Consider the following 87,952-nt stretch of genomic DNA (forward strand, 5'->3'; position numbering starts at 1 on the left):
GGTGCGGTGTGCTGGCTGCCGTTCGTGCTTCTGATCGTCGTGTTCGTGCTCGGCTTCCTCGGGCTGGCCTACAGCATCTACCCGTTCGTCGTGATCGGCCAGCTGACGATCTGGCAGGCCGCGAGCAGCCCCGCGGCACTGAAGGTGATCCTGATCGGCGTGTGCATCTCGGTGCCGGCGATCGCCGGCTACACGGTGCTGTCGTACCGCGTCTTCCGCGGCAAGACCGGCGAGCTGAAGTACGCGTGATCGGGTACAACCGGAGCCCACCCTCGCGCACCGGAGCCGACACGATGATCATCACGAACCGTTTCAAGCAGGCCCTGAAAGAAGGCCGGCCGCAGATCGGGCTGTGGGCGAGCCTGGCCGACCCGTACGTCACCGAGGCGCTCGCGACGACCGGCTTCGACTGGCTGCTGCTCGACGGCGAACACGCACCGAACGACCTGCGCTCGACGCTGGGCCAGCTGCAGGCCGTCGCGCCGTACCCAACCCATCCGATCGTGCGCCCGCCGATCGGCGACCCGGTGCTGATCAAGCAGCTGCTCGAGATCGGCGCGCAGACCTTGCTGATCCCGATGGTCGAGAGCGCCGAGCAGGCCGCCCGGATGGTTGCCGCAACGCGCTACCCGCCGCGCGGCATCCGCGGCGTCGGCAGCTCGGGCGCGCGCTCGTCGCGCTGGGCCGGCGTGCCACGCTACGTGCACAGCGCCGACGACGAGATGTGCGTGCTGGTGCAGGTCGAAACCCGCACGGGCCTGGCGAACCTGGCCGAGATCGCCGCGGTCGACGGGGTCGACGGCGTGTTCTTCGGCCCGGCCGACCTGTCGGCGTCGCTGGGGTTTCTCGGCCAGCCGGCGCACCCCGAGGTCGTCGCGGCAATGACCGACGGCGTCGCGACGGTGCGCGCCGCAGGCAAGGCGCCCGGCATCCTGATGCTCGACAACGCCTCCTCGCAGTACTACCTGGATCGGGGCGCGCTGTTCGTCGCGGTCGGCGTCGACGCGATGCTGCTGACGCAGGCTGCGCGCGCGCTCGCCGCGGCGTTCAAGACCGGCGGCTGAGCAGCAGCTGTTTCTCGACCTCGGCCGGCGGCAACGCCCCCGGCACGCGCTTGCCGTCTTCGAACACCAGCGCCGGCGTGCCGTTGACGCGGTACTTCTTGCCCAGCGCGACATTGCGCTCCAGCGCCGACGTATCGCAGCTGCCCATGCTGCGCGGCGCGGCGGCGCCCTTGATCATCCAGTCGCGCCAGACGGCGCTGTTGTCCTTCGCGCACCAGATGTTCTTCGCCTTGTCGGGCGAATCGCCGCCGAGGATCGGATACAGGAAGGTGTAGACCGTCACGTCCTTGACCTGCTGCATCTCGGTCTCGAACTTCTTGCAGTAGCCGCAGTTCGGGTCGGCGAAGACGACGATCTTGCGTGCGCCGGTGCCCTGCTTCCAGACGATCGCGTCCTTCAGCGGCAGCGCTGCGAAATCGATCGCGGTGAGCTTGTCGATGCGCGCCTGGGTCACGTCGTGGCGCGTCTTCGTCTCGATGATGTTGCCCTGGATCACGTGATCGCCGCGCTCGTCGGTGTAGACGATCTCGGTGCCGATCCGGACCTCGTACAGCCCGGGGATCGGCGTCTTGTTGACCTCGTCGATCTTCGGGAAATCGGGCAGCCGCTCGGCCAGGTTCTTGCGGATCAGCGCCTCTTGCGCGAAGGCCGCGTGAGCGAGGCCCGCGGTCAGGGCCAGCGCGATGGTCGAGCGCAGCAGCAGGGTTTTCATGTCGGTCCCTCGGTCAGGAGTTCGGGGTATCGGGGTATCGGGAATTCAGGAGTTCAACGCCCGCGCGGTCAGCCAGCGCTTCAGCGGGGAGATGCCATTCACCAGAGTCAGGCCGCGGTTGCGAAGTTCCCGAACCGCGGGCGCGTCGTTCGAGAAAAGCCGCAGCAGGCCGTCGGTGAGCTGGCCCATCGCCCAGGTCTTTGCCACGCGCTCGCGCGCATAACGGCGCAGCAGCTTCTCGTCGCCGAGCGCGCGCCAGGGTTCGCGTTGCTCGATCACCTGGACGAGCGCGGCCACGTCGGCGAGGCCGAGGTTCAGGCCCTGCCCGGCGAGCGGATGCACCACGTGCGCGGCGTCGCCGAGCAGCACCCAGCCGGGGCCGCACCAGGCGCCCGCGTTCGCCAGCATCAGCGGCCACGCGGCGCGCTCGGAGGCCAGCGTCAGCGCGCCGGCCGCGCCGCCGGTGGCGAGCATCAGCTGCTGCTCGAACGCCGCCGGATCGAGCGCCAGCAATTCGGTCGCGCGCGCGTTCGGCAGCGACCAGACCAGCGCGAACGAGTGCCCGGGCTGCGGCGTGTCGAACGGCAGCAGCGCGAGCACGTCGGGCGCGCGGAACCACTGCCGCGCGATCCCCTGGTGCGCGCGCGAGCTCGTGAGCCGCGCGGCGATCGCCTGATGGCCGTACTCGACGCGTTCGAACGCGACGCCGAGCGCCGCGCGCGTCGCCGAGGCCTTGCCTTCGCACAGCGCGGTCAGCGGCGCGTAGACCGGGCGATCGCCGTCGATGACCGTGACGTGCGGCGCGAAGCGGATCGCCGCGGCGAGCTCGCGCTCGAGCACGGCGGCGTCGGTGATCCACGCGAGCGCGCTGACGTGCTGGCGCCAGGCCGAGAAATCGATCGCCGCATGGTGCGCGTCGCCCTGCACGTGCATGTCGAGCACCGGTGTCGCGGCATGCGCCGGCAGCGCCTCCCAGACCTTCAGGCCGCGCAGCAGTTCGACCGACGCGGCGTTCAGCGCATAGGCGCGCACATCGTCGCCGGCCGGTGCGCGCGCGCCCTCGGGCCGCAGCGCGACGCGCAGCCCGGCACGCGCGAGCGCCAGCGCGAGGCTGCGCCCGACGATGCCGGCACCGAGCACTTGCACGTCGAAGCTGTCCATGGCGGGCGATTGTAGGGATCGCCCGTCAGCCGCCCGGGGCACAATCGCCTCCTTTTTCGCCGCTTGGGGATCAACTCGGATGAACGGTGTCGCAGGGCAGCTGGAAGGCGGGAACGACGACGATCAGGCGACGCAGGCGTTGCGCATCGCGGCGCTGCATGTGTACCCGATCAAGTCCTGCGCCGGCATCGCGCTGAACGAAGCGCTGGTGATCGAGACCGGCATCGAGTTCGACCGCGCGTGGATGCTGGTCGACCCCGCGGGCCGGTTCGTCACGCAGCGCGAACTGCCGCGCATGGCGCTGGTGCAGCCGACGCTGAAGACCAGCGAGATGGTGCTGCGCGCGCCCGGCATGCTGGCGCTGCATGTCGCGCTCGATCGGGTCGAGACGCCGATGCGCGTGACGGTCTGGAAGGACGAGGTCGCCGCCTACGACATGGGTGACCTGTGCGCGCAGTGGTTCAGCGATTTTCTCGGCGGTCCGCCGGCGGGCCGCCCCAAGGCGGACACACCCCCCCGGGGGGGCGACGCCGAAGGCGTCTCGGGGGTCAAATTTCCTTTGCGTCTGGTGCGCTTCGACCCCGAGCAAAGGCGGCTGGCGGATCGCCGCTGGACCGGCACGTTCGAGGCCGAGAGCGCGTTCGCGGACGGCTTTCCGATCCTCGTGACCTCGGTCGCGGCGCTCGCCGAGCTGAACCGCCGCCTGCAGGCGCAAGGCCTGGCCGACGTGACGATGACGCGCTTCCGCCCGAACCTCGTGCTCGACGGCCTCGACGCGCACGGCGAGGACGCGCTCGACGAGATCGTGTTCGAGACCGACGCGGGCCCGGTGCGCCTGCGGCTCGTGAAGCCCTGCGGGCGCTGCACGATCCCCGACGTCGACCCGCTGACCGCGCAGACCGGCCATGCGGTCGCCGACACGCTCGCCGGCTACCGCGCCGACGCGCGGCTCGAGGGCCGGGTCACGTTCGGGATGAACGCGGTGATCGTCGAAGGCGTCGAGCGTGTGCTGCGCGTCGGCATGGCCGGCCGCGCGACGTTCAAGTTCGATTGATGCAGCGACTGAAGAACTGGCAGCTGCTGGCGATCTGCGTGCTCACCTGGGGCACGACCTGGTACGCGATCACGTTCCAGATCGGCCCTGTGGCGCCCGAAGTCGGCGTCGCATACCGCTTCGGGCTGGCCGGCGCGGTGGTGCTGGCGATGTGCCGCTGGCGCGGGCTGCCGCTGCGCTTCGGGCTGCGCGAGCACGCGCTGCTGGCACTGCAGGGCGGGTTCCTCTACGGCGTCTCGTACGTCTGCGTCTATCACGCCGAACGCTTCGTCGTGTCCGGCCTGGTCGCGGTCGGCTACTCGGCCTCGCCGCTGGCCAGCGGCCTCGGCGCGCGGCTGCTCTTCGGCACGCGGGTGACGCCGCGCTTCGTGATCGGCGGGCTGCTCGGCGTCGCCGGCGTCGCGCTGATCTTCTGGCCCGAGTTCGGCCGCGCCGCGGGCCGCAGCGGCGCGGCGCTCGGCGCGATCTTCACGCTCGCGTCGGTGCTGCTGTCCACCGTCGGCAGCCTGACCGCGAGCCGCAATCGCGCGAACGGTCTGCCGTTCTGGCCGGCGCTCGGGTTCGGCATGGTCTACGGCGCGCTGCTGTGCGCGGCAATCGCGTTCAGCCAGGGGCTGTCGTTCGTGCCGCCGGCGGAGGCCGCGTGGTGGGCCTCGCTGCTGTACCTGGCGCTGGCCGGTTCGGTGCTGACCTTCGCGTGCTTTCTGACGCTGCAACAGCGCATCGGCCCCGGGCCGACCGGCAGCATCGGTGTGATGACGCCACTGCTCGCGCTCGTGATCTCGATGGCGTTCGAGCGCTTCCGGCCCGATGCGCTGACACTCGCCGGCGCCGCGCTCGCGGTGGCCGGCAACGTGCTGATGCTGACGCGCGCCGCGCGTGCGGCGGCGAGCCGGACGGCCTGACGCGCCGCGTCGTCAGGCGCCGCGCGGCGGCAGCTGCCCGCGCGCCTGCAGTGCGCCGGCGCGCACGTGGCAACCTTCGAAGTGGTCGTTGACCAGCCCCATCGCCTGCATGAACGCGTAGACGGTGGTCGGGCCGACGAAGCTCCAGCCGCGCTTCTTCAGGTCTTTCGACATCGCGAGCGACTCGGGCGAGCTCGTCAGCGCGCGCAGCGCGGCGGGCGTCATCTTCTTCGGCCGTGTGCGCGCCGCGGGTTCGAAGCCCCACGCATACGCGGCGAGCGAGCCGAACTCGCGCCTCAGTTCGATCACGCGCTTCGCATTGTTGATCGTCGACTCGATCTTGCCGCGGTGCCGAACGATGCCGGCGTCGCCGAGCAGGCGCAGCACGTCGACCTCCTTGAAACGCGCGACCTGCTCGGCATCGAAGTTCGCGAACCCGCGGCGGAACGCTTCGCGCTTGTTCAGGATCGTGAGCCAGCTCAGGCCGGCCTGAAAGCCCTCGAGGCACAGCTTCTCGAACAGGCGCCGGTCGTCGGTGACCGGGAAGCCCCATTCCTCGTCGTGGTAGCGCTGGTAGACCTCGCTCGCCTGGCACCAGCGGCAGCGCGCGGCACCGTCGAGGGCGGTGAAGAGGCCGGTGTCTCGGGTCGTCATGGGCCGGGATTGTCGGCGAGGGCGCTCGCGATGCGCGAGAACGCACCGCGCAGCTCGCGCCACGGCGCCTCCGCGAGCGCCGCGGGCCGGCGCAGCGCTGCGTTGCCGGCACGCGCGAGGCGCGGGCCCTTGGCGGCGAACACGACACAGTTGCTGCCGTCGCGGTCGTCGACGCGCAGCACGCGCTGGCCGAAACTGCGGCCGATGCGATCGAGGTGCAACGCCAGCTGCGGGTGCCCGGCGTGCAGGTTCGCGACCAGCAGGCCGTCGGGCGTCAGCGCATCGAGGCAGTCGTCGTAGAAGCGCTGCGTGCCGAGCGCGGCCGGCATGCCGTCGGCGTCGAACGCATCGACCATCAGCACCTCGAAGCGTGCGTCGGTCTGCGCGACGAAGCGGGCGCCGTCGTCTTCGATCACGCGCAGGCGCGCATCGTCGGGCGGTACCTGGAACGCATCGCGCAGCGCGATCACGCGCGGGTCGATCTCCACCGCGAGCAACGAGACGCGCGGCAGGTGCCGGTGGCAGAACTTCACGATCGATCCGCCGCCCAGACCGATCAGCGCGAGGCGTTCGGCCGCGGGGCGAAACATCATCCAGCCCATCATCGTGCGCGTGTACTCGAGGGTCAGCGCGTCCGGCCGCCGGAGCTGCATGCGGCTCTGGATCGCGGAGCTCGAGAACTGCAGCGACAGCGCGTCGAGCTCCTCGCGCAGGTAGGGTGATGGCGCGTCGCTCACTGACCGTCAATCCGCCGTGTCGTCGTCCGGCCACGCCGCGGCATCCTCGGCCCAGACCTGCAGCGCCGCGCCGCGCCTCTTGAGCTGCGCAGCGAGCTTGGGCAGCGCATCGTCCGGCAGATGGGCCCAGGCGGGCGGCACATCGCCGCGGTCGAGCGATTCGCCGTGCAGCACCCAGCGCTTGCCGAACGCGCGCATCGCGTCGCGCGGGGTCGGCAGGTCGTGCGCGGCGAGCGCATCGGTCGGCAGATCGCCGGCGATGACCCACCAGCCGATCCATTCGGGCCGGTGCGCGCTCTCGACCGCCCACAGGCTCGCGTACGGCATCGCGAACCAGGCCGGCCGCTCGCCGATGCGGCCGTGCTCGGGCGCGAGCCGGTCGACGCAGGCGGCGACATCGACGGCGCGCTCGGCGCACCAGCGTTCCTCGTGGGTCAGGTCGGTACCGCCCACGTCAGGGGCGCCGCGGCGGCAGCGGGATGAATTCGGTCTCGCCGGGGACGCGCTCGAAACGCTGCGCCTCCCAGTCATCCTGGGCCTGCACGATGCGTTCCTTGCGGCTGGAGACGAAGTTCCAGACCATGAAGCGGTTGCCCAGCGGCATGCCGCCGACCAGCACGATGCGGCCGCCGCGCGGCGCGCTCAGCACCGGCTCGCTGCCGGGTTCGAGCACAACCATCGTGAACGCCGGCACCCGCTCGCCGTCGAGCTCGAAGTCATGGTCGACGCTGTACAGCGCGCGCTCCTCGGCGGCATCGGGAACCTTCAGCGTCGCGCCCGACGCGACCGCGAAGTTCAGATCCAGGTACAGCGTCGGCGACAGCGTGCGCACCGGCGAGCTCAAGCCGAACGCGCTGCCGATCAGCACGCGCACGAGCACGCCATCGACCTCGCGCGCCGGGATCTCGGCGCCCGGCACATGCTGGAAGCCGGGCCGGTCTTCCTCGCGCTCGGCCGGCACCGCGAGCCACAGCTGCAAGCCATGACTGCGGCGCTCGACGCCGAGGAGTTCCTTCGGCGTGCGCTCCGAGTGCACGATGCCGCGGCCGGCGGTCATCAGGTTGATCGCGCCGGGCTCGATGCGCTGCACGACGCCGGTCGAGTCGCGGTGCATCATCGCGCCCTCGAACAGGTAGGTCACGGTCGCCAGGCCGATGTGCGGATGCGGCCGAACGTCGTGGTTGTCGCCCGGGTGCGCGGTGATCGGTCCGAAGTGGTCGAAGAACACGAACGGGCCGACGGCCTGGCGCAGCGAGGACGGCAGCGACCGGCGGACCAGGAAGCCGCCGCCCAGGTCTTTCTCGTGGGGTTTCAGCGTCTGAAGTTCGGGCATGAAGGGCACTCCGGCAAGGCGTTCCGGCGAGTGTAGGTCGGTCGCCTAAAATCCGCCTTTCGCCCGAAAAGCCTGAAAGACCCCCAATGAGTTTGAAATGCGGCATCGTGGGCTTGCCCAACGTCGGCAAGTCCACCCTGTTCAATGCGCTGACGAAGGCCGGCATCGCGGCCGAGAACTATCCGTTCTGCACGATCGAGCCGAATGTCGGCATCGTCGAGCTGCCCGACCCGCGTCTCGACGAGCTGGCGAAGATCGTCAAGCCGGAGCGCATCGTGCCGGCGATCGTCGAGTTCGTCGACATCGCCGGGCTCGTCGCCGGCGCCTCGAAGGGCGAGGGCCTGGGCAACCAGTTCCTCGCGCACATCCGCGAGACCGATGCGATCGTCAACGTCGTGCGCTGCTTCGACGACGAGAACGTGATCCACGTCGCCGGCAAGGTCGATCCGATCTCCGACATCGAGGTGATCCAGACCGAGCTGTGCCTGGCCGACATGGGCACGGTCGAGAAAGGCCTGCACCGCTACAGCAAGGTCGCGCGCTCAGGCGACAAGGAAGCGCAGAAGATCGTCGACGTGCTGACCAAGTGCATGGCCGCGCTGAACGAAGGCAAGCCGGTGCGCACGATCGCGTTCGGCAAGGAGGAGGTCGCGCTCGTCAAGCCGCTGTGCCTGATCACCGCGAAGCCGGCGATGTTCGTCGGCAACGTCGACGAGAACGGCTTCGAGAACAACCCGTACCTCGACAAGCTGCGCGCCTACGCGCAGGGCCAGGGCGCGCCGGTCGTCGCGATCTGCGCGAAGACCGAGGCCGAGCTCTCGGAGATGAGCGATGAAGACCGGCTGATGTTCCTGTCCGAGATGGGCCAGACCGAGCCCGGGCTGAACCGGCTGATCCGCGCCGCCTACACGCTGCTCGGCCTGCAGACCTACTTCACCGCCGGCGTCAAGGAAGTGCGGGCGTGGACGATCCATGTCGGCGACACCGCGCCGCAGGCGGCCGGTGTGATCCACACCGACTTCGAGCGCGGCTTCATCCGCGCGCAGACGATCGCGTTCGCCGACTTCATCGCGTTCAAGGGCGAACAAGGCGCGAAGGACGCCGGCAAGATGCGCGCCGAAGGCAAGGACTACGTCGTGAAGGACGGCGACGTCCTGAACTTCCTGTTCAACGTGTAGGCCGCGCCACGGACGGCGAATTGTTTCAACGAATTGCCGACCGAGGCGCCGCGCTGGCGCCGCGGGCCGCGCAGAATCGGGCTCTCTGACACCGGCCTTGGGCCCGACGCTTGGCCATCACCACGCCCACCGACAAGACGCTGCACTGGACGGCCGCCTTCGCGCTGACCGCGCTGGGCTACGCGCTGGCGGGCATCGCGGCGCTGCCGCTGGCGATCCCGCCCGGCTACTCGACCCCGCTGTACCCGGCCGCCGGCGTCGCGCTCGCCTGCACGCTGATCTTCGGTTGGCGCATGCTGCCGGCGATCGCGCTCGGTTCGCTGTGTGTCAACCTGGCCGTGGCGCTGCAGGCCCGGCCATTCGGCGTGGCGATGCTGCCGGTACCGCTGGCGATCGCGCTCGGTGCGACGCTGCAGGCCTTCGTCGGCGCGCTGCTGGTCAAACGCTACGTGCAGCAGCCGCTGACGCTCTCCGAGCCGCGCGACATCGGCGCCTTCCTGATCGCTGGCGCCGTCTCGTGCCTGGTCAACCCGTTCATCGCGAACCTCGCGCTGTGGCTCGCCGGCACCGTGGCGAGCGCCGATCTGCCGTTCAGCTGGGCGACCTGGTGGCTCGGCGACCTGCTCGGCGTGCTGATCGCGACGCCGATCGTGCTGACACTGCTCGGCCGGCCGCGCGACGCCTGGGCGCCGCGCCGCCTGAGCGTCGGGTTGACGCTGGTGCTGGTGACGCTGCTGCTCGGCCTGGGCATTCGCCAGATCGTGCAGTGGAACAGCGAGCGGGTGCAGACCGCCTTCGACCACGACGCCACGAATGCGGTGCAGGCACTCGGCGCCCAGCTGCGTGAACCGCTGCAGGCACTGGAGGCGCTGAACGGCGTCTTCGTCGCCTCCGAAGACGTCAACGCCGCCGAGATGCGTCTGGCCACGCGCGCCTGGCTCGCGCCCGGCCGCCTGCAGGCGATGACCTGGACCGAGCGCGTACAGCGCGCCGAGCTGCCCGCGTTCGAAGCGAAGGTGCGGGCCGAACCCGGCATGGAGCATTTCAAGGTGTTCGATCGCCGCGACGCGAACTTCGAGCCCGGTGACGACATGCTGGCGATTCGCTACATCGAGCCGCTCGTCGGCAACACCGGTGCGGTCGGCGTCAACGTGATGTCGGTCGCGCCGGCGCGCGCCGCGGTCCAGACGACGCGCGACACCGGGCGGCCCGCGGCGAGCGCCGGCTTCCGACTCACGCAGCAGGCGGCGAACGAGAACCAGCTCGGGGTCGTGATCTACCAGGCCGTCTACGTGCCGCGCGTACCGACCGAAGCGCAGCGCGCCGCCGCGATGCGCGGCACCGTCTCGGTGGTGCTGCGCATGGACGATCAGCTGAAGGCGCTTGCACCGCAGCTGCCGCCTTACCTGATGCTGTGCCTGCTCGACGTGAGCCCGGGCGCAGCACCGCGGCGCCTCGCCGGCGCGCCGGGCTGCGAGGCACCGCCCAAGACCCGGATGCAGCTCGTGCGCGCGCTGCCCTATGCGGGCCGGCAATGGGAGGTGCGCGTGACCCCGGCGCCGGGGATACTGCCGAAGGTGCACAGCGCCGACGTCTGGCTGTTCGCGCTGGTCGGCCTGCTGTCGACCTCGGTGCTCGGCGGCTTCCTGCTGACGGTGACCGGCCGCACGCGACGCATCGAGACGGCGGTGCGCGAACGCACCGCGGCGCTGCAGGCCGAGGTGCACGAGCGCGAGGCCGCGGAGAGTGCACTGCGCGAGAGCGAGCAACGCTTTCGCAACATCCTGAACAACGTGCCGATCGGCGTGATCTACACCGACCTGCGTGGCAACGTGAAGCAGGCCAACCCGCGCTTCTGCGAGCTCACCGGCTACAGCGCCGACGAGCTGCTGCGCATGAGCCTGTCCGACTACACGCACCCCGAGGACATGCTGCAGGACGTCGAGCTGATGGCGCAGCTGGTGCGCGGCGAGATCCCGATGTACCGTCGCCACAAGCGCTACATCGCGAAGCACGGCGCGACCGTGTGGGTGCAGGCCACCGTCTCGCTGCTGCGCGATGCGAACGCGCGGCCGCGCAGCATCGTCGGCGTGGTCGAGGACATCACCGAGCACCTCCGCCTCGAGGAGGCCGAGCGCGCGCGCGAGGCCGCCGAGGCTTCGAACCGCGCGAAGAGCGAGTTCCTGTCGCGCATGAGCCATGAGCTGCGCACGCCGCTGAACGCGATGCTCGGCTTCGCGCAGCTGCTCGAGCTCGACCCGCGGCACCCGCTGACCGACGCGCAGCGCCCGTGGGTGACGCAGATCCAGCAGGCCGGCTGGCACCTGCTCGAGATGATCAACGACGTGCTCGACCTCTCGCGCATCGAATCGGGCAACCTGCGGCTGCAGATCGAGACGCTGAACCTGACCGAGCTGCTCGACGCGACGATCGCAATGGTCGAAGGCGAGGCGCACAGCCGCCGGATCGCGGTCTCGCAGGCGCTGGCGCCCGGCACCGCGACCGTGCTCGGCGACTCGACGCGCGTGAAGCAGATCCTGACGAACCTGCTGAGCAACGCGGTCAAGTACAACACCGAAGGCGGGCAGATCCACATCACGAGCCGGCTCGTCGGCACCGACGCGGTCGAGATGGTCGTGACCGACACCGGCCTGGGCATGACGAGCGAGCAGCTGGCCGAGCTGTTCCAGCCCTTCAACCGCCTGGGCCGCGAACGCTCGGTGCAGCAGGGCACCGGAATCGGCCTGGTGATCAGCCAGCGCCTGGCCGAGCTGATGGGCGGCTCGCTGCGCGCGCGCAGCGTCGCCGGCCAGGGCTCGGCCTTCATCCTGACGCTGCCCTGCTCCATCGACCCCGACACCGTGCGCTCCGATCTCGATGCGCTCGCGCCGACCGCGGCCGAATACCACCGGCGGCTCGTCCACTACGTCGAGGACAACGAGACCAACGTCGAGGTGATGCGCGGCATCCTCGCGCAGCGCCCGCAGGTGGAGATGCAGATCTCGGTGACCGGCCTCGACGGCCTCGCGGCGATCCGCGCCCAGCGGCCCGACCTGATCCTGCTCGACATGCACCTGCCCGACATCAACGGCATGGAGCTGCTGCGTCATCTGAAGCAGGACCCGTACACGCGCGACATCCCGATCGTCGTGGTCTCGGCCGATGCGCTCGCACAGCAGATCGCCGCTGCGTTCGAGGCGGGCTGCTCGCACTACCTGACGAAACCGGTCAGCGTCTCCGAATTGCTGAGCATCGTCGACGACCTGCTCGAGCGGGTCGACACAAAATTCGGTTGAGCACTCAGGCCGAGGCGTCGAGCCCGGCGTTGCCCTGCACGCCGATCAGCGCGGGCCGGGACGGCATGCGCGACTGGACGACCTTCCGATCGCGCAACCAGGTCTCGACGATGTCCCAGATCGGCTCGCCGGTGACCCCCTCGGCGACCGGCGCCCAGCCGGCCACCTTGTAGAGCTTGTCGGCCGCGAGCGGCCGGCCCTTCAGGCGCAGGTTCGAGATGCGCGCGCCGGCCCGCGCATTCGGCGTGCAGCTGTACTCGAGCCCGCCGACGCGCACCATGTCGCCGCCCTGCTGGTAGTACGGATCGGGGTTGAACAGGTTGTCGGCGACGTCTTCGAGGATCGACTTGATCGTCGCGCCGCTGATCTCTGCCAGCGTGCTCGTCGGGTACGTGATCGCGAGCTGGTCCATCATCAGCTCGCGCGTGATCGGCTGGCCCGGCAGCAAGGTCGTGCCCCAGCGGAAGCCCGGCGAGAACGCGATCTCGGCGCCCTTGACCTGCATCAGCGCGTCGATGATCAGCTGATCCCAGCTGCCGTTGAAATTGCCGCGCCGGTACAGCAGCCCCTCGGTGACCGCGAGTTGCTCGTCGAGCCGGGCCTGGAACGGCGCACGAGCGCTGTCGATGTGGGCCTGCATCGCGGCATCGGCCGGCAGCAGGTTCGCGAACACCGGCAGCAGGCGGTAGCGGAAGTCGCGCATCCGGCCGCCCTGCACGTCGACATCGAGCACCGCGAGGAACTTGCCGTTCGAGCCGGCGTTGGTCACCAGCGTCTGGCCCGACGCGTTCTTCACGATCACCGGCGCCGGCACGCCGTCGTGCGTGTGACCGCCGAGGATCGCATCGAGGCCGGTGATGCGGCGCGCGAGTTTGAGGTCGACGTCCATGCCGTTGTGCGACAGCAGCACCACGAGCTGTGCGCCCTTCGCGCGCGCTTCGATGATGAGCTTCTGCAGGTTCTCTTCCTGGATGCCGAAGGTCCAGTCGGGCACGAAGTGGCGCGGGTTCGCGATCGGCGTGTACGGGAAGGCCTGGCCGATCACGGCGACCGGCACGCCGCCGAGCACGCGCATCACGTACGGCGCGAACACCGGGTCGCCGAAATCGGCGGTCTTGATGTTCTGCGCGACGAACGCGATGCGGTCCTTGAAATCGGTCGCGACGATCGACTGCACGCGCGCGGCGCCCAGCGTGTGCTCCCAGTGCGAGCTCATCACGTCGACACCGAGCAGCTTGCAGGCGTCGACCATGTCCTGGCCCTTCGTCCACAGCGCGGTCGCCGAGCCTTGCCAGGTGTCGCCGCCGTCGAGCAGCAGCGCATTCGGGCGCGACGCGCGCAGCCGCTTGACGAGCGTCGCGATGTGCGCGAAGCCGCCGACGCGGCCATAGGTGCGTGCCGCCTGCGTGAAATCGAGGCAGGTGAACGCGTGCGCCTGCGCGCTGTGCGGCGCGATGCCGAAGGCCCTCAGCAGATGCTCGCCGACCAGGTGCGGCGCCTGGCCCGCCGCGGCGCCGACGCCGAGGTTCACGCTCGGCTCGCGAAAGTACGACGGCAGCAGCTGCGCGTGGCAGTCGGTGAAGTGCAGCAGGCTGACGTTGCCGAAGCTCGGCACGTCGTACAGACGCTGCGCGGTTGTGGGTTCAGCCGCGAGCACGCCGCGGCCATCGAGCGCCAGGCCGGCCGCCGACGCGTACGCCAGCAGCTGCAGGAACTCGCGGCGGGCCAGGCTCATGGTCGGTGCCGACGAACCCTGCGCCGCGGACGCCTCAGGCCGCGAGCGCCGGCACGCCCGGCTGGTGCTCGCCGCCGAGCGCGTCGATCAGGTCGGGGATCAGCTTGCCGAGCTCGCCGGTCGCGATCGCAGCATCGGCGTCGAAGGCTTCGTCCTTGGCCGGCTTGCCCGCGCCCTCGAACACACCTTCGAGGAACGCGATCTTCTTGACCTGCATCGCCTCGGTCAGCAGCAATGAAACGCGGCCCTGCCAGGTCAGCGCGAGCTGCGTCGGCAGCTTGCCGGCGGCAATGTGCTGGCGCACCTCGTCGATGTCGAGCGCATGGCGCGCGTAGCGCACCGCCGACTTGCTCTCGTCGGCCGATTTCAGCTCGCATTCGCGGTCGATGCTGAAACCGGCCGGCGCCTCGCCGGTCGTCAGCCATTCCGACATCGCCGCGGCCGGCGACTGCGCGGTGTGCAGCGGCGTCAGTGCCAGACCGGCCAGCGCCTTGACCAGCTGCGTGACGACCTCGTCGGCCTTCGCCGGGCTGCTCGCATCGATCATCAGCAGGCGGTCTTTCGGGTTCAGCCAGACCTTGATCGCGGCCTGCTTCGTGAAGGCCTGCGGCAGCAGCTCGAGGACGACCTCGTCCTTCAGTTCCTTCGTCTGCTTCTTGCCGGGCTTGCGGCCGGTGGCCTGCTCGATCTGCGCGGCGCGCGCATCGACGCGGCGCTTGATCACCGCCGACGGCAGCACGCGCTGCTCGATCACGAGCTTCATCAGCCATTGACCGGCAATCGATTCGACCAGCGGGCCGTGCGCCTGGCCGCGCGGCGGCGCCCAGCCGGCGGCGAGCGGCTGCGTCGGCCCGCACTCCACGAAGATCATCTTGTCGAGGCCGGCTTCGAGCTCGGCGCTGTTGGCGGCCCAGCCCGGGCCGATGCGGTACACGATCAGGTTCTTGAGCAAAGAGGCCTCTTGTCTGGATGCGCCCGGCGCCATTCGGCCGGGCAAACGGAGGCGCGATTGTCCACCACCACGCCACGCGGGCGGCGTCAGTGCCGAGCGCTCGTCAGGGCCTTCGCGGCGCGCACGATCGCGGCCGCATCGACGCCGAAGAACGCGCGCAGTTGCGCTCGCGTGTCGCTGCGGCCGAAGCCGTCGGTGCCGAGCGTCAGGTAGCGGCGGCCCGCGGGCAGGAACGCGCGCACGCTTTCAGGCAGCGCGCACACGTAGTCGGTCGTCGCGATGATCGGGCCGGCGCTGCGCGCGAGTTGCTGCGCGATGAACGGCAGCGCGGCGGCCTCGCCGACCAGCGTCGCATCGTCGCGCAGCGCGGCTGCCTGCCAGGCGCGGCCGTCGCGCGCGAGCTCGCTCCAGCTCGTGACGCTGAAGACCTCGACCGCGAAGCCTTCGCCGGCGAGCTGCCGCGCGGCGCGCGCGACCTCGATCAGGATCGCGCCGGAGCCGAGCAGCGTCAGCGCCGGCCCGCTCGGCGGCGCGCCGCTTTCGCCCTTCCATCCGTCGTAGCGATAGCAGCCGCGCAGCACGTCGGCGTGGTGCTCGGCCGGCAGGCTCGGCTGCGCGTAGTTCTCGTTCATCAGCGTGACGTAGTAGAAGACGTCCTGCTGCTCGACCAGCATCGCGCGGATGCCGGCATCGACGATCACCGCCATCTCGCCGGCGAACGCCGGGTCGTAGGCCTTGCAGTTCGGGATCGTCGCGGCGACCAGGTGGCTCGTGCCGTCCTGGTGCTGCAACCCTTCGCCGCCGAGCGTCGTGCGACCCGAGGTTGCCCCCAGCAGGAAGCCGCGGGCGCGCTGGTCGGCGGCGGCCCAGATCTGGTCGCCGACGCGCTGGAAGCCGAACATCGAGTAGTAGATGTAGAACGGCAGCATCGCCAGGCCGTGCACGCTGTAGCTCGTCGCCGCGGCCGTCCAGCTCGCGATCGCGCCGGCCTCGCTGATGCCTTCCTCGAGGATCTGGCCGTCGGTCGCCTCGCGGTAGCTGAGCACCGAGCCGATGTCTTCCGGCGCGTAGCGCTGGCCGACGCTCGAATAGATGCCGACCTGCTTGAACAGGTTCGCCATCCCGAAGGTGCGCGCCTCGTCGGCGACGATCGGCACGACGCGCGGGCCGAGCGTCGCGTCTTTCAGCAGGTTGGCGAGCAGGCGCACGAAGGCCATCGTCGTGCTCATCTCCTTGCCCGCGGCGTTGACGGCGAAGTCGGCGTAGGCGCCGAGCGCCGGCACCGCGACCGGCGCGCAGGCCGTCTCGCGGCATGGCAGCGAGCCGCCGAGCGCGGCGCGGCGCGCCTTGAGGTAGCGCATCTCGGCGCTGTCGTCGGCGGGGCGGTAGAACGCGAGCGAGGTCGCCTGTTCGTCCGTCAGCGGCAGGTTGAAGCGGTTGCGAAATTCGATCAGGTCGACGCTCTCGAACTTTTTCTGCGAATGCGTCGTCATGCGTCCCTGGCCGGCGCTGCCCATGCCGTAGCCCTTCTTCGTGTGGGCCAGGATCACGCTCGGCCGGCCGCGGTGCGCGGCGGCCGCGGCGTAGGAGGCGTGGATCTTCACGAGATCATGGCCGCCGCGCTTGAGCCGGTCGATCTGCTCGTCGGTCATGCCTTGCGCGAGGCGCTGCAAGGCTTCGTTCTGGCCGAAGAAGTTGTCGCGGTTGTAGCGGCCGTCCTTCGCGGCGAAGGTCTGCATCTGGCCGTCGACGGTGTTCGCGAAAGCGCGCGCGAGCGCGCCACCGGTGTCGCGCGCGAACAGGCCATCCCAGTCGCTGCCCCAGACCAGCTTGATGACGTTCCAGCCGGCGCCGGCGAAGAGCTTCTCGAGCTCGTCGATGATGCGGCCGTTGCCGCGCACCGGGCCGTCCAGGCGCTGCAGGTTGCAGTTGACGACCCAGACGAGGTTGTCGAGCTTCTCGCGTGCGGCCAGCGTCAGCGCGCTCATCGATTCGGGCTCGTCCATCTCGCCGTCGCCGAACACGCCCCAGACTTTCCGTTCGGCGCAGTCGAGCAGGCGGCGGTGCGTCAGGTAGCGCATAAAACGCGCGTGGTAGATCGAGCTGATCGGGCCGATGCCCATGGAGCCGGTCGGGAACTGCCAGAAGTCGGGCATCAGGTACGGATGCGGGTAGCTGCTCAGGCCACGCGCCCCGCGGCCGCCGTGCGCGGCCGAAGCGCTGAGCTCCTGGCGGTAGTGCGCCAGGTCGTCCTCGCCGAGCCGGCCTTCGAGAAACGCTCGCGCATAGACGCCGGGCGCGCTGTGCGGCTGGAAGAAGACCAGGTCGCCGCCATGCGCCGCGCTGCGCGCGTGGAAGAAGTGGTTGAAGCCGGCCTCGAACAGATCGGCGGCGCTCGCGTAGCTGGCGATGTGGCCGCCGAGCTCGCCGTACGAATGGTTCGCGCGCACCACCATCGCGAGCGCGTTCCAGCGCATCAGCGACGCCAGCCGCTCCTCGAGCGCGAGGTCGCCCGGAAACGCTGGCTGCGCGTCGACCGCGACCGTGTTGACATAGGGCGTCGAGAGCTCGGGCGCCCAGCCGATGCGCTGCTGGCGCGCGAGCTGCGCCAGCTCGTCGAGGATCTGGCGCGCGCGCTGCGGTCCGTGCGCGGCGAGCAGCGCACTGAACGCATCGCGCCATTCGGCGCTTTCGGCCGGATCGGGGTCGGCGGCCGGGTCGGTCTGCCGGTGCGCATCGGGCGCTTCGGGGAGGGCGTTCATGCAGGCACTTTAGCCGCACGCCGGCTCCGTCGGGCACGTCGCCCACGCGCCGTATCGAGCCCACATTTGTCAGCGCTCGCTCACTAGCAAGGCTTTACGAATCTTGATGTTTTGCGCGGAGTCAGGCAATCCCGGCGATAGGAGATCGCAATCAGCACTCCCGGACATCGAGTGCTAATATGCGCGGAACTTGAAAGGAGTTCGGAGTGTCTGATTTCTCCATGAACACAACCCCTGCTGCTGCTCTGACCCTGCGCGACCCCTGGGCGCTGGTGCCGTCCCTGGGCAATCTCGACGCCTACATCACCGCCGCGAACCGCGTGCCGCTTTTGACGCACGAGGAAGAGGTCGCGTACGCGACCCGCCTGCGTGCCACCGGCGACCTCGAAGCCGCCGGAAAGCTCGTGCTGTCGCACCTGCGCCTGGTCGTCTCGATCTCGCGCAAGTACCTCGGCTACGGACTGCCGCACGGCGACCTGATCCAGGAAGGCAATGTCGGCCTGATGAAGGCCGTGAAACGTTTCGACCCCGACCAGGGCGTGCGCCTGGTCAGCTACGCGATGCACTGGATCAAGGCCGAGATTCACGAGTACATCCTGAAGAACTGGCGCATGGTCAAGGTCGCGACGACCAAGGCGCAGCGCAAGCTGTTCTTCAACCTGCGCTCGATGAAGCAAAGCCTGAAGGGCGACGCGCTCGACATCGACACGCACCGCAGCACGCTGACGCAACGCGAGGTCGACACGCTCGCGCGCACCTTGAACGTCAAGCGCGAAGAGGTGCTCGAAATGGAGACGCGCCTGTCCGGCGGCGATGTCGCGCTCGAACCGCAGACCGACGACAGCGAAGAGAGCTTTGCGCCGATCGCCTACCTGGCCGACGAGGCGAGCGAGCCGACGCGCGTGCTGGAGGCACGCAACCGCGACTGGCTCGCCGGCGACGGCATCGCGATGGCGCTCGATGCGCTCGACGCGCGCAGCCGGCGCATCGTCGAAGAGCGCTGGCTGAAGGTCAACGACGACAGCTCGGGCGGCATGACCCTGCACGACTTGGCGGCCGAGTACGGCGTCAGCGCCGAGCGGATCCGCCAGATCGAGGTCGCCGCGATGAAGAAGATGCGCAAGGCGCTGGCAGAAAGCGTGTAAAGGTCTCTGCGGACAAGAAACGGCCCTTCGGGGCCGTTTTGCTGGGCGCTCGCGGCGACGGCTTCAGCCGCGTGCGAGCAGCGCCTTGATGTCGGCCGTCAGCCCTTCGGCACCGGCGCCGTAGCGCTCGAACAGCCTCACGTTGCCTTTCGCATCGAAGACGTAGGTGCCGGCCGAATGGTCCATCGTGTAGCTGCCCTCGGTCTTGCCCGGCACCTTGGCGAAATAGACCTTGAACTCCTTCGCGGTCGTCTGCGTCTGCTCGAGCGTGCCGCGCAGCGCGACGAAGCTCGGGTCGAAGCTGGCTATGTACGACTTGAGGATCTCGGGTGTGTCGCGCTCGGGGTCGATCGTGATGAAGACCGCCTGCAGCTTGTCGGCGTCGGCCCCCAGCGCCTTCTTGACCAGCGCGAGCTCGGCCATCGTCGTCGGGCAGACATCGGGGCACTGCGTGTAGCCGAAGAACACGACCGTGACCTTGCCCTTGAAGTCGCCGAGCGTGCGCGGCTGGCCGTTCACGTCGGGCAGCGCGAGCGCGCGGCCGTAGTCGGCGCCGGTGATGTCGGCGCCGCGGAACGGCGGCTCGGCCTTCGCGCCCAGCCCGAGCTTGTCGCAGCCGGCGAGTGCCACGCACAGCGCGGCGGTGGTGAACAACATCGATCGGCGTGAGCGGGTCACAGCATCGGCCTCAGGTAGTGATCGATCAGCAGCGCGGCGAACAGCAGCGACAGGTAGACGATCGAATAGCGGAAGGTCCTGCGCGCGAGCGCGTCGGAGTATGAGCGCCACAGCTTCCACCCGTAGCCGACGAAGCCGGCGTTCAGCAGCACCGCCGCGACGAGGTAGACCGCGCCGCTCATGCCCTGGATGAACGGCAGCAAGCTGCCGGCGAACAGCACCAGCGTGTACAGGAACACATGCAGCCGCGTGAACTCGGCCCCGTGCGTGACCGGCAGCATCGGCAGGCCCGACTTGCGGTAATCCTCGGCGCGGTACAGCGCGAGGGCCCAGAAGTGCGGCGGCGTCCAGAGAAAGATGATCAGGCACATGATCAGCGCCTCGGCGCCGACATCGCCGCGGATCGCGGCCCAGCCCAGCACCGGGGGCATCGCGCCCGAGGCACCGCCGATCACGATGTTCTGCGGCGTCATCGGTTTCAGCAGCACGGTGTAGATCACCGCGTAGCCGACGAAGGTCGCGAAGGTCAGCCACATCGTCAGCGGGTTCACGATGAAGTACAGCAGCGCACTGCCGGCCGCACACAGCAGCGCCGAGAAGCTCAGGGTCTGGACGTTGCTGAGCTGGCCGCGCGCGGTCGGCCGCCACGCGGTGCGCGCCATGCGGGCGTCGATGCGCTGCTCGACGACGCAGTTGAAAGCAGCCGCGGCGGCGGCGACCAACCAGATGCCGGCGGTCGCGGCCAGGGCAACCTTGGGGTCCGGCACGCCGGGCACGGCCATCAGCATGCCGATCACCGCGCAGAACACGATCAGCTGCACGACGCGCGGCTTGGTCAGCGCATAGAACTGGCGCGCGCGCGACGGCAGCGAACTGCTGCCGACGGCGGCGGTGGAGGGGGCGACGGTATCGGTCATGGGCGGTGCGGACTGCGCATTTTACGGAGCCGCCCGCATCGGCCGATTCGGCAGACCCTGATGCGCCTGTGCCGGCGCGGTGCGGCGCGCCCGCGTCAGCAGCATCGCGAGCAGCGTGACCCACGCCGCCGCACCCGCAGTGTGGGCCACCGCGCCGAGCAGCGGCCAGCCGAGCACGACGTTGCTGAGGCCCGTCGCAAGCTGCCACAGCGCGATCGCGGCGACGCCCTGCGCCCAGCGGCGCAGTGCCGGCGCTCCGCTCGCGTGCAGCTGCCAGGCGAACAGCGCCATCCCAAGCAACACGACATAGGCGCCGAGCCGATGCATATAGTGGATCGCGGTCAGCGCGGCGAACGGCAGGAAGCCGCCGTCCTTGCCGGCGCCGAGCTCGCGCAGCAGCGCGAAGCCGTGCTCGAAGTCCATCGTCGGCCACCAGGCGCCCTGGCAGGTCGGGAAGTCGCGGCAGGCGAGCACCGCGTAGTTGGTGCTGACCCAGCCGCCCAGCGCGATCTGCAGCACGCTGAGCGCCGCGAGCACGATGGCCGCGCCGTACAGGCGCGGCGGCAGTGCCAGCGGCGTGCGCCGGTAGTGCTCCTTCTGCACCGCGAGCAGCGCCAGCAGCGCCAGCCCGCCGAGCAGGTGCGCGGTGACGATCAGCGGGTACAGCTTCATCGTCACTGTCAACGCGCCGAACGCGCCCTGCACGCAGACCCAGACCAAGGTCGCGGTCGCCCACCACGGGGAGATCGGCAGATGGCGGCGGCGCGCGGCGAGCCAGCTGAGCAGCGCGAGCAGCGCAATCAGCGCACCGACGCCGGTCGCGAGGTAGCGGTGGATCATCTCGATCCAGGCCTTCGGGTGCGTGACAGGCCCGCTCGGCAGTGCCGTCTGCGCCGCGCCGATCTGCGCGCCCGCACCGAGCGGGCTCGCGCTGGCGTAGCAGCCCGGCCAATCGGGGCAGCCGAGGCCCGAATCGGTCAGGCGCGTGAACGCGCCGAACAGCACCAGATCGAAGGTCAGGAACAGGGTCAGCACGGTCAGCGCCTGCAGCCGCGCCGCCGGGCCCTTCGTGCGGTCGCGCCGCCAGACCCACGCGAACGGCAGCAGCGCGAGCAGCGCGCCGAGCGCGAGGATCGCGAGCAGCGGCGCCAGATCGTAGGGCGCGGGGTTCATCGCCGCATTCAAAAGGTCAACGCCCTGCCCGATCCCACCCGGCCGACGCACGCAGCAGCTTCTCGACATCGCGCTTGAGCTTCGCCGGCTCCGGATTCGGCGGCACCCGCATCATCCAGTTGCCCAGCGGGTCGACGATGTAGAGGTGGTCTTCGAGCGCCTGGCCGGCGGCCGGCTGCAGCCACTGTGCAATGGCGGCGGCCGGTGCACGCAGCACCGTCGCCTCGGTGTTCGTCGTGACGCCCTGCAAGGTCTGCGGCCGCGGCATGCCGGCATCGTCGATCAGCCAGACCTTGTCGATGCGGTCTTTCTCGCGGCCGAGCGTCTCGCGCAGCTGGCGCTGCACCCACAGGTGCTTCTCGCAGGCGGCGTCGCAGGCCGCGGCCGAGACGACGACGAGCAGCCACTGGCCCTTCAGCGTCTCGGCGCGCACCGCGGTGCCGTGCAGGTCGGTCAGCGGTAGCTCGGCAGGGATCGGCCGCAGCGGCTGGATCAGCTCGCTGTAGTTGGTGCGGCCCTCGGGACGGATCACGAAGTAGGTCAGGTACGACGCGATCACCGGCGCCGCGCAAACCGCGAGCACGAGCAGCATCTTCAGCCGGCCACTTTTCGTGCGGCGCGCGGCATCGCCATCGAGCGCCGGCGCCGGCATCGAATGCACCGTGAGGCCCAGCGGCGAGTCAGGGCCGGGCATCGCTGCGCTGGAGCCGGGGACGGACGAGTTGGAACCAGACATACAAACCTGCCATCAGCGCACCGAGCGCGAACCACTGGAACGCGTAGCCATAGTGCTTTTGAACATCGACCGCGGGGCGCGGCCATTGGCGCAGCAGGCCGTCGCCAGCGGCGCTTGCCGAATCGGCCTGCTGCACCGACAGGGGCGCGAGCAGCAGACCGGTCTCGAGCCTGAACTCGCCGAGGTCGAGATTCTGCCGGATCACGCCCGTCGTCGACGGCGCGAACTCGTACAGCCGCGCCGGCGGCGGGGCGATGTGGCCGTCGACGTCGACGATGCCGGGCGGTGTCGCGATCGTCGGCAGCAGCGTGCGCTCGCGCAGGTCGCGCGGCACCCAGCCGCGCTGCACCAGCACGACATCGTCGCGCTCCTCGAGCCGCAGCGGCGTGACGAGGTAGAAGCCGACGCGCCCTGCCATCTGGCGGTTCTCGAGGAACACGTTGCGCTCGGGCAGCCAGCGCCCGCGCAGGTGCACCGGGCGGTAGTGCTGCGGCTCGGCCTGCTCGGCCGTGCGTGCCAGGTCGGATGCGGTCAGCGTGCTCAGCCGCGCGCGCGATTCGAGCGCGTCCTGCAACGCGATCTTCTGCGCCGCGCGACGCAGTTGCCAGGCGCCGAGGTTCGCGGTGACGATCACGCCGGCCAGCGCCGCGGCCAGCACGAGTGCGGCGCGCGCGTTCTTGCTCAGCGCCATCGCAGGAAACCCCGCGGCGGATAATCGAGCCGCATGAAATACCTGATCGGATTCGCCTTCGCCGGCATCCTCGGCGCGCTCGCGCTGGCCGGCGTGTTCATGATGCGCGATGGCCGCGACGGCAAGCCGAAGACCGGCAACATGATGCGTGCGCTGGCGGTGCGAGTCGGCTTGTCGGTGCTCTTGTTCGCGTGCATCGTCTTCAGCTGGTGGGCCGGCTGGATCGAGCCGACGGGCATCCCGCTCGGCAGGTGATCGACCCAAAAGCAAACGCCGCGTTCAGCGGCGTTTGTTGCGTGACGCGCGCTGCGGGCCGAGCGCCGGGCCGCCCCAAGCCGGCCCGCATCCCCTCGGGGGATCGGCCGACGTACCCGTCGGCCGAGGGGCTCACTACAACCAGTACACGACGATGTAGAGGCCGAGCCAGACCACGTCGACAAAGTGCCAGTACCACGCGGCCCCCTCGAAGCCGAAGTGACGCTGCGGCGTGAAATGGCCCTTCATCAAGCGAATCGTGATGAACAGCAGCATCAGCATGCCGACGAACACGTGGAAGCCGTGGAAGCCGGTCAGCATGAAGAAGGTCGAGCCGTAGGCACCCGACGAGAGTTTCAGGTTCAGCTCGGTGTACGCGTGGTGGTACTCGAAGATCTGGAAGCCCAGGAAGGTGATGCCCAGCAGCACCGTGATCCACATGAACGCGATGCAGCGCATGCGGAGGTTCGCCACCAGCGCGTGGTGCGCGATCGTCAGCGTCACGCCCGAGCTCAGCAGCAGCAGCGTGTTGATCGTCGGGATCGGCCACGGGCCCATCGTCGTGAACGGGTCCACGATGTTGGCCGGCGAACCGGTGCTGCCGACGCCCGAGCTCGGCCAGATCGCGCGGAAGTCGGGCCAGAGCACCGCGTTCTCGAGGCTGCCCAGGCTCGGCAGCGCGTGCAGGCGGGTCCAGAACAGCGCGCCGAAGAACGCGCCGAAGAACATCACCTCGGAGAAGATGAACCAGCTCATGCTCCAGCGGAACGAGACATCGATCCGGTCGCTGTACAGGCCGCCCTCGCTCTCGCCGATGGCGGTGCGGAACCAGCCCTGCAGCACGAAGGCCCAGATCGCGAAACCGGCCAGCAGCACCCAGGCGGCCCAGTCGTGCCCGTTGACCCACTGGCCCGCGCCGAAGATGACCAGCAACAGGCCGAACGCCGCCTGCACCGGGAAGTGCGAGGGTGCGGGGACGAAGTAGTAAGGCGCCTTGCCGTGAGTAGTCGCTGCCGACATGTTTTCTCCTGGAATCTCGGTATTTCGAATCTTGCTTGAAGCTATTTGGCCGCGCCGCTGGCCAACACCCAGTTCACCAGCAACAGCAGCACGAGGATGAACAGCAGCGCGCCGACCACGCCGGCGATGACCAGGTGCACCGGGTTCAGCTGGGTCGCGTCCTTCTCGAGGTCGCGGCCCTTGCGCACGCCGAAGAACGACCACGCGACCGCCTTCATCGTCTGCATGAACGAACCCTTGCGCCTGACCGCTTCGCGCAGGCCGCCGCTCATGATCGCGCGTCCTTCGGCGCGGTCAGCGTCGCCGCGGCGGCGCGGCCGGCCGGCTCCGGCGGCACCGTGCCGCCGACCTCGAAGAAGGTGTACGACAGCGTGATCGTCTTGACGTCTTTCGAGAGCTTGGGGTCGATCACGAACACGACCGGCCACTGCTTCGCTTCGCCCGGCTTCAGCGTGTACTGGTTGAAGCAGAAGCACTCGATCTTGTTGAAGTACGGCATCGCCTGCATCGGCGCATAGCTCGGGATCGCCTGCGCGGCCATGGTCCGGTTCTGCACGTTGCGGAAGCTGTACATCACGGTCGTCAGCTCGCCCGGATGCACCTCGACCGAGCGCTTCTCGGGCGCGAACTCCCAGGGGCCACGCGAGTTCGCATCGAACTCGATCGTGATCGTGCGGCTCGTGTCGACCTGCGTGTTCTTCGCGACGTCGGCGCGCTTGCCGCCTTGCACGTCGATCTCGGCCAGCGACAGCACATTGACGCCGAGCGCCGAGCAGATCGTGTTGTAGATCGGCACCAGCGCATAACCGAAGCCGGCCATCACGGCCGCCACGACGACGAGCTTGCCGAGCATGCGCCGGTTGTCGCGGCGCAGTGCGGCGTCGCGTTCGGGCTGGGGCTTGGGAGCGTCGGACATGGACTGGGAGAGCGGCTCGAGCTCACATCCCGATCAGTGCGCTCTTCGCGATGAAGCCGACGAAGATCGCGACCGCGATCGCACCCAGGATCAGCCCCAGGCGCTGGTTGCTCTTCTTTTGCTCGGGCGTCATCGCAGGCTCCGTCAGGCCAGGATCTTGGTCGCCGAGGCGTTCAGCTTCGGCGGGTTCTCGAAGGTGTGGAACGGTGCCGGCGACGGCACTTCCCACTCGAGGCCCTCGGCGCCTTCCCACGGCTGCTGCGGTGCCGGCTGGCCCTTCCCGCGCATCATCGGCACGACGATGAACAGGAAGAAGTAGACCTGCGCGAAACCGAAGAAGAAGGCCCCGACCGATGCGAGCATGTTGAAGTCGGCGAATTGCATCGGGTAGTCGGCATAGCGGCGCGGCATGCCGGCAAGGCCGAGGAAGTGCATCGGGAAGAACGTGACGTTGAACGAGATCAGCGACCACCAGAAGTGCAGCTTGCCGCGCCCTTCGCTGTACATCACGCCGGTCCACTTCGGGCCCCAGTAGTAGACGCCGGCGAAGAGCGCGAACAGCGAACCCGCCACCAGCACGTAGTGGAAGTGCGCGACGACGTAGTAGGTGTCCTGCAGCTGGATGTCGATCGGCGCCATCGCCAGGATCAGGCCGGTGAATCCGCCCATCGTGAACACGAACAGGAACCCGACCGCGAACAGCATCGGCGTCTCGAAGGTCATCGAGCCGCGCCACATCGTCGCGGTCCAGTTGAAGATCTTCACGCCGGTGGGCACCGCGATCAGCATCGTCGCGTACATGAAGAACAGCTGGCCCGTGACCGGCATGCCGGTCGTGAACATGTGGTGCGCCCACACCATGAACGACAGGATCGCGATCGACGAGGTCGCATACACCATCGAGGTGTAGCCGAACAGGCGCTTGCGCGCGAACGCCGGAATGATCGCGCTGACGATGCCGAAGGCCGGCAAGATCATGATGTAGACCTCGGGGTGGCCGAAGAACCAGAAGATGTGCTGGTACATCACCGGGTCGCCGCCGCCGGCAGGGTTGAAGAAGTGGGTGCCGAAGTGGCGGTCGGTCAAGGTCATCGTGATCGCGCCGGCGAGCACCGGCATCACCGCGATCAGCAGGTAGGCGGTGATCAGCCAGGTCCAGCAGAAGAGCGGCATCTTCATCAAGGTCATGCCCGGTGCGCGCATGTTCAGCACCGTGACGATGATGTTGATCGAGCCCATGATCGAGCTCGCGCCCATGATGTGCATCGCGAAGATGCCCGCGTCCATCGACGGGCCCATCTGCAGCGTCAGCGGCGCGTACAGCGTCCAGCCGGCGGCGGGTGCGCCGCCGGGCATGAAGAACGAGCCGACCAGCATGATCGCGGCCGGGATCAGCAGCCAGAAGCTGAAGTTGTTCATGCGCGCGAACGCCATGTCGGCCGCGCCGATCTGCAGCGGGACCATCCAGTTCGCGAAGCCGACGAAGGCCGGCATGATCGCGCCGAACACCATGATCAGCCCGTGCATCGTCGTGAACTGGTTGAACATCTGCGGGTTCACGAACTGCAGCCCGGGCTGGAACAGCTCGGCGCGGATCAGCAGCGCGAGCACGCCGCCAACCATCAGCATCGTGAACGAGAACAGCAGGTACATCGTGCCGATGTCCTTGTGGTTCGTCGCGTACAGCCAGCGGCGCCAGCCGTGCGGCGCGCCGTGCTCGTGCTCGTCGTGTGCGTGGCCGTGGCCGGGGTGGTCGATGACTGCGCTCATGGCAATTCCTGTTTCCTGTACGACTGTTTCTGGTTCGCTGTCGCGGCGGCCGGCATCGGCTGCACCGCGCTGTTCGCTGCGGCTACTTGCGCGCAGCGGCCACTTCGGCCGGCTGCACGATCTGCCCGGTCTTGTTCGACCAGTTGTTCTTCGTGTAGCTGATCACCGCGGCGATCTCGGTGTCGCTGAGCTGCTTCCAGGACGGCATCGCGCCGTTGTTCTGGCCGTTCAGCACGACGTGGATCTGCTTGGTCTTGTCGGCGTCGAGCACGACGGCCGCGCCGTCGAGCGGCTTGATCGGGCCGCCGCCCTTGCCGTTGGCCTGGTGGCAGGCCGCGCAGTTGGCAGCGTAGACCTTCTCGCCGCGCGCGAGGATGTCGGGCAGCGCCCAGACCTTCGCCGGGTCATCGGCAAGTGCGGCCATTTCCTTCTTCTTGCCGTCGACCCAGGTCGTGTAGTCGGCCGCCGACAGCACCTTCACGTGGATCGGCATGTAGGCGTGCTCCTTGCCGCAGAGCTCGGCGCACTGGCCATAGTAGTCGCCGACCTTCTCGGCGCGAAACCACGTGTCGCGCACGAAGCCAGGGATCGCGTCCTGCTTGATGCCGAACGAGGGCACCATGAATGCATGGATCACGTCGCTCGCGGTCGTGATGATGCGGATCTTCTTGCTGACCGGCACGACCAGCGGGTTGTCGACCTTCAGCAGGTAGTCGTCGGCGTCGGCCGGCTTGCCCGAGTCGGAGGCTTCGCGCTGCGCGACATCGAGCGTCGAGACAAAGCCGATGCCCTCGCCTTCGCCCTTCAGGTAGTCGTAGCCCCACTTCCACTGGATGCCGGTGGCCTTGATGGTCAGGTCGGCGGCGCTGGTGTCCTTCATCGCGACGACGACCTTGGTCGCCGGCAGCGCCATGCCGATCACGATGATGAACGGCACGATGGTCCAGATGATCTCGACCGTGGTGCTCTCGTGGAAGTTCGCCGACTTCGCGCCCTTCGACTTGCGGTGCTTGAAGATCGAATAGAACATCACGCCGAACACGCCGACGAAGATCAGCGTGCAGATCCAGAGCATGAAGTAGTGCAGCCAGCGCTGATCGGCCGCGATCTCGGTGACCGGTGGGTGCAGGTCGAGCTGGTTGACCGCCGGCCCGCCAGGCAGGTTGCCCACGGCCAGGGCCAGCTGGGTCGCCGCCAGCGCACCGAGCGTCACGCCAACTCGGCCAGCCCTGTGCCACAGTGCTTTCATCGTCTTCATGGTTGCCACTTCAGTTTTCGGATTTGTCTTGTGATTCCGGGTCGGGTGCCGTGCCCGTGCGGGCGCCGGGCGAGGCCCATTGCCAGCGGCGCAGCGCCCAGCGCAATTCTTCGGCCAGCTGGCCGCGCAGCTCGGGGCGCACGAAACGGCCGACGGCAATGTGCTGGCCCTGACCCGAGAGCTCGATCAACGAGCGGTCGCCGTGCTCGGGTTCGACGCGAACCCAGGCGGGTGCGAACTCGGCATGCTCGACATGCCGGCCGGACACATGCTCGACCGTCAGGCGCCCCGGCTGCAGCTTGATGCGCTCGCTGTCGGTCGCGTGGCGTGCGTAGACGAGCAGGGCCGCGCCGACCGACACCATCTCGAGCCACGCGAACGGCATCACCAGCATCGCGCCCTGCGCCCAGAAGATGCCCCCGATCAGCAGCGACACACCGCACAGCGAGGCGTAGAAACCCATCATCTGGCGCGGCGTCATCGAGCAGTTGCGCTTCAGCAGCCACTGCAGCGTGTGCTCACCGGCCGCCGACTCGACGCCGAAGCGCAACGAGCCGGTTTTCGCCATGGGGGCGACGCAGGGGTGAGAAATGCTTGCTGACATTGCGCGCGTCTTGCTGCCTTGCTCTTGCCGATTGATGCCGATGGGCTTGCCGATCGAAGCTCTGGCCTGAACAGGCCGAGCCCAACCGCGAGAGTTTAGCGCACGGTCTAGCGAGGCCCGGCTCGGCCGTGGCTGGAACGCAGCATCTCGCGCATGTCGGCCAGCGGCACCTTGGTCGCCTCGCCCGCGCGCAGCCGCGGCGCCGCCTTGAAGGCGTGGCCGTAGGCGACCTCGAAGCTCAGGCCGATCGAGCCGTCGGGCGCGGCAAGCATGTCGAGCTCGCGCTCGAGCCGCTCGCGCCAGCGCGGCGTGCGCAGGCCCGCAACGCGATCGGGCGCCGCGTTGCCGCCGAGTGCGCGCAACTCGGCGAGGAGCGCCTTCGCGGTCGGCCAGCGCAGCGTGAGCGTCTCCTGGTCCATCACCGGGTCGGCGAAGCCGGCTTGCACGAGCATGTCGCCGAGGTCGTGCATGTCGACGAAGCCCGGTGTCGGCGCGGGCCATCCGAGGCGCGCGTAGAGCGTGCGCAGTTCGCGCAGGCTGCCCGGGCCGAGGCACGAGAACATCACGAAGCCGTCGACGCGCAGCAGGCCGTGCCAGCGTTCGATCAGCGCGACCGGGTCGACGACCGCATGCAGCATCATGTTGGCCCAGACCAGACCGGCGCCCGACTCGATGTCATCCGAGTCGAGCGCGACGCCGGCTTCGCCGCCGGTCCAGCGCGCCGCCGTCCACCACGGGCGCTGCGACAGCGCACGGCTGCGCTCGGCCCAGGCACGGTCGGGCTCGACGCGCAGCTGCCGGGCTTTCGGATACGCCTGTTCGAGCAGCGCGGCACCGGCGCCGAGAGCGCTCCACCAGTCGATCACGCGTTCGGGCTGCAACAGGATCAACGCCAGCTTCTCGGCCATGCGCCGCGCGACCTCGCCGTGCAGCCACGGCGGCTGCGGCGCGCGCGCGAGACGCCGCAGCGCCGCGCGCACCGCGACCGGGTCGAGGCGGCGGGCGTTGGTCGGGTCCGGTGCGATGGCCATGCGGGCCAGTATATTGAGCCGTGCCATTCAACCGACTCCTCGAGGCCGCGCGCGCCAGGCTGCCCAGCCAGTGCGCGGTCTGCCGCGGTTGGGGCACGCAGCGGGTCTGCGGCGACTGCATCGGCCGCTTCGCCGACACGGCGACGCGCTGCCGGCGCTGCGCGCTGGGCGTGGCGGCCGGCATCGAGACCTGCGGTGCGTGCCTGACCGACCCGCCACCTTATGCGCATGCGCTGACAGCGGTCGACTACGACCACCCGTGGGATGGCCTGATCACGCATTTCAAGTTCCACGCCGCGCTCGATCTCGCACCCGCGCTGGCCGAGCGGATGCTGCATGCGCTGCGCGCGAGCAAATCCGCCGCGCCGACGCTGCTGCTGCCGATCCCCCTCAGCGCAGAGCGTCTGCGCGAGCGCGGCTACAACCAGGCCTGGGAGCTGACGAAGCGGCTCGGCGCCGCGCTGCCCGCTGCAACGATCGACGCGACACTGCTGCTGCGCGTGAAGGACACGCCGCACCAGCTCGCGTTCCCGCCTGAGCAGCGCGCCGGCAACGTGCGCGCCGCATTCGCGATCGAACCGAGGCGGCGCGCCGAGCTGCGCGGCCGCCGCGTCACGCTCGTCGACGATGTGATGACCACCGGCGCGACGCTCGCCGAAGCGGCGCGGACGCTGCTGCAGGCCGGCGCCGGAGAGGTCGACGTGTGGGTCGTCGCGCGCACGCCGCGCCACGATGGCGCCTGACGGCGCGCGGCGACAATCGCGATCCATGTTCAACATCGTCCTCGTGCACCCGGAGATTCCGCCGAACACCGGCAACGTGATCCGGCTCGCGGCCAACACCGGCTGCGCGCTGCACCTGATCGAGCCGCTCGGCTTTTCGATGGACGACCGGCAGCTCAAGCGCGCCGGCCTCGACTATCACGAGTACGCGCCAGTGCGCACGCACGCATCATGGTCCGCGTTCGTCGACGCGCTGCGGCCCGACCCGTCGCGCCTGTTCGCGTTCACGACACGCGCCAGCCGACCGTTCGCGGACGTCGCCTGGCAAGCCGGCGACTGGCTCGTGTTCGGCTCCGAGACCGCCGGTCTGCCCGCCGCGCTGAACGCGGGCTTCGATGCGGCGCAGCGTGTGCGCCTGCCGCTGCGCGCGGGTCAGCGCAGCCTGAACCTCAGCAACGCGGTCGCGGTCGCGGTGTTCGAGGCATGGCGGCAGAACGGCTACGCCGGCGGCGCCTAGTGTGCCAGCCCGGCTCGGCCAGCGCCGGGCCGCTCCCAAGCGACCGAGCCACCCGCCCGGCGGGTGGTGGCGTACCCGCCACCGGGTGCCCCATCACCCAGCTACTCGGGGTTGACGCCGGCGGCCTTGATGACCCTGGCCCAGCGCTCACGCTCGGTCTTCATCAGCCCGGTCAGCGCCTCCGGCGCGGTGCCGGCGGCGCTGAAGTACTGGCTCAGCATCTTGCCGCGCACCTCGTCGCTCTTGATGATGCGAATCAGCTCACCGGCCATGCGCTCGATGATCGGCTTCGGCGTGCCGGCCGGTGCCAGCACGGCCTGCCACGAGATCGCCTCGAAGTCGGCATAGCCTTGCTCGACGAAGCTCGGATAGGCCGGCAGCGACCCCGCGCGGCCCAGCGTCGTGACGCCGAGCGCCTTCAGCTTGCCGGCGCGAATCTGGCCGATCGCGATGCCAGGCACCATGAAGCCGGCCTGCACTTCGCCGGCGAGAATCGCGCTGACGATCTGCGGAAAGCCCTGGTACGGCACGTGCACCAGGTCGATGCCGGCGCGCGTCTTGAACAGTTCCATCGCCAGGTGCGACGCGCTGCCGATGCCGACGCTGCCGTAGTTCAGCTGGCCGCGCTTCTCCTTCGCGATGCGCACGAAGTCGGCCAGCGTGTTCGCGCCGAGCTTCGGGTCGACGACCAGCACGTTCGGCGAGGTGGCGACCAGCGTGACCGGCGCCAGGTCGCGCGCCGGGTCGTAGCCGAGCCCCTTGCTCAGAACCGGCGCGGTGACGAGCGGACCCTGGATCGTGAACAGGAACGTGTAGCCGTCCGGCTCGGCATGGGCAACCATGCCGGTACCGATGTTGCCGCCGGCGCCCGGCTTGTTGTCGACGACGATGGGCTGACCCAGCGCACGGCCGAGCGGCTCGGCGACCAGGCGCGCGATGAAGTCCGGCGAGCTGCCGGGCGGGAACGGAACGATCAGCTTGATCGGGCGGCTCGGCCAGGCCTGCGCAAAGGCCGGCGCAGCGGCCGCGGCGAGCGTGGCCTGCAGGAAACCGCGGCGTGGCATCGAGGGCATCTCGTCTCCGGAGCGTTCAGGTCTCGGGCCGCGCGCCGCGGCCCATCAGTTGTTCGAGGGCGCGTTCGGGGGTCGATCGGCCGTCGAGCACATCGACGACGGCCTGCACGATCGGCATCTCGACGCCGAGCGCCGAAGCGCGCTGCAGCACCATCGGCGCGGTCGAGACGCCTTCGGCGACATGGCCGAGTTCGGCGAGGATGCGCGGCAGCGGCAGGCCCTGCGCGAGCAGCCGCCCGACGCTGCGGTTGCGCGACAGGTCGCCGGTGGCGGTCAGTACCAGGTCGCCCAGCCCCGACAGGCCCATGAAGGTTTCGGCCCGCGCGCCGAGCGCGACGCCCAGGCGGGTCATTTCGGCCAGGCCGCGCGTGATCAGCGCCGCGCGCGCATTCAGACCGAGGCCCGCAGTGCCGCCGTCGCGCGCAGGCATGCCGTCGGCGATGCCGGTGGCGATCGCGAGCACGTTCTTGACTGCGCCGCCGACTTCGACGCCGATCGGATCGTCCGAGGTGTAGATGCGCAGGCTCTCGCTGTGCAGCGCGTCGACCGCTTCCTCGCACAGCGCGGCGTCGGCGCTGGCCGCGACCAGCGCGGTCGGCTGGCCGCGCGCGACCTCGATCGCGAAACTCGGGCCCGACAACACGCCGACGCGTGCGCCGGCACCGGCCGCGCCCGCCAGTTCATGGCCGAGCCGGCCACTGCGCTGCTCGAAGCCCTTGCACAGCCACAGCACGCCGGTCGCGCGCGTGCCGATGCGGCGCAGCATCTCGTCGAGCGCCGCCATCGGCGTCGCGATGATCACGAGCCCGTCGCGGGCGTGCGCGAGCGCGGCATCGAAGTCGGCATCGATCTGCAGCGCATCGGGCAGCGCGACGCCCGCGAGATAGCGCGCGTTGCTGCGCGACGCGCGCATCCGCGCGGCCTGCGCTGCGTCGCGCGCCCACAGCCGCGTCGGCTGGCGCGCCGCGGCGCTCGACGCCAGCGCGGTGCCCCAGGCGCCGGCACCGAGGACCGTCAGGTTCATCGAGCTGGCGCAGCGCCGGATCAGTTGGCGCTGGTGATGATGCCCGAGCCGTTCGGGCCGTTCGGTTGCGCGGCGGCCTGCGCCTGCTGCGCCTCGAACATCGCCTGGAAGTTCACTTCCGACAGCAGCACCGGCGGGAAGCCGGCGCGCGTGCAGACGTCCGACACGATCGCGCGCAGGTACGGGTAGATGATGCCCGGGCACGCGATGCCGATGATCGGCTGCAGCTGGTCTTCGGGAATGTTGCGAATCTCGAAGATGCCGCCCTGCTTGGCCTCGACCAGGAACAGCACCTTGTCGTTGACCTTGGTCGTGACGGTCGCGGTGACGGTCACTTCGTAGATGCCTTCGCCGATCGGCGCGGCGCCCAGGCCGAGGTTGATCTCGACCTGCGGCTGACCTTGCTCGAGCAGGATCTGCGGCGAGTTCGGTTGCTCGAGCGACAGATCCTTCAGGTAGATGCGCTGGATCTGGAACACCGGGTTGTTGTCGTCAGCCATGAGAGTCTCGGGTTGTGGAGTGGTGGGCTCGGCCGCGCCCGCGGCGAGCGATGTGCGGCGGCGATTATCGCCGCGCGCGCTGCAGGGTCTGGCTCAGGAATTCGCGCCGGCGAGCAGCGGCGCCAGAGCACCGCGTCGGTCGAGCGCGACCAGGTCGTCGCAGCCGCCGACGTGGGTGTCGCCGATGAAGATTTGCGGCACGGTGCGCCGACCGGTCAGCGCCATCATCGTGGCGCGCTGCGCCGGGTCGAGGTCGATGCGGACGTCTTCGATCGTCTCGACGCCGCGCTGCTTCAGCAAGGCCTTCGCGTGCTGGCAGTACGGGCAGACCTGCGTGGAGTACATCCTGACGACCGGCATGGTCACTGCGCCGCTCATGCCGCGGACTTCTCGACCGGCAGGTTCGCCGCACGCCAGGCCTCGAGGCCGCCGGCCAGCGCCCGCGCGTTCTCGAAGCCGAGCTTCTTCAATGCCGCAACGCCCTTCGCGGCGCGTGCGCCAGTCGCGCAGACGACGACCAGCGGCAAGGCCTTGTTCTTCGGCAGCAGGTTCGAGGTTTCGATCTGGCTCAGCGGCACGCTCTTCGCGCCGGCGACATGGCCGGCCGCGTACTCGGCCGGCTCGCTCACGTCGATCAGCACGGCCTTCTCGCGGTTGATCAGCTGCACGGCATCGTTCGTCGACAGCTTGCCTGCGCCACCCGCGCTCTTGTCGAGCATCGGCCACAGCAGCAGCCCGCCGGAAACGGCGGCCGCGAGAAACAGGAACCAGTTGTCGATGAAGAACTTCACGGGCGGGCCAATGGGTTTGGGAAGGAGTGCGATTATAGAATTCGCTCGCTCGTCGCCGGCCCTGGCGCCGCTATCCCCACACACCCCATGCACAAGCTCGTCCTGATCCGCCACGGCGAATCCACCTGGAACCTGGAAAACCGTTTCACCGGCTGGACCGACGTCGACCTGACGCCGCTGGGCGTGCAGCAGGCGCAGCAGGCCGGGCAGCTGCTGAAGGCCGAGGGCTACGAGTTCGACATCGCCTACACCTCGGTGCTGAAGCGCGCGATCTGGACCCTCTGGCACACGCTCGACCAGATGGACCGGACCTGGCTGCCGGTGCGCAACGACTGGCGCCTGAACGAGCGCCACTACGGCGCGTTGCAGGGGCTGAACAAGGCCGAGACCGCGAAGAAATACGGCGATGCGCAGGTGCTGACCTGGCGTCGCAGCTACGACACGCCGCCGCCCGCGCTCGAACCCGGTGACCCGCGCTGCGAGAGCCGCGACCTGCGCTACGCGGCGCTCGCGCCGGGCCAGGTGCCGCTGACGGAGTGCCTGAAAGACACCGTCGCGCGCGTGCTGCCGTTCTGGAACGACACGATCGCGCCGGCGCTGCAGCAGGGCCAGCGGATCGTGATCGCGGCGCACGGCAACAGCATCCGCGCGCTCGTCAAGTACCTCGACGGCATCTCGGACGCCGACATCGTCGGGCTCAACATCCCGAACGGCATCCCGCTGGTCTACGAACTCGACGGCGCGTTGAAGCCGATCCGCAGCTACTACCTCGGTGACGCCGAGGCCGCCGCAAAGGCCGCCGCAGCGGTCGCGAACCAGGGCAGGGCCTGACGCTTCAACCCGGCAATTGCGCGGCGATGTCGGCGCGCAGCGTCTGGGCCAATGCGCGGCGGTCGGCGTGCCGGCTGCCGCGCGCCGGCAGCAGCGTCAGGTGCGCAACCAACCCGTCGGCGCAGGCGACGCGCCACAGGCTCTCGACCAGCGTCGTCGCGCCGACGAATTCGACCGCCGCGCTGATCGGCGCCTGCGCGTCGGAGAAGCGCAGCGCGACCGGCTGTACCGGCGTGCCGGTCGAGATCGCGGCCTGCAGCAGGTTGGCGTGGAACGGCAGCAAGGTTCGGCCGTCCGAGGTCGTGCCCTCGGGGAAGACCGCGACCGTCTGGCCTTGATCCAGCGCCTGCGCCACCAGATGCACGACGCGCAGCGCATCGCGCTTGCGCTCGCGCTCGAGGTACAGCGTGTCGGCGGCGTCGGCGAGGCGCGCCAGCAGCGGCCAAGACTGGATGTCGGACTTCGAGACGAAGCGCGCATGCGGCACGACCGCATGCAGCGCGGTGATGTCGAGCCACGAGACATGGTTCGCGACCAGCAGCGTGCCGCCCGGCCGCACACTGCCCTCGACCTGCAGCGTGATGCCCATCAGCCGCAGCGTCTTCGTCGACCACCAGCGGATGCGCGCGTGGCGCTGCGCGGCGTCGAGGCCGTCGAAGCACAGCAGCGCGATGGCCAGGCCGTGCAGGCCGTGAACCACGCAGCGCAGCAGGCGCCACGCCGCGCGCAGGCCGCGCGTCATTCGGCCGGCGCGGATTCGTAGGCGACGTGGCCCGCGACCAGCGTGTAGCGCACGCGGCCCGGCAGTTCGTAGCCGGCGAACGGCGTGTGCTTGCCCTGGCTGCGCAGCGCCACTGGCGTGACCTGCCAGCGCGAATCGAGGCCGAACACGCAGACGTCGGCGACGCCGCCCTCGACGAGCCGCCCGGCGCTCGCCGCGAGCGAACCGAGCGCGTCGCCGAGTACCGCGACCGGTGCCGCGCTGACGACGCCCAGTGTGCGCAGCAGCGGCACTGTGTCGTCCTGCCCCCATTTCAGCGCCAGGCTCAGCAGCAGCTCGAGGCCGGTGGCGCCCGGCTCGGCTTCGGCGAACGGCAGGGTCTTCGCATCCGCATCGACCGGCGTGTGGTCGCTGACGAGCGCATCGACGGTGCCGTCGGCGAGCGCCGCGCGGATCGCGTCGCGGTCGCGCTGCTGGCGCAGCGGCGGCGTGACGCGCATCGCCGCATCGAAGTAGCCGATGTCGACATCCGTCAGGTGCAGCGAATTGATGCTGACATCGCAGCTGACCGGCAGGCCCTCGGCCTTCGCGCGGCGCACGAGCTCGATGCCGGCGGCGCTCGACAGCCGGCACAGGTGCACGCGCGCGCCGGTGTCGCGCACGAGCTCGAAGATCGTTGCCAGCGCGATCGTCTCGGCGATCGCCGGCACGCCGGTCAGACCCATGCGCGTCGCGAGCGCGCCCTTCGCGGCGACGCCGTTGCCGAGCCAGGCGTCGTTCGGGCGCAGCCAGGTCGTGTAGCCGAAGGTCGCGGCATATTGCAGCGCGCGGTGCAGCACCAGCGTGTCGCGGATGCCGACCTCGGCCTGCGAGAAGCCGACGCAGCCGGCGTCGGTCAGTTCGGCCATCGCGGTCAGCACCTCGCCGCGCAGACCACGCGTCAGTGCGCCGAGCGGGTACAGGTGCGCGAGGTTCAGGTTGCGCGCGCGGAACTTCAGCATCTGCACCAGTCCGGGCTCGTCGAGCACCGGCTCGGTGTCGGGCGGGCAGACCAGGCTCGTGACGCCGCCGGCGACCGCCGCAGCCATCTCCGACTCGAGCATGCCTTCGTGCTCGTGGCCCGGTTCGCGCAGCCGCGCGGCGAGGTCGACGAGGCCGGGCGCGACGACCAGGCCGTCGGCGGCTATCGTCCGATCGGCCTCGAACTCGCTGCTGACCTGGCCGAACGCGACGATCCGGCCGGCCGCGATCGCGAGGTCGCCGATCGCGTCGTGGTTCGACGCCGGATCGATCAGGCGCCCGTTCTTGATCAGAATTCTCATGCAACATTCCCCGCGATGATCGACATCACCGCCATGCGCACCGCGATGCCGAAGGTCACCTGCGGCAGGATCACGCTCTGCACGCCGTCGGCGACATCGGAATCGATCTCGACGCCGCGGTTGATCGGCCCGGGGTGCATCACGATCGCGTCGGGTTTCGCGAGCGCGAGCTTCTCGGCGGTCAGGCCGTAGCTCTTGAAGAACTCGGCCGCGCTCGGCAGCATCGCGCCGCTCATGCGCTCGTTCTGCAGCCGCAGCATGATGATCACGTCGGCGCCCCGGATGCCCTCGGCCATGTCGTGGCAGACGCGCACGCCCATCTCCTTCAGGTCGCCGGGCACCAGTGTCTTCGGCCCGACGGCGCGGATCTCGGGAACGCCGAGCGTCGTCAGCGCGTGGATGTCGGAGCGGGCGACGCGCGAGTGGACGATGTCGCCGACGATCGCGACCGTCAGCTGCGTGAAGTCGCGCTTGTAGTGCCGGATCGTGTACATGTCGAGCAGCCCCTGCGTCGGGTGCTGGTGCCGGCCGTCGCCGGCGTTCACGACATGCACGTGCGGCGCGCAGTGCTGCGCGATCAGGTACGGCGCGCCGCTCTCGCTGTGGCGCACGACGAACATGTCCGCATGCATCGCCGAGAGGTTCGCGATCGTGTCGAGCAGGCTCTCGCCCTTGGCCGCGCTGGAGCGCGCGATGTCGAGGTTGATCACGTCGGCCGACAGGCGCTTGGCCGCAATCTCGAAGGTCGTGCGGGTGCGCGTGCTGTTCTCGAAGAACAGGTTGAACACGCTCTTGCCGCGCAGCAGCGGCACCTTCTTCACGTCGCGGTCGTTGACGCTCAGGAAGGTGCCGGCGGTATCCAGGATGTGATTCAGCACCGGGCCCGGCAGGCCTTCGATCGACAGCAGGTGGATCAGCTCGCCATGCGCGTTCAGCTGCGGGTTGCGTCTGGACAGCATCACGCGTTTTCCTCGATATCGAAACTGAAGCGCCCTGCGTCGTCCTTCGCGAGCGACAGCCGCTGGCTCCGGGGCAAGGTGATGCGCGCCGCCGAGACCGCCGCCGAGATCGGCAGTTCGCGCCCGCCGCGGTCGACCAGCACCGCGAGCGTGACGCTCGCCGGGCGGCCGAAGTCGTAGAGCTCGTTGATCACCGCGCGGATCGTGCGGCCGGTGTAGAGCACGTCGTCGACCAGCACGATCGGCTTGCCCGTCACGTCGAACGGCAGCTTCGTGTGATCGGCACCGGCGGTCAGCCCGCGCGAGCCGAAATCGTCGCGATGCAGCGCGCTGGAGATCACGCCGTGCTCGCCGCGCCGCTGCAGATCACGCTGCAGCCGCTCGGCCAGCCAGGCGCCGCCGGACCAGATGCCGACCAGCACGCTGTCGGGCTGCAGCAACGGGCGCACGCCGGCGAGCAGGTCGGCGTATAGGGCTTCCGCATCGAGGTTCAAGCTGCTCATTCGAGTGTGCTCAGGAATTGATTCAGGATGATCGCGGCCGAGGCGGCATCGAGATCGGCGGCGCCTTGACCGATGGCTTCCGTCGTCGTGTAGCGCTCGTCGACCTCGTGCACCGGCAGCCGGAAGCGGCCGTGCAGCTGGCGCGCAAAACGGCGCGCGCGTTCGGTATTGTCGTGCGGCGCACCGTCGGGGTGAAAGGGCACGCCGACGACGAGTGCGTTCGGCTGCCACGCCTGGATCAGCGTGCCGATCGCGTCGAAGCGCGCGTCGCCGTCGGCGACGACGGTGCGCAGCGGCTGTGCCTGGCGCGTCAGCGTGTTGCCGGTGGCGACGCCGATGCGTTTCGTGCCGAAATCGAACGCAAGATAGGAAAGCAGGGGCGTGGCGGGCATCGTGCTCTGCGAGCTCATGCGTGCCCCGCCTCCCCGCTGAGCATGTTCGGGTCGATGCCGAGCAGCGACAAGGCCTTGTCGTAGCGCTGCTCGACCGGCGTGTCGAAGATGATGCCGGGTTCGGCGCCGACGTTGATCCAGCCGTTGCGGCCCATCTCGTCCTCGAGCTGGCCGGCGCTCCAGCCGCAGTAACCCAGCGTCACCAGCAGCTTCTTCGGGCCGGCGCCGTGCGAGAGCGCCTCCAGCACGTCCTTGCTGGTCGTCATCTCGAGGCCGCCGGGGATCTGCAGCGACGAGTTGTAGTGCCCGCCCTCGCCCTCGCTGCCGCCGAGCCGCTCGTGCAGCACGAAGCCGCGCTCGGTCTGGACCGGGCCGCCGAAGTAGACCGGCACGTCGGCCAGGTCTTCGCGGTCGAGCGAGAGTTCGACCTTCTCGAACAGGTTCTTCAGGCTGATGTCGATCGGCTTGTTGATCACCAGGCCGAGCGCGCCCTCTTCGGTGTGCTGGCACATGTAGACCACGGTGCCCGCGAAGGTGCCCTCGCGCAAGCTCGGCATCGCGATCAGGAACTGGTTCGTGAAAAAGACCGGTGCGCGTGCCATGCCCCGAATTTTAGACCGTCGGACGCGTGCCCGCGGCCGTCTCCCTCGTCAGGCGGCCACACGGTTGCGCGTATAGCGCGCGATCAACGCGAGCAGGTCCTCTTCGGAATAGGGCTTGCCCAGGTAGTGGTCGACACCGAGTTCGGCCGCGTAGTCGCGGTGCTTCTGCGCGATCCGCGAGGTGATCATGATCACCGGCAGGTCGCGCAGCCGGGCGTCGGCGCGCATGTTGCGCACCAGGTCGAAGCCGTCCATGCGCGGCATCTCGATGTCGGACAGCACGATCTGCGGCACGCCTTCCGCGAGCCGCTCGAGCGCATCCAGGCCGTCCTTCGCAAGCACGACGCGGTAGCCCTCGCGCAGCAGCAGGCGCTGCGTCACGCGGCGCACGGTCAGCGAATCGTCGACGACCATCACCAGCGGCGCCTCGGGGACATCGGGCACCGCGTGTGCGATCGGCGCGGCGCCTTGGGCATCGGGTGCCTGCATCGCCGCGTGCGTCGCCTCGCGGGCCACATCGCCGTACAGCGTGGCCAGCGCGACCGGGTTGTAGATCAGCGCGACCGCGCCCGAGGCCAGCAGCGTGATGCCGGCCAGGCCCGGCAGACGCGACAGCTGCGGCCCGAGGTTCTTGACCACGACTTCCTGGTTGCCCAGCACTTCGTCGACGTGCAGCGCGATGCGTTGCTGCGCGCTGCGGATCACGACGACCGCGCGCGTGCGCGCCTCGCTCTCGGCCGGCCGCGCGCTGATCTGCAGCAGCGCGCCGAGCCAGAAGAACGGCAGCGCGCGATCGCCCATCGGGTAGGCGGCGCTCGCGTAGGCGGCCTCGATCTCGGCCGGCGTCGCGCGGCGCACGACCTCGACCAGCGTCGACGGCACCGCGACGTTGGTCTCGCCGCAGCGCAGCATCACGACCTGCGTGACCGCGGTCGTCAGCGGCAGGATCATCTTGAACGAGGTGCCCTGGCCCGCGGCGGTCGCGGTCTCGACCCGGCCGCCCATCGCGTTGACCTCGGCGCGCACGACGTCCATGCCGACGCCGCGGCCCGACAGCTCGGTCACGGTCTCGGCGGTCGAGAAGCCCGGCGCGAAGATCAGGTTGGCGAGCTCGGCATCGGTCGGCTGCGTGTAGGGATCGAGCAGCCCGAGCGCGAGCCCCTTCGCGCGGATGCGCGGCAGGTTCAGCCCGGCGCCGTCGTCGCGGAATTCGACGCCGACCTCGTTGCCCTCGTGCGAGAGCGCGACGATGATCGAACCGGTCGGATCCTTGCCGGCGCCGGCACGCGCATCCGGCATCTCGATGCCGTGGCTGACGCAGTTGCGCAGCAGGTGCTCGAACGAGCCGGTCATGCGGTCGAGCACGCCGCGGTCGACCTCGATCGAGCCGCCGACGATGTCCAGCCGCACCGACTTGCCGGTCTCTTTCGCGGCCTGGCGCACGACGCGGTACAGGCGGTCCGAGAGGCCCTCGAACTCGACCATGCGGGTGCGCAGCAGGTCGTCCTGCAGCTCGCGCGTCATGCGCGCCTGGGCGACGAGTTCGTCCTCGGTCACTTCGAGCGAGCGCTGCAACGTGCGTTGCACGGTGGCGACGTCGTTGACCGACTCGGCCATCATCCGGGTCAGCTCCTGGAAGCGCGTGAAGCGGTCGAACTCGAGCGGGTCGAACGATTGCGACGCGGCCTTCGCGGCCTCGAGCCGCGAGCTCATCTGGACCTCGCCGTGGAACTCGATGTCGCGCAGCTGGGCGCGCAGCCGCTCGAGGTTCTCGGTCAGGTCGGCGAGCGAGGTCTTGATCTGCGTGACGCCGGTCTCGATGCGCGAGCGCGTGATGCTGACCTCGCCGGCCTGGTTCACAAGGCGATCGAGCAGCGGCGCGCGCACACGCACCGCGGATTGCGCGCCCTGCGCGCGCTCCGGGGCCTTGCGTTCGGCCGGCGCGGTCAGCGGGAAACGCGACCAGTCGATCTCGGCCAGCGGCACGACGGGCGCCGGCGCAGCATCGACCAGAGGCGGCGCGAGCGCCGGCGCGGCAGTGGCCGGCGCCAGCACGGCCTCGAGCTCGGCTGCGAGTTCGGCCTCGGCCTCGGCTTGTGCGATGGCCTCCGGCGGCAGGTCCGAGTCGGGCGCGCTGTCGAATGCCCCGAACTGCGAACTCGGCGGCGCTTCGAGCTGTTGCCAACCCGATTCGGCCGCCGGTTGCGGCGCGACTTCGAGCAGCACTTCGAGCGGCGGCACCGGCGGCAGCTCTGCCATCGACGGCACGACGACCAGCTCGGCGCTCGTGTCGACCGGCGCGCCGCCCTCACGCAGCGCGTCGAAGGTCTGTGCCAGCGTGTCGCCGTAGGCCTGCAGCGTCTCGACATCGCCGGCGCCGACGGTCGGCTGCGCGAGCAGGCGTTCGATCTGCGTCTCGAGGCGGTGCGCCATCTCGCCCAGGCGCATCGCGCCGGCCAGGCGCGCGCCGCCCTTCAGCGTGTGCAGCGTGCGCATGCACGCGGCCGGGTGCGCCGCGTCGAGCGGCTTGCGGGCCCAGTCGCGCAGCCGGCTCGCGAGCTGCGGCAGCAGTTCCTCGGCCTCTTCGGCGAAGATCGGGAACAGTTCGGCGTCGATCGCGTCGACCGCGTCGATCACGTCGTCGTCGTCGACCAGCGCATGCGCCGCGCCGACGCGCGGCGCCTCGACCGGGATCTCGCCGAAGGGCTTGAGCTCGGCCACGCCGAGCGGCTCGAAGCGGCCGAAGGTCGAGTCGGACGGCGAGATGCTGTGCTCGAAGCGGCTCGGCGCCGCATCCCGCAGCGGCGGCGCCTCGACGGCGGAGAGCGGCGCCGGCTCGATCGTCTCGAACGTGTCGAACGATTCGGCCGGCGCGGCCGGCGGCAGGTCCGCCGCGAGATCAGGCTCCGGGCTCGGCGGTAGCTCGGCCGCGGCCGCGGCCGCCTCGAGCCGGCGCGCCGAGCTCAGCTCGTGGTCGGCCAGCCGTTCGAGCAACTCGGGCGACGGCTCCTTCAGGAAGCCCGCCGCGAACTGGTGCAGCAGCCGGCGAACCTCGTCGGCCGCGTCGACGAACAAGCGTGCCTCTTCGGGCGTGCCGTGGCCGATGGTGAGCGAGCGGGTCTGTGCGTGCTCGAGCAGCCGCGCGAGATGCGAGAGGTCGGCGAAGCCGACGGTCGCCGAGCTGCCGGCGAGCGAGTGCGCGAGCGCGATCGGGGTCTCGCCGATCGGCCGGTGCAGCTCCATCGCCCATTCGGCGACTTCGGTGCTGAGGCGGCGCGAGAGCTCGTCGGCCTCGTTCAGGTAGATGTTGAACAGCGGGATGCCGATGCGCAGCGGTCCGACGATCTTGACGAGTTCATCGTCGAGGCCGCCGTGGCCGGAGGCCGGTTCGGTCAGCGGTTCGGGGGCGGGCGCGGGCTCAGGCGTGGTTTCGGAGATCGACGCGGCAAGCGGCTCGACCAATGGCGCCGCGGCCGAGTCGCGCACCGGATCGAACTCGAGATCGAGATCGAGGTCGAGCGCCATCGGGGTTGCGGCGGTATCGGCCTCGTGCAGGTCGAACGGCGGCGGCTCGGCCGGCCGCGCATCGACCGGCGGCACATCGAACGGGGCATGCAGCGCGGCGGCGGACAGGTCGAGCGGTACCGATTGGCTGCCGGCCTCGCGGGCCGCGCGTGGGGTGCCGTCGAGCCCACCGAGGTCGAGCTCGAACGAGAGCTCCAGCGACTCGTTGGCCGGCGCCGGCGCGACCAGCTCGAGATCGGCGGCCGCGGGCCAGTTCGGCGGCAGATCGCCCGGCAGGCCGAGCGCGCCGTGCATCGAGACCGACTCCAGCACCGGCTCCGCCGGTGGCGCGCCGCCGGCGAGCCGCGCGGCTTCGATCACGGTCGCCGCGTCGTGGGCGCCGCGACGCTGTTGTGCGATGTCGTCGACCCAGTCGCCGAGGTAGCCCAGGCTCCAGCCGGTGAAGTCGAGCAGCGACTGCGGCGCTGCGGTCTGATCGGCCAGATGCGTGTTGTAGAGCTGCTCGCAGGCCCAGGCGCCTTCGCCGAAGTCCTTCAGCCCGACCATGCGCGAGCTGCCCTTCAGCGTGTGGAACGCGCGCCGCAGCGTCGTCAGCAGGCCGAGGTCGTCCGGTGCCTGCGCCAGCGCGGCGCTCGCCTCTTTCGCGTTCGCCAGCACCTCGCGCGCTTCCTCGAGGAAGATCTCGCGCATCTCGTCGTCCTGCGCGAGCTGCGCGCTGCCGGTCGACAACGCGAAATCGAGCACCATCGGCGCGCTGACCCTGGCGCGCGCGCTCGGCACCGCGAGGTCGATGCCGACCGGGTCGGAAGCGGTCGAGACGAAGTCGACCAGCGCCTCGGACAGCTCGCCGCGCACCGCGGCCGCGCCGGCCGAATCGATGGATTGTTCGAGCGCCTCCTGGGCCTTCAGCACGGTCGCGGCCAGCGCGGGCTGATCGGCGGCCTGCGCCTCGTGCGACAGGCGTTCGAGATCGCGCGTCACATCTTCGACCGAAACATCCTCGCGCACCGAGCTGAATGCGAGCAACTGGGCCTGCTCGATCAGGCGTTGATCGACCGGCGCGCCCGCGCCGTTGGCGCGCGCGCTCGGCGCCTCGCCGCGGCCCATCACCGGGCTCAACGTGCCGGCCTGCGCGTCATAGCTGAACAGCGACTTGGCCATCTGCGGCTGCACGCTGAGCATGTCGATCAGGAAGCCGAGCGCACCGAGGTTGCCGGCGAGCCGGTCGAACAGGCCGGCCTGCGCGTCTCGACCGTTGTCGACCTCGGTCGAGGCCAATGAATCGACTTCGTCGCGCATGCGCAGCAGCGCCGCCGACGCGTGGTCCATGCCGAGCACCGACAGCACGCCGCGCATCGCCGCGAGCTGGTTCGGCACCGGGATCAGCGTGCTGCGATCCTCCGGCTTGCGGAAGTACTGGTCGATGTGCTTTTCGGCCTCGGACAGGCTCGCGCGCAGCTCCTGCACGACGCTGCCCATGGTCTGGCGATCGGAAACGCGGCGGTACAGCTCCTCCATCCAGCCTTCGAGCGGGTCGGGCGCGTGGCCCTGGCGCACCGACGCGAGCCGATCGGCCAGGCGCTGCACGCGCTCGGCCTGCTCGGGGTGATCGAAGTCGATGTCGTCGAGCGCTGCCTCGATGTACAGCAGGCTGGTCGCGACCTCCATGGCCAGCGGCGCCGGCGGCGCCGCGCCGATCTGCTGGGTCTGCGCGATCGCATGCTGCAGCTCGGCGGCGAAGATGTCGCCGAGCGGGAACAGCTTCTTCAGCGATTCGCCGACGAGTGCGAACTGCTCCGACAGGCCGGTCATCCGGTGCATCTCGCCACCGGCGACCGCCGACCACGCGTCCTTCGCGGCGACGACGCGCTTCTTCGCCTGCGCGAGCACCAAAGGGTCGAAGCGGCCGAGCACGCTGACCGTGTAGTCGACCGGCAGATGGCGCACGAGGCCGTAGGCCTGGCGCACCGCGGCAAGCCGCGGCGAACTGCGGCCGTCGCCGGGTGAGGCGCTTTGCGCGCAGAAGAACAGCAGGTCCTGCGCGAGCCGCTCCGAGACCTCGGGTTCGCCGCGCGCAATGATCCGGAACTGCGCGAGCAGCCGCGAGGCGACGCGCTTGCTGAACACATCGAAGCCGAGCAGGCCGTGCGCCTGCGCCTCGAACACGGCCGACGCAAGTTTCCACAGCGTCGCGATCTGCGTCTGCGACGCACCGGCGCCGAGGCCGGCGCAGATGTCGCTCATCCGGCCGGCGGTCGGTGCCGGATCGGCGGCGCGCATCAGCGGCAGCAGCTGCGCCTCGATCGCGGCCTGCGTCGTCGCGTCGGGCTGCAGCGGGTGGGCCGACGAATCGGCCGGCAGATCGCGCCATTGCCAGTCGACCGCCCACAGGTCGGCCGGGTGCACGCGGTCGGCGCCGGCGGCCTCCTGCACCGCGCGGTACTGCGGGAACAGCGACAAGGTCGAGACCTGCTTGCCGGCGAGCAGCCGGCTCAGGTAATCGAGCAGCGCGAACGAGGCGCGCTCGACGTCGTCGACGACCTGCGAGCTCAGCTTGTGCGGCTTCGTGACGAAGCGCTGCACCAGCGCCTCGCTCGCGCGCAGCACCATCGCGGCGGCCGGCTGGCCGACGAGTTCGAGCGCACCGACGCCTTGGTGGATCTGCGAACGCGCGTTGCGCAGCACGGCCGGGTCGACCGCGTCGATGTCGGAGTTGGCGAGCGCGTCAGTCTCCTTGACGAAGCGGCGCAAGGCCTTGTGCGCCGCGTCGAGCGAGCGCCGCAGTTCCTCGTGGACCCACGCCAGCGCGCTCAGGTCATCACTGCTCTTCTCGGTCATGACAGCCCCCCGATCGCCGAATACGTCGATCGACCCCCCGAGGGGGTCTCGCCCGGCTTCGGGCGGCCGGGCGCTCGGGCTCGCCGCGATTCAACGGTCATGGGTCGGCTCATCGTGGCGCTCTTGGTTCGTCAGGTTTTGATTCGGCTCAATCGATCTTGAACCGCGCCACCGACTGCTTCAGTTCTTCGGCGGTGCGCGACAGTTCGCGCACCATCTGGGCGGTCGAGCGCGTGCCCTCGCCGGTCTGCTCGGTCACCGCGAAGATGTGCTGGATGTTGGCCGCGACGACGTTCGCCGACTGCGCTTCGCTGAGCGCCTGGTTCGAGATCTGGCCGATCAGGTCGGCGAGCTGGCGCGACACGCGGTCGATTTCGCCGAGCGCGGTACCGGCCGCGTCGGACAGCCGCGTGCCCTCGACCACGCCCTGCGTGCTGCGCTCCATCGCGCCGACCGCATCCTGCGTGTCGGTCTGAATCGTCTTGACGAGTGCGGCGATCTGGCGCGTCGCGTCGCCGGAGCGTTCGGCCAGGCGCTGCACTTCCTCGGCGACGACCGAGAAGCCGCGACCGGCCTCGCCGGCCGAGGCCGCCTGGATCGCGGCGTTCAGCGCGAGCACGTTGGTCTGTTCGGTAATGTCCGAGATCAGCTCGGTGATTTCGCCGATCTCCTGCGACGATTCGCCCAGCCGCTTGATGCGCTTCGAGGTTTCCTGGATCTGGTCGCGGATCGAGTTCATGCCGCCGATCGTGTTCTGCACCGCGCGCAGACCCGACTCGGCCGCTTCGAGCGACTGGCGCGCGACCGCGGCGGTCTCCTGCGCCTGGCCCGACACGTCGTTGATTCGACCCGCCATCTGCAGCACCGATTCGCCGGTGTCGCGAATCTCGCGCAGCTGCTCGCTCGATGCCGCGAGCAGCTCGGTCGACGTGGCTTCGACCTGCTGCGTCGTGTCGGTCACGCGGCCCACCGTGCCCTGCACCTGCGAGACCAGCGTGCGCAGCTCTTCGACCGTGTAGTTGACCGAGTCGGCGATCGCGCCGGTGATGTCTTCGGTCACGGTCGCCTGCTGCGTCAGGTCGCCTTCCGCGACCGCCTGCAATTCGTTCATCAGCCGCAGAATCGCCGCCTGGTTCGCGTCGTTGACGCGCTTGGCTTCCTGCTGCTCGCGCTCGGCCATCAGGCGCTGGCCCTCGGCCGCCGCGGCGCGCTCGGCCTGGCCGCGCACGTACAGGCGCAGCAGGCCGGCGCCGCCGAGCAGCAGCACGACGGCGGCGAGGAGCAGCAGGGACAGGCTGGCGCCGCTGAAGCCAGTCTCCTTCGACAGGCGCTCCTGCACGACCTCGAGGCCTTTGCGCAGCGGTTCGCTGTCGGCGACGATGCTCGACTGCGCCTCGCGCGCCGAGACCAGGCCCTGCAGGTTGCCGAGAATCGCGCTCGCCTGCGTCTTCGTCGTTTCGTACTGCTTCATCAGCGCGACCAGGCGCTCGCGCGTCTGCGCATCCTTGGTCGCGGGCAGGCGCAGCTCGGCATTGCCGTCGAGCAGGCCCTGGCCGATCTCGCGAAACGAGTTCAGGTCCTTGCCGAGCAGGAACACCGCCTCGGGGCTCACGCCTTCCATCGTCAGGAATTCGTTCGCCGACTTGCCGATGCGCTGCGTCAGCATCACGAGCTGGCCGACCGCCGAGAGCTCGGCCGGCGAGGCGTCTTGCTGCAGCTTCAGCGACGAGACGGTCTCGGCGGTCTCGAGCAGGTCGGACGACTGGCGGTTGATCGCGCGCAGCGCCTGGCCGACCTGGGTCAGCACCTGCTGCTGCGCCAGCACGGTCTTCGCACTCTTCTCGGCCTTGTCGATCAGCGGCAGCATCGGCTCGATCGCTTCCTGCACGCTCGCCGGGGCAGCCGCAATGTCGCCTTCGCCGCTGCGCAGGCCGCGCACGTTCTTGATCAGCACGTCGGCGCTTTCCTTGACCTCGGGGAACGCCGCGGCGCTGCCGATCAAGGCCTGCGAGACCGACTTCGCGAGCCGCTGCGACTGCATCAGCGCCTGCCCGCTGGCGCCGACCTGGGCCGCGCCGCGGTTCGCCGACAGCAGCGACATGACCGTCATCACGATCACGCCGATCGCGCCAATGCCGACCATGAAGAACAGGATGCGCTGCTGATCGGCAACCGGCCGGTTGCCGATCAACGGCAGGCCGGTACCGGCCGCCGCGGGGTTCGACCCGCCGTCCTGGATGCGCGTCTCGGAGAAGTCGGCCATTTCGGACGGCGCGGCCTCGGTGATGATGGAGGTGTCGGCGTCCTGCGTCTGCTGCTGCGTCGGCACGTCATAGGCGGCCGCGCCGGTCACGTCGGTGGCCGGGCCCTCGGGTGCGAGCTGCGCAGCGCGCGGCGCGAGCGGCTCGTCGAGCGCCGCGGCACCCGACACGCCGGGCATCGCGACCTCGTCCTTCTGACTCCAACCCTTGATCTTGTTCAGGAAGCTCATATGGCCCTCTCGCGGTCTCGTCTGCAGGTGCGAACGCCGGCGGCGTTCAACCCACGATCTTCAAAAATGCGTCGTCGCTCGCCAGTTCGGACAATCGCAACTCCTGCCATGGCCGGCCCGCCGCATCGCGCAGGCGCGCGCCCGCGAACGCCGGACGCACGCTGCCATCCGGTGGCTCGGGCGTCAGCTCGTCTTCACTGCGCAGACCCGACAGCCGGTCGACCATCAGCACGCAGTTGATGTCGAGCGCCTGGTTGAAGCCGACCAGGCGCGCCTGCTGCTCGCGGCCCGACTCCGGCGCCTTGACGCCGAGAAAGCCGGCCAGGTCGACGACGCCGTGCAGGTGCCCGCGCAGGTTCGCGACGCCGAGGAACCAACGGTGGCTGTACGGCACCGGCAGGATCGGCGCAAGCGCGAAGATCTCGCCGGCCTCGCGCAGCGGCAGCAGAAAGCCGCGTCCGCTGCTCTCGACCGCGAGCCAGGACTGGCCGCGCACTTGCGTGCGCGCCGCCTGCAAGCGTTCGGCGAGGCGGCTCTGAAGGTCGCGCAGGGCTTGCTTGTTGGCCATTCAGGGGTCAGCTGTTCAATCGAACGCGTGGATCTTCGCGACGAGCTCGTCGGCGTTGACCGGCTTGACGATGTAGTCGCGCGCGCCCTGGCGCATGCCCCAGACCTTGTCGGTCTCCTGGTTCTTGCTCGTGCACATGATCACCGGCACGCCGGTGAAGCGCGGGTCGCGCGTGATCGCGCGGGTCAGCTGGAAGCCGTTCTGCCCCGGCATCACGACGTCCATCAGGATCAGGTCGGGCCTTTCCTCGCCGAGGCGGCGCATTGCCTCCTCGCCGTTCTCGGCGGTGCGCACGGCGTAGCCGCGCTTCACCAGCAGGTCAGAGAGGTAGTGCAGTTCGGTCTTCGAATCGTCGACCAGCAGGATCTTCTGGATCGTCATGGGCTTATCCTTCGGCAGCGCGGCGTTGCGAGCTCGGTGGGCGCGTCAGGCGCCGCGCCGGTGCTGCTCCACCGCCTGCAGAAGCTGGTCCTTGGTGAAGGGTTTGGTCAGGTAGGCCTCGGAGCCGACCATGCGGCCGCGGGCCTTGTCGAACAGGCCGTCTTTCGACGACAGCATGATCACCGGCACACCGGCGAACTTGGTGTTGCGCTTGATGATCGCGCAAGTTTGATAGCCGTCGAGCCGCGGCATCAGGATGTCGCAGAAGATCAAGTCGGGGTCGTGGTCGTTGACCTTGGCCAGCGCATCGAAACCGTCTTCGGCGAGGAGCACGTCATAGCCGCCCTGCTTCAGGAAGATCTCGGCACTGCGGCGGATCGTGTTGCTGTCGTCGATGACCAGCACCTTGATGCTCACGGGGTCGGCTGGGGCCTGATTGCTCAACAAGCATTCTCCTCAACGACATGGGTTCGGCGGGGGTTCCGCCGGCGGCCTGCTGCTTGCTGGCTCTGTAGGGTTGCCTATCTCGCTCGCCTTGCGAGCCGGATCCTTCAGATCTGAACCATCTCGAAATCTTCCTTGCGTGCGCCGCACTCCGGGCAGGTCCAGTTCATCGGGACGGCTTCCCACGGTGTGCCTGGAGCGATGTCGTGTTCGGGGTCGCCGGCGGCCTCGTCGTAGATCCATCCACAGATCAGGCACATCCAGGTTTTCGGTTCGGTCACTTTGGTCGTGGCCCGAAAGGGCGCATCGCTTCACTACAATGCAGACAGATTGTAGCCATCGCCCCTGCCAAAAATTCAAGTCTTTGTAGGCACATACGCAACTTTCTTCACGTTCGCCTAGAGGTCCGGCCGAGGCCCTTCGCGCGCCTTTGCCGCCTCTTCTTTGCCACGTTCTCGGGCCCCTTCGATGACCGCTGAATCCCCCACCGCCCCGACCGAGATCGATGCCGGCGCCGACGAAGCCCAGGAGCAACCCGCGCCTGCCTGCGTGATGAGCTTCAATGCCAGCGACCCGAGCGGTGCCGGCGGCATGGCCGGCGATGTCTCGACGATCGCCGCGATGGGCGCGCATGGCCTGCCGGTCGTCACCAGCATCGTGATGCGCGACACCCACGAGGTCTTCGACCACCACGCGATCGACGCCGACGTGATCGCCGAACAGGCGCGCAGCATCCTCGAAGACGTGACGATCGCGGCCTGGAAGGTCGGCTTCCTCGGTTCGACCGAGGGCGTCAGCACGGTCGCCGAGATCCTCTCCGATTACCCCGACGTGCCGCTCGTCGCCTACATGCCGAACCTGTCGTGGGTCGAGGAAGACGAGCTGCAGAGCTACCTCGACGCGTTCCGCGAGCTCGTGCTGCCGCAGACCGAGGTGCTGGTCGGCAGCCACCAGACGCTGACCGACTTCCTGCTGCCCGACTGGGACAACGAGCGCCCGGCGTCGCCGCGCGAGCTTGCGGTCGCGGCCGGCGAGCACGGCGCGCGCTACGTGCTCGTCACCAGCGTGCCGCTGCCGGACCAGTTCATGGACAACGTGCTGGCATCGCCGCAGGGCGCGATCACCGGCGAGAAGTTCGAGCGCTTCGAGGTCGCGTTCGTCGGCGCCGGCGACACGCTCGCGGCCGCGTTGGCAGCACTGCTCGCGACCGGCGCCGACCTGACCGCCGCGGTCGGCGAGGCGCTCGCGTTCCTCGACCAGGCGCTCGACGCGGGCTTTCGCCCCGGCATGGGCAACGTGATCCCGGACCGCTTCTTCTGGGCCCTGCCGCCCGGCGAAGACGAAGACGCCGAAGGCGAGGCGGGCGAACCAGGCCCCGAAGAAGAAGCCGCGCCGGACGACGAAACCCCGCCGAAGAGCTCTCGCCATGTCCACTGATCCGTCCACGGCCCGCAGCAACGCCGCGCTGTTCGAGCGCGCCCAGAAAGTCATTCCGGGCGGCGTCAACTCGCCGGTGCGCGCATTCCGGGCGGTCGGCGGCACGCCGCGCTTCATCGCCCGCGCACAGGGCCCCTACATCTTCGACGCCGAGGGCGCGCGCTACATCGACTACATCGGCTCCTGGGGCCCGATGATCCTCGGCCACGGCCACCCGGCCGTGCTCGAGGCGGTGCAGAAGGCAGCGCTCGACGGCTTCTCGTTCGGCGCGCCGACCGAGCGCGAGATCGAGCTCGCCGAGGCGATCCTCGAACTCGTGCCGAGCATGGACCAGCTGCGGCTCGTCAGCTCCGGCACCGAGGCCGCGATGAGCGCGCTGCGCCTGGCGCGCGGCGCGACCGGCCGCAGCAAGATCATCAAGTTCGAGGGCTGCTACCACGGCCACGCCGACGCGCTGCTGGTCAAGGCCGGCTCGGGGCTTGCGACCTTCGGCCACCCGACCAGCGCCGGCGTGCCGGCCGAGGTCGTGCAGCACACGATCGTCCTCGAATACAACAACGTCGCCGAGATCGAGGCGGCGTTCGCGCTGCAGGGTTCGGCGATCGCCTGCGTCGTGATCGAGCCGATCGCCGGCAACATGAACTTCGTGCGCGCCTCGGTGCCGTTCATGCGGCGCATCCGCGAGCTCTGCACGCAGCACGGCGCGTTGCTGATCTTCGACGAGGTGATGACCGGCTTCCGGGTCGCGCTCGGCAGCGCGCAGAGCCTGTATGCGAGCGCGATCTCCGGCTTCGCGCCCGACATCAGCGTGTTCGGCAAGGTCATCGGCGGCGGCATGCCGCTCGCGGCCTTCGGCGCGAAACGCGACGTGATGGAGCAGCTTGCGCCGCTCGGGCCGGTCTACCAGGCCGGCACCCTGTCGGGCAACCCGGTCGCGACCGCCTGCGGCCTCGCGACGCTGCGCGAGATCCGCCGACCCGGCTTCTTCGAGGCGCTGACGGCCAGCACGCGCACGCTGCTCGATGGCCTGCTTGCCAGCGCCGCCGAGGCCGGCGTGCCGATGGTCGGCGACTGCGAGGGCGGCATGTTCGGCTTCTTCTTCACGCGCTCGGCCGATGCCGCGCTGCCGCAGAACTACGCCGAGGTGATGGCGACCGACAAGGAGCGCTTCAACCGCTTCTTCCACGCGATGCTCGACCGCGGCGTCTATTTCGCACCGGCGATGTACGAGGCCGGCTTCGTCAGCGGTGCGCACGCGCCGGACGACCTGCGGGCGACCGCGGCCGCCGCGTTGCAGGCCCTGCGCGCCTGAAGCGATGGCCGGGGCGGGAGCCGCGTACCGCGCGGCGGTGTTCGACATGGACGGCCTGCTGCTCGACTCCGAGCGGCCGACGCGCGACGCCTGGATGAGCGCCGCCGCCGCGGCCGGCGTCGCGCTCAGCGAGGTCGACTACCTGACGCTGGTCGGGCTGAACCACACCGAGAGCAGCGCCCGTCTGCTCGGCTTCTTCGGCAACGACAGCGCGCGCCTGGCCACGGCCGGTGCGCACGCCGCGGGCTGGCTCGCCGCGCGCTTCGGCGCGCGCCCGTTCGATCCGAAACCGGGCGCTCTGCGCCTGCTGCTGGCGCTGCGCGACGCCGGCGTGCCGTGCGCGGTGGCCTCGTCAACGCACCGCGCCGAGCTGCTGCAGCGCCTGCACCGGGCCGGGCTGCTCGAGTTCTTCGGCGCCGTCTGTGGCGGCGACGAGGTGCGCCACGGCAAGCCGGCGCCCGATCTGTACACGCTCGCCGTGCAACGTCTGGGCGCCGCACCCGCGACCACCCTCGCCTTCGAGGATTCGGGCCACGGCGTGCGGGCGGCGCTGGCCGCCGGTCTCGCGGTCGTCGCGGTACCCGATCTGAAGGCGCCCGATCCGGCCTGGCAAGCACGTTGCTTGGCGGTCCTGCCGTCGCTCGCGGCGGTCGACGCGCACAGTGCCGAATGGTTCGGCATCACGTGCGATCCGACTCCCTGATGCGGCGGCGCAGCGACGCGCTCCACTTCTAGAATTCCCCATGCACATCCACATCCTCGGCATCTGCGGCACCTTCATGGGCGGGCTGGCCGCGCTGGCGCGCGAAGGCGGCCACACCGTCACCGGCTGCGATGCCGGCGTCTATCCGCCGATGAGCGATCAGCTGCGCGCGCTGGGCATCGAGCTCGTCGAGGGCTACGGCGCCGAGCAGATGGCGCTCGCGCCCGACCTGTTCGTGATCGGCAACGTGATCGTGCGCGGCAACCCGCTGATGGAGGCGATCCTGGACGCCGGTGCGCCGTACAGCAGCGGCCCGCAGTGGCTCGCCGACCATGTGCTGCAGGGCCGCCACGTGCTCGCGGTGGCCGGCACGCACGGCAAGACGGGCACGACCTCGATGCTCGCGTGGGTGCTCGAGAAGGCGGGGCTCGAACCGGGTTTCCTGGTCGGCGGCGTGCCGCTGAACTTCGGCGTCTCGGCGCGGCTCGGCAAGGTCGCGCCCGGTGCGCCGTTCGTGATCGAGGCCGACGAGTACGACACCGCGTTCTTCGACAAGCGCAGCAAATTCGTGCACTACCGGCCGCGCACCGCGATCCTGAACAACCTCGAGTTCGACCACGCCGACATCTTCGACGACCTCGCGGCGATCGAGCGCCAGTTCCACCACCTCGTGCGCACCGTGCCGGCGCAGGGCCGGATCGTCGTCAATGCACGCGAAGAAGCCCTGCAGCGCGTGCTCGCGATGGGCTGCTGGAGCCAGGTGCAGCGCTTCGGCGCGCGCAAGGAGGAGCCGGGCGCGTTGCGCGCGCGCGGCGAGCCGCATGCGTTCGACGTGCTGCGCGGCAGCCTGAAGATCGGCCGCGTCGAGTGGTCGCTGCTCGGCGAGCACAACCAGCTCAACGCGCTGGCGGCGATCGGGGCGGCCGAACAGGTCGGCGTCGCACCGGAGCTCGCCGCGCAGGCGCTCGCCCGCTTCGAGAACGTGCGGCGCCGGCTCGAGCTGCGCGGCGAAGCCGGCGGCGTCAAGGTCTACGACGACTTCGCGCACCACCCGACCGCGATCCGCACGACCGTCAACGGGCTGCGCCGCAAGGTCGGCGCGCAGCGCATCCTCGCGGTCTTCGAGCCGCGCTCGAACACGATGAAGCTCGGCGCGATGAAGGCGCAGCTGCCGTGGTCGCTCGAAGAGGCCGACCTCGCGTTCTGCCACAGCGGCGGCCTCGGCTGGGACGCCGCGCAGGCGCTGGCGCCGATGGGCCGGCAGGCCCTGGTCTGCGCCACGATCGACGAGCTCGTCCAGCGCGTCGTCGCCGCGGCGCGGCCGGGCGACCATTTGCTGTGCATGAGCAACGGCGGCTTCGGCGGCATCCACGCGAAGCTGCTCGACGCGCTGACCAACCGCCTGTGAGCACGCCGACCGGCCCGAGCGCCGGGCCGCCCCGCGGCCGAGGGGCCGTCACCACGCATCTTCTTTACCTGCACGGCTTTCGCTCGTCGCCGCAATCGACGAAGGCGCGGATGACCGCGGCGTGGATGCGGCAGCACCGGCCCGACGTGCCATGGTGGTGCCCGCAGCTGCCGCCGTCGCCGCGCGAGGCAATGCAGCGCGTGCTCGACGGCGTCGCCGACTGGCCGGCGGCACGCAGCGCCGTGATCGGCAGCTCGCTCGGCGGCTTCTATGCGACCGCGCTCGCCGAGCGTCTCGGCTGGCGCGCGGTGCTGCTGAACCCCGCTGTCGACCCGGCCCGCGATCTGGCGAAGTACATCGGCGAGACCACCGCCTGGCACAGCGACGAGCGCTTCTTCTTCCGCCCCGAGTTCATCGCCGAGCTGCGCGCGCTGGCGCCGGCCGCGCTGACCGACCTGCAGCGCTACTTCGCGGTCATCGCGAAGGGCGACGAGGTGCTGAGCTGGGTCGAGATGAGCGAGCGCTACCGTGGCTGCTGCATCAAGCTGCTCGAAGGTGGCGACCACGCGTTGAGCGACTTCCACGCGCACCTGGCCGAGATCACCGCGTTTCTCGGCCTCACCAGTGGATAAGCGCCCACAGCACGCGGCCCCAGACCTCGACGTTGAACCACAGCAGCAAGGCCATGTACAGCATGCGCCGCATGGCACGTGCGCGCTGCAGCCAGACATCGATGTCGAACGCGACGAAGAGCAGGAAGCTCAGCAGCGAGCCGGCCGCGAACAGCGCGGACAGCACGCCAATGATCCAGCGGAAGATCGTCATCGATGGCCCTTCATACCATTTCGGCCAGCCGCTCGACGATCAGCACACCGAAGAACACCAGCGCCGCGACCACCGTCCAGCGGATCAGCCGGATGCCGATCGCGCGGTACCGCGCCTGGCCCGTCGCGAAGTAGAGCGCGAAGCACGCGAGCCCTGCCAGCAGCAGCAGGAGCACGACCGCACGGACGAACAGCATCGGTGCCGGGGGCCCTGATCACCAGGCCGGCGCGAGGTCGGCCAGGCCGGCCGGCGCCTTCGAGGCATCGTCGAAGCTGACGATCTCGTACTGGCTCGGATCGGCGAGCACCGCGCGCAGCAGCTTGTTGTTCAGGTCGTGGCCGGAGCGGAACGCGCTGTAGGCGGCGATCAGCGGGTGGCCGACGACGAGCATGTCGCCGATCGCGTCGAGCATCTTGTGCTTGACGATCTCGTCGTCGTAGCGCAGGCCGCCGTCGTTGAGGACCTTGTAGTCGTCGATCACGAGCGCGTTGTCCATGCTGCCGCCGAGCGCCAGGCCGCGCGAGCGCATCATCTCGACATCTTTCGTGAAGCCCAGCGTGCGCGCGCGCGCGATCTCCTGCTTGTAGCGGCCCGAGCCCATGTCGAAGCTCAGGCGCTGGCCGGTCTGGTCGACGGCGGGGTGGTCGAAGTCGATCTCGAAGCTCAGCTTGTAGCCCTCGAAGGGCTCGAGCCGCGCCCACTTCAGCGCCGGCCCGGCGCCTTCGCGCACCTCGACCGGCCGGCGGATCCGCATGAAGCGCTTCGGCGCGTCCTGCAGCTCGATGCCGGCGCTCTGCAGCAGGAACACGAAGCTCGCGGCCGAGCCGTCGAGAATCGGCACTTCTTCGCCGTTGATGTCGACGATCAGGTTATCGATGCCCAGCCCGGAGCAGGCCGACAGCAGGTGCTCGATCGTCTTGACCTTCGGCGCACCCGGGTCGCCGCCGGCAGACAGGGTCGTCGCCATGCGCGTGTCGGTGATCCACAGTGCGTTGACGCGGATGTCGACCGGCTGCGCCAGGTCGACGCGCCGGAACACGATTCCGGTGTCGGGCGCGGCGGGGCGCAGCGTCAGCTCGACGCGCTGGCCGCCATGCAGCCCGACACCGACGGCGCGGGTCATGGCTTTGAGGGTTCGTTGGGCGAGCATCGTCCGCGATTGTCGTGGAAAAAGCGCGCGCCTCGCGCAATGCGGGCTGCCCGCGGACTTCTTCCGGTCACGCGCCGGTCATCGCGCGCCGCTAGCGTGGGCGGCGCCTTCGCGCTGCCCATTCCAACTTCAACGAGGAAAACCCATGACCGATTCCAACCGCCGCGGCTTCCTGCGCGCCGTCGGCAGCGCCGCCGGCGCCACCGCCGCGCTGACGACCTTTCCGCCGTCGATCGCACGCGCGCTGTCGATCCAGGCGGCGCGCCGCACCGGCACGATCCAGGACGTCGAGCACATCGTGATCCTGACGCAGGAGAACCGCTCGTTCGATCACTACTTCGGCACGCTCAACGGCGTGCGCGGCTTCGCCGATCGCTTCCCGATTCCGGTGGCCGATGCGCCCGGCATCGCCGGCAAGAACGTCTGGTACCAGCCGAACCAGAGCCCGACCGGCGTGCCGGCGGCGATCGCGCCGTTCCGCCTGAACACGCTGCAGCAGTTCGCGGTGATGCGCGTCCAGGGCACGCCGCATTCGTGGACCGACGCGCAGTACGCCTGGGACCAGGGCCGCATGAACGCGTGGCCGCGCGCGAAGGCGAATCACTCGATGGGCTACTTCGCGAAGGACGACCTGCCGTTCCAGTGGGCGATGGCGAACGCGTTCACGATCTGCGATGCCTACCACTGCAGCGCGCAGGCCGGCACCAACACGAACCGCCTGTTCCTCTGGACCGGCAGCAACGACCCGCTCGCGAAAGGCCACGGCCCGGCGACCTACAACGACTACGACTGGTTCGATGCGAACCCCGGCAACGACGGCGGCTACTCGTGGACGACCTACCCCGAACGCCTCGAGGCCGCCGGCATCAGCTGGCAGGTCTACGAGAACATGGCCGACAACTTCACCGACAACGCGCTGGCCGGCTTCCAGAGCTTCCGCGCGGCCTGGTTCCAGAAGCCCGGCTACTCGCAGGCGCTGCGCGATCGCGGCGTCAGCACGCGCGACCTCGATCTGCTCAAGGCCGACGTGATCGCGAACAAGCTGCCGGCCGTGTCGTGGATCGTCGCGACCGCCGAAGGCTCCGAGCATCCCGGGCCATCGAGCCCGGCGCAAGGCGCCGACTACACCTCGAAGGTGCTGGACGCGCTGACCTCGAACCCGGAGGTCTGGTCGAAGACCGTGCTGCTGGTCAACTTCGACGAGAACGACGGCTTCTTCGACCACCTGCCGCCGCCGGCCGCGCCGTCGTACCAGCACGGGAGCGCGACGCCGTCGCAGGCGGCGCTCGCCGGCGCATCGACCGTCGACACCAGCGGCGAGTACCACGAGGTGCTGGTCAGCTACCACAACAACGCTGCCGAGCAGGCGCTGCTGCACCGGCCCTACGGCATGGGCCCGCGCGTGCCGATGTACGTGATCTCGCCGTGGAGCCGCGGCGGCTGGGTCAACTCGCAGCTGTTCGACCACACCTCGGTGATCCGTTTCATCGAAGCGCGCTTCGGCGTGATGGAGCCGAACATCTCGGCCTGGCGCCGCGCGGTCAGCGGCGACCTGACGACCGCGTTCAACTTCACCGACCCGAACGACGAGGCCTTCTTCGCGAACCTGCCGACGACGCTGGCGCTCGCGAACAAGGCGCGCGCGTTGCCCGGCCGCACGTTGCCCGCGACACCGGCCGTCACCGCGCTGCCGGTGCAGGCCGACGGCGTGCGTCCGTCGCGCGCGTTGCCGTACGAGCTGCAGGTCGTTGCGCAGATCGTGCCGGGAACGGCCGGCCCGCGCGGGACGCGCGTCGACCTGGTGTTCGGCAACACCGGCAAACAGGCCGCGGTCTTCCACGTCTACGACCGTCGCAACCTGGCCGAGCTGCCGCGCCGCTACACGGTCGAACCCGGCAAGCAGCTGGTCGGTTCGTGGACGCCGGCGCTGAACGGCGCCTATGACCTGTGGGTGCTCGGGCCGAACGGCTTCCACCGCCACGGCACCGGCAATGCGACGCGCGCCGCGGCGCCCGGGCAGCCCAACCCCGAGGTCCAGGTGAGCAGCGACGCCGTGACCGGCGACCTCGTCCTGAAGTTCGTCAACAGCGGCAACGGCCCCTGCGCCTTCACGCTGACGCCGAACCAGTACTACACCGGCTCGGCGCAGTACACGGTCGTCGCGCGCAGCGAGAACGTGATCCGCCTGCCGCTGCGCACCAGCGGCGGCTGGTACGACTTCAGCGTCTCGGTGCGCGGCCAGACCGACTACAGCCGCCGCTTTGCCGGCCGGCTCGAGACCGGCCAGCCCTCGTTCAGCGACCCGGCGATGTTCGGGCCGGCGCTGGGCGAGCAGTGGCGGGTGGGCTGAGGTAGATCCCTGCGTCGGCGCTCGCGCGCCGACGCAGGCTCACAGGCTCAATCGGCCTGCTTGCGCAGGAACGCCGGGATCTCGATCTCGTCCATCCCGTTGCTCGCCAGCGCATCGACCTTCGCGGCCGCGGTGCGGCCGTTGCGCCAGACGCTCGGGGTCGTCAGCGCGCTGTAGTCGTGCGCCGGCACCATCCCATGGGGAGCGCCTTGCGGGGTGCTCAGCGCGCTCTGCAGGATCGGCAGGTCGTGCGTGCCGGTGCGCTGCGCCGGCATGCTGTGGACCATGCTGATCGGCGCCTGCGCGCGGCGCGCCGGCGACAGGCCGGTCGCGATCACCGTCACGCGCAGCTGGTCGCCCAGGCTTTCGTCGTACGCGGTGCCGTAGATCACGTGCGCGTCGTCGGCCGCATAGCGTCGGATCGTGTTCATCGCGTTGCGGCTCTCGGCCAGCTTGAAGGTGTTGCGGTTCGCCGCGATCAGCACCAGCACGCCGCGTGCGCCCGACAGGTCGATGCCCTCGAGCAGCGGGCACGCGACGGCCAGATCGGCCGCCTTGGTCGCGCGGTCCGGGCCGCTCGCGATCGCGGTGCCCATCATCGCCTTGCCGGGCTCGCTCATCACGGTCTTCACGTCCTCGAAGTCGACGTTCACGAGGCCCGGCATGTGGATGATGTCGCTGATGCCGCCGACCGCATTCTTCAGCACGTCGTTGGCATGCGCGAAGGCCTGGTCCTGCGTGATGTCGTCGCCCAGCACCTCGAGCAGCTTCTCGTTCAGGATCACGATCAGCGAATCGACGTTGGCCTCGAGCTCGGCCAGGCCGGCGTCGGCCGCCTTCATGCGGCGGTTGCCCTCGAACTCGAACGGCTTGGTCACGACGCCGACCGTCAGGATGCCCATCTCCTTCGCGACGCGCGCGATCACCGGCGCGGCGCCGGTGCCGGTGCCGCCGCCCATGCCGGCGGTGATGAACAGCATGTGCGAGCCGTCGATCGCCTGGCGGATGCGGTCGACCGCTTCTTCCGCCGCGGCCTTGCCGCACTCCGGCTTCGCGCCGGCGCCGAGGCCAGTCGTGCCGAGCTGGATCAGGTCGTGCGCGGCCGAGCGGTTCAGCGCCTGCGCGTCGGTGTTCGCGCAGACGAAGTTCACGCCCTGCACGCCCTGCGTGATCATGTGCTCGACCGCGTTGCCGCCGCCGCCGCCGACACCGATCACCTTGATCTGCGTGCCCATGCTGAACTCTTCAATCATTTCGATGGCCATTTGTTTCTCCAGTCCTAGTTGCAGTTGCCGTGTGTCTTCAAAGATCAGTCTTGTGGTGTTCCAACGCGGTTCGTTGTTGTTGTCGTCGTCGGGGTCCGGCGCGCGGCGGCGCCAGACCGTGGGCGGATTGAACGTGCAGCAATGAGTGCGTGTGCTTCATCGTCGTTTCCGCCTCGCTTTAGAAATTGCCCAGGAACCAGTCTTTCGCGCGGCCGAACAAGGTCTTGACCGACCCCGCCTGCTGCGCCGCCCGCATCCCGCGCGAGCGTGCGAAACGCGCCTCTTCGAGCAGCCCCATCACGGTCGCCGAGCGCGGGTTGCTGACCATGTCGTAGAGCGCGCCGTGGTACGTCGGCACGCCCTTGCGCACGGGTTTGAGGAAGATGTCTTCGCCGAGCTCGACCATGCCCGGCATCACCGCAGCGCCGCCAGTGATCACGATGCCGCTCGACAGCAGCTCCTCGTAGCCGCTCTCGCGGATCACCTGGTGCACCAGCGAATAGATCTCCTCGATGCGCGGCTCGATCACGCCGGCCAGCGCCTGGCGGCTCAGCATGCGCGGCGCGCGGTCGCCCAGGCCCGGCACCTCGAGCTGCTCGGCCGGATCGGCAAGCAATTGCTTGGCGACGCCGTACTCGACCTTGATCTCTTCGGCGTCTTTCGTCGGCGTGCGCAGCGCCATCGCGATGTCGCTGGTGATCAGGTCGCCGGCGATCGGGATCACCGCGGTGTGGCGGATCGCGCCGTCGGTGAAGATCGCGACATCGGTGGTGCCGGCGCCGATGTCGACGAGCGCGACGCCCAGGTCCTTCTCGTCGTCGGTCAGCACGGCATGGCTCGATGCGCTCGGGTTCAGCACGAGCTGGTCGACCTCGAGCCCGCAGCGCCGCACGCACTTGACGATGTTCTCGGCCGCGCTCTGCGCACCGGTGACGATGTGGACCTTGACCTCGAGCCGCCCGCCGCTCATGCCGATCGGCTCCTTGACCTCGTGGCCGTCGATCACGAACTCCTGCGGCTCGACCAGCAGCAGGCGCTGGTCGTTCGGGATGTTGATCGCCTTTGCGGTCTCGACGACGCGCGCCACGTCGACCGGCGTGACCTCCTTGTCGCGCACGATCACCATGCCGGTCGAGTTCTGGCCGCGGATGTGGCTGCCGGTGATGCCGGTGTAGACGCGGGTGATCTTGCAGTCGGCCATCATCTCGGCCTCTTTCAGCGCCTGCTGGATCGACTGCACCGTCGCGTCGATGTTCACGACGACGCCGCGCTTCAGCCCGTGCGTCGGCGCGCTGCCCAGACCGGCGATGCGCAGCTCGCCATCGGGCATCACCTCGGCAACGACCACCATGATCTTCGCGGTGCCGATGTCGAGGCCGACCACCAGATCCTTGTATTCCTTGGCCATACGTGTTCCCTCCCTCTATTTCTTCTTGCCCGCGGCGTCGGCCGAGGTGGTCGAGACACCCTTCAGCCGCACCGCGTAACCATCGTTGTGGCGCAGGTCGGCGTACAGCAACGGGTGCTGCGCGTAGCGGTTGCGCACTTCGGGCAGCGTCGCGATGAAGCTGCGCGTGCGCGCAATCACCTCGTCGTCGCTGCCGCGGCCGAGTTCGACCTCGGCGCCGTTGTCGAGCTCGACCCGCCACGAGCCGCGGCCCGAGAGTTCGAGCGTGTCGATGCGCGCGTCCATCGCCGCGAACTCCGGCTGCAGCCGGCCGATCATCCGCAGCATCTGCGCCGACGTGCCCTCGGGGCCGCGCAGCGTCGGCAGCGCGTCGTCCTCGACATCGCCGAGGTTCGCCTCGAAGACCTCGCCGAAGCTGTTGACCATCTTGTCGGAGACCTCGTCGCCGCTGGTCGACCCGCCCCACAGTGCCGCGGGCCGATGCTCTTCGAGCCGCACCCGCAGCCGGTTCGGCCAGATGCGCTGGACCACCGCCTGGCGCACCCACGGCACCGACTCGAACGCGCGCCGGCCGGCCGCCAGGTCCATCGTGAAGAAGTTGCCGGCGAGCTTCGGCGCGGCGTTCGCGCGGATCGTCAGCGCGCTGTTGTGCGCCAGGTCGCCCTCGACCTTGATCGTCCGCACCGCGAAGATCGGCCGGTGCGCCGCCCACAGCACCGCGACCGCGACGAGCGCGACCACGCCGACCGCACCCAGCACGACGGCGGTCGCGTTCATCAGCCGGATGTCGGCCGGCAGCGGGGCGGCGGGGGCGGGTCGGGCCATGGCTCGCTCAGCGGCTCGCGTCCAACGATGCGTGAGACAGGATCTGCACGCACAGTGCTTCGTAGCTCAGCCCCGCCGCCGCGGCCGATTTCGGCACCAGCGAATGCGAGGTCATCCCCGGCGACGTGTTCATCTCGAGCAGGAAGGCCTTGCGATCGCTGGCGCGGATCATCAGATCGGCACGACCCCAGCCACGGCAGCCGAGCGTGCGGTAGGCCTGCACGACGATGCGCTGGATCTCGCGCTCCTCGGCCTGCGGCAGGCCGCTCGGCACGCGGTACTCGACGACATCGGTGAAATACTTGTTCTGGTAGTCGTAGGCGCCTTCGGGCGCGACGATCTTGACGACCGGCAGCGCGTGCGCCCCTTCGCCGGAGCCGAGCACCGGGCAGGTCACCTCTTCGCCCTCGATGAACTCCTCGCAGAGCACGTCGGCGTCGTATTGCGCCGCGAGCTCGACCGCGCCCTGCATCTGCGAGTAGCCGGCGACCTTGGTGATGCCGATCGACGAGCCTTCGCGCGGCGGCTTCACGATCAGCGGCAGCCCGAGTTCGTCGGGCACCGTGCGCACGCGCTCGCGGCCTTGGCCCTCGGGCGCAAGCCACAGGTAGCGCGGCGTCGGCAGGCCTTCGGCGATCCAGACGCGCTTGGTCATCACCTTGTCCATCGCGATCGCCGACGCGAGCACGCCGGAGCCGGTGTACGGGATGCCGAGCAGTTCGAGCGCGCCCTGCACGCTGCCGTCTTCGCCATGGCGGCCGTGCAGCGCGATGAAGCAGCGCGCAAAGCCGTCGCGCTTCAGCTCGACCAGCTCGCGCACGGACGGGTCGAACGCATGCGCGTCGACGCCCTGCGATTGCAACGCCGCGAGCACGCCCTTGCCCGACATCAGCGAGATCTCGCGCTCGGCCGAGCTGCCACCCACCAGCACCGCGACCTTGCCGAGGGCCTTGACATCGACGTTCATGCAGCCGCCCCCTTCGTGCCCAAGAGTTCCACCACCTGCCCCGGCACGTTGCCGATCGAGCCGGCGCCCATCGAAATCACCACATCCCCGTCGCGCACGTGTTCGACGATCGCCTGCGGCATCGCGCCGATCTCGTCGACGAAGACCGGATCGACCTTGCCGGCGACGCGCAGCGCGCGCGACAGCGCCCGCCCGTCGGCCGCGACGATCGGCGCCTCGCCGGCGGCGTAGACCTCGGCGAGCAGCACCCTATCGGCGCTGCCGATGACCTTGACGAAATCCTCGAAGCAGTCGCGCGTGCGGGTATAGCGGTGCGGCTGGAACGCGAGCACCAGGCGGCGGCCCGGGAACGCGCCGCGCGCCGCGGCGAGCGTCGCGGCCATCTCGACCGGGTGATGGCCGTAGTCGTCGATCAGCGTGAACCGGCCGCCATCGCCCGACGCGAGTTCGCCGTAGCGCTGGAAGCGCCGGCCGACACCGTGGAACTCGGCCAGGCCCTTGACGACCGGCGCATCCGGCAGCTCCAGCTCGGTCGCGACCGCGATCGCCGCGAGCGCATTCAACACGTTGTGGTCGCCCGGCAGGTTCAGCGTCACGCGCAGGTCCGGCATGCGCACGCCGTTGCGGCGCTGCACCGTGAACTGCATCGTCCCGGCGTGCGCCTCGACGTCGACCGCACGCACCATCGCGTCGGCGCCGAAGCCGTAGCTGACGACCGGGCGCGAGATCATCGGCATGATCGAGCGCACGCCGGCGTCGTCGCTGCACAGGATCGCGGCGCCGTAGAACGGCATGCGGTGGATGAACTCGACGAAGGCCGCCTTCAGCTTCGCGAAGTCGTGGCCATAGGTGTCCATGTGGTCGGCGTCGATGTTCGTGACGACGGCCATCACCGGCAGCAGGTTCAGGAACGATGCATCGGACTCGTCGGCCTCGACGACGATGTAGTCACCCGAGCCGAGGCGCGAGTTCGCGCCGGCCGCGTTGAGCCGCCCGCCGATCACGAAGGTCGGGTCGACGCCGGCCTCGGCGAGCACGCTGGTGACCAGCGAGGTCGTCGTCGTCTTGCCATGCGTGCCGGCGATCGCGATGCCCGACTTCAGCCGCATCAGCTCGGCCAGCATCACTGCGCGCGGCACGACCGGCACGCGGTCGGCGCGCGCGGCGATCACCTCGGGGTTGTCACCGCGCACCGCGGTCGAGGTCACGACCGCCTCGGCACCGGCGATGTTCGTGGCCGCGTGGCCGATCGCGATCCGGATGCCGAGCGACGCGAGCCGGCGCGTCGTCGCGCCGTCGCTCTGGTCCGAGCCCGAGACCGTGTAGCCGAGGTTGTGCAGGATCTCGGCGATGCCGCTCATGCCGGCGCCGCCGACCCCGACGAAGTGGATGTGCTTCACGGCGTGCTTCATGCCGGCACCAACCTTTCGATCTGATCGGCGACGCGCGCGGCCGCCTTCGGCTTCGCGAGCGCACGCGCCTTCGTCGCCATGTTCAGCAGCGCATCGCGCGTCAGGCCGGTCAGCAGGTCGGCGAGCTTGCGCGGCGACAGTTCGCCCTGCGGCAGGTGGATCGCGGCGCCCTGCCCGGCCAGCCACTGCGCGTTGTCGCGCTGGTGCGAGGTCGTGCTGACGACGAGCGGCACCAGCACCGACGCGACGCCGGCCGCGCACAGCTCGCTGACCGTCACCGCGCCAGCGCGGCAGACGATCAGGTCGCAGTCGGCGAGCCGCGCCGCCATGTCGTCGATGAACGGCAGCACCTGCGCGGTGACCTGCGCGTCGGCGTAGGCGGCCTGCACGTCGCCCAGGTTCGCCTGGCCCGTCTGGTGCGTGACGAGAGGGCGCTGCGCGAGTTCGAGCAGCGCCAGCGCCCGCGGCACGCAATCGTTCAGCGCACGCGCGCCGAGGCTGCCGCCGACGACGAGGACGCGCAATGCGCCCTCGCGGCCTGCGAAGCGCTGCGCAGGCTGCGGCAGCGCTTCGATCTCGGCCCGCACCGGGTTGCCGGTCACGACCGCATGCCTGACCTTGTGTGCCGCAGCGCCGTCGAAGCCGAACGCGACCGCGTCGGCGACCGGCAGCAAGGCCCTGTTGCTCATCAGCAGCGACGCGTCGGCGTTGACCAGCACCAGCGGCCGGCTCAGCAGCGACGCCATCAGCCCGCCGGGAAAGCAGACATAGCCGCCCATGCCCAGCACCGCGGTCGTCTGGCGCCGGCGGATGATCCGCAGGCAGCTCCAGAACGCGCCGAGCAGCCGCAGGCCGCCGGCCAGCGTGTGCACCAGCCCCTTGCCGCGCAGGCCCGAGAAGCCGATCGTGTCGAGCGGGATGCCGCTCGGCGGCACGAGCTTGTTTTCCATGCCGCTGCGCGTGCCGAGCCAGCTGACGCTCCAGCCACGCGACTGCATTTCGCGCGCGACCGCGAGCCCCGGGATCACATGACCCCCGGTCCCCGCGGCCATCACCACGAGGTGCTTCATGCGCGCCCTCCGCGCATCAGCTGCCTGTTTTGGCTGCGCTGAAACAGGCAACCGCCGCTACGCGCCGATGCCATGCCTGCGCTGCGCTCCAGCATGGCACTCATGCGCGGCCTCCGCGCATGAGCTGCCTGTTTTCGATGTCGATCCGCAAAACGATCGCCAGCGCCACCACGTTCATCACGATCGCCGAGCCGCCGTAGCTCATCAGCGGCAGGGTCAGCCCCTTGGTGGGCAGGATGCCGAGGTTCACGCCCATGTTGATGAAGGCCTGGCCGCCCATCCAGATGCCGATGCCCTGCGCGTACAGCCCGGCGAACACGCGATCGAGCGCGATCGCCTGGCGGCCGATGTGGAACAGGCGCCGCGAGATCCAGAAGAACGCGAAGATCACGCAGGCGACGCCGATGAAGCCGAGCTCCTCGCCGATCACCGCGAGCATGAAGTCGGTGTGCGCCTCGGGCAGGTAGTGCAGCTTCTCGACGCTGCCGCCCAGGCCCTGGCCGAAGATCTCGCCGCGGCCCAGTGCGATCAGCGAGTGCGTCAGCTGATAGCCCTTGCCCATCGCGTACTTCGGGTCCCACGGGTTCAGGAACGCGAGGATGCGTTCGGCGCGCCACGGGCTCGCGAGGATCATCAGCACGAACGCGCCGACCAGCACGCCGATGCTCAGGAAGAACATGCGCCCGTTCACGCCGCCGAGGAACAGGATGCCCATCGCGATCACCGCGATCACCATGAACGCGCCCATGTCGGGCTCGGCCAGCAGCAGCAGCCCGATGACACCGAGTGCGACCGCCATCGGTGCGACCGCGCGGACGAACTTCTCCTTGATGTCCATCTTCCGCATCATGTAGCTCGCCGCGTACATCGCGATCGCGACCTTCGCGAGCTCGGAGGGCTGGAAGTTCAGGAGGCCGAGCGGGATCCAGCGCTTGGCCCCGTTCACGCCCTTGCCGATGCCCGGAATCAGCACGACGACCAGCAGCAGCAGCGACGCGACGAAGATCCAGGGCGAGGCCTTCTCCCAGAAGCCGATCGGGATCTGCACCGTGACGAGCGCGGCGACCAGCGACATCGCGACGAACAGGATCTGCCGCGACATGAAGTAGGTCGGCACGTAGCGCGCGAATTTCGGGCTGTCGGGCAGCGCGACGGTCGCGCTGTAGACCATCACGATGCCGAGCGTGAGCAGCGCGATCACGACGCAGACCAGCGCCTGGTCGAAGCCGAGCAGCCGCGCCGGCTGGCCGTTGCGCCCGACCTCGATCCAGTCACGCACCGGGATCGACTTGGCGCCGCGTGTCGCATCGCCGGCCTGGCCGTCACGCTTCGGCACGAACGCCATCAGGCGCGCGCGCAGCCCATCGAGCCAGCCCAGCGTGCCCGTCGCGCTCATGCCGCGATCCCCCCATGGTCGGCGATCACCGCATGCACCTCGGCGACGAACACTTCGGCGCGATGCCCGTAGTTGCGGAACATGTCCAGGCTCGCGCAGGCCGGGCTCAGCAGCACCGCGTCGCCGGCGTGCGCGCGCTCGAAGCACCAGCGCGTGGCGGCCTGCAGCGTCTCGTGGCGCTGCACCGGCACGCCGCTGTCGGCGAGCGCGTGTTCGATGGCCGCGGCATCGTGGCCGATCGTCGCGATGGCGCGGGCGTGGCGGCGCACCGGGTCGGCGAGCGGCGTGAAATCCTGCCCCTTGCCGTCGCCGCCGAGGATCACGACCAGCTTCGCCGGTGCCTTGTCGGCACCGAGACCGTTCAGCGCCGCGACGGTCGCGCCGACGTTCGTGCCCTTGCTGTCGTCGAACGCGTCGACGCCATCGAGCGACGCGATGTACTGCACGCGATGCGGCTCGCCGGTGTACTCGCGCAGGCCGTGCAGCATCGGCGCGAGCGGGCAGTCGATCGCGGTCGCGAGCGCGAGCGCGGCGAGCGCGTTCGCGGCGTTGTGGCGGCCGCGCACGCGCAGCGCATCGGCCGGCATCAGGCGTTGGATCAGCAGCTCCTCGGGGGCCGCGAGCAGGCCCTTGCCGCCCCGCCCGCGCTGCAGCGTCTCGTCGAGCTCGCGGGCACGCACCAGCCAGCTCATGCCGTTCTCGTCGACCAGGCCGAAGTCGCCCGGGCGGGTCGGTGCGCCGACGCCGAAGCGCACGACCTCGCGCGAGATCGTCGTCGCCTTGCGCCCCTTGGCGCCCTTGACGATCTCGGGCGCCGGCACCAACGCCTCGACCATCGGGTCGTCGCGGTTGATCACCATCACCGCGCGCTTGCCGAACACGCGCGTCTTCGCGGCGATGTAGTGCGACATCGAGCCGTGCCAGTCGAGGTGGTCCTGCGTGATGTTCAGCAGCGCGCCGGCGCTGGGCTCGAAGCCGCGCACGCCATCGAGCTGGAAGCTCGAGAGCTCGAGCACCCAGACCTCGGGCAGGTGCTCGAACACCCGCGCGGCCGGTTCGGACGGCGCCAGCAGGATCGGCGCAGGCGCATCGTCCGACAGGGCCGCCGGCTCGTCGATCGGTGCTTCGGCGTCGTTGGCCGGCGCGCCGTCGAGCGCCTGCAGGTCGGCGATGTCCTCGGGTTCGACCGCTGCGTCGGACAGCGCCGGCTCGTCGGCCACGGCGTGCAGCGCGCCCGCCGCGGGTTCGAGGTCGAGCGCATCGGCCAGCGTCTGCAGCATCGTCGGGCCGATGTTGCCGGCCACCGCGACGCGCTTGCCAGTGCGCCGGATCAGCTGCGCGGCCATCGCGGTCGTCGTTGTCTTGCCGTTCGTGCCGGTGATCGCGAGCAGCTTCGGCACATAGCCGCGCTCGGCCTTCAGATCGGCCAGCGCGCGCGTGAACAGCTCGAGCTCGCCTTGCACCGCCACACCGCTGTCCGCGGCGCGGTTCAGCGGCGTCGCGATGCGCTCGTCCTGCGGCGACAGGCCCGGGCTCTTCAGCACCCGCTGGACGCCGGTGAACGCCGCATCGGTCAGCGGCCCGCGCACCCACTGCGCGAGCGGCACGTGCTCGGCCAGCGCCGCTGCGTTCGCCGGCTGCTCGCGCGAATCCCAGACGCGCACGTCGGCGCCGAAGCGTGCGCACCAGCGCGCCATCGCGAGCCCCGAGTCGCCGAGGCCGAGCACCAGTACGGTCGTGTTTGTCAGGTCGTTCATCGGCGCAGCTTCAGCGCAGTTTCAGGCTGGCCAGCCCGATCAGGCACAAGAGCATCGTGACGATCCAGAAGCGCACGACGACCTGCGTTTCCTTCCAGCCCGACTTCTCGAAATGGTGGTGCAGCGGCGCCATCTTCAGCACGCGCCGGCCGGTCCCGTATTTCTTCTTCGTGTACTTGAACCACGTGACCTGCAGCATCACCGACAGCGCCTCGGCGACGAACACGCCGCCCATGATCCCGAGCACGATCTCCTGGCGCGTGATGACCGCGATCGTGCCGAGCGCGCCGCCCAGCGACAGCGCGCCGACATCGCCCATGAAGACCTGCGCCGGGTGCGTGTTGAACCACAGGAACGCGAGGCCCGCGCCGGCCAGCGCGGCGCAGAAGATCAGCAGCTCGCCGGCGCCGGGGATGTACGGGAACAGCAGGTACTTGCTGTAGACCGAGCTGCCGACGATGTACGCGAAGATGCCGAGCGCCGAGCCGACCATCACGACCGGCATGATGGCCAGGCCATCGAGCCCGTCGGTCAGGTTCACCGCGTTGCTGGCGCCGACGATCACGAAGTAGGTCAGCGCGATGAAGCCGAACACGCCGAGCGGGTAGCTGATGGTCTTGAAGAACGGCACCATCAGGTCGGCCTTCGGCGGCAGCTCGTTCGCGAAGCCGCTCTGAACCCAGCGGATGAAGAGTTCGAGCACGCGCAGGTTCGAGGTCTCGCTGACGCTGAACGCGAGGTACAGCGCGGCGATCAGCCCGATCACCGACTGCCAGAAGTACTTCTCGCCCGAGGGCATGCCTTCGGGGTTCTTCTGCACGACCTTGCGCCAATCGTCGACCCAGCCGATCGCGCCGAAGCCGAGCGTCACCAGCATCACGATCCAGACGAAGCGGTTGCTCCAGTCGAACCACAGCAAAGTCGAGATGCCGATGCCGATCAGGATCAGCACGCCGCCCATCGTCGGCGTGCCGCTCTTCGCGATGTGCGACTCGACGCCGTAGGCCCGCACCGGCTGGCCGATCTTCAGCGACGTCAGCCGCGCGATCACCCAGGGGCCGAACGCGAGGCCGATCAGCATCGAGGTCATCGCCGCCATCACCGCGCGGAAGGTCAGGTACTGGAAGACGCGGAAGAAGCCGAACTCGGGCGACAGCGTCTGCAGCCAGTTCGCGAGGCTAAGCAGCATGCGGTTCTCCCGACGCGAGCAACGCGGCCACGACCTGCTCTGTTTTCATGAAGCGCGAGCCTTTGACCACCACGGCCGCACAGGCCGGGGCCTGCGGCAGCGCCGCGATCAGCGCGGCAATGGCGTCGAAATGGCGCGCGCCGCCGAACGCCTGCGCGGCGTGCGTGCTCGCGCTGCCGACCGTCCACAGCGCGTCGATGCCGCGCGCCTTCGCGAACGCGCCGACCTCGCGGTGGAACTCGGGGCCCTGGTCGCCGACCTCGCCCATGTCACCCAGCACCAGCCAGCGCGGGCCGGGCAGCGACGCGAGGACCTCGATCGCGGCGCGCACCGAATCCGGGTTCGCGTTGTAGCTGTCGTCGATCAGCGTGACGCCGACACCGCCGCGCACGAAGCGCCTGACCTGCGAGCGGCCCTTGACCGGCGCGAACGCTTCGAGGCCGCGCCGGATCGGCTCGAGCGGGCAGCCGGCGGCGAGCGCGCAGGCGGTCGCAGCGAGCGCGTTCTTGACGTTGTGCCAACCGGCGACCTGGAGTTGCACGGTGCTCGCGCCGGCCGGCGTTTCGAGCAGCAAGGCCCAATGGTCGCCGACCCACTCGGCATGGCAGGTCACGTCGGCCGGCCCGGTCAGCGCGAAGGTCAGCGTCGGGCGGCTGCCGGCCAGCTGGTGCCAGATCGGCGCGTAGGCCTCGTCGGCCGGGAACACCGCGGTGCCGGACGCGCCGAGCGCCGAGATCGCCGCGCCGTTCTCGTGCGCGACCGCCTCGACGCTGGCCATGAACTCCTGGTGCTCGCGCTGCGCGTTGTTGACCAGCGCGACGGTCGGCGCGGTCAACGCGGCGAGCGCGGCGATCTCGCCGGGATGGTTCATGCCGAGCTCGACGACGCCGGCGCGGTGATGCACGCGCTCGTCCTGGCGCAGGCGCAGCAAGGTCAGCGGCACGCCGATGTGGTTGTTCAGGTTGCCGACGGTCGCGAACGCCGAGTCGCCGAGCCAATCGCGCAGGATCGCCGCGATCATCTGCGTGACGGTCGTCTTGCCGTTGCTGCCGGTCACCGCGATCAGCGGCAGGTGGAAGCGGCGCCGCCAGGCGTGCGCGAGCGCGGTCAGCGCCTGCTGCGTGTCGGCGACCTGCAGGCCGGGCACACCGGCCGCATGGCTCGCATCGAGCCCGCGCTCGGCGATCGCTGCGACCGCGCCGTTGGCCTTCGCCTGGCCGAGGAAATCGTGCGCGTCGAAGTGCTCGCCGCGCAGCGCGACGAACAGGTCACCCGGCTGCAGGCTGCGCGTGTCGCTGTGCACACGCGCGATCTCGATCGCGCCGTCGCCGATCAAGGTCGAGCCGGGCAGCAGCGCGTGGGCTTGGGCGAGCGTCATCATCATGACGGCGACCCCGCGCGCGCGGCCAATGCCACGCCGGCCTCTTCGACATCCGAGAAATGCTGCTTCACGCCGCCGATCTCCTGGTAGTCCTCGTGGCCCTTGCCGGCGACGAGGATCACGTCGCGCGCGCCGGCGTGGCGCACCGCGTGCGCGATCGCGGCGCGCCGGTCTTCGATCACCTTGACGCGCTCCTGGGTCCCTTTCAGCCCGGCGACGATCTGCAGCAGGATGAAGGCGGGCGCCTCGCCGCGCGGGTTGTCACTGGTGATCACGACCTGCTGCGCGAGGCGCTGCGCGAGTGCGCCCATCAACGGACGCTTCGTCGCATCGCGGTTGCCGCCGCAGCCGAACACGCACCAGAGCGCGCCGCCGCGCTCGGCCGCGAAGGGCTGCAGCGCGAGCAGCGCCTTCTCGAGCGCGTCCGGCGTGTGCGCGTAATCGACGACGACCTGCGGGCCGGCCGCGTCCGACGCGACGCGCTGCATCCGGCCCGGCACCGGCGTCAACCCCTTGCAGGCGGCGGCGGCATCGGCGAGCGGGACGCCCGAGGCGCGCAGGCCGCCGATCGCCGCGAGCAGGTTCGCGACGTTGTAGTCGCCGATCATCTGCGTCTTCACCGCGACGCTCGTGTTGCCTTCGCGCAGCTCGAAGCCGAGCCCGCCGCCGTCGTAGCCGATCTTCGACGCGCGCAGACGGGCAGCGTCGATCGTCGAATACGTCCACAGGTCCAGCGCGGTCTCCTGCAGCGCGCGCGCCAGTGCGGCGCCATGCGCGTCGTCGACGTTGATCACCGCGGCGCGCAGGCCCGGCCAGGCGAACAGCGCGGCCTTCGCGAGCCAGTAGGCTTCCATCGAGCCGTGGTAATCGAGGTGGTCCTGCGTGAAGTTCGTGAACAGCGCGATGTCGATCTGCGTCCCGGCGAGGCGCTGCTCGCGCAGGCCGACCGACGTGGCCTCGATCGCGCAGGCCTGGAAGCCGGCATCGACGAAGCGCTTGAAACCCGCCTGCACCGTGACCGCATCCGGCGTCGTCATGCCGGTGAAGGTGATCGCCGCGGGCTGCGACGGCGATGGAGGCTCACCGACACCGAGCGTGCCGATCACGCCGCAGCGCCGGCCGAGCGAACCGAGGGCTTGCGCGACCCACCAGGCGGTCGAGGTCTTGCCGTTCGTGCCGGTGACCGCGATCACATTCAGCGCCGCGCTCGGCACGCCCATGAAGCCGCTCGCGAGCACGCCGGCGCTGGCCTTCAGGCCGTGCAGCGCGGCGACATCGGCGCCGTCCAGGCCGTCGATCGTCGACGCGCCTTCCGCCTCGACCAGACAGGCGCTCGCGCCCGCCGCGAGGGCCTGCGGCACGAAGCGCCGGCCGTCGAATGCGGCGCCCGGCCACGCGATGAACGCGTCGCCGGGGCCGATCCGGCGGCTGTCGACCTGCAGCGCGCGCGCGCCGCGCTGCGTCAGCCACGCGAGCGCGGCATCGACCGAATCGAGCTGGTGGATCGACGCGAGAGAGGCCATCAGAAGCTCTCCTCCTCGGCTGGCACATCCTTCGCGATGATCTGCGTCTTGACGTCGAGATCGGGCTGCACGTTCAGCGTGCGCAGCGTCTGCTGCACCAGGTCGCTGAAAACCGGCGCCGCGACATCGCCGCCGTACCATTTGCCGCCGGTCGGCTCGTCGACCATCACCGCGACGATGATGCGCGGGTTGCCGATCGGCGCGAGGCCGACGAACCACGAGCGGTACTTCTTCACCGCGTAGCCCTTGCCCTCCTGCTTGTACGCGGTGCCCGACTTGCCGCCGACCGAATAGCCGATCGTCTGCGCCTTCGGTGCGGTGCCGCCGGGGCCGGTGACGAGCGAGAGCATCTCGCGCACGGTCTTCGCGGTCTGCGGCGAGATCACGCGCAGGCCCGGCACCTTTGCCTCGTCGCCCTGGGCCGCGCTCTTGGTCAGCGTGACCGGGATGAACTCGCCGTCGTGTGCGAACACGGTGTAGGCGTGCGCGATCTGGAACAGCGAGGCGGACAGCCCGTAGCCGTAGCTCATCGTCGCCTGCTCGATCGGGCGCCAGGTCTTGTACGGACGCAGCCGCCCGGTCACCGCGCCGGGGAAGGCCAGCTGCGGCTTCTGGCCGAAGCCGGCCTGCGTGTAGAGCTCCCACATCTCGCGCGGCTGGAACATCAGCCCCATGCGCATCGCGCCGATGTTGCTCGACTTCTGGATCACCTGGGACACGCTCAGGTCGCCATGCGCGTGCGAATCGCTGATCACGAAACCGCCCATCGAGACCTTGCCCGGCGCGGTGTGGATGATGGTCTCGGGCTTGACGCGGCCGGTCTCCAGCGCCCACGCGGCGATGAAGGGCTTGACGGTCGAGCCGGGTTCGAAGGTGTCGGTCAGCGCGCGGTTGCGCAGCTGCGCGCCGGTCAGGTTGCGGCGGTCGCCCGGCGTGTAGCTGGGGTAGTTTGCGAGCGCGAGCACCTCGCCGCTGCGCGCGTCGAGCACGACCACGCTGCCGGCCTTGGCCTTGTTCTCGGCGACCGCATCGCGGATGCGCTGGTAGGCGAAGAACTGCACCTTCGAGTCGATGCTCAGGTCGATGTCGCGGCCGTCGACCGGCGCGACGCTGTCGCCGATGTCCTCGACGACGCGGCCGAGCCGGTCCTTGATCACGCGGCGCGTGCCGTTGCGGCCGAACAGGTCTTTCTCGTGCGCGAGCTCGATGCCTTCCTGGCCGTGGTCCTCGACGTTCGTGAAGCCGACGACATGCGTCGCCGCCTCGCCCTCGGGGTACTTGCGCTTGTACTCGCGCACCTGGTGCACGCCCTTCAGGCCGAGCCCGAGCACGTTCTTCGCGACCGTGTCGTCGGCCTGGCGGCGCAGCCAGACGAAGTTCGGGTTGTCGTCGAGGCGGTCGGCGAGCTCCTTGGTCGTCATGCCGAGCAGGCTCGCGAGCTGCTTGCGCTGCGTCGTGTCGGCGTCGAAATCCTTCGGGTCCGCCCACAACGAGGCCGCGGGCACGCTCGACGCGAGGATCAGGCCGTTGCGATCGAGGATGCGGCCGCGGCTCGCCGGCAGTTCGAGCGTGCGCGCATAGCGGATCTCGCCCTGGCGCTGGAAGAACTCGGTGCCGATCACCTGCACGTAGAGCGCGCGCCCGAGCAGGCCGCAGAAGCTCAGGCCGACGACCGCGACGAGCAGTTTCGAGCGCCACGGCGGCGTCTTCGACGCCAGCAGCGGGCTGGTCGAGTAGCTCACGCTGCGCACGCTGGAGGCCCCGCTGCGCGCCGCGGCGCGCCCGTTCCTGCCGCCGCGCGCGGTGGCCGGCAAATTGCCCTTGCTCTTGCCGCCCCAGCTCACGACTAGTTGCTCCCTGCCGCGCTCGCCGCGGCCGCGCGGCTGACGTATTGCGTGACGGCCGGCGTCGCGCTGCGCATCGCGAGCTTGTCGCGCGCGGTCTTCTCGACGCGCAGCGGCGTCGCCTGCGACTGCTTGTCGGACTTCAGGCGCTCGAACTCGTTGTCGAGCAGCCGCTCGGCGCTGCGCGCCTTGTCGAGCTCGGCGAAGAGCCGGCGCGACTCGTGCGAGACGCGCACGAGGTAGACGCTGCTGAACAGCAGCGCGACCAGCAGCATGACATTCAAGCGTGTCATGCCGGGCGCCCCTGGCGGACCGGGCTCGCGACATCGGTGCGCTCGGCCACACGCATCACCGCCGAGCGCGCGCGCGGGTTGGCGCGCACCTCGTCGTCGCCCGGCTTGACTCGACCGAGAGCATGCAGCCGCATCGCCTGCGGCGCCGCGAACGGTGCGCGGCGGTCGAACGCGTGCTTGCTCTCGCGCGCGATGAAGGTCTTCACAATGCGGTCTTCGAGCGAGTGAAAGCTGATCACGACCAGCCGGCCGCCCGGTGCCAGCAGATCGATCGCCGCGCTCAGGCCTTGTTCGAGCTCCTCAAGCTCGGCGTTGACGAAAATCCGAAGAGCTTGAAATGTGCGCGTTGCAGGATTCTGGCCCGCTTCGCGGGTTTTGACCGCACCAGCCACGACGTTGGAAAGCTCGCCTGTGGTTCGAACAGGGTTCCCGCCTTCGCGCCGAGCAACAAGCGCCTTTGCAACCTGTAGAGCAAACCGTTCTTCCCCATAGTCACGTATCACCTCCGTCATTTGGCGCACGTCGGCGCGGGCCAGGAAATCTGCCGCGCTCTCGCCGCGGGTGGTGTCCATGCGCATGTCCAGCGGCCCGTCGAAACGGAAGCTGAAACCGCGTTCGGGGTCGTCGATCTGCGGCGACGAGACGCCCAGATCCAGCAGCAGGCCATCGACCTTGTCGATGCCGAGTGCGGCCAGCGTCGGCACCATGTGCGCGAAGCTCGTGTGATGGATGGAAAAACGCGGGTCAGTGACCCGCGTCGTGCCCGAGGTCGCCGCCGCAATGGCCTGAAGATCCCTGTCGATCGCCACCAGCCTTCCTTTCGGCGACAGGCGCGAGAGCAGCAGCCGCGCATGCCCGCCGCGGCCGTAGGTGCCGTCGACGTAGATGCCGTCGGGCGTGGTGACGAGCGCATCCACTGCCTCGTTGAGCAGCACGGTCGTGTGCGGACGGTCGCTCTGGGGATCCATGAACGGTGGCAAGCGCGGGAAGGGACGGCGGGGGAAACGCTCTAGAAGCTGAAGCTCTTGAGCGACTCGGGCATTTCGGACTGCATCACGCGGGACTCGTGGTCGGCATGGCGCTGGGCATCCCACAGCTCGAAGTGGCTGCCCATGCCGAGCAGCATCACGTCGCGCACGAGGCCGGCCGACGCGCGCAGTTCGGGGGCGATCAGCACGCGGTTCGAGCCGTCGACTTCGACATCCATCGCGTTACCGAGAAAAACGCGCTTCCAGCCGGAAGCTTCCATCGGCAGCGCAGCGACCCTGTCACGAAATGCTTCCCAGGCCGGGCGCGGGAAGATCAGCAGCGCCCCCTCGGGGTGCTTCGTGATCGTCAGCTGCGTGACACCCATCGCCGTCAGGAGCTCGCGGTGACGCGCCGGCACGGCGATTCGCCCCTTGCCGTCCAACGTCAGGGCCGCGGGCCCTTGAAACACGATGTTTGCCACAAATACCCAAGAAAGTGCACTTTGCGCCACTTTAACGGATACGCCGACTCCCAGTCAATCGAATTGGGCGGGAAAAATCAATGGAATCAATGACTTAGCGGACACTCCAAACGCTGAGATCGAAGGTAAAAGCGTTCAAAAACAAAGACCTGCGCGCGACTTGGAAAGTGAAGCGTTAGATCGCAGCGCCAGTTACCTGAGGTAAATCCGGCGCGCCGGAAGCTCCGCGAAGTGTCCCTGCGGTGCAGGCCCGTCAGCGAAAGCCGTACGAGAAGCGCAGCTGGACCAGGCTCTCCCCCGGGTTCGGCTCCTTGATACCGGCGTTCGAGACGTGCTCGACGCGCACTGCGAGCTCGTACTGCCCTTGCGCACCGAAGTTTCGGCCGATTCCAAGGTGATCGCCGAAGTTGTAGCGCGTCGAAAAGCGCTTGCGGTCGCTCACGAACATCCGGTTCATCAGGGTCAGACCGATGCCGCCTTCAATGAACCAGCGCGAGGCGCCGTCGCTCGGCCGGTAGCGAAACATCGGCGCGAACTCGAGCTTGCCGAGCGAGGTCGATCGCCCGGTCTCGCCGGGATACGACCATCTCGCGATCGAGGCTTCCCAGTAGCCCGACACGCGCCCGCTGCCGATCGACCAGGTCTTGTCCCAATCCCAGGTGAGCCCGGCCGTCTGCTCGTGCGTACCGCCACCGCTGCCCGCCTCGAGAAAGACGGTCGACGGCGCGAGCGCCGAGTCCGCATGCGCGTGATGTGGCGCCAGGCCGCCGACGAGCGCTGCCAGCACGCTGGCCCCGAGCACTGAGGGAATCCCGCAACGAGGGCGTTGCAGGGTCATCGGGGGCAAGGGCTGAAGGGCATATCCAGCATCGTTGCGCAGACATGGACGGGGGCGAGGCGACGGCCTCGTTCGGTGTCACGACCATAGCAGAGCACACGGCTCCGCGCCGCGGGTCAGCTTTCGGCGCGCTTGACGACCATCACCGGCACGCTCGAATGGTGCAGCACCGAGTTCGCGACCGAGCCGAGCGATCCGCCGTCGAACGGCTCGACGCCGCGCGCGCCGATCACGACGAGCTGGCACTCGCAGCGCTCGGCGAGTTCGACCAGCAGGTGGCCCGGATCGCCGTGGCCGATCTCGGTCTCGAAGGCGACGCCGGCGGACTTCAGCAGCGCTTGTGCCGGCCCGAGCGAGTGCTCGGCCGCGGCGGTGCTGACCTGCTCGAGCACCTCGGCGTCGTGCGCGACGACGACCTCGTACAGTGACGCCGGCTCCTGCACGTTGGCGAGCACGAAGCTTGCGCGCAGGCCGTCGCCGACCAGCCGCAGCGCATGGCGCACGGCCTCGAGCGCGCCTTCGGATCCGTCGACGGGCAACAGAATTTTCATGGGGCCTCCTGAGGACTGAGGCGCCAAGCTTACGGCCTGCCGTGCGAGAAAATCCAGGCGACACTTCCGCACATCCCCTCGGCTGCCGTTTCGCACGCTTGGACACCCTGATCCGCCTGATCGCCGAATTCGGACTGCTGTTCGTGTTCGTCAACATCCTCGTCGAGCAGCTCGGCGCGCCGGTGCCCGGCTACCCGATGCTGATGGTCACCGGCGCGCTCGCGGCGCGCGGCGAGCTGAACGTGCTCGCGCTGCTCGGGGTGGCGGTCGTGGCCTGCCTGATCGCCGACAGCGTCTGGTACGCGATCGGCCGCTGGAGCGGCCGGCGCGTGCTGCGCGTGCTGTGCCAGATCTCGCTGTCACCGGATGGCTGCGTGCGCCAGACCGAATCGATCTTCACGCGCTTCGGGCCGCCCTCGCTGCTGGTCGCGAAGTTCGTGCCGGGCTTTGCATCGGTCGCGACCGCGCTGGCCGGCGCGATGCACATTCCGCGCGGCGCATTCCTGCTGTTCGACACGCTCGGCTCGGCGCTGTGGGTCGGCGTGGGCCTCGCGCTCGGCTGGTTGTTCGCGCCGGCGATCGAGGAGATCGTCGCGGCGCTCGCGCAGTTCGGCAAATGGGGGCTGATGCTGCTGGCGCTGGCGATCGCGTTGTTCGTCGCGTCGAAGTGGTGGCAGCGCTACCGCTTCAACAAGCAGCTGAAGATGGCCCGCGTGTCGGTCGACTCGCTCGGCGCGCTGCTCGACCGCGGCGAGCGGCCGCTGATCGTCGATGTGCGCTCGCAGGTGGCGCGCGACGAGGGCCGCATCCCCGGTGCGATCGTCGGGCTGGAGGGCGAACTCGCGCCGGAGCTGCTTGCCCACCCGAAGGATGCGCTGATCATCGTCTACTGCGCCTGCCCGAACGACGCGTCGGCGGTGCTCGCGGCGCGCAAGCTGCTCGAGCATGGCTTCCGGGACGTGCGGCCGCTGGCCGGCGGCATCGACGCCTGGATGGCCGCGGGGCGGCCGCTCGAAGCCTGAGGCCGGTCAGCGTCGCCTCAGCAGCGCGAGCAGCGAGGCCGCGTTGCGCTGGCCCTGGTCTTCCATGTTGTTGTTGAACACGACATGCGTCGCGAGCACCTGCGCGGCGAGGCGCTCGACCTGCGTGGCGAGCGCGCCGAGCTCGGCATCGTTGTAGTCGTAGTTGAAGCGCTCCGACGAGTCACTCGCGCCCTTCAGGTTCCAGGTCGCGGCGTTGCGGCCGTGCAGGCGCAGCAGCGCGAAGCCCGGGTGCGTCGTCTCCCACAGCGCCGGCACGCTGTTCGTGAAGCCCTGCGGGCCGTCGACGACGGTGTGCACGACGCCGAGCTCGCGCTCGAACGCGAGCGTGCCGGCGCTCGCGTGCTCGCCATCGAACCAGCTGCGATGACGGAACTCGACGCTGAGCGTGTGGCCGGCCATGCGCTCGACGCACATGCGCACGTGCGCATGGGCATCGGCATTGCGCAGCAGCCAGGGCGCGAACTGGAAGTGCACGAGCCCGAGTCGCCCGGACGCGCGCAGCGGCACGAGCGCCTCGATGAAGCGGCGCCAGAGCTCGTCGACGATCTCGGCCGGCACATCGCGCAGGTACAGGTTCGAGCCGCGGCTCGGCGGCAGCGCGGCGCGGATGTCCTTCGGCAGCACGACCGGCGAGGTCGGGTGGCCGGTGAAGAGGCGAAACGCTTTCACGTTCATCGTGAAGCCGTTCGGCGTGCGCTCGGCCCACAGCTGCGTGGTCGCCGGTACCGGCAGCGCGTAGTAGCTCGAGTCGACCTCGACCAGCGGGAAGCGCGACGCGTAGTGGCGCAGCCGCGCCTCGGCGCTGGTCACGCCGGGCGGATAGAAGCGGCCGCTGTCGACCAGCGTCTTGCTGGACCACGAGGCGGTGCCGACGAGAACGGTCATGGCGGGCTCCTCGGAAGAAGGCTCGGGCTGGATGCAATTACAGTATGCCCATGTCCGCCGACCCCCGCCCCGATCCGTTCGCACTGCTCAACGCGCAGCAGCGCGCCGCGGTCGAGCACGGCATCGACGCCGGCGCGCCGCCGGTGATCCCCGGCCCGCTGCTGGTGATCGCCGGGGCCGGCTCGGGCAAGACGATGACCCTCGCGGCGCGCGTCGCGAAACTGGTGCTCGCCGGCGCTGACCCGCAGCGCATCCTGCTGCTGACCTTCTCGCGCCGCGCCGCGCAGGAGATGCAGCGCCGCGTCGGCCGCGTGCTGCACCAGGCGCTCGGGTTCATGTCGACGCAGCGCGCGCCGCAGCTGCACTGGGCCGGCACCTTTCACGGCATCGGCGCGCGGCTGCTGCGCGAGTACGCAGCGCAGATCGGCCTGGCCGAGAACTTCACGATCCAGGACCGCGGCGACTCCGAAGACCTGATCGGCCTGGTGCGCCACGAGTTGAAGTTCGCGACGACGAAGAACCGCTTTCCGCTGAAGGGCACGTGCTTGGGCGTCTACTCGCGCGCGCTGAACAGCCAGTGCCCGCTGGGCGAGCTGCTGCAAACGGTCTACCCGTGGTGCCAGACCTGGGAAGACGAGTTGAAGCAACTGTTCCGCGGCTATGTCGCCGCGAAGCAGCAGCAGTGCGTGCTCGACTACGACGACCTGCTGCTGTACTGGGCGCAGATGCTCGAGGAGCCGGCGCTCGCGGCGCACGTGTCGGCGCGCTTCGACCACGTGCTGGTCGACGAGTACCAGGACACGAACCGCCTGCAGGCCGCGATCCTGCTCGCGCTGAAGCCCGATGGCCGCGGCCTGACGGTGGTCGGCGACGACGCGCAATCGATCTACGCGTTCCGCGCCGCCGAGCTGCGCAACATCCTCGACTTCCCGAGCCGGTTCGAGCCCGCCGCGCGGGTCGTCACGCTGGAACGCAACTACCGCTCGACGCAGCCGATTCTCGCGGCGTCGAACGCTGTCATCGCGCTCGCCGCCGAGCGCTTCAGCAAGCAGCTGTGGAGCGACGCGGCCTCCTCGCAGCGGCCGTCGCTGATCACGGTGCCCGACGAGTCGGCGCAGGCGAGCTGGGTCGCCGACCAGGTGCTGCGGCACCGCGAATGCGGCATCGCGCTGAAGAGCCAGGCGGTGCTGTTCCGCACCTCGCACCACGGCGCCGCGCTCGAGCTCGAGCTGACGCGCCGCAACATCCCGTTCGTGAAGTTCGGCGGGCTCAAGTTTCTCGAGGCCGCGCACGTGAAGGACGTGCTTTCGGCGCTGCGCTGGGCGCAGAACCCGCGCAGCCGGATGGCGGGCCTGCGCGTGGCGCAACTCGTGCCCGGCATCGGCACCGCGAGCGCGAAGCGCCTGCTCGATGCGATGGCCGACGCGAGCGACCCGGCCGCCGCGCTGTGCGCGTTCAAGCCGCCACCGGCTGCGGCAACCGACTGGCCGGCGTGGGTCGCGATCTTCGCGCAGCTGCGCTCGGATCACGCGCGCTGGCCGGCCGACCTCGAACTCGTCAACGCCTGGTACCGACCGCAGCTGCATCGCCTGCACGACGACGCGGCGATCCGCGAGGGCGACCTGACGCAGCTCGCGCGCATCGCATCCGGCTATGCCTCGCGCGAATCGTTCCTGGCCGAACTGACGCTCGATCCGCCCGAAGCGACCAGCGACGAATCCGGCGTGCCGTCGCGGGACGAGGACTACCTGATCCTGTCGACGATCCATGCCGCCAAGGGCCAGGAGTGGAAGGCGGTGTTCGTGCTGAACGCCGTCGACGGCTGCATCCCCTCCGACATGGCGACCGGCAACGCGATCGAGATCGAGGAGGAGCGCCGGCTGCTGTATGTCGCGATGACGCGTGCGCGCCAGCATCTGCACCTGCTGGTGCCGCAGCGCTTCTACGTGACGCAGCAGGCCGAGTTCGGCGACAAGCACCTGTACGGATCGCTGACCCGCTTCATTCCGCCGGCGCTCGCAGAGTGCTTCGAGGCGGCCGGCGGCGACGCAGCGCCGGACGATGTGCCGCTCGGGCAGGCGCCGCGGGTCACGGTCGACCTCGCGGCGCGCGTTCGGTCACGGTGGTCGTGACACGCCGCCAAGGGTCAAGGCAGGTTCTTCCGGTCCTCGTCGCGCGTTGCGCGCAGATCACCGTAGTCGGCCTGGGTCTTGCCCGCGACCTTCTCGACCTTGCCTTCAACCGCCATGCCGCGCTTGCCCATCATCTTGCCGGCAGCTTCCTTGATTTTGCCCTTGGCCTGCTTGATGCGGCCCTTGACTTGATCCTTGTTCATGCTGACTCCTTTGCGCATGGGCTGATGTCGGTCCGTCGGATCGACCTCAGCACTTTGCCGAAGGCATCGCCCCGTGGTCTGTCGGCCGGGGCGTGAACCCACTGTAGGACACGGCGCAACCGGCAAGCCCGTCAGCCCAGCGGCGAAACGCCGATCAGCCAGCGATGCGCCCACAGCACGAACAGCGCGTAGACCGCGAGGCCGCCGACGACCGCGATCGCGTCGTTGATCGGCGACGGCGGCGCGCCGGGAACCGCGCGCGGCACGGCGCGCTTCCTGACCGCGATGCGGTCGGCCACGGCCCAGGCCAGGAACGCGCCGAACAGGATCATGTCGACGAGCATGCCGTTGGCCAGCAAGTGCGCCGTCGCCCAGAGCTTCACCGCGAGCAGCATCGGGTGCTTGGCCACCGTCTTGATGCGTCCCGGCAGGTAGGCCGCGAGCAGCAGCGGGAACGCCGGCAGCATCAGCAGCAGCGCCACGTGGCGCAGCCCGGTCGGCGGTGTCCAGATCACGACCGGCGCCTGCCGCGCGATGCCGTAGCCGTAGATCAGCAAGCCGAAGCCGACGATCGAGAAGAGCGAGTAGAGGCCCTTCCAGGCGCGCTCGTTGCGCGCCGCCTGGGCATCGCGCCAGGCCGGCGCGACGATTGCCACGGAGTGGATCCCGAGGAACAGCACCAGGCCGACGAGGAATAGCAGCATCACACGCTCCCGCGATGAAGGAGCGGGCAGTCTAGATCGTCAGCCCCGTCGCGGGTACGCGCCGCTTCAGTTCGACTCCTTGATCATGCGCCCGCCGGCCGACTGGATCGGCCGCGCGTTCATCGGGTACAGGCGCGCGAAGATGCCGATCTGCTCGGCCGAGATCGGCACCGCCTGCTTCATCACCATCCACAGCACGCCCTCGCTGCACGGCGGCGTCGTCAGCGAGCCCATGTAGGTGAAGTAGCGGCGCTCGGCCGGCAGCAACTCGTTCAGGTTCAGTGCGCCGCGGGCCGCGAGTTCCTCGCCCTTTTCGAGCGGCAGGTTGTTCCAGACGGCCTGCACGACCGGCTGTGCGCTGCCGCGGTCCAGCAGCACCGCGACGACCGCGAGACGGCCTTCCAGATCCTTGTGCACCAGGTGCACGACCATGTCGAACTGCCTGCCATCGATGCGCTCTTCCGAAGGACGATGGAAGTGGAACTGCACGAGCTCGTAGCGCCGCCCCATGACCTCGATCGAGCTGCCCGCGGCAAGGTTGACCTGCACCGTGTGGCCGTTGTCGATCACGCGAAAGGCGCTCGGCTTGTAATCGAACTGGACCGGATCGAGATCGACGCGGATGCCCTCGCGGATGTCGATCGGGCTCTGGCGCGTGCCGGTCGAGCACTTCGCGAATTCAGGCTTCATCTGGCCCCAGGCCTCGGGCCCGGCACCGCCGGCGTAGTCCCAGTGCGCGGCGTGCCCGGCGCCGGCGGCATGCGATGTCGTCTCACCCGTGATCGGCTTGCGGTGACTCTGGCGCCTGGCTTCGGGCGCGGGTTCGTGCTCGGGCGCCGCCGACGTTGTCGTCACCTTCGACACCACGCGCATCACATTCGGGTTGGCGTTGTCCGGCGCCTTGGTCGCACCGAGCTTCTGCGCCAGGCGCTCGCGCAGCAAGTCCAGCGGATCGCGCGCGGGGTCGACAGGAGCGGCCGCCCTCGCCTTCTTCGCCGGCGCCTCGTGGGGCGGTGACGCCTCGGCCGCCGCGGCCTGCGTCGGTGCAGCGCCATGCTCGGCGGCGGCGGCGATGGCGCATGCCGCGCTCAGTGCGAGCAGCGCGACGCCGGATCGACGGGTTCTGGATGACGGGGCGGGCATGGCGGATCTCCGGCGCGAAACGAGCGCGTCTCGCGTTCATATCGACCCCGCACCGGCCGACTTGAGCAGCGCCCGAGCCTTCGCGCCGTCAGGTCACCCGCGGCTTGACCCAGATCCACGCGATCACGCCGATGCTCATCATCAGCAGCGAGGCGACCGCGAGCCACACGGTCGAGTGCATCACCAGCGGCGCAATCACGCCGGCGACCAACCCGTTCGCGAGGCTGCCGACGCAGGCCTGGAACGACGAGGCCATGCCGCGCCGCTCGGGCACCAGGTCGAGCACCATCAGCGTGACCACCGGCACCATCAGCGCCCAGCCGAACGCGTAGATGCCCAGCGGCACGAGCGCCCACCACGGCTGCGCGGTGAACACCAGGTTCAGCGCCAGGTTCGCGATCGACACCAGCAGCATGATCAGGAAGCCGTGGCGGATCTGGTGCTGCGGCTTGATGCGCCCGGCGAGCCGTCCCGAGAAGAACGCGCCACCCATGATGCCGGCGATCGTGATCATGAAGAACCAGAAGAACTGGCCCGGCGCCAGATGCAGGTGGTCACCGAGAAACACCGGCGCCGAGAGCACGTACAGGAACATGCCGTTGAACGGGACGCCGCTGGCGAGCGTCAGCATCATGAAGCGCGCGCTCGAACCCATCTGCCAGTAGCCGCGCAGCAGGTTGCGCACGTCGAAGCCCTGGCGTTGGCTCAGGTGCAGGGTCTCGGGCAGCAACTTGTAGTTGGCGGCCCACAGCACCACGCCGACGACGCTCAGGAACCAGAAGATCGCATGCCAGTCGACATGCACGAACAGGAACCCGCCGACCATCGGCGCGACGGCCGGCGCGACGCCGAAATAGATCGTCACCTGCGACATCACGCGCTGCGCGTCGTGCGGCGGGAACATGTCGCGGATCACCGCGCGCGAGATCACGATGCCGGCGCCGGCCGACATGCCTTGCAGCGCACGAAAGAACACCAGCGCGCCGATGTGCTGCGACATCGCGCAGCCGACCGACGCGAGCGTGAACACCACCAGCCCCCAGAGCACGACCGGCCGGCGCCCGAGGCTGTCGGACAGCGCGCCGTGGAACAGGTTCATCACCGCGAAGCCGAACAGGTACGCCGACAGCGTCTGCTGCATCTGCACCGGCGTCGCGCCGATCGCATTCGCGATGCCGGTGAAGGCCGGCAGGTAGGTGTCGATCGAGAAAGGCCCGAGCATGCCCAGGCAGGCGAGCAGGACGGCAAGGGCCCAGCGTGGTGCGCGCCAGAGGGTGTGTGCGTCGGGATTCATCGAAGCCGTAGAGTCTAGGGCCTGCCCAAACGCCATCGCAGAGGGATGCATGACGACGACACCGCGCGACACCGAGATCCGACCGCTGACGCCCGAGCGCCTGCCCGACTTCCTCGACTTCTTCGAGCAGCGCGCGTTCGTCGACAACCCGAAGTGGCTCTCGTGCTATTGCCACTTCCCGCACGCCGATCACGCGACGATCGCCTGGAAGGAGCGCAGCGCCGCGCAGAACCGCGCCTCGACCTGCGAGCGCATCGGCAACGGCACGATGACCGGCTGGCTCGCCTATTCGCAGGATCAAGCGATCGGCTGGTGCAATGCCGGCCCGCGGCGCTTCGTCGAAGGCCTGTTCGACGAACCCGAGCCGCAGGCCGATCGCATCGGCGCGATCGCCTGCTTCGTGATCGCGCCGGCGTTCCGCGGTCGGGGCATCGCGACCGCCCTGCTCGCTGCCGCCTGCGAGGGCCTGCGCGAGCGCGGCTTCGCGTGGGCCGAGGCCTATCCGCGCAGCGCGGCGGCGAGCGCGGCCGAGAGCCATTACGGGCCGCTGGCGATGTACCTCGGCGCCGGCTTCGAGGTTGTCAAGACCGACGCCGACGGTGGGCTGACGGCGCGCAAGCGCCTGAGCGCCGGCCCCTGAAGAAAGTGTGAAGCGAGCCGATAGGCCGGATTCTGTGCAGCCGGCGCCTCTTGCGAAGCGCCGGCCGTGACCGCCATTCCTCTGGGCCGTGCATCGCTGCGACGGCTCGATGCTACCTACCCGCACACTCCCCGGAGCCAGATCGATGTGTGCCTATTTGGTATTGCTGCGCGTAGAGATTGCCCGTTTCACCCGGCGCTCCGTCTTTCGACGACGCGCCGACTCGTCTCTGTTGCTCTGATCCTCACCTCACGGTGGACAGCCGTTAGCTGCTACGCCGCCCTGTGCAGTCCGGACCTTCCTCCAGTGCGCCCTTTCGGGCCTCGCACCAGCGGCGGTCTGGCCCGCTTCACCGACGCGATTATCTCTGCCGACCGCGCCGGATGCGGCATCGGCGCAACATATCGCCCTTTCGAATCGGGCGATCGCGGTCGATTGGCGGCTTTCGTCAACCGTTCCCGCGAAGCCGCGTTCTAATACGTGCCGCGCTCCACCGGTCTGCAACCGCAGCCCGACAGCAAGCCGACTTGAAGAGGGCATGTCGCTCCCGAGTGCGTTCTGCTTACGTGAAATGCCCTAACCCTCGTTCTCAACAGGAGATTGATATGACGATGAAAAACGCTCTGACCGTCGTGGCCGCTGTCGCCGCTGCCATGTTCGCCCAAGCCACCTTCGCCCAAGCTTCGGCTCCGGCCTCGCGCGCCGATGTCAAGGCCGAGACCAAGGCCGCCGAGAAGGCCGGCAAGCTGACGCCGGCTGGCGAAGGTTCGCCGACGGAAAAGTCGACTGCCAAGTCGACCAAGACCCGCGCCGAGCGCAAGGCCGAAACGCAAGCCGCCCGCAAGGACAAGAAGCTGACGCCGGCTGGCGAAGGCAGCCCGGCTGCTGCCGCGGCATCGGGCCCGTCCGCAGCGCGCGCCGACGTCAAGTCGGAGACCAAGGCCGCCGTGAAGGCCGGCACCACGACCAAGGCCGGCGAAGGCCAGGACGCTCCGAAGAAGTAAGAAGCTCCGCCTCGGCGCCGATCCCGGCGCCCGGTGAGTTCAGAACAGCGGCCCTCGGGCCGCTGTTTGTTTTTCGGGGCTGCGGAACACCGCGTCGTCGCGATAGAACGCCGGCGCTTCGTTCGGCGCCCACCAGCCCGGCACGCCGAGCACCGGCAGCGGCAGGAACGGCCTCGAGGCCAGCTGCTGCGGCGTCATCGATTGCGCGACCTGCTCCTGCATCGACGACGACGCAGCGCTCGCCGCCGGCCACGGCAGCACCCAGACGTGCGCGGTGATCGCCTTGCGCGGCCGCACGAGCTGCCGCCGCCTCGACCGGCTTCACGCCGCCTTCGGTCCCCGAAAGCGCACGGTGCGTGGCCGGTCGGCGGGCACGAGTTCGAAGTGCGCCGCATGGCGCTTCAGGAAGCCGCTCGCCGACGCGCGCTTGCTGGTCAGGATCTCGTGCCGGCGCAGCGCCTCGCTGACTTCGCCGAGCTGCAGCGCGGTGCCGCTGCGCAGCGCCGGTACGGCCCGCAGGATGCTCAGGACCTCGGGCGGCAGCGCGGGCGCCGGCGGCGCCACCGGTGCTGCAGGCGCCGCTGCCGCGCGCGCGCGCCCCGGCTGCGC

86 protein-coding genes, 1 other RNA gene and 1 pseudogene are annotated in these 87,952 nt (G+C 69.6%); 21 read left to right on the forward strand and 67 right to left on the reverse strand.

Annotated elements, in window-relative coordinates; translation table 11 throughout:
- Together AC1DTW_RS20385 and hpaI are read left to right on the forward strand one after the other, a co-directional pair.
- On the forward strand, window positions 1-249 hold a 249-nt coding region (locus AC1DTW_RS20385; RefSeq protein WP_477982412.1), incomplete at its 5' end, for a cytochrome d ubiquinol oxidase subunit II.
- A gap of 44 nt (window positions 250-293) precedes the next feature.
- Window positions 294-1,064 carry a 4-hydroxy-2-oxoheptanedioate aldolase gene (gene hpaI, locus AC1DTW_RS20390; protein WP_477983209.1) on the forward strand — a complete coding sequence of 257 codons (771 nt, stop codon included), beginning with the start codon at window positions 294-296 and terminating at the stop codon, window positions 1,062-1,064.
- On the opposite strand, the gene AC1DTW_RS20395 is transcribed toward hpaI, so the two are convergent.
- Both AC1DTW_RS20395 and AC1DTW_RS20400 read right to left on the reverse strand, forming a co-directional pair.
- On the reverse strand, window positions 1,048-1,776 hold the full coding sequence (locus tag AC1DTW_RS20395) for a DsbC family protein (RefSeq protein ID WP_477983210.1): 729 nt from the start codon (window positions 1,774-1,776) through the stop codon (window positions 1,048-1,050). The two genes, hpaI and AC1DTW_RS20395, sit on opposite strands and share 17 nt — an antisense overlap.
- Before the next feature lie 45 nt (window positions 1,777-1,821).
- Window positions 1,822-2,937: an FAD-dependent monooxygenase gene (locus tag AC1DTW_RS20400; protein WP_477983211.1), complete on the reverse strand. Its 1,116-nt coding sequence runs from the start codon at window positions 2,935-2,937 to the stop codon at window positions 1,822-1,824.
- Between the two features lie 79 nt (window positions 2,938-3,016).
- Between AC1DTW_RS20400 and AC1DTW_RS20405 the strand changes: the two genes are divergently transcribed.
- Entirely contained in the window at window positions 3,017-3,991 is a 975-nt protein-coding gene (locus AC1DTW_RS20405) for an MOSC domain-containing protein (protein WP_477983212.1), read from the forward strand.
- Window positions 3,991-4,896, forward strand: coding sequence for a DMT family transporter (locus AC1DTW_RS20410; protein ID WP_477983213.1), 906 nt, complete (start codon window positions 3,991-3,993; stop codon window positions 4,894-4,896). Before AC1DTW_RS20405 ends, AC1DTW_RS20410 begins: the two co-directional genes overlap by 1 nt.
- A gap of 12 nt (window positions 4,897-4,908) precedes the next feature.
- Here the strand turns inward: AC1DTW_RS20410 and AC1DTW_RS20415 are convergent, their stop codons facing one another.
- The 4 genes from AC1DTW_RS20415 to AC1DTW_RS20430 are packed head-to-tail and all read right to left on the reverse strand — an operon-like array spanning window position 4,909 to window position 7,620.
- Window positions 4,909-5,550 (reverse strand): DNA-3-methyladenine glycosylase I, encoded by a 642-nt coding sequence (locus AC1DTW_RS20415; RefSeq protein WP_477983214.1) that lies wholly within the window; start codon window positions 5,548-5,550, stop codon window positions 4,909-4,911.
- Complete coding sequence (locus AC1DTW_RS20420; RefSeq protein WP_477983215.1) at window positions 5,547-6,287, reverse strand: fused MFS/spermidine synthase; 741 nt, start codon at window positions 6,285-6,287, stop codon at window positions 5,547-5,549. Before AC1DTW_RS20420 ends, AC1DTW_RS20415 begins: the two co-directional genes overlap by 4 nt.
- Before the next feature lie 6 nt (window positions 6,288-6,293).
- The gene (locus AC1DTW_RS20425; RefSeq protein WP_477983216.1) at window positions 6,294-6,740 is read right to left on the reverse strand and encodes a DUF4826 family protein; all 447 of its coding nucleotides are present in this window, start codon (window positions 6,738-6,740) and stop codon (window positions 6,294-6,296) included.
- Window position 6,741: 1 nt separating this feature from the next.
- Window positions 6,742-7,620 (reverse strand): pirin family protein, encoded by an 879-nt coding sequence (locus AC1DTW_RS20430; protein ID WP_477983217.1) that lies wholly within the window; start codon window positions 7,618-7,620, stop codon window positions 6,742-6,744.
- An 86-nt stretch (window positions 7,621-7,706) separates the two neighbouring features.
- Between AC1DTW_RS20430 and ychF the strand changes: the two genes are divergently transcribed.
- Both ychF and AC1DTW_RS20440 read left to right on the forward strand, forming a co-directional pair.
- Window positions 7,707-8,798, forward strand: a complete 1,092-nt coding sequence (gene ychF, locus AC1DTW_RS20435; protein ID WP_477983218.1) for a redox-regulated ATPase YchF — start codon at window positions 7,707-7,709, stop codon at window positions 8,796-8,798.
- Window positions 8,799-8,908: 110 nt separating this feature from the next.
- Window positions 8,909-12,094: a CHASE domain-containing protein gene (locus AC1DTW_RS20440; RefSeq protein WP_477983219.1), complete on the forward strand. Its 3,186-nt coding sequence runs from the start codon at window positions 8,909-8,911 to the stop codon at window positions 12,092-12,094.
- Window positions 12,095-12,098: 4 nt separating this feature from the next.
- Here AC1DTW_RS20440 and soxB read toward each other — a convergent pair whose 3' ends face one another.
- The 3 genes from soxB to mdeB form a co-directional block, all read right to left on the reverse strand.
- On the reverse strand, window positions 12,099-13,829 hold the full coding sequence (gene soxB / locus AC1DTW_RS20445) for a thiosulfohydrolase SoxB (protein WP_477983220.1): 1,731 nt from the start codon (window positions 13,827-13,829) through the stop codon (window positions 12,099-12,101).
- A gap of 34 nt (window positions 13,830-13,863) precedes the next feature.
- Window positions 13,864-14,781, reverse strand: a complete 918-nt coding sequence (locus AC1DTW_RS20450; protein ID WP_477983221.1) for a recombination-associated protein RdgC — start codon at window positions 14,779-14,781, stop codon at window positions 13,864-13,866.
- Window positions 14,782-14,867: 86 nt separating this feature from the next.
- A complete protein-coding gene (mdeB, locus tag AC1DTW_RS20455; RefSeq protein WP_477983222.1) occupies window positions 14,868-17,543 on the reverse strand; it encodes an alpha-ketoglutarate dehydrogenase in 2,676 nt (891 codons plus the stop codon).
- Between the two features lie 221 nt (window positions 17,544-17,764).
- Between mdeB and rpoH the strand changes: the two genes are divergently transcribed.
- The gene (gene rpoH, locus AC1DTW_RS20460; RefSeq protein ID WP_477983223.1) at window positions 17,765-18,688 is read left to right on the forward strand and encodes an RNA polymerase sigma factor RpoH; all 924 of its coding nucleotides are present in this window, start codon (window positions 17,765-17,767) and stop codon (window positions 18,686-18,688) included.
- Window positions 18,689-18,751: 63 nt separating this feature from the next.
- On the opposite strand, the gene AC1DTW_RS20465 is transcribed toward rpoH, so the two are convergent.
- From AC1DTW_RS20465 to AC1DTW_RS20485, 5 genes are read right to left on the reverse strand one after another with little or no spacing between them, the layout of a single operon-like run.
- Window positions 18,752-19,345 carry an SCO family protein gene (locus tag AC1DTW_RS20465; RefSeq protein WP_477983224.1) on the reverse strand — a complete coding sequence of 198 codons (594 nt, stop codon included), beginning with the start codon at window positions 19,343-19,345 and terminating at the stop codon, window positions 18,752-18,754.
- A gap of 17 nt (window positions 19,346-19,362) precedes the next feature.
- The gene (gene cyoE / locus AC1DTW_RS20470) at window positions 19,363-20,283 is read right to left on the reverse strand and encodes a heme o synthase (RefSeq protein ID WP_477983225.1); all 921 of its coding nucleotides are present in this window, start codon (window positions 20,281-20,283) and stop codon (window positions 19,363-19,365) included.
- Between the two features lie 21 nt (window positions 20,284-20,304).
- A complete protein-coding gene (locus AC1DTW_RS20475) occupies window positions 20,305-21,456 on the reverse strand; it encodes a COX15/CtaA family protein (RefSeq protein ID WP_477983226.1) in 1,152 nt (383 codons plus the stop codon).
- Window positions 21,457-21,472: 16 nt separating this feature from the next.
- Window positions 21,473-22,150, reverse strand: coding sequence for an SCO family protein (locus AC1DTW_RS20480; protein ID WP_477983227.1), 678 nt, complete (start codon window positions 22,148-22,150; stop codon window positions 21,473-21,475).
- Window positions 22,137-22,883: an SURF1 family protein gene (locus AC1DTW_RS20485; RefSeq protein ID WP_477983228.1), complete on the reverse strand. Its 747-nt coding sequence runs from the start codon at window positions 22,881-22,883 to the stop codon at window positions 22,137-22,139. The genes AC1DTW_RS20480 and AC1DTW_RS20485 overlap by 14 nt, the downstream gene beginning before the upstream one ends.
- Before the next feature lie 33 nt (window positions 22,884-22,916).
- Between AC1DTW_RS20485 and AC1DTW_RS20490 the strand changes: the two genes are divergently transcribed.
- On the forward strand, window positions 22,917-23,138 hold the full coding sequence (locus tag AC1DTW_RS20490; protein WP_477983229.1) for a twin transmembrane helix small protein: 222 nt from the start codon (window positions 22,917-22,919) through the stop codon (window positions 23,136-23,138).
- A 135-nt stretch (window positions 23,139-23,273) separates the two neighbouring features.
- On the opposite strand, the gene AC1DTW_RS20495 is transcribed toward AC1DTW_RS20490, so the two are convergent.
- The 8 genes from AC1DTW_RS20495 to AC1DTW_RS20530 form a co-directional block, all read right to left on the reverse strand.
- Complete coding sequence (locus AC1DTW_RS20495) at window positions 23,274-24,158, reverse strand: cytochrome c oxidase subunit 3 (protein ID WP_477983230.1); 885 nt, start codon at window positions 24,156-24,158, stop codon at window positions 23,274-23,276.
- 41 nt (window positions 24,159-24,199) lie between these two features.
- Entirely contained in the window at window positions 24,200-24,430 is a 231-nt protein-coding gene (locus AC1DTW_RS20500; RefSeq protein ID WP_477983231.1) for a DUF2970 domain-containing protein, read from the reverse strand.
- On the reverse strand, window positions 24,427-25,074 hold the full coding sequence (locus AC1DTW_RS20505; protein WP_477983232.1) for a cytochrome c oxidase assembly protein: 648 nt from the start codon (window positions 25,072-25,074) through the stop codon (window positions 24,427-24,429). The genes AC1DTW_RS20500 and AC1DTW_RS20505 overlap by 4 nt, the downstream gene beginning before the upstream one ends.
- 22 nt (window positions 25,075-25,096) lie before the next feature.
- Window positions 25,097-25,207, reverse strand: coding sequence for a cytochrome oxidase small assembly protein (locus tag AC1DTW_RS20510; protein WP_477983233.1), 111 nt, complete (start codon window positions 25,205-25,207; stop codon window positions 25,097-25,099).
- A gap of 11 nt (window positions 25,208-25,218) precedes the next feature.
- Entirely contained in the window at window positions 25,219-26,844 is a 1,626-nt protein-coding gene (gene ctaD, locus AC1DTW_RS20515; RefSeq protein WP_477983234.1) for a cytochrome c oxidase subunit I, read from the reverse strand.
- Window positions 26,845-26,926: 82 nt separating this feature from the next.
- Window positions 26,927-28,102, reverse strand: coding sequence for a cytochrome c oxidase subunit II (gene coxB, locus AC1DTW_RS20520; protein ID WP_477983235.1), 1,176 nt, complete (start codon window positions 28,100-28,102; stop codon window positions 26,927-26,929).
- 10 nt (window positions 28,103-28,112) lie between these two features.
- A complete protein-coding gene (locus AC1DTW_RS20525; protein WP_477983236.1) occupies window positions 28,113-28,670 on the reverse strand; it encodes a DUF2244 domain-containing protein in 558 nt (185 codons plus the stop codon).
- 143 nt (window positions 28,671-28,813) lie between these two features.
- Window positions 28,814-29,737: a class I SAM-dependent methyltransferase gene (locus tag AC1DTW_RS20530; protein ID WP_477983237.1), complete on the reverse strand. Its 924-nt coding sequence runs from the start codon at window positions 29,735-29,737 to the stop codon at window positions 28,814-28,816.
- Between the two features lie 20 nt (window positions 29,738-29,757).
- On the opposite strand from AC1DTW_RS20530, the gene AC1DTW_RS20535 reads away from it, so the two are divergent.
- Window positions 29,758-30,480: a ComF family protein gene (locus AC1DTW_RS20535; RefSeq protein ID WP_477983238.1), complete on the forward strand. Its 723-nt coding sequence runs from the start codon at window positions 29,758-29,760 to the stop codon at window positions 30,478-30,480.
- A 25-nt stretch (window positions 30,481-30,505) separates the two neighbouring features.
- Window positions 30,506-30,976 carry a tRNA (cytidine(34)-2'-O)-methyltransferase gene (locus tag AC1DTW_RS20540; protein WP_477983239.1) on the forward strand — a complete coding sequence of 157 codons (471 nt, stop codon included), beginning with the start codon at window positions 30,506-30,508 and terminating at the stop codon, window positions 30,974-30,976.
- 101 nt (window positions 30,977-31,077) lie between these two features.
- On the opposite strand, the gene AC1DTW_RS20545 is transcribed toward AC1DTW_RS20540, so the two are convergent.
- The 5 genes from AC1DTW_RS20545 to AC1DTW_RS20565 all read right to left on the reverse strand — a co-directional run bounded on the left by AC1DTW_RS20545 (window position 31,078) and on the right by AC1DTW_RS20565 (window position 34,364).
- The gene (locus tag AC1DTW_RS20545; protein WP_477983290.1) at window positions 31,078-32,040 is read right to left on the reverse strand and encodes a Bug family tripartite tricarboxylate transporter substrate binding protein; all 963 of its coding nucleotides are present in this window, start codon (window positions 32,038-32,040) and stop codon (window positions 31,078-31,080) included.
- A gap of 25 nt (window positions 32,041-32,065) precedes the next feature.
- The gene (locus AC1DTW_RS20550; protein ID WP_477983240.1) at window positions 32,066-33,073 is read right to left on the reverse strand and encodes an NAD(P)H-dependent glycerol-3-phosphate dehydrogenase; all 1,008 of its coding nucleotides are present in this window, start codon (window positions 33,071-33,073) and stop codon (window positions 32,066-32,068) included.
- 20 nt (window positions 33,074-33,093) lie between these two features.
- Window positions 33,094-33,573 (reverse strand): protein-export chaperone SecB, encoded by a 480-nt coding sequence (secB, locus tag AC1DTW_RS20555; RefSeq protein ID WP_477983241.1) that lies wholly within the window; start codon window positions 33,571-33,573, stop codon window positions 33,094-33,096.
- Window positions 33,574-33,666: 93 nt separating this feature from the next.
- On the reverse strand, window positions 33,667-33,933 hold the full coding sequence (gene grxC, locus AC1DTW_RS20560) for a glutaredoxin 3 (RefSeq protein ID WP_477983291.1): 267 nt from the start codon (window positions 33,931-33,933) through the stop codon (window positions 33,667-33,669).
- A gap of 14 nt (window positions 33,934-33,947) precedes the next feature.
- Window positions 33,948-34,364: a rhodanese-like domain-containing protein gene (locus tag AC1DTW_RS20565; RefSeq protein ID WP_477983242.1), complete on the reverse strand. Its 417-nt coding sequence runs from the start codon at window positions 34,362-34,364 to the stop codon at window positions 33,948-33,950.
- Between the two features lie 87 nt (window positions 34,365-34,451).
- On the opposite strand from AC1DTW_RS20565, the gene gpmA reads away from it, so the two are divergent.
- Window positions 34,452-35,195, forward strand: coding sequence for a 2,3-diphosphoglycerate-dependent phosphoglycerate mutase (gene gpmA, locus AC1DTW_RS20570; protein WP_477983243.1), 744 nt, complete (start codon window positions 34,452-34,454; stop codon window positions 35,193-35,195).
- Window positions 35,196-35,199: 4 nt separating this feature from the next.
- Here gpmA and AC1DTW_RS20575 read toward each other — a convergent pair whose 3' ends face one another.
- From AC1DTW_RS20575 to AC1DTW_RS20630, 12 genes are all read right to left on the reverse strand, one after another.
- Window positions 35,200-35,937 (reverse strand): lysophospholipid acyltransferase family protein, encoded by a 738-nt coding sequence (locus AC1DTW_RS20575; RefSeq protein ID WP_477983244.1) that lies wholly within the window; start codon window positions 35,935-35,937, stop codon window positions 35,200-35,202.
- Window positions 35,934-37,238: a dihydroorotase gene (locus tag AC1DTW_RS20580; protein ID WP_477983245.1), complete on the reverse strand. Its 1,305-nt coding sequence runs from the start codon at window positions 37,236-37,238 to the stop codon at window positions 35,934-35,936. Before AC1DTW_RS20580 ends, AC1DTW_RS20575 begins: the two co-directional genes overlap by 4 nt.
- Window positions 37,235-38,197, reverse strand: coding sequence for an aspartate carbamoyltransferase catalytic subunit (locus AC1DTW_RS20585; protein WP_477983246.1), 963 nt, complete (start codon window positions 38,195-38,197; stop codon window positions 37,235-37,237). The genes AC1DTW_RS20580 and AC1DTW_RS20585 overlap by 4 nt, the downstream gene beginning before the upstream one ends.
- On the reverse strand, window positions 38,197-38,700 hold the full coding sequence (gene pyrR / locus AC1DTW_RS20590) for a bifunctional pyr operon transcriptional regulator/uracil phosphoribosyltransferase PyrR (RefSeq protein WP_477983247.1): 504 nt from the start codon (window positions 38,698-38,700) through the stop codon (window positions 38,197-38,199). Before pyrR ends, AC1DTW_RS20585 begins: the two co-directional genes overlap by 1 nt.
- Entirely contained in the window at window positions 38,697-39,110 is a 414-nt protein-coding gene (gene ruvX / locus AC1DTW_RS20595; protein WP_477983248.1) for a Holliday junction resolvase RuvX, read from the reverse strand. Before ruvX ends, pyrR begins: the two co-directional genes overlap by 4 nt.
- The gene (locus AC1DTW_RS20600) at window positions 39,107-39,694 is read right to left on the reverse strand and encodes a YqgE/AlgH family protein (protein ID WP_477983249.1); all 588 of its coding nucleotides are present in this window, start codon (window positions 39,692-39,694) and stop codon (window positions 39,107-39,109) included. The genes ruvX and AC1DTW_RS20600 overlap by 4 nt, the downstream gene beginning before the upstream one ends.
- A 48-nt stretch (window positions 39,695-39,742) precedes the next feature.
- Window positions 39,743-46,057, reverse strand: coding sequence for a hybrid sensor histidine kinase/response regulator (locus AC1DTW_RS20605; protein ID WP_477983250.1), 6,315 nt, complete (start codon window positions 46,055-46,057; stop codon window positions 39,743-39,745).
- A 148-nt stretch (window positions 46,058-46,205) separates the two neighbouring features.
- A complete protein-coding gene (locus AC1DTW_RS20610) occupies window positions 46,206-48,548 on the reverse strand; it encodes a methyl-accepting chemotaxis protein (protein ID WP_477983251.1) in 2,343 nt (780 codons plus the stop codon).
- A 46-nt stretch (window positions 48,549-48,594) separates the two neighbouring features.
- Window positions 48,595-49,116 carry a chemotaxis protein CheW gene (locus AC1DTW_RS20615; protein WP_477983252.1) on the reverse strand — a complete coding sequence of 174 codons (522 nt, stop codon included), beginning with the start codon at window positions 49,114-49,116 and terminating at the stop codon, window positions 48,595-48,597.
- 15 nt (window positions 49,117-49,131) lie between these two features.
- The gene (locus AC1DTW_RS20620; RefSeq protein WP_477983253.1) at window positions 49,132-49,497 is read right to left on the reverse strand and encodes a response regulator; all 366 of its coding nucleotides are present in this window, start codon (window positions 49,495-49,497) and stop codon (window positions 49,132-49,134) included.
- 45 nt (window positions 49,498-49,542) lie between these two features.
- Window positions 49,543-49,941 carry a response regulator gene (locus AC1DTW_RS20625; protein ID WP_477983254.1) on the reverse strand — a complete coding sequence of 133 codons (399 nt, stop codon included), beginning with the start codon at window positions 49,939-49,941 and terminating at the stop codon, window positions 49,543-49,545.
- 107 nt (window positions 49,942-50,048) lie between these two features.
- Window positions 50,049-50,222, reverse strand: coding sequence for a rubredoxin (locus tag AC1DTW_RS20630; protein WP_477983255.1), 174 nt, complete (start codon window positions 50,220-50,222; stop codon window positions 50,049-50,051).
- A gap of 187 nt (window positions 50,223-50,409) precedes the next feature.
- Here AC1DTW_RS20630 and thiD point away from each other — a divergent pair, with 187 nt between their 5' ends.
- Genes thiD through AC1DTW_RS20655 form a run of 5 tightly spaced genes read left to right on the forward strand, consistent with a single transcriptional unit; the run spans window position 50,410 to window position 55,433 of the window.
- Complete coding sequence (thiD, locus tag AC1DTW_RS20635; protein WP_477983256.1) at window positions 50,410-51,378, forward strand: bifunctional hydroxymethylpyrimidine kinase/phosphomethylpyrimidine kinase; 969 nt, start codon at window positions 50,410-50,412, stop codon at window positions 51,376-51,378.
- On the forward strand, window positions 51,368-52,690 hold the full coding sequence (hemL, locus tag AC1DTW_RS20640; RefSeq protein ID WP_477983257.1) for a glutamate-1-semialdehyde 2,1-aminomutase: 1,323 nt from the start codon (window positions 51,368-51,370) through the stop codon (window positions 52,688-52,690). Before thiD ends, hemL begins: the two co-directional genes overlap by 11 nt.
- Window positions 52,691-52,694: 4 nt before the next feature.
- Window positions 52,695-53,393, forward strand: coding sequence for an HAD family hydrolase (locus tag AC1DTW_RS20645; RefSeq protein ID WP_477983258.1), 699 nt, complete (start codon window positions 52,695-52,697; stop codon window positions 53,391-53,393).
- A 40-nt stretch (window positions 53,394-53,433) separates the two neighbouring features.
- On the forward strand, window positions 53,434-54,801 hold the full coding sequence (mpl, locus tag AC1DTW_RS20650) for a UDP-N-acetylmuramate:L-alanyl-gamma-D-glutamyl-meso-diaminopimelate ligase (RefSeq protein ID WP_477983259.1): 1,368 nt from the start codon (window positions 53,434-53,436) through the stop codon (window positions 54,799-54,801).
- Window positions 54,798-55,433 carry a YqiA/YcfP family alpha/beta fold hydrolase gene (locus AC1DTW_RS20655; protein WP_477983260.1) on the forward strand — a complete coding sequence of 212 codons (636 nt, stop codon included), beginning with the start codon at window positions 54,798-54,800 and terminating at the stop codon, window positions 55,431-55,433. Before mpl ends, AC1DTW_RS20655 begins: the two co-directional genes overlap by 4 nt.
- Here AC1DTW_RS20655 and AC1DTW_RS20660 read toward each other — a convergent pair.
- Genes AC1DTW_RS20660 through lpxC form a run of 3 tightly spaced genes read right to left on the reverse strand, consistent with a single transcriptional unit; the run spans window position 55,420 to window position 56,776 of the window.
- Window positions 55,420-55,626: a hypothetical protein gene (locus AC1DTW_RS20660; RefSeq protein WP_477983261.1), complete on the reverse strand. Its 207-nt coding sequence runs from the start codon at window positions 55,624-55,626 to the stop codon at window positions 55,420-55,422. The two genes, AC1DTW_RS20655 and AC1DTW_RS20660, sit on opposite strands and share 14 nt — an antisense overlap.
- Window positions 55,627-55,636: 10 nt before the next feature.
- The gene (locus AC1DTW_RS20665; protein ID WP_477983262.1) at window positions 55,637-55,822 is read right to left on the reverse strand and encodes a hypothetical protein; all 186 of its coding nucleotides are present in this window, start codon (window positions 55,820-55,822) and stop codon (window positions 55,637-55,639) included.
- A gap of 18 nt (window positions 55,823-55,840) precedes the next feature.
- Window positions 55,841-56,776 (reverse strand): UDP-3-O-acyl-N-acetylglucosamine deacetylase, encoded by a 936-nt coding sequence (gene lpxC / locus AC1DTW_RS20670; protein ID WP_477983263.1) that lies wholly within the window; start codon window positions 56,774-56,776, stop codon window positions 55,841-55,843.
- 145 nt (window positions 56,777-56,921) lie between these two features.
- Here lpxC and AC1DTW_RS20675 point away from each other — a divergent pair, with 145 nt between their 5' ends.
- Window positions 56,922-59,126, forward strand: a complete 2,205-nt coding sequence (locus tag AC1DTW_RS20675) for a phosphocholine-specific phospholipase C (protein WP_477983264.1) — start codon at window positions 56,922-56,924, stop codon at window positions 59,124-59,126.
- Window positions 59,127-59,173: 47 nt separating this feature from the next.
- On the opposite strand, the gene ftsZ is transcribed toward AC1DTW_RS20675, so the two are convergent.
- The 17 genes from ftsZ to AC1DTW_RS20760 form a co-directional block, all read right to left on the reverse strand.
- Window positions 59,174-60,391, reverse strand: a complete 1,218-nt coding sequence (gene ftsZ, locus AC1DTW_RS20680) for a cell division protein FtsZ (protein WP_477983265.1) — start codon at window positions 60,389-60,391, stop codon at window positions 59,174-59,176.
- 178 nt (window positions 60,392-60,569) lie between these two features.
- Window positions 60,570-61,799, reverse strand: coding sequence for a cell division protein FtsA (gene ftsA, locus AC1DTW_RS20685; RefSeq protein WP_477983266.1), 1,230 nt, complete (start codon window positions 61,797-61,799; stop codon window positions 60,570-60,572).
- A 15-nt stretch (window positions 61,800-61,814) separates the two neighbouring features.
- Window positions 61,815-62,624: a cell division protein FtsQ/DivIB gene (locus AC1DTW_RS20690; protein WP_477983267.1), complete on the reverse strand. Its 810-nt coding sequence runs from the start codon at window positions 62,622-62,624 to the stop codon at window positions 61,815-61,817.
- A gap of 7 nt (window positions 62,625-62,631) precedes the next feature.
- On the reverse strand, window positions 62,632-63,591 hold the full coding sequence (locus tag AC1DTW_RS20695; protein WP_477983268.1) for a D-alanine--D-alanine ligase: 960 nt from the start codon (window positions 63,589-63,591) through the stop codon (window positions 62,632-62,634).
- Window positions 63,588-65,003, reverse strand: a complete 1,416-nt coding sequence (gene murC, locus AC1DTW_RS20700) for a UDP-N-acetylmuramate--L-alanine ligase (RefSeq protein ID WP_477983269.1) — start codon at window positions 65,001-65,003, stop codon at window positions 63,588-63,590. Before murC ends, AC1DTW_RS20695 begins: the two co-directional genes overlap by 4 nt.
- On the reverse strand, window positions 65,000-66,073 hold the full coding sequence (gene murG / locus AC1DTW_RS20705) for an undecaprenyldiphospho-muramoylpentapeptide beta-N-acetylglucosaminyltransferase (protein WP_477983270.1): 1,074 nt from the start codon (window positions 66,071-66,073) through the stop codon (window positions 65,000-65,002). Before murG ends, murC begins: the two co-directional genes overlap by 4 nt.
- A gap of 100 nt (window positions 66,074-66,173) precedes the next feature.
- Entirely contained in the window at window positions 66,174-67,469 is a 1,296-nt protein-coding gene (gene ftsW / locus AC1DTW_RS20710; protein ID WP_477983271.1) for a putative lipid II flippase FtsW, read from the reverse strand.
- On the reverse strand, window positions 67,466-69,226 hold the full coding sequence (gene murD, locus AC1DTW_RS20715) for a UDP-N-acetylmuramoyl-L-alanine--D-glutamate ligase (protein WP_477983272.1): 1,761 nt from the start codon (window positions 69,224-69,226) through the stop codon (window positions 67,466-67,468). Before murD ends, ftsW begins: the two co-directional genes overlap by 4 nt.
- Before the next feature lie 10 nt (window positions 69,227-69,236).
- Entirely contained in the window at window positions 69,237-70,415 is a 1,179-nt protein-coding gene (gene mraY, locus AC1DTW_RS20720) for a phospho-N-acetylmuramoyl-pentapeptide-transferase (RefSeq protein ID WP_477983273.1), read from the reverse strand.
- A complete protein-coding gene (locus tag AC1DTW_RS20725) occupies window positions 70,405-71,796 on the reverse strand; it encodes a UDP-N-acetylmuramoyl-tripeptide--D-alanyl-D-alanine ligase (protein WP_477983292.1) in 1,392 nt (463 codons plus the stop codon). Before AC1DTW_RS20725 ends, mraY begins: the two co-directional genes overlap by 11 nt.
- Window positions 71,796-73,319, reverse strand: coding sequence for a UDP-N-acetylmuramoyl-L-alanyl-D-glutamate--2,6-diaminopimelate ligase (locus AC1DTW_RS20730; protein ID WP_477983274.1), 1,524 nt, complete (start codon window positions 73,317-73,319; stop codon window positions 71,796-71,798). Before AC1DTW_RS20730 ends, AC1DTW_RS20725 begins: the two co-directional genes overlap by 1 nt.
- A complete protein-coding gene (locus AC1DTW_RS20735; protein ID WP_477983293.1) occupies window positions 73,319-75,070 on the reverse strand; it encodes a peptidoglycan D,D-transpeptidase FtsI family protein in 1,752 nt (583 codons plus the stop codon). Before AC1DTW_RS20735 ends, AC1DTW_RS20730 begins: the two co-directional genes overlap by 1 nt.
- A 95-nt stretch (window positions 75,071-75,165) precedes the next feature.
- Complete coding sequence (gene ftsL, locus AC1DTW_RS20740) at window positions 75,166-75,456, reverse strand: cell division protein FtsL (RefSeq protein ID WP_477983275.1); 291 nt, start codon at window positions 75,454-75,456, stop codon at window positions 75,166-75,168.
- Window positions 75,453-76,424, reverse strand: coding sequence for a 16S rRNA (cytosine(1402)-N(4))-methyltransferase RsmH (gene rsmH / locus AC1DTW_RS20745; protein WP_477983276.1), 972 nt, complete (start codon window positions 76,422-76,424; stop codon window positions 75,453-75,455). The genes ftsL and rsmH overlap by 4 nt, the downstream gene beginning before the upstream one ends.
- A 41-nt stretch (window positions 76,425-76,465) precedes the next feature.
- Entirely contained in the window at window positions 76,466-76,906 is a 441-nt protein-coding gene (locus AC1DTW_RS20750; protein WP_477983277.1) for a division/cell wall cluster transcriptional repressor MraZ, read from the reverse strand.
- Window positions 76,907-77,159: 253 nt separating this feature from the next.
- Window positions 77,160-77,744 (reverse strand): acyloxyacyl hydrolase, encoded by a 585-nt coding sequence (locus AC1DTW_RS20755; protein ID WP_477983278.1) that lies wholly within the window; start codon window positions 77,742-77,744, stop codon window positions 77,160-77,162.
- Window positions 77,745-77,860: 116 nt separating this feature from the next.
- Window positions 77,861-78,295: a universal stress protein gene (locus AC1DTW_RS20760; protein WP_477983279.1), complete on the reverse strand. Its 435-nt coding sequence runs from the start codon at window positions 78,293-78,295 to the stop codon at window positions 77,861-77,863.
- A gap of 98 nt (window positions 78,296-78,393) precedes the next feature.
- Between AC1DTW_RS20760 and AC1DTW_RS20765 the strand changes: the two genes are divergently transcribed.
- Window positions 78,394-79,317, forward strand: a complete 924-nt coding sequence (locus AC1DTW_RS20765) for a rhodanese-like domain-containing protein (protein ID WP_477983280.1) — start codon at window positions 78,394-78,396, stop codon at window positions 79,315-79,317.
- A gap of 6 nt (window positions 79,318-79,323) precedes the next feature.
- Here the strand turns inward: AC1DTW_RS20765 and AC1DTW_RS20770 are convergent, their stop codons facing one another.
- On the reverse strand, window positions 79,324-80,223 hold the full coding sequence (locus AC1DTW_RS20770; RefSeq protein WP_477983281.1) for a DUF72 domain-containing protein: 900 nt from the start codon (window positions 80,221-80,223) through the stop codon (window positions 79,324-79,326).
- A 44-nt stretch (window positions 80,224-80,267) separates the two neighbouring features.
- On the opposite strand from AC1DTW_RS20770, the gene AC1DTW_RS20775 reads away from it, so the two are divergent.
- Window positions 80,268-82,355, forward strand: a complete 2,088-nt coding sequence (locus tag AC1DTW_RS20775) for an ATP-dependent helicase (protein ID WP_477983282.1) — start codon at window positions 80,268-80,270, stop codon at window positions 82,353-82,355.
- Between the two features lie 14 nt (window positions 82,356-82,369).
- Here AC1DTW_RS20775 and AC1DTW_RS20780 read toward each other — a convergent pair whose 3' ends face one another.
- The 4 genes from AC1DTW_RS20780 to AC1DTW_RS20795 all read right to left on the reverse strand — a co-directional run bounded on the left by AC1DTW_RS20780 (window position 82,370) and on the right by AC1DTW_RS20795 (window position 85,699).
- The gene (locus AC1DTW_RS20780; RefSeq protein ID WP_477983283.1) at window positions 82,370-82,558 is read right to left on the reverse strand and encodes a CsbD family protein; all 189 of its coding nucleotides are present in this window, start codon (window positions 82,556-82,558) and stop codon (window positions 82,370-82,372) included.
- A 131-nt stretch (window positions 82,559-82,689) separates the two neighbouring features.
- Window positions 82,690-83,262 (reverse strand): NnrU family protein, encoded by a 573-nt coding sequence (locus tag AC1DTW_RS20785; RefSeq protein ID WP_477983284.1) that lies wholly within the window; start codon window positions 83,260-83,262, stop codon window positions 82,690-82,692.
- A gap of 66 nt (window positions 83,263-83,328) precedes the next feature.
- Window positions 83,329-84,405 carry a carbonic anhydrase gene (locus tag AC1DTW_RS20790; RefSeq protein ID WP_477983285.1) on the reverse strand — a complete coding sequence of 359 codons (1,077 nt, stop codon included), beginning with the start codon at window positions 84,403-84,405 and terminating at the stop codon, window positions 83,329-83,331.
- 88 nt (window positions 84,406-84,493) lie between these two features.
- Window positions 84,494-85,699, reverse strand: a complete 1,206-nt coding sequence (locus AC1DTW_RS20795; RefSeq protein ID WP_477983286.1) for a multidrug effflux MFS transporter — start codon at window positions 85,697-85,699, stop codon at window positions 84,494-84,496.
- 49 nt (window positions 85,700-85,748) lie between these two features.
- Between AC1DTW_RS20795 and AC1DTW_RS20800 the strand changes: the two genes are divergently transcribed.
- The gene (locus AC1DTW_RS20800; RefSeq protein ID WP_477983287.1) at window positions 85,749-86,339 is read left to right on the forward strand and encodes a GNAT family N-acetyltransferase; all 591 of its coding nucleotides are present in this window, start codon (window positions 85,749-85,751) and stop codon (window positions 86,337-86,339) included.
- A gap of 5 nt (window positions 86,340-86,344) precedes the next feature.
- On the opposite strand, the gene rnpB is transcribed toward AC1DTW_RS20800, so the two are convergent.
- Window positions 86,345-86,690: RNase P RNA component class A (rnpB, locus tag AC1DTW_RS20805), an RNA gene on the reverse strand.
- Between the two features lie 200 nt (window positions 86,691-86,890).
- Here rnpB and AC1DTW_RS20810 point away from each other — a divergent pair.
- Window positions 86,891-87,343, forward strand: a complete 453-nt coding sequence (locus AC1DTW_RS20810) for a DUF4148 domain-containing protein (RefSeq protein WP_477983288.1) — start codon at window positions 86,891-86,893, stop codon at window positions 87,341-87,343.
- A gap of 39 nt (window positions 87,344-87,382) precedes the next feature.
- Here the strand turns inward: AC1DTW_RS20810 and AC1DTW_RS20815 are convergent, their stop codons facing one another.
- A complete protein-coding gene (locus AC1DTW_RS20815; RefSeq protein WP_477983289.1) occupies window positions 87,383-87,640 on the reverse strand; it encodes a DUF3025 domain-containing protein in 258 nt (85 codons plus the stop codon).
- 24 nt (window positions 87,641-87,664) lie between these two features.
- A pseudogene (locus AC1DTW_RS20820) lies at window positions 87,665-87,952 on the reverse strand (NYN domain-containing protein); the annotation flags it as partial.

The organism is Rhizobacter sp. P5_A1 (genome assembly GCF_056400745.1).

Bases quoted from the DNA above. Each gene is read 5' to 3' on its own strand.
- AC1DTW_RS20665 (WP_477983262.1), bottom strand. From the start codon at position 55,822: ATGCTGTTCGTCCGTGCGGTCGTGCTCCTGCTGCTGCTGGCAGGGCTC.
- coxB (WP_477983235.1), bottom strand. From the start codon at position 28,102: ATGAAGACGATGAAAGCACTGTGGCACAGGGCTGGCCGAGTTGGCGTG.
- AC1DTW_RS20575 (WP_477983244.1), bottom strand. From the start codon at position 35,937: ATGACGCGCGGCCTGCGCGCGGCGTGGCGCCTGCTGCGCTGCGTGGTT.
- AC1DTW_RS20505 (WP_477983232.1), bottom strand. From the start codon at position 25,074: ATGTCCGACGCTCCCAAGCCCCAGCCCGAACGCGACGCCGCACTGCGC.
- mdeB (WP_477983222.1), bottom strand. From the start codon at position 17,543: ATGAACGCCCTCCCCGAAGCGCCCGATGCGCACCGGCAGACCGACCCG.
- AC1DTW_RS20795 (WP_477983286.1), bottom strand. From the start codon at position 85,699: ATGAATCCCGACGCACACACCCTCTGGCGCGCACCACGCTGGGCCCTT.
- AC1DTW_RS20545 (WP_477983290.1), bottom strand. From the start codon at position 32,040: ATGCCACGCCGCGGTTTCCTGCAGGCCACGCTCGCCGCGGCCGCTGCG.
- ftsW (WP_477983271.1), bottom strand. From the start codon at position 67,469: ATGAGCGCGACGGGCACGCTGGGCTGGCTCGATGGGCTGCGCGCGCGC.
- AC1DTW_RS20695 (WP_477983268.1), bottom strand. From the start codon at position 63,591: ATGAACGTCGATGTCAAGGCCCTCGGCAAGGTCGCGGTGCTGGTGGGT.
- AC1DTW_RS20490 (WP_477983229.1), top strand. From the start codon at position 22,917: ATGAAATACCTGATCGGATTCGCCTTCGCCGGCATCCTCGGCGCGCTC.
- murD (WP_477983272.1), bottom strand. From the start codon at position 69,226: ATGAACGACCTGACAAACACGACCGTACTGGTGCTCGGCCTCGGCGAC.
- rpoH (WP_477983223.1), top strand. From the start codon at position 17,765: ATGAACACAACCCCTGCTGCTGCTCTGACCCTGCGCGACCCCTGGGCG.
- hpaI (WP_477983209.1), top strand. From the start codon at position 294: ATGATCATCACGAACCGTTTCAAGCAGGCCCTGAAAGAAGGCCGGCCG.
- AC1DTW_RS20465 (WP_477983224.1), bottom strand. From the start codon at position 19,345: ATGTTGTTCACCACCGCCGCGCTGTGCGTGGCACTCGCCGGCTGCGAC.
- AC1DTW_RS20395 (WP_477983210.1), bottom strand. From the start codon at position 1,776: ATGAAAACCCTGCTGCTGCGCTCGACCATCGCGCTGGCCCTGACCGCG.
- AC1DTW_RS20480 (WP_477983227.1), bottom strand. From the start codon at position 22,150: ATGCCCGGCCCTGACTCGCCGCTGGGCCTCACGGTGCATTCGATGCCG.
- murC (WP_477983269.1), bottom strand. From the start codon at position 65,003: ATGAAGCACGCCGTGAAGCACATCCACTTCGTCGGGGTCGGCGGCGCC.
- hemL (WP_477983257.1), top strand. From the start codon at position 51,368: ATGTCCACTGATCCGTCCACGGCCCGCAGCAACGCCGCGCTGTTCGAG.
- AC1DTW_RS20645 (WP_477983258.1), top strand. From the start codon at position 52,695: ATGGCCGGGGCGGGAGCCGCGTACCGCGCGGCGGTGTTCGACATGGAC.
- AC1DTW_RS20800 (WP_477983287.1), top strand. From the start codon at position 85,749: ATGACGACGACACCGCGCGACACCGAGATCCGACCGCTGACGCCCGAG.
- lpxC (WP_477983263.1), bottom strand. From the start codon at position 56,776: ATGCTCGCCCAACGAACCCTCAAAGCCATGACCCGCGCCGTCGGTGTC.
- AC1DTW_RS20495 (WP_477983230.1), bottom strand. From the start codon at position 24,158: ATGTCGGCAGCGACTACTCACGGCAAGGCGCCTTACTACTTCGTCCCC.
- ctaD (WP_477983234.1), bottom strand. From the start codon at position 26,844: ATGAGCGCAGTCATCGACCACCCCGGCCACGGCCACGCACACGACGAG.
- AC1DTW_RS20690 (WP_477983267.1), bottom strand. From the start codon at position 62,624: ATGGCCCGACCCGCCCCCGCCGCCCCGCTGCCGGCCGACATCCGGCTG.
- AC1DTW_RS20405 (WP_477983212.1), top strand. From the start codon at position 3,017: ATGAACGGTGTCGCAGGGCAGCTGGAAGGCGGGAACGACGACGATCAG.
- AC1DTW_RS20510 (WP_477983233.1), bottom strand. From the start codon at position 25,207: ATGACGCCCGAGCAAAAGAAGAGCAACCAGCGCCTGGGGCTGATCCTG.
- AC1DTW_RS20620 (WP_477983253.1), bottom strand. From the start codon at position 49,497: ATGACGATCCAGAAGATCCTGCTGGTCGACGATTCGAAGACCGAACTG.
- AC1DTW_RS20755 (WP_477983278.1), bottom strand. From the start codon at position 77,744: ATGACCCTGCAACGCCCTCGTTGCGGGATTCCCTCAGTGCTCGGGGCC.
- AC1DTW_RS20540 (WP_477983239.1), top strand. From the start codon at position 30,506: ATGTTCAACATCGTCCTCGTGCACCCGGAGATTCCGCCGAACACCGGC.
- AC1DTW_RS20585 (WP_477983246.1), bottom strand. From the start codon at position 38,197: ATGCTGTCCAGACGCAACCCGCAGCTGAACGCGCATGGCGAGCTGATC.
- AC1DTW_RS20600 (WP_477983249.1), bottom strand. From the start codon at position 39,694: ATGGCACGCGCACCGGTCTTTTTCACGAACCAGTTCCTGATCGCGATG.
- AC1DTW_RS20610 (WP_477983251.1), bottom strand. From the start codon at position 48,548: ATGAGCTTCCTGAACAAGATCAAGGGTTGGAGTCAGAAGGACGAGGTC.
- pyrR (WP_477983247.1), bottom strand. From the start codon at position 38,700: ATGAGCAGCTTGAACCTCGATGCGGAAGCCCTATACGCCGACCTGCTC.
- secB (WP_477983241.1), bottom strand. From the start codon at position 33,573: ATGGCTGACGACAACAACCCGGTGTTCCAGATCCAGCGCATCTACCTG.
- AC1DTW_RS20775 (WP_477983282.1), top strand. From the start codon at position 80,268: ATGCCCATGTCCGCCGACCCCCGCCCCGATCCGTTCGCACTGCTCAAC.
- AC1DTW_RS20530 (WP_477983237.1), bottom strand. From the start codon at position 29,737: ATGGCCATCGCACCGGACCCGACCAACGCCCGCCGCCTCGACCCGGTC.
- ruvX (WP_477983248.1), bottom strand. From the start codon at position 39,110: ATGAGCTCGCAGAGCACGATGCCCGCCACGCCCCTGCTTTCCTATCTT.
- AC1DTW_RS20730 (WP_477983274.1), bottom strand. From the start codon at position 73,319: ATGGCCTCTCTCGCGTCGATCCACCAGCTCGATTCGGTCGATGCCGCG.
- AC1DTW_RS20580 (WP_477983245.1), bottom strand. From the start codon at position 37,238: ATGAGAATTCTGATCAAGAACGGGCGCCTGATCGATCCGGCGTCGAAC.
- AC1DTW_RS20410 (WP_477983213.1), top strand. From the start codon at position 3,991: ATGCAGCGACTGAAGAACTGGCAGCTGCTGGCGATCTGCGTGCTCACC.
- gpmA (WP_477983243.1), top strand. From the start codon at position 34,452: ATGCACAAGCTCGTCCTGATCCGCCACGGCGAATCCACCTGGAACCTG.
- ftsZ (WP_477983265.1), bottom strand. From the start codon at position 60,391: ATGGCCATCGAAATGATTGAAGAGTTCAGCATGGGCACGCAGATCAAG.
- AC1DTW_RS20430 (WP_477983217.1), bottom strand. From the start codon at position 7,620: ATGCCCGAACTTCAGACGCTGAAACCCCACGAGAAAGACCTGGGCGGC.
- rsmH (WP_477983276.1), bottom strand. From the start codon at position 76,424: ATGGATCCCCAGAGCGACCGTCCGCACACGACCGTGCTGCTCAACGAG.
- murG (WP_477983270.1), bottom strand. From the start codon at position 66,073: ATGAAGCACCTCGTGGTGATGGCCGCGGGGACCGGGGGTCATGTGATC.
- soxB (WP_477983220.1), bottom strand. From the start codon at position 13,829: ATGAGCCTGGCCCGCCGCGAGTTCCTGCAGCTGCTGGCGTACGCGTCG.
- grxC (WP_477983291.1), bottom strand. From the start codon at position 33,933: ATGCCGGTCGTCAGGATGTACTCCACGCAGGTCTGCCCGTACTGCCAG.
- ftsL (WP_477983275.1), bottom strand. From the start codon at position 75,456: ATGACACGCTTGAATGTCATGCTGCTGGTCGCGCTGCTGTTCAGCAGC.
- AC1DTW_RS20485 (WP_477983228.1), bottom strand. From the start codon at position 22,883: ATGGCGCTGAGCAAGAACGCGCGCGCCGCACTCGTGCTGGCCGCGGCG.
- AC1DTW_RS20415 (WP_477983214.1), bottom strand. From the start codon at position 5,550: ATGACGACCCGAGACACCGGCCTCTTCACCGCCCTCGACGGTGCCGCG.
- AC1DTW_RS20400 (WP_477983211.1), bottom strand. From the start codon at position 2,937: ATGGACAGCTTCGACGTGCAAGTGCTCGGTGCCGGCATCGTCGGGCGC.
- AC1DTW_RS20605 (WP_477983250.1), bottom strand. From the start codon at position 46,057: ATGACCGAGAAGAGCAGTGATGACCTGAGCGCGCTGGCGTGGGTCCAC.
- AC1DTW_RS20790 (WP_477983285.1), bottom strand. From the start codon at position 84,405: ATGCCCGCCCCGTCATCCAGAACCCGTCGATCCGGCGTCGCGCTGCTC.
- AC1DTW_RS20525 (WP_477983236.1), bottom strand. From the start codon at position 28,670: ATGGCGAAAACCGGCTCGTTGCGCTTCGGCGTCGAGTCGGCGGCCGGT.
- AC1DTW_RS20725 (WP_477983292.1), bottom strand. From the start codon at position 71,796: ATGATGACGCTCGCCCAAGCCCACGCGCTGCTGCCCGGCTCGACCTTG.
- ychF (WP_477983218.1), top strand. From the start codon at position 7,707: ATGAGTTTGAAATGCGGCATCGTGGGCTTGCCCAACGTCGGCAAGTCC.
- thiD (WP_477983256.1), top strand. From the start codon at position 50,410: ATGACCGCTGAATCCCCCACCGCCCCGACCGAGATCGATGCCGGCGCC.
- AC1DTW_RS20780 (WP_477983283.1), bottom strand. From the start codon at position 82,558: ATGAACAAGGATCAAGTCAAGGGCCGCATCAAGCAGGCCAAGGGCAAA.
- AC1DTW_RS20615 (WP_477983252.1), bottom strand. From the start codon at position 49,116: ATGGCCAACAAGCAAGCCCTGCGCGACCTTCAGAGCCGCCTCGCCGAA.
- cyoE (WP_477983225.1), bottom strand. From the start codon at position 20,283: ATGACCGATACCGTCGCCCCCTCCACCGCCGCCGTCGGCAGCAGTTCG.
- AC1DTW_RS20550 (WP_477983240.1), bottom strand. From the start codon at position 33,073: ATGAACCTGACGGTCCTCGGTGCCGGCGCCTGGGGCACCGCGCTGGCG.
- AC1DTW_RS20760 (WP_477983279.1), bottom strand. From the start codon at position 78,295: ATGAAAATTCTGTTGCCCGTCGACGGATCCGAAGGCGCGCTCGAGGCC.
- AC1DTW_RS20500 (WP_477983231.1), bottom strand. From the start codon at position 24,430: ATGAGCGGCGGCCTGCGCGAAGCGGTCAGGCGCAAGGGTTCGTTCATG.
- AC1DTW_RS20770 (WP_477983281.1), bottom strand. From the start codon at position 80,223: ATGACCGTTCTCGTCGGCACCGCCTCGTGGTCCAGCAAGACGCTGGTC.
- AC1DTW_RS20660 (WP_477983261.1), bottom strand. From the start codon at position 55,626: ATGACGATCTTCCGCTGGATCATTGGCGTGCTGTCCGCGCTGTTCGCG.
- AC1DTW_RS20675 (WP_477983264.1), top strand. From the start codon at position 56,922: ATGACCGATTCCAACCGCCGCGGCTTCCTGCGCGCCGTCGGCAGCGCC.
- mpl (WP_477983259.1), top strand. From the start codon at position 53,434: ATGCACATCCACATCCTCGGCATCTGCGGCACCTTCATGGGCGGGCTG.
- ftsA (WP_477983266.1), bottom strand. From the start codon at position 61,799: ATGGCCAAGGAATACAAGGATCTGGTGGTCGGCCTCGACATCGGCACC.
- AC1DTW_RS20785 (WP_477983284.1), bottom strand. From the start codon at position 83,262: ATGCTGCTATTCCTCGTCGGCCTGGTGCTGTTCCTCGGGATCCACTCC.
- AC1DTW_RS20475 (WP_477983226.1), bottom strand. From the start codon at position 21,456: ATGAACCCCGCGCCCTACGATCTGGCGCCGCTGCTCGCGATCCTCGCG.
- mraY (WP_477983273.1), bottom strand. From the start codon at position 70,415: ATGCTGCTTAGCCTCGCGAACTGGCTGCAGACGCTGTCGCCCGAGTTC.